Source organism: Mesorhizobium sp. P2_E9, from assembly GCF_056403815.1.
In genome coordinates, this window is the sequence record NZ_JBFUET010000015.1 from 1 (window position 1) to 115,343 (window position 115,343).

Genomic DNA, 115,343 nt, shown 5'->3' on the forward strand with positions numbered 1-115,343 from the left:
TGGCTTCCGCCCCGGCGATCACCGCCATAAGACACAGCAGCAGCACCTCATCCAGCGGATACCTTACCTTCGCACTCTGCCGACCATCAGGCAGATCCTTGAAATGACCCAGAAAAACAACCGTTTCCGCGAACGCACCGGCGTTGCAAGCCACATCGTCCATCCAGATATTCCCCCTCAGAATCAAATGATCTCGACAGATTCAGCTCTCAACCTCCTTGTCACGCGTTAACTCACCCGATTGCCCTGCCCTTGACGGGGCCTGCTCTTGACAGAACAGGGGTAGGCACCTCATTTCGGCGCTGACGAACCGGCCAGGATTTAATGCTTCAGACAACCACCAAACCTCCACTGACGATCCGGCTCTGCCAGCCGCGCGGTTTTTGCGCCGGTGTCGACCGTGCCATCCAGATTGTCGTGCTGGCGCTGAAGAAATATGGCGCGCCGGTCTATGTTCGTCACGAGATCGTCCACAACCGTTATGTCGTCGAAGGACTGCAAAGCCTCGGCGCCGTCTTCATCGAGGAGCTTTCCGAGATCCCGGCCGAACATCGGCAGTCGCCGGTCGTCTTCTCGGCGCATGGCGTGCCGAAATCGGTGCCGGCGGATGCCCAGGCGCGCAATCTGTTCTATCTCGACGCCACCTGTCCGCTGGTCTCCAAGGTCCACAAACAGGCAATGCGCCATCAGCGGCTTGGCCGCCACGTGCTGTTGATCGGCCATGCCGGCCACCCCGAGGTGATCGGCACGATGGGGCAATTGCCGGAGGGCGCGGTAACGCTGATCGAGACCGAGGCCGATGCTGCCAGGCTTGAGCCTGCCGATCCAAAGGCGCTTGGCTTCGTCACCCAGACCACGCTGTCGGTCGAGGACACCGCCGGTATCATCCGTGCGCTGCAGGACCGCTTTCCCGATCTGCAGGCGCCGGCGGCGGAATCGATCTGCTACGCCACCACCAACCGCCAGGAAGCGGTCAAGGACACTGCCCCGGGCGCTGACCTCTATCTGATCGTCGGCGCTCCCAATTCCTCCAATTCGCGCCGCCTTGTCGAAGTGGCGGAGCGTGCCGGCGCCACGATGTCGCTTCTCGTGCAGCGCGCCGCCGAGATTCAGTGGAATGACATCGGCAACATTTCGACGCTCGGCCTGTCGGCAGGAGCATCGGCGCCGGAGATCATCGTCGATGAGATCATCGACGCGTTCCGCCAGCGCTTCGATGTCACCATCGATCTCGCCATCACGGCCACCGAAACAGAGGATTTTCCGGTCATGCGGGTACTGCGCGATGTCGAACTGACGCCGGCCGACATGGCCTTCGTCAATGGGGCCGCGTAAGGCAGATGGCGGTCTACACCGACGTCGCGGAGGGCGAACTCGGCGCTTTCCTGAAGCACTACCCGGTCGGCGATCTCCTGTCCTACAAGGGCATCGCCGAGGGCACAGAGAATTCGAATTTTTTGCTGCACACTTCGACCGGTTCCTACATCCTGACGCTCTACGAGAAGCGGGTCGAGAAGGCGGATCTGCCGTTTTTCCTCGGGCTGATGGGTCATCTCGCCAACAAAGGCGTGTCCTGCCCGCTGCCGGTGTTCGCGCACGATGGCAGTGTTATCGGCGCGCTGGCCGGCCGGCCAGCGGTCATCATCACTTTCCTCGAAGGGCTTTCGCTGCGGCGGCCGACGGCAACGCATTGCGCCGAAGTCGGCAAGGCGCTGGCCGCCCTGCATCTGGCCGGCGCCGATTTTCCGATGACCCGTCCCAATGCGCTCGCCATCGACGGCTGGCGCAAGCTTTGGAACGCGGCTCGCGATCGGGCCGACGAGGTCGAGCCGGGCTTGGCGGCCGAGGTCGATGCCGACTTCGCCGATTTCGAGCGGAACTGGCCGAAGGACCTCCCCGAGGGCATCATCCATGCCGATCTTTTCCCGGACAACGTCTTCTTCCTGGGCGAAAAACTTTCCGGCCTGATCGATTTCTATTTTGCCTGTGACGACCTCTATGCCTATGACGTCGCCACCTGCCTCAACGCCTGGTGTTTCGAGAAGGACTTTTCCTTCAACCTCACCAAGGGCAAGGCGCTGCTCGCCGGCTATCAGAGCGTGCGTCCGCTGAGCGATCAGGAAAAGGCGGCGCTGCCGATGCTGGCGCGTGGTTCGGCGTTGCGTTTCATGCTGACCCGGCTCTACGACTGGCTGACGGTTCCCGATGGCGGCCTGGTCATGAAACGCGACCCGACCGAATATATCAGGCGGATGCGGTTCCATCGGGCGATCAAATCTGCTTCGGAATATGGGGCATCATGAGCAAACAGGTTGAAATCTTCACCGACGGCGCCTGTTCGGGCAATCCAGGCCCTGGCGGCTGGGGTGCTATCCTGCGCTTCAACGGCACCACCAGGGAGCTTTCCGGCGGCGAAGCCGAAACGACCAACAACCGCATGGAGTTGCTGGCGGCCATCTCGGCGCTCAATGCGCTGAAGGAGCCTTGCACGGTCGAGCTTCACACCGACAGCAAATACGTCATGGACGGCATTTCCAAATGGATCCATGGCTGGAAGAAGAACGGCTGGAAGACAGCCGACAAGAAGCCGGTCAAGAACGGCGAGCTTTGGCAGGCGCTGGACGAAGCCAACCGCCGCCACAAGGTCACCTGGAACTGGGTCAAGGGCCACGCCGGCCACGCCGAGAACGAACGTGCCGACGAATTGGCACGGGAAGGCATGGCGCCGTTCAAGAAGGGCTCTTTCAAGCCTGCGGCTTCAGCGCCGAAGCCGGATGTCCAGCCGAAGCAGCCGGCGGCCACGAAGGCGCGCCGTTCGACCCAGAGCTATTGATTTCCGGCAGCCGGTCCGCTCCCAGGCAGGAACCTCGATCGTGCCGATCCTCTACTATGTCACGCATCCCCAGGTTCGGATCGACGCCGACGTTCCCGTTCCGGAATGGGGGCTGTCCGATGTCGGACGGGCGAGAGCCGTCGCCATGCTCGATCAGCCATCGGTCGGTGCAATCCGACGCATCGTGTCGTCGGGCGAGCGCAAGGCATTAGAAACGGCTGAAATCCTGGCAAGGCATCTCCACCTTGCGGTCGAGGTGAGGGACCGCATGCACGAGAACGACCGCTCCGCGACAGGCTTTCTGCCGCCGCCCGAGTTTGAAGCCGTCGCCGATCAGTTCTTCGCCAACCCGCACAGCAGTGTTCGCGGCTGGGAACGAGCCGTCGATGCCCAGAACCGTATCGTGAGTGAGGTCGCCGCCGTACTCGACGGCGATGGGGCCGGCGACATCGCTCTCATCGGTCATGGAGGCGTTGGAACGCTCTTGCTGCTGTCGCTCAGTGGGCGGGAAATCAGCCGCGAAGCGGATCAGCCGGCAGGCGGTGGCAACTATTTTGCTTACGATATCGTCGCGCGCCACGTCATCCATGGATGGCGGCCGATCGACAGGCTGGAGCAGCCCTAAACCCTCAGCGTATCAGCAGCGCCGTACCCCAGAGCCCGAGCGCGAACACGGTGTGTGCCACCAGGTTGAGCGCTCGGATCTGCATGGGATTGGGCCGCTTCGATGCTGCCCATCCGGCGCCCATGCCGGGCGCCAGCAGGAACCAGCCGGCGCCGACAGTGACGATGCCCAGGATGAAGGCCGGCAGGAAGGTCGGCGCGGCAAGCCAGCTCGCGCCAGCCACCACGACCAGGATGATGCCGTAGACGATGCCGACGAAATAGTGAAACGCCCAGCCCAGCGACACTTCATGTGCGTAGGGCTCTGCCTCGCCGATATCGTTGTGAAAGACCTTGTCGCTGAGATGCCAGACCCAGCGACCGACCGGTCCCCAGTTTGGCCGTGGCTGGCCGAACGCCTTGTGCAGGAAGACGGCCCAGAGATCCATCAGGATGGTTGCGCCGATCCCGATCGCGACAGCACGCCAGAAGACGTCGAACATCGTTGGATCCCCCTAAAAGCCGGCAGTTCTGGAGCGCAAGCGTTTGTCGGGCGAGGGCGGCCGTTGTGGCCTCGCCCGACACGGCCGTTGAAGCTTAGAGCTGCCCGAGAATATGGGCCGCGCCGGACTCGTCGACGCCGGGCTTGGTCTCGACATTGAGCGCGATGACCTTGCCGTCGTCGATGATCATCGAAAACCGCTTCGAGCGCAGGCCCATGCCGCCTGCGGAAAGGTCGTTGTCGAGGCCGACCGCCTTGGCGAAATCAGCACTGCCGTCGGCCAGGAACAGGATCTTGCCTTCACCGCCGGTGAAGCGTGCCCAGGCGCCCATGACATGGACGTCGTTGACCGAAACGACGGCGATGGTGTCGACGCCGCGTGCCAGGATGGCGTCATGGTTTTCGAGATAGCCGGGCAGATGGTTGTTGCTGCAGGTCGGCGTGAAGGCGCCGGGAACACCGAACAGAACCACCTTCTTGCCCGGGAAAATCTCGGCCGATGTGATCGCCTTGGCGCCATCGGCGGTCATCGTCTTGAAGGTCGCTTCGGGCAGCTTGTCGCCAACGGAAATGGTCATGAGTTCCTCGCTTGGGGAATGGGAAGGATGCCTGCTTGCGTAGCGAACTCGGCGGCTTCCTGCAATCGTCTGGGCAAGCTGGATCAAGGGAAAGGCAGAAGCCCTTCGACGGCGCCCGCCGAACTGGTCAGCGTGTAGTGAAGCCCGCCATCCGTTGGCGTTGTTGAAGGGCGGTCGAGAATCGGCACGGTGAAGATCAGCTTGCCGTCCTTCTCACTGCGGGCAGGGGTGCCGAACATATAGTCCCGCTCGCCGGCAACGAAGAAATCCGCTGCCTCGGGGTCACCGGGAAAGCTCGCCTCGACAACCAGCGTTTCGTGATCGCCCGGCAGCACGTTGATGCCGAAATCAGGCTTTGCCGGCGCCGGCAACGCCGTGAAACTCGCCTTCACCAGGGCTGCGTCGTCGGCATTGTCAGGATCGGAAGTGGGGTCGACGGTCAGCCGTGTCTGCACGGGGATGCAGATCGTTTCACAAATGCCGAGAAAGATATCGGCATCGATGACAGCCGGCTGGTTCGGTGTCGCCAACGTGAATGTCACAGGCAGCGAGATCGGATAGTTGTAGCCGGCCCATTTGCCATAACCATCATCGTGGCGTTGCGGTGCCGGAAACGAGAGCTTGGCATCGGCGATGTTGGTGCTGGCCGAAATGTCGAGCTGCGGTGGCACGCCGGCATCGCCCGGATCGCGCCAATAGGTCTTCCAGCCGGGCTTGAGCGCGATGTCGAGAACACCCTGGATGCGGCCGGCCTCGTCGGGTTTGCCTGATGTCACCAGCCGCACCTTGCCGCCTTCGCTGTTGTACCAGGCGGACGAGGAGGCGGAGGCGGGCAGGACTGCCGCCGATCCGATGGCGGCGCCGAGCAGCAGGATTCTCAAGCTTTGCATGGCCGTGATTTGATCGTCCCTTCGTGGCTTCGCAATGATTTCATCGCCCTTCCGGTATCATATTTGCGTGACCCCTGCTGGCAAGCCACGGCGGCCTGGCCCCATGGGCTTTGGTCGAATCCGGCGCGGCGCATCTTTTCGGCGCCCGGGAAACACGGTACCTTCCCTCCATGGACTTGTTGCGCCACAAAAAGACGGCTGCTGGACGCGGCTTTCTCGACGATCAGTTCCTGATTGCCATGCCCGGCATGAAGGACGACCGTTTCACGCGCTCGGTCATCTACATCTGCGCGCACTCAGATGAAGGCGCGATGGGCCTGATCATCAACCAGACACAGCAGATGCTGTTTCCGGACCTGCTGGTGCAACTCGGCATCATGAACGAGCAGGAGGCGATCCGCTTGCCGGCGCAGGCGCGCGATTTCGTCGTGCGCAATGGCGGCCCCGTCGATCGCAGCCGGGGCTTCGTCCTGCATTCGGGCGACTACCGCGTGGAATCGTCGCTGACCGTTTCCGACGACATCTGCCTGACCGCGACCGTCGACATTTTGCGCGCCATATCGTCGGGCCGCGGCCCGCGTCACGCGCTGATGGCGCTGGGCTATTCGGGCTGGGGCGCGGGCCAACTGGAAACCGAGATCGCCGAGAATGGCTGGCTGACCTGCCCGGCCAGCCCCGAGCTTCTGTTCGACGCCGACATAGAGCGCAAATACGATCGCATCCTCGCCTCGATCGGCATCGACCTCGCCCATCTCAGCCTGGCCGCCGGGCACGCCTGACCTATCACGCCGACGCAGAGGGCGTTTCGAAACTCGCTCATGCGAGTCATATGATGGTGATTTCGAGAACCGGAGCGGAGCGTACTCAAGGTACGTGAGCACCGGAAGCGCAGAAATCGCCATCAGATGGCCGCAGGAGTAGAGTTTCCAAACGGCCTCTAAGCCTGCGTAAGCGGATACTGTTCTTTCAGCGTCTTCAGCACCTGGTCGCCCGGCATCGGTGCGCCGAACATGAAGCTCTGCACATATTCGCAGCCCATCTGGCGCAATTCCAGCGCGTCGCGCTCATCCGAAATGCCCTCGGCGACCACCGACAGGCCGAGTTCATGCGCCATATTGACCATGGATTTGAGCAGTACGGCGCGTTTGGGCGTGCTGTCGTCGACAAAGCTCTTGTCGATCTTGATCGTATCGAACGGGAACCGCGTCAGATAGGCGAGCGACGAATAGCCGGTGCCGAAATCGTCCAGCGACAGGCCGATGCCGAGCTGCTTCAGCTTGGTCAGCACGTGGGCGGTCTGTTCCGGATTGTCCATCACCAGGGACTCGGTGAGTTCGAGCCGGAAGCAGCGCGGCTTCAGATTGGCCCGCGCGATGACCGAGCGGACGTCGCTGACCAGGTCTCGGCGGATGAGCTGGCGGCTGGACAGGTTGACCGAGACCGACAGCGGCGCGTCGCCGATCTGCTTTTGCCATCCGGCAAGGTCCTCGGCGGCCTGTTGCATGGCAAACAGCCCAAGCTGCACGATCAGCCCGCAGCTTTCGGCGACCGGGATGAAATCAGCCGGCGGGATCATGCCGCGGCGCGGATGGTCCCAACGCAGCAAGGCTTCGAAGCCGGCGACGCTGCCGTCTTCCAGGCGCACGATCGGCTGGTAGGCCAGCGTGAATTCACGCCGCTCGATGGCGCGCCGCAGGTCGGATTCGAACTGCAGCCGATCGGTGCCGACGGTGCGGAAGGCCGGGCGGAACGGCTCGATCCTGTCGCCGCCGAAACGCTTTGCCTGATGCATGGCAAGCTCGGCATCCTTGACCATGTCCTCGGCCGAGGTCTGCGCCGAGGTCCAGGTGATCAGGCCGATCGAGGCGGTCAGCACGATCTCGCGCTTGGCAAAGGTGATCGGGTTGTTGATCGCATGCTTGATGGCATCTGCCACACCGGCGATGCGGGCAGGGTCCTGTTCGGACAAAAGCATCAGCGCGAACTGGTCGCCGGCAAAGCGCGACAGCGAGTCCTTCGGCTTCAACAGCCGGTGCAGGCGGCGCGCTATGGTGAGCAGGATGGTGTCGCCAGCTGAGATGCCGAGCCCGTCATTTACCTGCTTGAAACGGTCGATGTCGATGACGAAGACGGTCGGGCGCACCTTCTCTTCGGTACGGGCGATCGAGATGATCGCCTCCAGCCGGTTCATGTACAATTCGCGGTTCGGCAGGCCGGTCAGATTGTCGTGCACGGCGTCGTGCAGTAGCCTTTCCTCGGACTTCTTCTGCTCGGTGACGTCGACCATGGTGCCGACGCAGCGGATGACCTCGCCGTCCGATCCGATGACCGGCCGCGCCCGCAAGTTGAACCAGTGATAATGCCCGTCGGCGCCGCGCAGGCGGAAATTCTGCGACACCCGGCCACGGCGATGCTCGAGCACCACGTCGAGCGTCGTGCGGAACGTATCACGGTCGTCGGCATGCAGCACCGGCAGCCAGTTGCGCGCAGCACCGCCGAGGCTGTTGGGCGCTAGGCCGAGCTGGATGCTGACATCGGGCTTGGTCACCACGCGGTCGCGCAGCACGTCCCAGTCCCACACCGTGTCGCCCGATCCGGCCACCGCCAGCGCCTGGCGTTCGAGGTCGGAAAACAGCCCCTGATGCAGCGCGCCGCCAGCAAAGGCGTGCTGCATGACGGTGAAGCCGATCAACAGGATGATCAGGATCAGCCCGCCGCCGAGCGCCGGCTGGGCGATGTCGTTGTCGAGCATGCCGGTGATCGCCATCCACGACCCGCACAGCCACAACAGCACCATGACCCAACTGGGCACCAGCATGATGGCGCGGTCATAGCCACGTATCCCGAGGAAGATGATCAGGCCGAGCCCGGTCAGCGCGGTGGCGGCAAAGGATATGCGGGCGATGCCGGCGGCGACCGCCGGATCGACGATGGCGACGCCGGCGATCAGCACCAGCCCGAGGATCCAGACCAGGGCGCCATAGCTGAAATGGCCGTGCCATCGGTTAAGGTTGAGATAGGCGAACAGGAAGACCACGAAGGTCGCTGCCAGCGCCACCTCCGTTCCCGCTCGCCACATCTGCTCATTGCCGGGCGAAATCTCGATGACCTTGTTGAGGAAGCCGAAATCGACGCAGATATAGGCAAGCACCGCCCAGGCAAGGGCAGCAGTCGCCGGGAACATCGACGTGCCCTTGACCACGAAAAGAATGGTCAGGAACAGCGCCAGAAGGCCTGCGATGCCGATGACGATGCCGCGAAACAGCGTGTAGGAATTGACCGAGTCCTTGTAGGCTTCCGGCTCCCACAGATACACCTGCGGCAGCTTGGGCGAGGCGAGTTCGGCGATGAAGGTGATCACCGTTCCCGGGTTCAGCGTCACCCGGAACACATCGGCGTCGGGGCTGGTCTGACGGTCGAGCGCGAAGCCCTCGCTGGGCGTGATCGCGGCAATGCGGGTGGCGCCGAGATCGGGCCAGAAGATGCCGGAATTGACCAGTCGGAAATGCGGCGCGACGATCAGCCTGTCGAGCTGCTGGTCGGTGGTGTTGGCCAGCGCGAACACCGCCCAGTCGCCGGTCGAGCGCGCGTCATTGGCCTCGACCTCGATGCGCCGCACGATGCCGTCCGGCCCGGGCGCGGTCGACACCTGGAAGTTTTCGCCCTGGTTGCGGTAGATCTCGAAGGCGCGCGACAGGTCGAGCGCGACGTCGTCGCGGGCAATCTTGATCGGTTCGACGGCAAAGGCCGACGAAGCCGCGCACAGCGTCAGGATTGCCGCGAGGACAAAGGCGAAGAACGGCCCGTTTCGCAGGAAATTCGTCAAAAATCAGTCCTTCGTTCCTGCGCCGCCCAGCGGATCGTCCGCGATCCGGGCGTAGAGGTAGTGGTCCTGCCAGATGCCGTTGATCCTAAGATAGGATCGTAAGAGTCCTTCGCGCCGGAATCCGGCTTTTTCAAGCACGCGGATCGACCTGATGTTGTCGGGAATACAGGCCGCTTCGATCCGGTGCAACCTCAGCGTATCGAAGGCGAAGCGCGCCACGACCTTGACCGCGTCGGTCATCAGCCCGCGGCCGCCGAAGCGCTCGCCGATCCAATAGCCGACATGGCCGCTTTGCGAGACACCGTGGCGGATGTTGCCGAGCGTGATTCCGCCGGCCAGCTTGCCGCTCGACTTCTCGAAGATGAAGAAGGCGATCGCGGTTCCTTGCGCATAGTCTTCGCGGTAGCGGCTGATGCGCAGGCGCCATGCCGTGCGGTCGAGTTCGTCGGGCGTCCAGCGCGGCTCCCACGGCTCCAGGAAGGCCCGGCTTTCGCCGCGCAATGTCGACCATTCCCGGAAGTCATTGGTGAATGGCACGCGCAACGTGACGCGGTCGCCCTTCAGCGCCGGCAGGTCACGGCGAAAGAAAGGGAGCGCGAACACGACGCTTGGGGAGCTTAGACGGCGAGCTTGCGGGCCGTGGTCTGCGTGCCCGGAAGCGAATCGAGGATCGCCTCATATGGAGCCAGCGTACCCACGGGCCCGACAGCGGTAAGCGTCGGCTTGGTCGAGAACATCCGCGACGACAGGTCGGTCAGCCGCTCGATCGTCAGCGCCGACAGGCGCTCCATCAATTCCTCCTTGGCGATCGGCCTGCCGAACAAAAGCAGTTGCCGTGCGATCTGCGAGGCGCGGCTGGCCGGACTTTCGGCGGACATGATCAGCCCGGCGCGGTACTGGGCGCGCGCGCGGTCCAGTTCTTCCTGCAGGATGTTCTCGCCGGCCTTCTGCAACTCGTCGATGATGACAGGCACAAGTTCGGCAATGTCACTCTGCCCGGTCGCGGCGTGGACGCCGAATATGCCGGTGTCGGAAAAGCCCCAATGGAAGGCATAGACCGAGTAGCACAGGCCGCGTTTCTCGCGGACTTCCTGGAACAGGCGCGACGACATGCCGCCGCCGAGGATCATCGACAGCACCTGCGAGGCGTAGAAATCGCGCACATGATAGGCGCGGCCTTCAAAGCCCAGCACGATCTGCGCGTCCATCAGGTCGCGGTCCTCGCGGAAATCGCCGCCGACATATTGCGCGTATTGCGGGATGGTGCTGTCGGCCTTGCTGCGGAAACCACCGAGCTGCTTCTCGACCTCGCGCACGAAATTGTCGTGCTTGATGTCGCCGGCAGCCACGATCACCATCCGCTCGGCGCCATATTGGCGTTCGATGAAATCGTGCAATTGCTTGGAGGTGAAGGATTTGACGGTTTCCGGCGTGCCCAGGATCGAGCGGCCGATGGTCTGGTGGCGAAAGGCCGTCTCGGTGAAACGGTCGAAGACGATATCGTCTGGTGTGTCGTGCGCGGCGCCGATCTCCTGCAGGATGACGTGCTGCTCGCGCTCGAGTTCCTGCGGGTCGAATTCGGACTCCTGCAGGATGTCGGCAAGGATGTCGACCGCCAGCGGTACGTCGTCGGACAGCACCCTGGCATAATAGGAGGTGGTCTCGACACTTGTGGCGGCGTTGATCTCGCCGCCGACATCCTCGATTTCCGAGGCGATTTCGAAGGCCGTCCGCCGCTTCGTGCCCTTGAACGCCATGTGCTCGAGCAAATGGGCCATGCCATGCTCGTCGTCCCGTTCATTGCGGGCGCCGGACTTGACCCAGGCACCCAAGGCAACCGATTCGATACTTGGAAGGGTTTCGGTGGCGACTGTCAGGCCGTTCGACAGACGGCTTACCTCAACACCCATATGGCTCGTACTCCCTAACGCGCCGCCCGCGCGCGGCGGCTGACGTAATCTTCCACCATTTTCAGGTCGGATGGAAGTACCGTGTATTTTTCCTCAAATGTCATCAATCCCCCTAGCCATGCGGGCAGGGCGGGTGAGACCCCGCTGGCGGCCTCGACGGCGGCCGGGAATTTTGCCGGATGGGCGGTGCCCAGCACCACCATGGGGACAGTGCCCGATGCTTTGCCGGCCGCGACATGCACGGCCGCAGCGGTATGCGGATCCAGAAGATAATTGCTGGCTGCGAGGGTGGAGCGGATGGTGGCGGCGACCTCGTCCATGGTGGCGCGTCCGGCGTCGAATTCGGACCGCATCCCATTGATTTCACGAGGCTCTATGGTGAAGGCGCCGGACTGCTTCAGGCCATCCATGTAGCGCCGAACGGTCGCTGCGTCGCGGTTCGAGGCTTCGAACAGCAGGCGTTCGAAATTCGATGACACCTGGATGTCCATCGACGGCGAAGTGGTCGCAAAGACGCCCTTGGTGCGGTATTCGCCGGTGGCGAAGGTGCGCGCCAATATGTCGTTATCGTTGGTGGCGATGACCAGCCGCTCGATCGGCAGGCCCATCTTCTTGGCGGCGTAGCCGGCGAAGATATCGCCGAAATTGCCGGTCGGCACGGTGAACGACACCGGCCTGTCCGGCGCGCCGAGCGACAGCGCCGAGGAGAAATAGTAGACGATCTGGGCCATGATACGCGCCCAGTTGATCGAATTGACCCCCGACAGCGCCACCCGGTCACGGAAAGCGTGGTCGTTGAACATGTCCTTGAGCAGGCCCTGACAGTCGTCGAAATTGCCTTCGATCGCCAGCGCATGGACGTTCTCGGCCTTCGACGTCGTCATCTGCCGCTGCTGCACCGGCGAAACGCGGCCATGCGGGAACAGGATGAAGATGTCGGTGCGGCTGCGCCCAGCAAAGGCGTCGATGGCCGCGCCGCCGGTATCGCCCGACGTGGCGCCGACGATGGTGGCGTGCTGATCGCGTTCGGCAAGCACATGGTCCATCAGCCGGGCGAGCAACTGCATCGCCACATCCTTGAACGCCAGCGTCGGCCCGTGGAAGAGTTCGAGGACAAAGGTGTTGGAGCCGGTCTGGACCAGAGGGCAGACGGCCTCGTGGCGGAAAGTCGCATAGGCTTCGCGGACCAGGCGTTCGAAGACCGGTGCTGCGATTTCACCGCCAAGGAACGGCGACAGCACGCGGATGGCAAGGTCGGGATACGCAAGGCCGCGCATGGCGCGGATCTCGGCGGCGGAAAACTGCGGCCACTCGCGCGGCACGTAAAGCCCGCCATCGCGCGCCAGCCCCGCCAGCACGGCATCGGAAAATCCAAGCGCGGGTGCTTCCCCACGCGTACTCACATATTGCATGTCTCAGTTCCGTTGCCGCTTGGCTTTCCGTTCACCACAAGGTGGTTAATTTCTGTGTCGGCTCCAGTCGCATTTTTGCCGCGCCGTTGATATACGTCACCAGCTTTGCGAGAGGGAAGTGGGAGTTTCATGGCGTTTCGTACATTCAGTGGTCGCTTTTTGGCGGGTCTTGCGCTCACCGGCTTTATGCTCGCCGCCGCCGGCTGCCAATCGGGCGACAATGGCATCCTGAACCTCGGCATCGGCAAGAAGGACCCGACGGCGCCACCGCCGCCCCAGGATCCCAAGGTCCTGGCCAGCCAGTTGCAGGCCTACTGTCCGCGAGTGACGGTGCGAGATGGCACGGCCTTCTTCAACACCTATGGCAAGGACGTCCAGAAGTCCAAGCCCAAGCTCAAGAAGACCGGCGATGCCGCGCAGGATGCCGCGGCCCAAGCTGCGGCTGACGCCGCCGCTGCTACTCCGCCCGACGATTCGGCGAGGATCATTTATCAGGCCTCGATCAGCGACGTGACCCGCGACTGCAGCCGCGCCAACGGGCAACTGACGATGAAGATAGCGGTCGCCGGCAGGATCGTGCCGGGGCCGAAGTTCTCGCCCGGCACCATCACAATGCCGATCCGCACCGCGGTGATGCACGGCACCGAAGTGCTTTACTCGCAGCTTCACCAGTATCAGGTCCAGGTGACCGACCCCTCGGTCGCCACACAGTTCGTCTTCACCGATTCCAATGTCGTCGTGCCGGAGCCGACGGCGCAGGATTATCAGGCCTATGCCGGCTACGATGAGACCGCACCCAAGGCGACGACCGACAAGCCGAAGAAGACCCACAGGAAGAAAGTGGTGAAAAATTAAGAGGTTACCTGCCCAACGTGCGTCCGGACCGACGCACGTTTTCAAGCATCGGCCGACCACTCCGACAGCGCCGCGATCACGCTTTTCAGCTCCGCCCAGCGCCGGATCACCGTTTCGGCGCCGGCCTCGGTCAGCGCGTCGGCATGGCCGGGATAGCTGTGCCCGGCACCAGTGAAGCCGATCACGCGCATGCCGGCTGTCCTGGCGCCGTGGACGCCGTGCACGGAATCCTCGATGACAAAGGTGTTCGCCGGCTTAGCGTTGAGTTTTTCCGCCGCGAACAGAAACACGTCCGGAGCGGGCTTGGTTTTCTTGCTCGGTATTTCCAGCGCCGAGAAGATGCGGCCGGCGAAGAACGGCAGCAGATGCACCTTCTCCAGCATGAATTCTATCCGCTCCGAGCGTGAATTGGAGCAGATGCAGCGTTGTGCCGTGACCGAGGCGACCGCTTCGCGCACGCCCTCGATGGCACGAACGTCGCTGCGCAGTTTGCGGTCGACGAGCTCTTCGGCGCGATCGATCAGCGACGCCTGAAACGGGATTTTGGATTTTTCCTCGATCCGCAGCAGGATGTCCTTGAACGTCAGGCCCGCATAGGTCTCGGCAACCTCCTCGGCGGAGATTTCATATCCGGCGAGCGTTATCAGCTCGGCCTCGACCCGCGCGGCGATGATTTCGGAATCGACGAGCACGCCGTCGCAATCGAAGATGACAAGGTCTGGCTGGGGCATGGTGATCCGGACAAGGAGAATGGAAGGATGGCCTCTCAGGGCTCAAGCGGCGCGGCATACACCAACAGCCCGGCCTTCGCAAACCTGGCGGGCGATCGCGCAGGCCTTCACCGAATATTTACGCTGATCGGTAACCATAACGGGGAGTAAACAGTAACGCGTGCCTTGGGTGTAAAAATGTCTGCCGTGCGTCTTCTCGCCGACCTTTCCCATGCTCCCCAGCAATCCGAATGGCTGGACACGATCCTGAAAGGCGACTGCGTCGCGGCCCTCGACCGCTTGCCCGAAAAATCGATCGACGTCATTTTCGCCGATCCGCCTTATAATCTGCAGCTCGACGGCGACCTGCACCGCCCCGACCAGTCCAAGGTCGATGCGGTCGACGACGACTGGGATCAGTTCGAGAGTTTTGAAGCCTATGACGCCTTCACCCGCGCTTGGTTGCTGGCGGCGCGCCGCGTGCTGAAGCCCAATGGCACCATCTGGGTCATCGGCTCCTATCACAACATCTTCCGGGTCGGCGCCAAGATGCAGGATCTGGGCTTCTGGATCCTCAACGACGTGGTCTGGCGCAAGACCAACCCGATGCCGAATTTCCGTGGCCGCCGTTTCCAGAACGCCCATGAGACGATGATCTGGGCCTCACGCGACCAGAAGGGCAAGGGCTACACCTTCAACTACGAAGCCATGAAGGCGTCCAACGACGACATCCAGATGCGCTCCGACTGGCTGTTTCCGATCTGCACGGGCGGTGAGCGGCTGAAGAACGACAATGGCGACAAAGTGCACCCGACGCAGAAGCCAGAAGCGCTGCTCGCCCGCATCATGATGGCCTCGACCAAGCCCGGCGACATCGTGCTCGATCCCTTCTTCGGCTCCGGCACCACGGGTGCTGTCGCCAAGCGCCTTGGCCGCCATTTCGTCGGCATCGAGCGCGAGCAGGCCTATATCGACGCCGCCAATGAGCGTATCGATGCGGTGCGGCCGCTGGAGCATGCCGATTTGACGGTACTGACCGGCAAGCGCGCCGAACCGCGTGTCGCCTTTGTCAGCCTGATCGACACCGGGTTGGTGACGCCGGGCGCCACGCTCTATGACGCCAAGAAGCGCTGGGCCGCCAAGGTGCGTGCCGACGGCACGGTGGCGATCGGCGACAGCGCCGGCTCGATCCACAAGATCGGCGCCGAAGTGCAGGGACTGGACGCCTGCAATGGCTGGACCTTCTGGCACTATGAGCGCTCAGGCGGGCTCACCCCGATCGACGAACTTCGCCGCATTGCCCGGTTGGGCATGGAGCGGGCAGGGGCCTGAGCCCCTGCCGTCTACACAATTTGCGTTGATTCAAAATCTCAGCGGATCGCCGCAAGCGATTCAGAGCGCACCTTGATTCCAAAGCGTTCAAGGTCTGCTTGAAGCGTCTTGGCATCGGTGAACAGCACCGCCTGCCAGCCGGCCGCCTTGGCGCCGTCGACATTCTTCTGGCTGTCGTCGATGAACAGCGATGCAGCCGGATCAAGGTCGAAGGAAGCGACATGATGGTCGTAGATCCTGCGATCCGGCTTGATCAGCCCGATCTCGGCGGACACGGTTATACCACGCGGGCGGTCGAGGAATGGAAAGCGGCCGCGCGCCTCGACGAACGTGTCGGCGGCCCAGTTGGTCAGCAGCGTCACGTCGTGGCCGGTGTCGATCAGCTTCTCCAGGATGGCAACACTGTCCGCATAGGCATGTGGCGCCATCTCGTGCCAATGGCGGCGAAAATTGCGGATGTTTTCCGCATGATCCGGATGATCGGCGATGGCAAGCGCCTCGGCCTCTTCCCAGGTCCGGCCGCGGTCCTGCTCGATGTTCCAGTCATGCGTGCAGACATTGTCGAAGAACCATTTCCGCTCGGTCTCGTCGGGAATTAGTCGGCTGAAGGGGATGTTGGGGTCGTAGTGAACCAGCACCTTGCCGATGTCGAAAACGATGTGGCGGATCTCAGTCATGAAGCCTCTTTCAATGCGGACGTTGCTTTTTCGTCGCGCCGGGTATCGCAGCCTCGATTGCCTTTTTCATGACAGTTGGCAGGGCCTCCCCCGAAATGTCCTGACGCAATGACCAGAAATGGCCGGCCGGCGTCTCGCCGTTGCTGCGGGCCAGGAAGATTTCGAGCTCGAGGGCGAAATGGGTGAAGACATGCGAAATTGTCCCGGCGCGCTTCCAGTCAGCCGGGAACGGAGCTGCCGCTTGCGTGGTGGCGCCGTCGATGCGTGCGGTCCAGGCGGTGGTCGGCACCTCCGTCATGCCGCCCAAGAGGCCCTTGTCCGGCCGTTTGCGCAGCAGAATGGCGCCGTCTCCGCGCACGGCGACGAAAGCAGCGCCGCGTCGCAGCGGCTTATCGGCCTTTGGCAGCCGCACCGGGAAGTTTTCGGGGTCGCCTGAGACGACGGCGCTGCAATCCTCACGCAGCGGGCACAGCATGCAGCGCGGCCGGCGCGGCGTGCAGATCGTCGCGCCGAGGTCCATCATCGCCTGGGCGAAATCGCCCGGCCTTGCCGCCGGTACCATGGCCTCGACATGGGCGCGAATTTCAGGCTTGGCGTCGCTCAGCGGTGTCGTGATCGAAAACAGCCGCGATATGACGCGTTCGACATTGCCGTCGACAACGGCGGCGGGGCGGTCGAAGGCGATCGCCGTGATCGCCGCTGACGTATAGGAGCCGATGCCGGGCAGGTCCCTCAAACCGGCCTCAGCGTCGGGAAAACGGCCGCCACGCGCCGCCACCAGATCGGCGCAGGCCTTCAGGTTGCGTGCGCGGGAATAATAACCGAGCCCCGCCCAGGCTTTCATCACGTCCTCGGTTGGCGCCGCGGCCAGCGCCTCGACGTCAGGCCATTTCTCGACAAAAGCGCGGAAATAGGATTTCACCGCCTCGACCGTGGTCTGCTGCAGCATGACTTCGGACAACCAGATACGATAGGGGTCGGGCCGCACGCCGCGTGCATGCTCGCGCGGGCTCACGCGCCACGGCAACTCGCGATGATGAACGTCGTACCAGGCCAGAAGGCGCGACGCGGTATCGTCCGGCATAGCCTTGCCGGTCGGGGTTCCGGGGGTCTGGGCCTTGCGGGTCTGGTCTGCTGGTGCCATTGATCGTGTATTGGCCTGGCCGGTATTGCTGGGGTCGTGGCTGGAGAACGTACATGGCAGGGAGAACGCCCTACGGCAATCCCGTCCCGGTGAGCGATCTTGCGACCAAAATCCTCGACCCGGTGCTGCGCAAGCGGGCCGGCATCTCGATCGGTCTCGTCCAGTCCTGGGAAGAAATTGCCGGACCGCGCCTCGCCAGCCGCTCACGGCCCGAACAGATCCAGTGGCCGCGCCGCATGCATGAGGACGATCCGTTCGAGCCTGCGGTGCTGGTCATCGCCTGCGAAGGCATGGCGGCGCTGCATTTGCAGCACGAGACAGGCGAGATCATCAACCGGGTCAACGCTTTTCTCGGCTTTACGGCAATAGGCCGCATCAGGATCGTGCAAAAACCGGTGACGGCGGACAAAGGACGGCCTAAACCGACCTTCAGGCCCTTGACGGCGGCGGAGAAGACGAAGTTGTCCAGCACGGTCGAACTGATCGAGGATGACGGGCTGCGCGCCTCTCTGGAAAGGCTTGGCGCAACCATTTTGGGTGAAAGGAAGTCAAAAACCCCTTGAAGACAGTCATCGATTTGTCGTCAACATCTCGCATTCGTGATCGACGCTGTCAGGTTTCACGATTGGATTGGGGATGGAGATGCCTTAATTCGCGCCAACTCTCGCCTTTTCGTGCCTTTGCATTGCAAAATTCAACCCTTGTCAGGTGATTCGTATGAACCGTCCTCCGTTCGGCAAAAGTCTGTCTCGCAGAAACGTCCTGTCTTCGCTGGCCGCCATTCCGGCGGTGGCCCTGCTCGCCGCCTGCAGCGACTCCGGCGAACAGGCCAAGGCGGCGGATGTGAAGCCCGCTGATCCGGCAACGCCCGCCAAGCCGGCCACGCCGGCTGCCGTTCAGGTTCCCGAGTCCCAGGGCAACGTCGACATGGCCGAATTGCTGAAGCCGGGCGCGCTGCCTGACAAGCAGCTCGGCAAGGACGACGCCAAGGTCACCATTGTCGAATACGCCTCGATGACCTGTCCGCATTGCGCGCATTTCGCCGCAACCACCTTCCCGGACCTGAAGAAGAAGTATATCGACACCGGCAAGGCGCGCTATATCCTGCGCGAATTCCCGTTCGATCCGAGCGCCGAAGCCGGTTTCATGCTGGCGCGCTGCGCCAAGGATAACTATTTCCCGATGGTGGACGTGCTGTTTGCGCAGCAGGCGAACTGGGTTGGCGTGTCCAACACCAAGGATGCGCTGCTGCAAATCTCGAAGCTCGCCGGTTTTACACAGGAGTCCTTCGAGGCCTGCTTGACGGACCAGAAACTTCTGGACGATGTGAGATCGGTCCAGAAGCGCGGCGCCAATGAGTTCAAGGTCGACTCGACACCGACCTTCTTCATAAACGGTAAGACCTACAAAGGGGCGATGTCGATTGAGGAAATGTCGGCCATCATCGACCCTCTGCTCTGACATCAGGTCAGCGCTGAAGCGGCAGCGTTTCGGCGCTCGCCTTTATGGGGCGCGTGAATGAAGTTTTCGCGCCTCCGCCTCCTCGGTTTCAAGTCCTTCGTCGAGCCCGGCGAGTTCGTCATCGAACGCGGCCTGACGGGTATTGTCGGGCCGAACGGCTGCGGCAAGTCGAACCTTGTCGAGGCGTTGCGCTGGGTGATGGGCGAAAGCTCCTACAAGAACATGCGCGCGTCCGGCATGGACGACGTCATCTTTTCCGGCTCAGGCACGCGGCCCGCCCGCAACACCGCCGAAGTCACGCTTTTCCTCGACAACAGCGACCGCTCGGCTCCATCAGCCTTCAACGATGCCGATGAGTTGCAGGTGTCGCGCCGCATCGAGCGCGAGGCCGGCTCGCTCTACCGCATCAACGGCAAGGAAGCGCGCGCCAAGGATGTGCAGCTTCTGTTTGCCGACCAGTCGACCGGCGCGCGCTCGCCCTCGATGGTCGGGCAGGGCCGTATCGGTGAACTGATCCAGGCCAAGCCGCAGGCGCGCCGCGCCCTGCTCGAAGAGGCGGCCGGCATTTCCGGCCTGCACACCCGCCGCCACGAGGCCGAACTGCGGCTGAAGGCGGCAGAACAGAATCTCGAACGCCTGGACGACGTCGTCGGCGAACTGGAAAGCCAGATCGAAAGCCTGAAGCGCCAGGCGCGCCAGGCTTCGCGCTTCAAGAACCTGTCGGCCGATATCCGCAAGGCCGAAGCGACATTGCTGCATCTGCGCTGGACGCTGGCCAAGACGCAGGAAGGCGAGGCGCGCTCGGCGCTGGCGGTGGCCACCGCGCTCGTCGGCGACCGCGCCGCCGCGCAGATGGCCGCCGCCAGGGAGCAAGGCATCAGCGCCCATCGCCTGCCGGACCTGCGCGACGCGGAGGCCGCCGCCGCCGCCGCCTTCCAGCGCCTGTCGATCGCCAAGTCGCAGATCGAGGAAGAGGCTGGCCGCATCCGTGCCCGCCAGACGGAAATCGAGCGCCGGTTGCAGCAGCTCGACGGCGACATCGCCCGCGAGGAGCGGATGGTGCGCGACAATGCCGACGTTCTCGAACGCCTGCGCACCGAAGAGGCTACGCTGAATTCCGAGAACGCCGGTGCCGCCGAGCGCGAGGCCACCACCCGGGCAGTATTCGAACAGGCGGCATCGACGCTTGCGCAAAGCGAAGCCAGGCTCGCCGCGCTGACCGCCGAACGCGCCGAGGCCGCCGCCTCGCGCCATCAGATCGAACGGACTTTGCGCGAAACCGCCGAGCGCCGCAACCGCTTCGCCCGCCAGCTCGCCGAGGTCGACCGCGAACTTTCGGATATTCTCTCCAAGGTGGCCGGCCTGCCGGATCCGGCCGAAAAGCGCGTCCTGGTCGAACAGGCCATGGAGATTCTCGAGGAATCCGAGGCCGCCGTGGCGCAGGCCGAGCAGTCGGTCATCGATGCCCGCGCCGCCGAAAGCACTGCCCGTCCGCCGCTTCAGGATGCCCGGGCCGAGTTGGCGCGGATCGAGACCGAAGCACGCACGCTTGCCAAGATCCTCAACGCCGCCAGCGGTGATCTCTTCCCTTCGGTGCTCGAGCAGATCAGCGTCGAGCGCGGCTTCGAGACGGCGCTGGGTGCAGCCCTTGGCGAAGACCTCGACGTGCCGCTTGATCGCAGCGCGCCGGCGCATTGGGGTGAAAGCGAAATCCAGCCCGGCGACGCCGCGCTGCCGGAAGGTATCAAGAGCCTTGCCAGCGTGGTACGCGCCCCGGCGCAGCTTGCCCGCCGCTTGGCGCAGATCGGCATCGTCGAGGCCACTGACGGCCGCCGGTTGCAGGGGCTTCTTGCTCCAGGCCAGAGGCTGGTCAGTCGCGAGGGCGCGCTCTGGCGCTGGGACGGCCTCACCGCCAGCGCCGATGCGCCGACGGCCGCGGCACAAAGGCTGGCGCAGAAGAACCGGTTGGCCGAACTCGATGCCGAAGCGGTGCAGGCGACACTTGTACTGCGCCAGGCCGAGGAAGCGCTGGCACAAGCCGAGCAAGCGCTTCGCCAGGCGAGTGAGGCCGAACGTAACACGCGCCAGGCCGGACGCGATGCCCAGCATCGGCTGGACGCTGCTCGCAATGCGCTGGCCGAGGCCGAAAAAGCCGGCGGTGAACTGTCGAGCCGACGCGCGGCACTCGATGAGGCGCGCGCGCGCATCGTCGACAGCCATGAGGAAACCTCGGCGGCTTTCGTCGAGGCCGAAATGCTGCTGCAGGACGCGCCCGATCTCGGCGACCTGCAATTGCAGCTCGAACAGTCCTCGGCCAACGTCTCGCGCGACCGCGCCACGCTTGCCGACGCACGTGCTGTCCACGAGGGTTTGCGGCGCGAAGCCGAGGCGCGCGTACGCCGGCTCGATGCCATAGGCGCCGAACGCAGCAACTGGCTGGTGCGTGCCGAGAATGCCTCGACACAGATCGCCTCGCTCGGCGAGCGCAAGGCCGAGGCCGAAGCCGAGCGTGAACGACTGGCCGATGCGCCCGACGAGATCGACGCCAAGCGGCGCGCACTGCTGTCGCAGCTTACCGAGGCCGAGACCTTGCGCAAGGCCGCCGCCGACCGTTTGCAGGAAGCGGAGAACAGGCAATCCGAACTGGACAAGGGAGCCACATCAGCCATCCAGTCGCTGGCCGAGGCGCGCGAGACCCGCGTGCGCGCCGAGGAAAGGCTGACCGCGGCCGACGAACGCCGGCTGGAGGTCGAGGCGCGCATCCAGGAAACGCTGAACACGCCGCCACACCTGGTCATCCGCCATACCGGCCTGGAAGCCGACGATCCGATGCCCGACATGCCCGAGACCGAACGCCAGCTCGACCGGCTGAAGATCGAGCGCGAGCGGCTCGGCGCCGTCAATCTGCGTGCCGAGGAAGAACAGAAGGAGCTGTCCGACCGGCTGGAGGCGATCGTCTCCGAGCGCGAGGACATCATCGAGGCGATCCGCAAGTTGCGGCAGGCGATCCAGAGCCTCAATCGCGAGGGCCGCGAGCGGCTGCTGGCCGCCTTCGATGTGGTCAACGGCCATTTCCAGCGGCTGTTCTCGCATCTGTTCGGCGGCGGCACGGCGGAATTGCAGCTGATCGAATCCGAGGATCCGCTCGAGGCAGGGCTTGAAATCCTCGCCCGCCCGCCCGGCAAGAAGCCGCAGACCATGACGCTGCTGTCGGGCGGCGAGCAGGCGCTGACGGCGATGTCGCTGATCTTCGCCGTGTTCCTCACCAACCCGGCGCCGATCTGCGTGCTCGACGAAGTCGACGCGCCGCTCGACGATCACAATGTCGAACGCTTCTGCAATCTCATGGACGAGATGGCCAAGACCACCGATACGCGCTTCGTCATCATCACGCACAATCCCATCACCATGGCACGCATGGACCGGCTGTTCGGCGTGACCATGGCCGAGCAGGGCGTCAGCCAGCTGGTGTCGGTCGATCTGCAGGCCGCCGAAGCGATGCGCGAGGCGAGCTGACGCGCCCGGGCTTGGTAGGTCGCTGCATTCATGTTGAGGGTCGAGAGCTAGTCAGTGTGATGGCGCTGTCTTTTGGTCGGGTCGGAAGGCACTCAAGATGCCTTCTGATACAAAAAACAGCAATCAGCCCATTTACAGTGCAAAGAAAGGGCATTGCAACTTGTATGCCCGCCACTGTGGCGTTACCCCTGATAGTATTAGGCGGAAGCGGGGGAATGTATATCCAATGGAGATCAGGCTTGCACCAGCGAAATTATCAGGTGCCGACATAAGCCGTATTCCAGTCTATGAGCCTCAGTTGGGGGGGAATGTATCTCGCTATGTGAACGAATGCCTCTCTACGGGTTGGATTTCATCCCGGGGCGGATTCATATCGAAGTTCGAGACCGCATTTGCAGAATTTGTCGGCGCGGATGACGCAATAAGTGTCGCTAACGGTACCGTAGCTATCCACCTGGCGCTCGTGGCACTTGGGATAGGGCCAGGGGACGAGGTCGTCGTGCCAAGTTTCACCTATATCGCGTCTGTAAACACAATCCTACAAACCGGAGCGAGGCCCGTCTTTGTCGATTCGCTCGAATCGACACTGCAAATGGATCCCGACGCGATCCGAAGAGCTATTACACGGCAAACCAAAGCGGTGATGGCCGTTCATCTCTATGGCCATCCGTGCGAGATGGGCTCAATAATTGCCATTTGCCAAGAATATGGAATTCTTCTGATAGAAGACTGCGCGGAAGCGTTCGGGTCGCGGTGGAACGGGCAGCACGTAGGAACTTTCGGTGACGCTGCGACATTCAGTTTTTTCGGCAACAAGACGATCACTACGGGGGAAGGCGGTATGGTGCTGGCGCGCGACCCTGAAATCCTGGCGCAATGCCGTAGGCTTAAGAACCAGGGGGTTTCGGTCACTCGCGAATATTGGCACGATATCCTAGCTTATAACTATCGCATGACAAATATTGAGGCCGCCATCGGTCTGGCGCAGCTCGAGATCGCTCCAAGTATCCTTGAGATGAAGCGCCGACTGGCGGACGCATACCGTACTGACTTGTCAGGCCTGCCCCTGCGCACGCATGATCCTATCGGGGACGTTGTCCATTCTCATTGGATGTGTTCGGTGATTCTCGATCATCCGAAGGACCGTGACCCGCTACGGGCGCATCTGGCAGAACAAGGAATAGAAACCCGCCCCTTCTTTCCACAGGCTCACCGAATGCCTCATTGTTTGGCGGAGGGAGACTTCCCGGTTGGTGGTAGCCTTAGTGCTCGCGGAATCAACCTTCCAAGTTACCCTGGCTTGACTGGGGAGCAGGTCGGTCGGATTTGCGCCGATGTGCGTTCCTTTTTTGGGTAGTCTGAGGAATTAGATAACGGCGCGGCGCGCCTTGAGGTATTGGGAGTCACTGTGAATTACCCAGCAGGTAAGCTCGAAGTCGTGATCTTGACGAGCCGTGAACCAACAACTCTGCGACGTATGCCTCAGCGCAAGCTGTTGATTGGCAACGGATTTCGATCTTCGGAAGCGCTTGTCGCATATGCGATCCTGAGCTGCGAAGATAACTATCCATGATGCAGGGCCTATTGCAACGTCTGTGCAAGCCAACGCCGATAAACGCCCGCGATCCTAAGGATCCGCTTGCGTTCGTTCATATCCCGAAGACCGCTGGGACGGCATTTGTCGAATACCTGATGACGAATATCGGCGATCCCTCGAAGATAGCCCCACCCTTTATGGGGGATATGGCGACTACGCGCGATTTTAGCAGCCCATTTAGGCTCTATTGGGGGCACTATGACTACTTTCTGCTGAAAGGCACGGGAAGGAAATTCAATTACCTGACCTTCCTCCGGCATCCTTTGGCACGAGCTATTTCGCAATGGAAATCGTGGTCAATAGCAAGCAATCTGACCGACGAGTGGCTGAAAGCGATGCAGCCCTACCAGATAGAAGCTGTGCGGTTTTCGCAAACCGCAACCCTTGAAGAGTTCATTATGTCGGAGAACCCTTACATCGAAGGACACATAAGGGACGTGCAAACTCGGTATTTGGCAGACCAGCCCGACAGACCAGGCATGCTCGAGAGTGCGAAGCGTAATCTCGAGAACACTTTCACCTATTTTGGTGTCGTTGAACGCTTTGAAGAGTCGATCCAATTGTTCAGGTCGCACTTCGCGAACACGCTCCCCTACACGGTTTCTACCGGGAGCGAAAATAGGTCGAATAAGGCCACATCGGAATTGTCGCCGATTGCAATGGCACGTCTGCGCGCCCTGAATTCGAATGATTTTGAACTGTACGAGTTCGGCTGCAGGCTGTTCGACAAGAGAATCCGAGGAGTTTCCCGACGGTGACGATTGCTGGAAGAATACGGTGCGGCGCCGCCCGATGACTGGAAAAATTCCCCGCGTTATGTGGCTATTGAATCACGGCGCCGCACGTCGATTCGAGATACCAATGCTCAAGGCCTGTGGGTTCAATGAGATATTTCTCCCCAAGAATTATCCTGCTGATCCGAGCTTCCGAAGCGCATCAGTTGACTTCTCTGAAGACCAGCATCTGACAATTCCGCGGCAGGATTTGGCTATTCTTAATGGCGCCGATTGGTATGGTGATCCGGGCAAAGAAGTTTGGTCCATCGCCAATCGTCACTTTTCGCTTATTTTCTTTATCGTTCAGTCACGAGAGACTCTTGAAAGCATCTCTCGCCACTTTACGGGAACAGCTGTCTGGCGCGCCTACGGCCTTGATCGCACACTGACGTACTCGAAAATCCGTAAACATTTTACCGGGGGACTACGGAATCTAGAAGATATGGGAGATCGGATTTGGTTTGGGGAGGCATACAAAGGTCTGAGTGAAGTTGAAGACGAATTTATTCGCAAGCGGGTCGTTTACCTTCCTTTGGGACTTCCATCTCTGGAGATCGACGATCAATGGAATGGAGACGACAAGCGCATATTTTTTGTCTGCCCGGACTTGGGAATCAATCCGTACTACCGGAAAATCTATGACGATTTTAAACGTGATTTCGCCGGGTTGCCCTATGTAATTGGCGGGAGCCAGCCGATTGCGGTGAAGGATCCAAACGTGCTCGGGTTTGTCTCGCGCGAAGTGCATGAACGAAACATGCAGAACCTGCGAGCTATGTTCTACCATTCGAGCGAACCGCGTCATGTCCACTTTCACCCCTTTGAAGCTGTGCGCGCGGGCATGCCGCTCGTTTTCATGGCTGACGGAATGCTCGACAGGCTCGGCGGTGAGAATCTTCCTGGTCGAGCTCGCTCTATACCGGAGGCCAGGGCAAAATTGCTGAAGCTGTTGCAAGGCGACCCCCGCTTGGCCGACGAAATCAGGGCAAGTCAAACCAAGCTGCTTGATGCAATGAAAACCGATCGTCTGGAGCAAGTCTGGCGCGACAATCTTACTGCGGCCGTGGGACAACTGCAGATTAGCAACCCGCGCCCGAATAATGATCGCAAAAAACGCATAGCAGTCATCATCCCTGTGGGCTACCGAGGTGGGACTCTTCGTGCCGCAAAGCTGTTGGCCATGGCGATTTCTGTAGGAGGCATGCAGGCCGGAGAGGCGGCGGAGGTGGTGCTGGTTCACCTCGACGATCCATCGGTCTACTCTTCGAACGACTGGGCAGATTTGCGTGGCTCAGTCAACATCAGGTCATTTAGGTGGCGCGCCATTGATGCGGCCGAAGCGCTACGCGCAATGCGATATGCGGGGCACTCTGAGTGGGAGCCGGAGTTTGCGAAATACCTCGTAATGGAGGACGGGATACAGGAGCTTGGCGATTGCGATCTGTGGGTGGTCGTTTCGGATCGGCTTTCCCTGCCTCTTTTGCCCCTGCGCCCCAGGATATTGATGGTATTCGATTATTTACAGCGCCATTATCGGGTTACGGATTTAGAAGAGCAGATCCTCGTCAACAACCGCAGCGCAGACCATATCCTTGTAACCACAGAGTTTGCGCGTCAGGACGCCCTTCAGTACGCTGGAGTCAAAACGAGCCGAGTTACAAAGGTGCCAATGTTGGCGCCGGAACGGGGAAATGCTGTTCGTAACCGGGATGGCGAGAAAAGCCATTTTTTATGGACTACCAACGTGGGAGCGCACAAAAACCATGTGCGTGCTCTCGAAGCCTTGCAGCTCTATTATGAGATTTATGATGGGCGGCTTGAATGCCATGTGACGGGGGTCGGCACTGACGGGATCGTCAAGAGCCAGTTGCCCCATCTCCAGGGGCTTGCTCGCACCATCGCGGGCAGCCGAGTTCTAAGGCAGAAGGTCAAATTTGTGGGTGAACTCTCGGAGGCCTCTTACCGACAAAAGCTTTCTTCCGCAGCGTTTCTTTGGCATCCGGCTGAATTGGACAATGGAACATTCAGTGTCATTGAAGCTGCCCATTTTGGTGTGCCCTCGCTTTCGAGCGATTACCCTGCCATGCGGGAGATAGAAGAGCAGTTCAAGCTCGGCTTGAATTTTATGGATCAGAGAAGCGCTGACAATATGGCTGCTCAACTGCATTCGATGGAGGTCAATTTGGTCGACAAAGATCGAGCAGTTGTCGCCGCCGAAAGCCTCGCTACCCAGTCCATCGACCGCCTCGCTTCCGCCTACTGGAAAGTCGTGCGTGAGTTCATATGAAGAAATACGGAATTTTCATTGCTTACCCCCCAAGTATGGATCTTCGGACCGAAGGCCTCGGCCGATATTTGGCGGCGTTTCTAAAGGCAGCAACGGCGAAAGGCGATTGCCATTTTTCGGTGTTATGCCCGAGCTGGTCGCGACCCGCACTAATTGACTTATGTGTGGAAGCTGGCATCCAGGAACATTCGTATGGGCTTTTGGGGCCGTCTCGGACCCCGGCACTTTTCCGATTGTATAGATTTCTAAGGCGGCCGAAAAAGCTTGAGAAAAAGCAGAGACGGTCGGGGTGGTTTGTTAGTCGTGTATACCCGGCGGCGGTCGCGCACGCTGAATGGCTAAAGGAGCGCATTGCGAGCGCTCGGAGCTTTCCCGCACTTTTCGGTTGGCTTGCCTACAGCGCGCTGTTGGCGTTGCCCGCCGGGATGGCACTTCTCGCAATCCGCCTTGCCCGCAAAACTGCGCGTATTACATTTCGAGGGCTCAAGCAGGCTCCGAGGCGGATTTGGCGGGTTCTGAAAAGGCTCCCAATTGCGCTGCCCTCGAACATTCCTTTCCGGTTGTACGAGGGTATGCTCGCCCGGGAGACAGCTTTGATGATCGAGGCTGGAAATGCTGATGGAGATATATCTGCCTGGTACACGCCGGCAGCCTTTTGGCCAAATGTGAATGAACTGAAAGCACCTGTTCTCACGTGCGTGCCTGACGTTGTCATGACAGAGTTTCCGGCGGGGTTTTCCGAAATCGGGGGCGACCCCATGTTTCATTCCTACCAAACGGTCGCCAGCACCCTTCGCGCAAGCAAGAATTTCGTCACCTACAGTGAGCACATCAAGCGCGACACTCTCGTCCAGAGGTTCGGCATCGATCCGATGGCCGTTCGAATTATCCACCATGCCCCAAATGATTTGAGCGGGCCAATAAAGATCACGGGCTTCCCCGACAATGACGCAACCAGCCGAACGTACGCAAAGTCCTTGTTGCTCGGAGCAATTCGAAAGGCGAGTAACGTTGGTTATGGCAGCACCTTTGGAAATTCGGAGGTGAAGTTCCTTTTTTATGCGAGCCAATTCCGTCCTTCAAAAAATGTAATGACCTTGCTGCGTGCATACGAGTGGCTGTTGCGCAATCGACGTATCGGCCACAAGCTGATCCTCACCGGTCGCGGAGATTACGAAAGCGTCAAGGCATTCCTGGATGAGCGAAAATTGGGCGCGGACGTGCTCTGCCTTCATGCTCTTACCGAATCTGAACTCTCCGCTTGCTACAGCTTGGCGGACCTAGCGGTGAATCCCAGTCTCTCCGAGGGCGGAATGCCCTTTACGTTCACAGAGGCGCTATCGGTCGGAACGCCCGTGATAATGGGTGATATCGAAGTGACTCGCGAGATATTGACGGACTCTGCACTCTGCGAGGCCTCTCTTTTCGATCCATATGACTGGCGAGCCGTAGCCGACAAAATTGAGTGGGCGCTGAACCACCGGGACGGCCTCTATACTCAGCAGCGCAGGTTCTACAACGATGTGCTTTCCAAGCGGACTTGGCACGACGTGGTGGATGAGCACATAGCCATTCTAGATGAAATGGCGACCCGCGTTCGGCAGACAGCGCCGGCATGAAGCAACCTGCTCACAGCAGCATTTGCGTTTTGGGGTTCGGAGGTCATTCGCGCTCCGTGGCTGATGTTGCGCTTAGCATTGGAGTCAAGGAACTGCTTTTTGTCGACAGCAACGCCCGACCGAATGAGAGTTTCGCGGGTTTTCCGGTGGTCAGCGACTTGCCATCCGATCTAGGCAATGGCTGGTTCTTGTTCCCGGCCATGGGCGACAATCTCGGCCGTAAAGCCATCTGGAGTAATCCGATCTCGCCGATCGCCACCCTCATCTCGCTCAAGTCGACGATTGGCACCCTAGCTGAGATAGGCGAAGGGACGCTTGTTGCTCACCACGCGCATGTTGGCCCGGGGGCCTGTGTGGGCCGCGGTGTCATTGTCAACACAGGCGCAATCGTCGAGCACGAATGCGAAGTGAAGGATTTTTCCCACATATCAGTCAACGCGGCGGTCGCCGGACGCGCTCGGATTGGTTCGAACGTATTTGTCGGCGCAGGTGCGACCGTGATCGACGGGGTAACCATCTGTGACGACGTCATCATCGGGGCAGGTGCAACGGTAATTGAGAATATCGATGTGGCGGGCACCTACGTGGGAACACCAGCTCGTGCCATCCGATTACGGCAGGCGGGCGAGCGGGATTCGCATTAAACGCATGATTGGACGTGCTTAGTGATACCACGAACCCATAGGCTCGATAGCTATCCCTCGCCGATGGGCCTTGATCTCGAATTACTGCAGCTTGCACTGACAAGGCTAGGAAATGGCGGAAGCAACTGATCAATATCGGAACAATGGTCTTGATGGTCTGCGGGGCATAGCTGCGACGTCGGTGATTTTCTATCACGCAATTCTCTATCACCAAATTCTGATTAATAAAGTTCTTATGCCGCCAATACAGCAAATGAGTGCGGCTTATGACGTAGCGACGAAGGTTGTTCTTGCGCTTGTTAATGGGAACAGTGCAGTTATATTATTTTTTGTCTTGAGCGGCTTTGTACTTCGACTTTCTCTCGAGCGAAGCGCCGGCAGTCCGGGCATTGTCGTTGCGAATTTTATAGTGCGGCGGCTTTGTAGGCTATATCCGGCCATGTTCTTCTGCATGGCGTGCTTTCTAGTTCTGGCTATTTTCTATCAGCAAATGGGTTGGCCAGGCTTTCCAGCCCCGAACCTAGCCGACCCGCTGTTGAACGCGTTGCTTTTCAAAATCAGCTGGCACGGCCCGTCAGGCACCATACAGGCAGAGATTCTAGCCGTGCCGTTCATCCTTGCTGCGTACTTTTTCAGTCGCATATTCAGTTCATTTGCTGTGCTGATTTGCGTAGCCTATTCGATTTTTGCTTTTGGCAATCCGGAGATGGTCCTTTGGGCCCCGAACATGCACAGCTGGCTGTCCGCTTTCATGGTCGGAATGTTAGTCGCAGATGAGCGCTTGAAACAGTTTTTCTCCGACGTGACTGGTGTGGCGCTCATCCTGCTTTGCGTCGCGTTCTTTGTCTTGAGGGCTGTAACCAACATGGGCGGCATTCAGAGCGCCATGGGGCAGACCGTGGTCAGCGGGGGGCTTGTCGGTGCCGTCTACTACGCTTCGCCGAAGCTGGCAGTAGTTCGCTTTCTGAACTGGCATCCGGTCCTGTTTCTGGGGCGTATCAGCTATAGCCTTTATCTGCTCAACGTCATTTGGCTGTTTGTCGCTTGGTCGATAGTGGCGCCTCTTGACGTATACCCCACTCATCCCCTTTTGACTGGACTGATCGTTGGAAGCGTCGTGCTCCTATTAACGATCCCCTTCGCGGCGCTCTCCGAACGTATCTTCGAGCAGGGAGGCATTTGGCTGGGTCGGAAGCTGACGCTGGGGCTACCCACGCTTACCGATCGCCGGGTCGCGCCGCTAGTTTCAACCTGAAACGCACTTTGGAGCACACCAAGATCTCATGGTGGGTAGTTACGAGCGTGGTGACGATTGGCGGCTTGATGGCTGGGGCGCCAGGATTCGAACCTGGGAATGTCGGTACCAAAAACCGATGCCTTACCACTTGGCGACGCCCCAATTGCCGTCAGAGTCGCTTGTGCGGCGCGTTATTAGCAGAGCAGCCGAAAAGCACAATGCTTTATGAGCGAGGGCAAGAACGCCCAAATCGAGCCATCCACAATGCCACCGGATCCTGCCCAAGCGGGCTATTCACTCCAGACAGCCAGCTCATTGCCTGCCGGATCGACGAAGTGAAATCGTCGGCCGCCGGGGAACGCGAAGATCGGCTTGACGATCGTGCCGCCGGCGCTTTCGACGGCGCTCAGCGTTTCCTCGAGGTTGTCGCTATAGAGCACCGGCAGAGGCTTGGCCGCTGCTTCCGAGGCATCGGCCTGAAAACCGCCATCCAGGCCTTCGGCAAAGGCCGAATAGGTCGGCCCATAGTCGGTGAACGACCAGGCAAAGGCGGAACTGTAGAAAGCCTTCAACCGGTCCAGCGTGCCGCCGGTCGCCGGCATTTCCAGATAGTCGAGTTTTCCAGTCAGTTTCATGGGGGCACCTCTATGTTCCCTTTGTGTTCTAGTCGTCGAACCCTGAGGGGGCAAGTCTTTTTGCCGCATGCCCGGGCGAGGCTTTTTCTTAATCGATTGTAGCGGCAGGACGGCTTTGCCGGCGCTTGCCTTTCGCACTGCAGCATCATATCGCTCCAAAGTCGGAGCAGGGCGGAACTTTCCGTTTCGCCAATCTTTCCAATCTCCTGCAACCGGAGAGCAAAGCATGACCAAATGGGTTTTCACCTTTGGCGATGGTGCGGCGGAAGGCCGTGCCAGCGACAGGAATCTGCTGGGCGGCAAGGGCGCCAACCTGGCCGAGATGTGCAGCCTGGGGCTGCCGGTGCCGCCGGGCTTCACCATCACCACCGAGGTCTGCAACGCCTTTTACGCCAACGGCCGTGCCTATCCGGCGGGGTTGGAAGCCGATGTCGCCGTCGCGCTCGATCAGATCGGCCGGCTGACCGGCCGCCGGTTCGGCGATCCGTCGAAGCTGCTGCTTGTGTCGGTGCGCTCCGGGGCCCGCGCCTCGATGCCGGGCATGATGGACACCGTGCTCAATCTCGGCCTGAACGATGAGACCGTCGAGGCGCTGGCCACCGATTCCGGCGATGCCCGCTTTGCCTACGACAGCTATCGTCGTTTCATCCAGATGTATTCCGATGTCGTCATGGGCCTCGACCACGAGGTGTTCGAGGAAATCCTGGAGGACCAGAAGGGCGGATTGGGCCATGAACTCGACACCGAGTTGACGGCAGCCGAATGGCAGGGCGTCATCGAACTCTACAAGGCCAAGGTGGAGGAGGAACTCGACAAACCCTTCCCGCAGGATCCGAACGAACAGCTCTGGGGCGCCATCGGTGCGGTGTTCTCGAGCTGGATGAACAACCGCGCCATCACCTACCGGCGTTTGCACGACATCCCCGAAAGCTGGGGCACGGCGGTCAACGTCCAGGCCATGGTGTTCGGCAATATGGGCGAGACCTCGGCCACCGGCGTCGCCTTCACCCGCAACCCGTCGACCGGCGAAAAGCAGCTCTATGGCGAGTTCCTGGTCAACGCGCAGGGTGAGGATGTCGTCGCCGGCATCCGCACGCCGCAAAACATCACCGAGGCCGCCCGCATCGCCGCCGGCTCCGACAAGCCTTCGCTGCAGAAGTTGATGCCGGACGCCTTCCAGTCCTTCGTCACTATCTCCGACAGCCTGGAAAAGCACTACCGCGACATGCAGGACCTCGAATTCACCATTGAGCGCGGCAAATTGTGGATGCTGCAGACCCGGTCGGGCAAGCGCACCGCCAAGGCGGCGTTGAAGATTGCGGTCGAAATGGCAAGGGACGGCCTGATCACCAAGGAGGAAGCCGTCGCGCGCATCGACCCCGCCTCGCTCGACCAGTTGCTGCACCCGACCATCGACCCAAAGGCCGCGCGCGACGTCATCGGCGTCGGCCTGCCGGCGTCGCCCGGAGCCGCCACCGGCGAGATCGTCTTTTCCTCGGGCGATGCCGAGGATCTGAAGACGCAAGGCCGCAAGGCGATCCTGGTGCGTATCGAGACCAGCCCTGAGGACATTCACGGCATGCATGCGGCCGAGGGCATCCTGACCACGCGCGGCGGCATGACCAGCCATGCCGCCGTCGTCGCGCGCGGCATGGGCAAGCCTTGCGTGTCTGGCGCCGGCTCGCTGCGCGTCGACTACAAGGCCGGCACGCTCCTCTCGATGGGACAGACTTTCCGCAAGGGCGACATCCTCACCATCGATGGCAGCAATGGCCAGGTGTTGAAGGGGGCCGTATCGATGCTGCAGCCCGAACTATCAGGCGATTTCGCCGCCATCATGGAATGGGCCGACGCGGTGCGCCGCATGAAGGTGCGCACCAACGCCGAAACGCCGCTCGACGCCCGCATGGCCCGTTCTTTCGGCGCCGAAGGCATCGGTCTCTGCCGCACCGAGCACATGTTCTTCGACGGTGAGCGCATCGTCGCCATGCGCGAGATGATCCTGGCCGACACCGAGAAGGAGCGGCGCGCCGCCCTTGCCAAGCTTCTGCCCATGCAGCGCTCGGATTTCCTGGAATTGTTCGAGATCATGGCCGGCCTGCCGGTGACGATCCGCCTGCTCGATCCGCCGCTGCATGAATTCCTGCCCAAGACCGAAGCCGAAATCGCCGAGGTCGCGGCCGTCATGAATGTCTCGCCCGACAAACTCAGGCAGCGCACCGAGGCCCTGCACGAATTCAACCCGATGCTCGGCCATCGCGGCTGCCGGCTGGCCGTCTCCTATCCCGAGATTGCCGAGATGCAGGCGCGCGCCATTTTCGAGGCGGCCGTCGAGGCCGGCAAGAAGGCCGGCGCGCTGGTCGTGCCCGAGATCATGGTGCCGCTGGTCGGTCTCGTGAAGGAACTCGATTATGTGAAGGCGCGCATCGATGCCGTCGCCAAGAGCGTGATGGACGAGACCGGCGTCAAGATCGATTACCTCACCGGCACGATGATCGAACTGCCGCGCGCGGCGATCCGCGCCCATGTCATCGCCGCTACGGCCGAGTTCTTCTCCTTCGGCACCAACGATCTTACCCAGACCACCTTTGGCATCTCACGCGACGACGCGGCCTCGTTCCTGGAAACCTACCGCCAGAAGGGCATCATCGAGCAGGACCCATTCGTCTCGCTCGACATCGACGGCGTTGGCGAACTGGTGCGCATGGCGGCGCAAAAGGGCAGGGCGACCCGGCCCGACATCAAGCTCGGCATCTGCGGCGAACATGGCGGCGACCCGGCATCGATCCGTTTCTGCGAGGAGGTCGGGCTCGACTATGTGTCGTGCTCGCCCTATCGCGTGCCGATCGCCAGGCTGGCGGCCGCGCAGGCCGCGGTGCTGGTCGCGAAGGCAGGCAAAGGTTAGGATCTTAGGCCTCGCTAAAATTTACCGTTTTGTATGAAAACTCACGCGAACGTGCTAACGGCATTGCGTAATCTCGACATTGTTCCTGCCCAATTTGCGGAGGTCCCGCAAATTGTCCCCGGAAGCACATGTTGCAGATCTCACCCGCGCCGTTCCGCTCGATCCTGATCATTCAAACGAAGTTCATCGGCGATATCGTTCTTGCCTCGACGCTCGCCAGGAACCTGCAACTCGAATTCCCGGGCGCCAGGATCGTGTTCCTTTGCGAGGCTCATTTCGAGAGTTTCGTGGTGGCGCATGGCATCGCTTCCGAGGTGGTTGCATTCAGGCGGTCCCGCATGCGGGGCACCCCGCTGGAGCGTGGGCAAGAGCTCTATGCCATGGTGCGGGCTCTGCGCCGCTACCGCTTCGACCTGACGATCGATCTGACCGATTCCAAGACTTCGCGCCTCGTCAGCGGGCTCGTCAACGCAAAGACACGCGTCGGCTACAATCCGCCCGAAAGGCCCCTGAAACTGCTGGAGCGGCAGCCCGCCAATCTGTTTGCAAAACCGCAGGGGTTTGGCGGCCAGCATTTTGTCTATCGCTATCTGTCGCCCCTTGAAGCGCTTGGCATCGATCTGCGTGTGACGGTGCCAAGCATTCAGCCGCTGCCGTCGGAGACCGTGAAAGCCCTGGCGCTTCTGAGCAGGCACCGTCTCAAGCCAAATGGCTTCGTCGCCGTGCATGCGGGTGCGAGCTTCGAGGGCCGGCAATGGCAGCCGGAACGATTTGCCGAGGCGATCGACGAGATTGCAACCGACACGGGATTGGCCGTTGCCCTGGTGGGAGGCCCAGACGAACGCGAGGCCGCCGGGCGGATTATCGCCGGAACGGCGACGCCGGTCGTCGACCTTGTCGGGTCGCTGTCGCTCGAGACCTTGCTGGCTGTCCTCAAACAGGCGCGGCTGTTTCTTGGCAATGAGAGCGGCCCGATGCATATGGCCGCCGCCGCGGGTACACCGGTTGTCGGGCTTTTCGGCCTGACGCATCCGTCGCGCTGGGGGCCTGTCGGCGTGCCCAGCATCGCGCTTCGGCCGTCGATGCCATGCGATTGCGTGGCCAAGGGCTTGTGCCGCCCGAAGGACCCCAGCAAGGCGTGCTGCGTGTGGCGCCTGGAGGTGAAGCCTGTCGCCGAAGCGGCGCGCGAGCTCCTCGCGCGCACCGAGATGAAGCGGGAACGCGCTGTCTGAGCGGCGATCGAACGTTGAAGGCTGTCGAATGGTTCGGTGCACCAGCGCGCGGTCAAATTGCCGCGCCGGGCATTTTTCTGCTATCCATCGTCCCGATTTCCGCCTTCATGCGGGTCTTGGGATACCGGCTTGAAATCGCCAATCAGGAATTCGGTTTGATGCGTCTGCTGCAAAGACATCTCTGCATGATCGCCATGTCGTTGGTGGCTGTATCCAGCGCCCATGCCGCGCCGCTGGTCGAGCCCACGCTGCACATCAAGCCCGCGGCAAGTGGGGCCGGCCGCGTGGCACTCACGCTCGATGCCTGCGGCGGACAGACCGACACACGCATTCTCTCGGCGCTGGTGGACAATAAGATCCCGGCCACCATTTTCGTCACCGGCATCTGGCTGAAGCGCAACGCCGCGGCGGTCGAGATCATGCGGGCGCATCCCGATCTTTTCGAACTGGAAAATCACGGCGGGCGCCATGTTCCGGCGGTCGATACGCCGCAGAAGATTTATGGCATCCGCAGCGCCGGCAGCCCGGAAGCTGTGCTGGCCGAAGTCGAGTCGGGGGCAGCGGCGCTTGCCAGGACCGGCGAGCCGGCGCCGAAATGGTTCCGCGGCGCAACCGCCGAATACAGCCCCTCGGCGATCGCGATGATCCGCAAGGCCGGCTTCAAGATTGCCGGCTTCTCGATCAACGGTGATGGCGGCTCGCTGCTGGGCGCCAGGGAAACAGCCAAGCGCATCGCTGAAGCCAAGGACGGCGACGTCATCATCTCACACATCAACCAGCCGACCCATGCCGCCGGCGAGGGTGTGGTTCAGGGTCTGCTGGCGCTGAAGGAAAAAGGCATGACCTTTGTGCGTCTCGACGACGCCGACGGCTTCGGCAACAACGGCACCACCGATTGAGGGTGATGCCTTCAGCCCGGCGTGGCTTCGATCGTTACCTTGCTGGCGTAGAACGCACCGTGGTCGCGGATTTCGGTCATTTCGTCGAAAGGCCGCTCGTAAGCCCACATCGCATTCTGACCGGTCTCGCCGGCGGGCAGCACGCTCCAATAGCTGGCATCGCCCTTGTAGGGACAATGGGTCGAGTGTTCGGTGCCGCTGAGCTTGTCGAAATCGATGTCGGCGAACGGAATGTAGAAAGCGGCGGGATAGGGGGCTTCGGTCAGCACCTTGGCCTTGGTGGATGATGCGATAACCGTATCGCCGGCGCGCACCGTGACGGTGCCGACATAAGGCTCGATGGTGATGATCTTGTCGGGATTGCGCTGGAAGCCGGGTGCCGGGTTGGCGATCTTGTCCATGCTGTTCTCCTTGCCTGGCACCTTAAAGTGTGGCGGACACAGCTGTTGCGCAAGGGCGTTCGCATCACGAATACGAGCGCCAGTCGCCGAGGCGTGGCGCTAGCGTGCTTTCGCGTGTCAGCCGAGGCTCAGGCGGCGGTTTTGAATGCGTCCATCAGTCCGGCATAGGCGGCCGCGATGCCCGCCACCGGGTTGCTGCTTCTCGAAACGGTTTCGACTTTCAGCGAGCCGCCGCCGGTCGGCAAGGTGAGCAGCAGGAACTGGCGATTGCCGCCGGCGCCGACGGAGGCGGCCGCGACGTGCTGGCCTTCCCCTTCGTTCTTGACGCACATCTTGAACAGCAGCGTGCCGCCGACCGCTTCGAGCGCGCCGCCGACAACTTCAACAAATTCGTCTTCGGAAACGGTCTTTTCGTCCGGCACCAGATCGGCCAGACTTTCGGAAAGTGTGCTCTCAAGAGCCTTGTCGTCGAGCTGCGCGTCCATGCGAACCTCTTTCAGTCGCCAATCGCCCCTTGCCCGTTAACGAAGCTTAACGCCGACGATGGCCGGATTGTGGCGGATTTCCTGGTCATTTCGCAGGGCAGGACATTGCCGCCCTTATGGTGGTTTTGACCCTCCTGCCATCGCGGTGGCACGAGTGCCCAGCAACCCGAAATCCAAAACATGCCAAAATTCAACCGCTTGCCGTTGCGGCAGGGGTTCTGAAGTCCATTCGCCGCGCAGCTGAGTGACTGGACAATCCGCCGGTTCGCTTCACAATGAACCAAAGCTACGACGCAAAATGCGCGAGGGAGGAGGAACCCGATGCTGGGCCTGATGCAGGAATGGCCACTGCTGTGCCACAAGCTTATCGACAACGCTGAACGGCAGCATGGTGTGCGCGAGATCGTGTCGCGCTCGATCGAGGGACCGATCGTGCGCACCACCTACGCCGACATCCATCGTCGTTCTCTCAAGGTCGCCCAGCGGTTGGAGCGCGACGGCTATGGGTTGGGCGACCGCATCGCCACGCTGGCCTGGAACACGGCGCGCCATATCGAGGCCTGGTACGGCATCATGGGCGTCGGCGCGATCTATCATACGCTCAATCCGCGCCTGTTTCCCGAGCAGATCGTCTGGATCATGAACCATGCCGAGGACAAGGCCGTCTTCGTCGACCTCACCTTCATGCCGTTGCTCGAGAAGATCGCCGGTGCCGTTAAATCGCTGAAAAAGGTGATCGTGCTGACCGACAAGGCGAACATGCCGCAAACGACCTTGCCCAATGCCGTCGCCTATGAGGACTGGCTTGACGAGGCCGATGGTGATTTCGCCTGGAAGACCTTCGACGAAGGCACCGCCGCCGGCATGTGCTACACATCGGGCACGACGGGCGACCCCAAGGGCGTCGTCTACAGTCACCGCTCGAACGTGCTGCACGCCATGATCGCCGCCATGCCGGATGCGATGGGCCTGTCGTCGCGCGACACGGTCCTGCCGGTGGTGCCGATGTTCCACGCCAATGCCTGGGGCCTTGGCCAGGCCGGCCCGATGATCGGCGCCAAGCTGGTCATGCCCGGCTGCAAGATGGACGGCGCCTCCATCTATGAATTGCTCGACACCGAGGAGGTGACCTTCAGTGCGGCCGTGCCGACCGTATGGATGATGCTGCTGCAATATCTGGAGGAGACCGGCAAGAAGCTGCCCTATCTGAACAAGGTCGTGATCGGCGGCTCGTCCTGCCCGCGGGCGATCATGACGAAATTCCAGGACAATTACGACGTTCAGGTCATCCATGCCTGGGGCATGACCGAAATGTCGCCGCTCGGCACGCTGTGCACCTTGAAGCCCGAATATGAAGATCTCCAGGGCGAGGCTCGCCTCGATGTCAAGCAGAAGCAGGGCTACCCGCCCTTCGGCGTCGAAATGAAGGTGACCGACGACGAGAACAATGCGCAACCCTGGGACGGCAAGACCTTTGGCCGCCTGAAGGTGCGCGGCCCGGCCGTCGCTCGCGCCTACTATGGTGGCGTCGGCGCGGAGCAATTCGATGAGGACGGCTGGTTCGACACCGGCGATGTCGCTCACATCGATGCCGGCGGCTACATGCAGATCACCGATCGGGCCAAGGACGTCATCAAGTCCGGCGGCGAATGGATTTCGACCATTGATCTCGAGAACCTGGCCGTCGGCCACCCGGACGTGGCGGAAGCGGCGGCCATCGGCGTCCACCACTCGAAATGGGGCGAGCGGCCCTTGCTGGTCGTCGTTGCCAAGCCGGGCAAGGAGCCCACCAAGGCTGACATTCTCGACTTCATGAACGGCAAGGTGGCTAAGTGGTGGATGCCCGACGATGTCGCCTTCGTCGGCGAAATACCGCATACCGCCACCGGCAAGATCCAGAAGATCACCTTGCGCCAGCAGTTCAGGGATTATCGCTTGCCGACGGATTGAGGAGATGTTGCGTGTTTCGGCTTCAAGCCGCCGCGAAAAGGCACTAAACCTCCGTCCGGATTGGGGCAGCGCAGAGAACAATGGTTAGCATTCCCGAACGGCATACGTCGAAGGCCGCCGGCTGGTCGCGGCGCACGGCAGCGTTTTCAGCGGTGCTTTTGCTGACCGACTTCGTCGGTCATCGCTTCGATTTCGTCGAAACGCCGGTGTTCCTGTGGGTGCTGGGCATTGTCGCGCTGCTGGCAGCGCTGGCGCTGCTGTTTGCCGCCTTTGCCTTTTCGAGGCTGTGGAAGTTTGGTGACCGCGGTGGCCGCGACCTCACCGTCGGCGCCTTGCTGGCACTGCTGGTGCTGGTCCCCTATGGCGTTGCCGCCTACTGGGCGACGATCTATCCGCCGCTCAGGGACATCTCGACCGATTTCGAAGATCCGCCGGCGCTCGACGTCGGCGACCGGACAAAGGACATGAATGTGCTTGTCCCATCCACACCAGGCGAACAGAGGTTGCAGACCGACAGCTATCCGCTGGTCACCGCACGCAGCTACGACCTGCCATTCGAGACCATCGTCAACGCCGTCGAAACCGTGCTCGATCGTCGCAACTGGGAGCTTTCCGAACCCTATCCCGACCTTGCCGGGCAAAGCGACGTGACCATCACCGCTGTCGCCAAGGGCTTCGTGCTCGGCCTTCCCTCTGATGTGGCGATCCGCGTGACGGACGACGGCGACACGGTGATCGTCGACATGCGGTCGGCTTCGCGGTACGGCCGCTACGACCTTGGCGACAACGCGGCGCGCATCACCGATTTCCTGGCGGAACTCGATCAGGAAGTCGCCGGCCAGGTCGGGGCGGCGCCTGCCGAGTGAAGTCCAGAACATCTTACAGCCAGGTGGATTTGCGCAGTGCCGCACGCATGTGGCTTCAGTCAGCGAGCGGACTATTCGGCCGGCTCGAACCTGCCCTGCAGCAAGATCGTCGCGACCGGACCAAGCGGATTGGCGATCCGGCTCTCGAGGACCTCGACAAGTTTGTGCCCGACGTCTGCCATGTCCACGGAATGAACGTCGATGTTCGCCGGCAGGAAACGCGCCAGACGCGTATTGTCACGGGTGACGATGTGAACGTCGCGGCCCGGCACCAGACCCCGTCTGCCGAGAGCGTGCAACGCACCCAGAAGGCCCAGTTCGTTGGCGCATGCCAGGCCCGTCGGAGGATCTGACGACGCCAGCAGGCGATCGAACCAGGCCGCGCTCGATTCCATTGTGAAGGTGCCGTCACCGATCAGCGATTGGTCGATCGGGATACCGGCCTCGGCCATCGCCCTTCTATAGCCGGCGAGACGTGTGGCGCTCGCCTGATCCTTCTGCACGAGAAGTTGAAGAGCAATGCGTCGACAGCCCTTGGCCATGAGCCGCCGGGTCGCCTCGTATGCGATCTGTTCATTGTCGATATCGACATAGGGATAGGCGATGTCCAGGTCGGTTCTTCCAAACGCGACGAACGGTATGCCCTGATCCAGCAGCAGCTTGACGCGCGGATCTCCCGAGACCATGCGCGTGATGATCAGGCCGTCCGCGCTGCGCGCTTGAAGCAGGCGCTGTACGCTTTCGACGGGATCGTCGTCGGGCGTGGTGGAATAGATGGACAGACTATAGCCCGCTTGCCGCGCCGCCAGCGTCAGTCCTTCGATCAAAGGAAGCTTCGCCAGGTCCGACAGGTAGTCGCGTGTTTCCATCGGCAGCACCGCCGTTAGCGTTAGTGTCTGTCCGGTTTTCAGCGCCCGGCCGTGATGGTTCGGGACATAGCCGACCCGCTTCGCCACCTCCTTGACGCGCGCCACGGTCGAGGCATGCACCTCCGGCCCATCCTTCAGCGCGCGTGATACCGTGGTCACCGAAAGGGAAAGTTCCGCCGCGATCTGTTTTAGATTGGCCATGTCGCCCGACTTCATTTGCGAAAGCGCCGGCTGATTTGCTTGGCGTCGTAACGTTACCGGATTCGACCCGAGGGTCAAATCCAGGCTCGCCGAAACTGAACGATTCCGCCTGAAAGCAGCTTGACTCTGAGGCGTTTCGCGGTAATCGTAACGTTACGATTTCAAAAAAAGCCCACATAAGGCGATATTTCGGCGAAACCTGGAGGAGAACACATGTCCCGGTTACTACGCATTTCGTTGGCGGCGATCGCAGTCTCGGCCGCCGTTCCCGTCTATGCCCAATCAGTCACCATCACGACCGCGGGCGGCGATTATGGCAACGCCATGAAGGAGGCGATGTGGGCGCCCGCCGCAAAGGAACTTGGCTATGATGTTCGCGAGGAGACGCAGAGCGATGGCCTTGCCGCTTTGAAGATGCAGGTCACCGCGGGTGCGGTCACCACCGACATCATCCACCTCGGCTCGCCGGAAGGCGCGCAGGCGGCCGCCCAGTCGCTGCTGGAGCCGCTTGACTACAAGATCATCGATCCCAACTCCGTGCCGGCCGGCGCAAAGTCCGATTACTGCTATCCGTTCGACTCCTATGGCACCGTCATGTCGTGGAGCACCAAGACCTATGGCGAGAATCCGCCAAAGACCTGGGCGGAGTTCTGGGACGTTGCCAAATTCCCGGGCCGTCGCGCGCTGCGTGCCAATGCGCAGGACTTGATCGAGATCGCGCTTCTCTCCGACGGCGTGGCGCCGGCGGACGTCTATCCCACGCTCAGCACGCCCGAGGGCCTAGCGCGCGCCATCAAGCGGCTTGAAGCGATCAAACCGAATGTCTCCGTGTGGTGGACCTCCGGAGCGCAGTCGGCGCAATTGCTGAAGGACGGCGAGGCGGATCTGGTCGTTACCTGGAATGGGCGAGCCCAGACGGTGAAGGCGGATGGCGGCTCGGTTGACTACACATTCAAAGGTTCCGTCATCGGCACGGACTGCCTTGGGGTGCCGAAGGGAGCGCCGAACAAGGAAGCGGCCATGAAGCTCATCGCGGCGATGACGCAGCCCGCACGCGTGGCGAAGCTGACCGACTTCATCGCCTATGGTCCGGTCAATCCTGCCGGCTATGAGGGTGGTCTTATCCCCGAGGATCGCCTGAAAACCCTGGCGACGGCACCTGAAAACGCCGGCACCTCGGTGTTTTCGAACGCTGACTGGTGGGTCAAGAACGGCGAGGCCGCTCAAAAAGCCTTCGATGAAATGATGAGTCGCTGAGTCTATGGTGCATCAGCTCTAGACGTTCGAGCCCATCATGAAGTCGCTCCCGATCACCATCGACAGCGTGTGCAAGGCCTATGGGTCCTACCTCGCGCTGGATGACGTGTCGCTCGACATTCAGGCTGGCGAATTCCTCACTTTGCTGGGGCCGTCCGGGTCGGGTAAGACCACTTTGCTCATGGCTCTGGCTGGGTTTGTCCGGCCCGATTCCGGCAAGCTTCTGTTGGGGGATCGGGACATCACCCGCCTGGCCCCCAACAAGCGCGACATCGGCATCGTATTCCAGAACTATGCCCTGTTTCCCCACATGAACGTCCTGGCGAATGTCGAGTATCCGTTGGCGCTGCGTAAGACGCCGAAAGCGGAGGCTCGGCAGCGGGCGCTTGACACCTTGGCCCGCGTGAAGCTGGAAGGTCTGTCGGAGCGCAACATTGCCGCGCTGTCCGGCGGCCAGCGCCAGCGGGTGGCGCTGGCGCGGGCCATCGTCTTCGAACCACGCGTGATGTTGATGGACGAGCCGCTGTCGGCGCTCGACAGGAATCTGCGCGAAACCATGCAGTACGAGATTAGGCGTCTGCACGATGATCTGGGGATAACCACGATCTATGTGACGCATGACCAGCGCGAGGCGCTGACCATGTCCGACCGAGTTGCGGTGATGAATTCCGGCCGCATCCAGCAGATCGATACGCCGCAGCGAATTTATGATCGTCCGTCGACCCGCTTCGTCGCGCAGTTCATGGGCGAGGCCAACATTCTGGCCCCGGGCTCGGTGCGCACAATCGACGGCGGCGATGCATCACACGAGACCCTGATGATCCGCGCGGAAAGCTTCCATCTGGATGCCAGGCTCGCCGGGCCAGACGCAGTGGCGCTCGAAGGAATGCTGCGCGCCAAGGCGTTTCGCGGCGAGAACTGGCTTTTGACGCTGGCACCTGACGGTGGGCAGGAGGTTCTTGTCTGCATTCCGTCGGCACTTGCCGGCGGCTGCGCCGAGCTGGCCACCGGTCAACGGGTGACCGTGTATGCATCGGCGGCGAAAGCTCACGCCATACCGGGAGCGACAGCGTGACCATCGCCGCCGATCCTGCGCTCGCCGCCGATGCGCGAAGTGAACGGCGGTTCTTCCTTGCGCTTTCGCTACCGGCGCTTCTCATCGTCGGACTGGCGGCGATACTGCCCATCCTCTGGATTATCCGGCAGTCCTTCCTGACCACAGCGGGCGAGTACACTGTCGGCAATTACGAGAAGGTGCTTTCGAGTGGACTGACATGGTCGGCACTCATGACAACCGTTGAGCTGTCCCTGGGGACGCTGGCGTTCTGCATCCTTATAGGCACCCCCCTGGCGCTCGCCCTGGCCAGCGCCAGGCCAAGGGTGGCCAACGTGCTGATGGCCTTCGTCATGCTGCCGCTGTGGACCTCCATTCTGGTGCGCACCTATGGCTGGTTGGTGCTGTTGCGGCGCGATGGCCTGATCAACGCGGCTTTGACGGGCTCGGGCCTGACAGGGGAGCCATTGCCGCTGGTCTACAACTTCACAGGAACGCTGATCGGCATGGTCCACTACATGCTGCCGCTCTTTCTGCTGCCTGTTTATGCCGCGATGCGTGATATCGACGCAAACCTTGTTCGCGCATCGGCGAGCATGGGAGCGACGGTCGGGCAGGTGATCCGCACCGTCATTCTGCCCCTTTCGGCCGGCGGCATCTTCTCGGGTTCGATGATCGTTTTCATCTACACCATAGGTTTTTTCATCACGCCGGCGGTGCTGGGCGGCGGCAAGGTAAATCCTCTTTCCATCCGGATCGAGCGCACGCTGTCGACCTTTCAGGACTGGGGTTCGGCGAGCGTCCTGGGCATTCTGCTGCTCGTTCTCATGTCGCTGATCGGTGTGATGTTCCTGGTGGCGCGGCGGCTGGTGGTGCGCAACAAAGTCGGTGCGGCCCATGCTTGAAGCCTATCCGGACAACAGGCTGGCCCGCATCTTCCTGTGGGGCTTTTCCGCGCTCGCAATGGCGTTCTTGATGCTGCCGACGCTGGTGGTCGTGCCACTCTCCTTTTCGGCGTCCGATCTTCTTGAATTTCCGCCGCGCGCATACTCGTTGCGCTGGTACGAGAATTTCTTTGGTTCGGCGACATGGATGGCCGGACTGAGGACGAGCCTGATCCTTGGGACGTTGACGGCGATGGTCGCGGTGCCCTTAGGGCTGCTGGCCTGCATCTCGATGAACCGGCTCGGCGGAAAGACCGCCTCAGCCATTCAAGGTGTTCTGCTCGCCCCCTCCATCGTGCCGGGAATCCTGCTCGCGATTGGCCTCTTCTTCGTGCTGGCGGCGCAAGGCCTGGTCGGAACGCTGTTCGGCGTGCTGGTCGGACATGTGGTGCTGGCCATTCCGGTGGCGTGCATTGTGCTGTTGCCTGCCGTGGCCCGCTTTGACTGGAACCAGGTCCAGGCGGCGCGCAGCCTTGGCGCGGACTGGGCGAGGGCCATCGGCGGAATAATCGTTCCGCAACTTCAAATCAGCCTGTTGTCGGCGACACTGATGGCCTTCCTGACGTCGCTCGACGAGTCCGTCATTTCGATCTTCGTCGCCAGTGGTCGCAACAGCACCCTGCCGAAGCTCATGTTCCTGTCGCTACGTGATCAGATCGATCCGACCATCGCGGCGATCTCGACATTGTGGACCGCCATCGTCGTGGTCGTCGTCCTCATCGTGACCCTTCGCCAAAAATCCTGACCGAGACTGGAAACATGCCTGCCCATCATCACGCAACCGCCGAACCGACGGATCAACCCACGGACATACCCCAGGTGGGGTTGGCGATCATCACCGGGTCGGCAAACTGGGGGCTTGCCTTCCCGGAAGATGTCCAGGTCGATGGCGTGCGCACCTTGCAACGCGACATGAGTTTTGAAACGCCTTTCGGCCGCACCGACAACTGGAAGCTGCTCGAGTTCGATGCGTCGATTACAGCCGAAGGCAAGACGAAACACGCCTTGTGCATGTATTCGCACGGCAATCCCCGCGACCATATCGATCATTCCTGCCATCGCCGCGCGTTCTGGGTGTTGATGCGCGCGGGTGTCCGACAGGTCCTGTCCTGCTCGACCATTGGCGCCGTCAACAAGGCCATCAAGCCCGGTGACATGGTGGTGAACGCCGATATCATCGAACTGACGCAGACACCGTTTTCGCTGCTTCCAGGCCGCCAGAGCTTCGACTGCTCGGGCAAGCAGATCGTATGTCCAAGATGCGCGGCGGTTCTGGTCGAAACCGCCCGCCGTCATTGGCCAGCCGAATGCCGTGTTCATGGCATCGAACAGCAGTTGGTCGCCGCCCACTGTTACGGGCCGCGGCTGACGACCCCGGCCGAGGCCCTGGCGTTCCGCAGCATGGGGGCGGATGTGCTCAACCATTCGATCGCCCCCGAAGCCACCTTGTCGCGAGAGATCGGCGCGTGTTTCGTGCCTTTGGCGTTCGTGACGGCAGGCTTCAACGACTATATGGACCGCAATCGCCAGCAATTGCTGCAGCAAGACGTGTTGCCGAACCTGTCCATGACAGCCTCGCGGGTCGCGCTGGAAACCGCTGCACGACTCCCGGCCAATCCGGAATGCTCTTGCCAGGGTTTGAAGTCGCCTCAACCAGAAGAACGGTCCAGCCGGTTCTGAGGCAGGGCAGTGCAAGGTCGTGGCGAGGTCTTGGATTAGCCAGCCGGCATGAAAATGCCGTCGATGGCGGGGGCGGCGTCCGTCGACACCATGCCGCGTGCCACCAGATCCTCGAGATGGGCAAGCACCGACAATCCGGCGGCGCCATGCAGCCGGGGATCGGTGTCGCGATAGATTGCCTTGACCATGTCGGGAATCGTCCGGTCGCCGGCCCTAACCCGCTCCAATATGGCCCGCTCGCGCATCTTGCGATGCGTCTTCAGCCCGCGCATGAAAGCGCGCGGCTTCGTCACCGGCCCGCCGTGTCCGGGCAGCAGCAGGCTGTCGTCGCGCGCGATGAGCCTGTCCAGCGATGCCATGTAATCGGCCATCGCTCCGTCTGGCGGCGCGACAATGGATGTCGCCCACGCCATGACATGATCGGCCGAAAACAGGATGCCGGTTTCTTCCAGGGCGAACACCGCATGATTGGCGGTGTGGCCGGGGGTCAGAACCGTGCGGATCGCCCAGCCGTCGCCGTCGACCAACACACCGTCCGGCAGCGCGATGTCGGGAACGAAAGCGGTGTCGGCGCTGGCGTCGAGCGCATTGGTCTCGCCGATATGCAATGGCCTTGCCGGCCGGTGTGGTCCCTCCGCCAACACGGCCGCGCCGGTGCGCTCTTTCAGTCGGGCCGCCAGAGGGGAATGGTCGCGATGCGTGTGGCTGACGAAGATATGGCTGACCGGCCTGCCGGCGATCACGTCGAGCAAGGTCTCAAGATGTGCCTCGTCTTCCGGCCCCGGATCGATCACCGCCAGCGTGTCGTGCCCGATGACATAGCTGTTGGTGCCATGAAAAGTGAAGGGGCTGGGATTTCGCACCGTGACGCGCTGTACGTCCGGTGCCACGTTCACGCCCTGGCCGTAGTGCGGATCGAAGCTGGTATCGAATCTGAGAGCCATATCGGCACATTGTTCCCGGAACGGCAAAACCGATTGCCGCATAGCACGCAAGCCAATATAGGAAAACGCTGAGACTGCGATTATCGGATCGCGACAGATCGGATTGGGGATGACCATGGCAACTGCAACGACGATGCGCCCGCTTGTTTCTCTGGCTTTGCCGCAAGAAGGCGCGGCGCGACTGGCAACACAGCTTTTGCTGGCGATCGCCGGAACGCTGCTTTTGACCCTATCGGCCAAGACCAAGGTTGTGCTAGGCCCCGTCGACATCTCGATGCAGACGCTCGCCGTCATGCTGATCGCCGCCGCCTTCGGCATGCGCCTCGGCGTCGCCACCCTGCTGCTCTACATGGCGGAAGGCGCCATGGGCTTCCCGGTCTTCCAGGGTACCCCGGAAAAGGGCGTCGGCATTGCCTACATGCTCGGCTCGACCGGCGGCTACCTCGCCGGCTTTGTGGTCATGGCGGCGATTGTCGGCTGGGCTGCCGATCGCGGCTGGGATCGCCACCCGATCAAGCTTTTCAATGCGATGCTAGTTGCCGAAGTGGTGATGATGGCGATGGGCTTTGCCTGGCTGGCGTTGCTGATCGGTCCGGAAAAGTCCTGGCAGTTCGGCGTCGTGCCGTTCATCGTCGGTGACCTGATCAAGGTTGCGCTGGCGGCAAGCCTTGTGCCGGCCGTGTGGTCGCTGCTGAAGCGCTCCTGAGGCCTGTCGAAACCTTGGCGTACCATAGACGTCAGGGGTCCATTCCCGAGGACGGGCGTTTCTGATGAAGGTTCTGGTCACCGGCGCCGCCGGCTTCATAGGCTATCACGTCGCCAGGCGGCTCCTGGAGCGTGGCGACGAGGTTGTCGGCATCGACAGCGTCAATGACTACTACGATCCAGCGATCAAGCAGGCGCGGCTGCGGCTGCTGGCCGATGCAAGCCGAAGCACCAATGCCGGCTATCATTTCATCCACGGCAATCTTGCCGACAGACAGATCGTGGACGGCTGCTTTGCCGACCACGCCTTCGACCGGGTGATCCATCTCGCTGCCCAGGCTGGGGTCCGCTATAGCTTGGAAAATCCACGCGCCTATGTCGAAAGCAACATCGTCGCTTTCACCAACATGCTGGAGGCCTGTCGCAGCGGCGGCATAGCGCACCTGACCTATGCCAGCACCTCGAGCGTCTACGGCGCCAACACCGACATGCCGTTTTCCGAGCACCGCCCGGCCGATCATCCGCTGCAGTTCTACGCCGCGACCAAGCGCGCCAACGAGTTGATGGCGCACAGCTACAGTCATCTGTTCGGGCTGCCGACCACCGGGCTGCGGTTCTTCACCGTGTACGGCCCCTGGGGACGTCCCGACATGGCGCTGTTCCTGTTCACCAGGAGCATCCTGGCCGGCGAGCCGATCAAGCTGTTCAACAATGGCAACCACACGCGCGACTTCACCTATGTCGATGACATCGCCGAAGGCGTGATCCGAACCAGCGACAGCCCTGCCGCCGGCAACCCTGCCTGGGATTCCGGCCATCCGGATCCGGCAACGAGCAGCGCTCCCTGGCGCATCTTCAACATCGGCAACAACAATCCGGTGAAGCTGACCGCCTATGTCGAGGCGCTGGAAAACGCGCTTGGCCGCAAGGCCATCATAGAGTTCTTGCCGCTGCAGGCCGGCGACGTGCCGGACACCTTCGCTGACACCTCGGCCCTGCAAGCCGCCGTCGGCTATCGGCCCGGTACGTCGGTGTCCGACGGGGTCGGGCGGTTCGTGGAGTGGTACCAGGCGTATTTTGGTAACGACTCTAGGATATAAGCGGGCGCTGGCAGCAGCTTTTCAGGGTGTAGTATGGCTACCGCTGCTGCCGAGGGGATTTGGGCATGTCAGGGAGAGCTTCTTGAAAGGAATTATCCTTGCGGGAGGTAGTGGAACGCGCCTTTATCCGCTGACATTGGCAGTCTCTAAACAAATTCTTCCGGTATACGACAAGCCGATGATCTACTATCCGCTGAGCGTACTGATGCTCACGGAAATTCGCGAGATCCTGGTTATTTCGACGCCGCGAGATCTGCCCGTTTTTCGTGATTTACTCGGCGACGGATCGGATTTTGGGCTGGATATATCCTATGCGGAGCAGCCGCAACCCAATGGACTCGCGGAAGCTTTCATCATCGGCCGTGACTTCATCGGCAAGGACAGCGTGTCGATGATCCTGGGCGACAACATCTATTTTGGCGACGGGCTGTCGCAGCTTTGCCGCACCGCCGCTGCGCGCGACTCCGGCGCTTCGGTGTTCGCCTACCGCGTCGATGATCCCGAACGGTATGGTGTTGTGTCCTTCGACAAGGCCACCGGAACCGCGCTCACGATCGAGGAAAAGCCGCAAAAGCCGAAATCCAACTGGGCCGTCACCGGGCTGTATTTCTACGACAACACCGTCGTCGACATCGCTTCGTCCATTAAACCTTCGGCCCGCGGCGAACTGGAGATCACGGCGGTCAACAACGCCTATCTCGATCGCGGCCTGCTGCATGTGCACCGGTTAGGGCGCGGCTATGCCTGGCTCGACACCGGGACCCATGACAGTCTGAACGACGCGTCTTCGTTCGTGCGCACGATCGAGCATCGGCAAGGCATTAAGGTCGCTTGCCCTGAGGAGATCGCCTTCGAGCAGGGCTGGCTGACGGCGGACGAAGTGCTGCAACGTGCAACCCGGTTGGGAAAAAATGAATATGCCGCCTATCTGCGCCGGCGCGTCGCCGATCTGTCGGAGGGCTGAGCGTTGGAGATCAGGTCCCTCGGCCTCGAAGGCGTGCTGGAAATCGTCCCCAAGCGGCATGGCGATGCACGCGGCTTCTTCATGGAGACATACAATGCCGAGCGCTTTGCGCAGGCCGGAATAAAATTGCATTTCATGCAGGACAACCATTCCTATTCCGCGGCGCCTGGCGTCTTGCGCGGGCTGCATTATCAGCTTGCGCCCCGCACCCAGGACAAGTTGCTGCGTGTGATCCGCGGCCGGATTCTGGATGTTTGTGTCGACATCCGCCGCAGCTCGAAGACCTTTGGAAAATGGATCGCTCACGAGATTTCGGCCGAAAAGGGCAACCAGATCCTGGTGCCAAGGGGCTTTGCACATGGCTTTGTGACGCTCGTGCCCGACACCGAGGTCCTCTACAAGGTCACCGACACCTATTCGCCCGACCATGAACGCTCGATCCGTTTCGATGATCCCGCCATCGGCATCAAGTGGCCGTCCATCGCTGGTGGGTTCCAACTTTCGGACAAGGACCTGAAGGCGCCGATGCTTGCCGCCGCGGAGGTGTTTGCCTGATGAACTTTCTGGTGACAGGCGGTGCCGGCTTCATCGGTTCAGCGGTGTGCCGGCATCTGTGCGCCAATCCGGCCTACCGGGTGACCAATCTCGACAAGCTGACCTATGCCGGCAACCTGGCTTCGCTGCGGCCGATCGAAAACGCGCATAATTACAGCTTCGCCCATGCCGATATCTGCGACGAGAGGACGGTGCTCGATCTCCTGCGCCGCGACGATATCGACATCGTCATGAACCTTGCTGCCGAGAGCCATGTCGACCGTTCGATCGACGGGCCCGGCGCCTTCATCGAGACCAACATCGTCGGCACCTACCGCATCCTTAATGCCGCGCTCGAATACTGGCGCGGCCTTGCCGACGACAGGAAAAGCAGCTTCCGCTTCCATCACGTCTCGACCGACGAGGTGTTCGGCGATCTCCCTTTCGAGGGCGGCATGTTCGTCGAGGAGACGCCTTACGCACCGTCCTCGCCCTATTCCGCCTCGAAGGCGGCCTCGGACCATCTGGTGCGGGCCTGGCACGAGACCTATGGCCTGCCGGTCGTGCTCTCCAATTGTTCGAACAATTACGGCCCCTATCATTTTCCCGAAAAACTGATCCCGCTCGTCATCCTCAATGCGCTCGACGAGAAACCGCTGCCGGTCTATGGCGCCGGCGCCAATGTGCGCGACTGGCTGTTCGTCGAGGATCATGCGCGGGCCTTGGAACTCGTCGCCACCAAGGGCACGCCCGGCGAGAGCTACAATGTCGGTGGCAATTCCGAACGCACGAACCTCGCCGTCGTCGAGACGATCTGCGACCTGCTCGATGTCAGGCGTCCCCGAACCGGGGGCAAGCGCTACCGCGACCTGATCTCCTTCGTCACCGATCGCCCCGGCCACGACCGCCGTTACGCCATAGATGCCTCCAAGATCGGCCGCGAACTCGGCTGGGCGCCGAGGGAGAATTTCGACAGCGGCCTGACCAGAACCGTGGACTGGTTCCTCGACAACAAATGGTGGTGGGGGCCGATCCGCGAGCAGCGCTACGCCGGTGAGAGACTGGGCGAAGCGCGCAAGGCTGGCCCGTGAGGCTCGTCGTCACCGGACGCGACGGTCAGGTCGCGGCAAGCCTGCTGCAGGTCGGCCAGGCGCGCACTGGCGTGGAGGTCGTCGCCATCGGCCGTCCGGAACTCGACCTGGCGAGACCCGAGACCGTCATCGACGCCATCGCGGCGGGCAAGCCGGATATCGTCGTCTCGGCCGCCGCTTACACGGCCGTGGATCAGGCCGAGGACGAGCCCGATCTCGCCTTTGCGGTCAACGCGACCGGCGCCGGCAAGGTGGCGCAGGCCGCCGCACGCCTTGGCGTTCCGATCATCCATCTTTCGACCGATTATGTTTTCGACGGCAGCGCTCCCGGCGCCTATGTCGAGACCGACGCGACGGCACCCCTTGGCGTCTACGGTGCCTCCAAGCTCGCCGGCGAACAGGCGGTGGCCGCTGCCGGCCCGCGCCACCTGATCCTGCGAACCGCATGGGTTTACAGCCCGTTCGGCAAGAATTTCGTCAAAACCATGCTGCGGCTGGCTGCCGACCGCGACGAGATTTCGGTAGTGGCCGATCAGTGGGGCAATCCCACCTCGGCGCTCGATATCGCCGACGCCATCCTGCATGCAGCGGCGATGCTGCATGACGACAAGAGCGGTGCGTTCGGTACCTATCACCTGGCCGGCACGGGTGAGACCAACTGGAGCGGCTTTGCCCGTCACATCCTGGACACGAGCCAGATGTCTGGCGGTCCCTGGGCGCAGGTGCGGGATATCGCCACCAAGGACTATCCGACCAAGGCAAGGCGCCCCGCCAATTCGCGCCTGTCGAGCGCGAAATTCGCGGCTGTATTCGGATGGAACGCGCCGGAATGGCGAAAATCCACCGAGCGGGTCGTGCGCCGCATCCTGGATCGTCAGTGAGCTCGAGGTTTCAAGCAGCGTTCGATTTGCCTGAGCTCGGTAGGCTTGCTCCATAGCTTTTCACGGCTGAGATCGCCTGAATCCCCTGCAGCGTGTTGAAATCGAACTCGGTCCCGCGTCCGAGATTGACAAGCCATTGCGTGAAACCTAAGCACGGGCAACTTGGGTGTCAGGTGGGGGCTTGGCAATTCACGGAGAGCTTCTTGAAAGGGATCATCCTTGCTGGAGGCAATGAGAACCGGCTGTACCCAGTAATATTAGCGGTCTCTAAGCAAAAACTGCATATATATGAAGATCAGGTCGCTGGCTTTGACCTATAGCGACGCACTGTCTGACGTTCTCGCTCGCCTGCCTTCATGCTGTTGCAGGCTGCGGCAGGCGAGGGGCCTTGCCGCAATTTGTGCCGGGGCAGCATTCCCGGAAAAAGGTAGCAATCAGTGACTTTGAAGTTCGGCACCAGCGGGCTGCGCGGTCTCGTCAGCGAACTCATGGGACCACCGGCGCGCACCTATACGATTGCCTTCGCACGCATGCTTATGGGGCGTGGTGCGTTGAGCGAGGGCGACAAGATCCTTGTTGGGCGCGACCTTCGCTCTTCCAGTCCCGAGATTGCGGGGATTGTCCATGCAGCGATCGCCGAAGCCGGTTTGGTGCCGGTCGATTGCGGAGCCTTGCCCACGCCAGCACTCGCACTTTATGCAGCAGGCAGAGCCCCGGCGATCATGGTGACCGGCAGTCACATTCCCGACGACAGGAATGGGCTTAAATTCTACCGGGCGGACGGCGAGATCGACAAGCGCGATGAGCTTGAGATTGTGGCAATCCACGCAGGCTTGCAAATAGCCGACCAGTCGCAGCCATCCGTTGAGCTCTTACAGCCTGACTCGGAACCGTCCGCAGGCTACAGGGATCATTTTCTTTCTTTCTTTCAGCCGGGTAGCCTGTCCGGTGTCCGTGTCGGGGTCTACCAGCATTCGTCCGTAGCGAGGGACATCATTGTCGATATCCTTCGTGCGTTGGGAGCTGAGGCGGTGCCGCTCGGAAGGTCCACGCATTTCATTCCGGTGGATACCGAAGCACTCAGGCAAGAGGATCTATCGCTTCTCAAAAACTGGGCGGCGGCGGAGCCGTTTGATGCCATCGTGTCCGCTGATGGCGATAGCGACCGGCCGCTTGTGGCGGATGCGCAGGGCAGTTTCGTGCGCGGCGACCTGATCGGCGCGATCACGGCGCGTTTCCTTGATGCCGACTGCATCGTCACGCCGGTCAGTTCCAATTCTGCCCTGGAGCGTTGCGGGCATTTCGCCACCGTGGTGCGCACACGCATAGGCTCGCCCTATGTCATCGAAGGGATCGGCGCAGCCCTCGCGCAAGGGGCAAAATGCGTCGTTGGGTTCGAAGCAAATGGCGGCGTTCTTCTGGGTTCATCCGTCGAGAAGGATGGCCGCACGCTCGCGGCCTTGCGAACCCGGGATTCGCTGTTGCCAATTCTCTGTGCGCTATCAACGATTGCCGCGACAGGTCGCCCGCTCGCCGAGATCGCGGCCGGGTTCGGATTCCTTGCGGCGGCAAGTGGCCGGCTTGAGGGCGTATCGGCGGAAGATAGCGCGTCCTTCCTCAAAAGACTGGCGACGGATGCCGGCTATGCGGATACTCTTTTCGAGGTTCTGGGCGGCGTCGCGAACATTGACAATCGCGATGGCGTGCGTATCACCGCCCGCAAAGGAGAGGTTGTTCACTTCCGTGCGTCAGGCAACGCGCCCGAATTGCGGTGCTACATCGAGGCAAAGACAGAATCCCGCGCAGACGAATTGCTCGCTTGGGGTCTCGACCTCAGCCGAACTCAAATCCTGGAAGGCTGACGTTTGACCAATATCGTTCCTGTCATCATAAGTGGCGGTGTCGGTTCCCGCCTCTGGCCTATTTCGCGTGCCTTGCACCCCAAGCCGTTTATTCCCTTGCCGGGAGGCGGGACCCTCATTCGCAGGACGTACGCCCGCGCAGTCGGACTTGCAGGCGTTGATCAAATCGTGACGGTCACCAATCGCGATCTGCTGTTCCTGACGGCGGACGAGTATGCGGAGGTGGCGGCGCCAGGTGTAAGGAACACGTTCCTGCTGGAGCCTTTCGGCCGTGACACCGCAGCCGCGGTCGCGCTCGCTGCGTTGCAGGTCACCCGCGACAATCCGGACGCGGTTCTGGTTGTGCTGCCTGCGGATCACCTGATCATGGACGAAGCCGGGTTTGGCGCGGCCGTGGCGAGGGCGGCGGCGATCGCGGCCACGGGACGGATCGTCACGTTTGGCATGAAGGCAGAAAGCCCTGAAACCGGGTTTGGCTATATCGAGGCCGAGGGCGATACGGTCCTTCGGTTCGTGGAAAAGCCGAATGCGGAACGAGCGGCCCAATTTATCGCCAGCGGTCGGTTTTTCTGGAATTCGGGCATGTTCTGTTTTGCTGCCCGCTCCATGATCGCCGCGATGCAGGAACTGTGTCCGGATGTGTTGTCCAATGCGCGCACGGCGCTCGAGGCGGCCAGGACAAGCGATGCCGCGGACCGCACCACTGTTGAGATAGACAAGGATGGTTTCGCGGCCGTTCCTGCTGTTTCCATCGACTATGCGGTCATGGAGAAAGCAAAGAACGTGGGTTTCGTGCCCTGCAGCTTCGATTGGTCCGACATCGGCTCATGGACCGTTCTATCGAAACTTGTTCCAGCCGACGACAATGGCAACCGCACGACCGGGGAGACCATGCTCCATGACACGACGAACTGCTACGTGCACAGCGAAGACCGGCTTGTCGGTCTTGTCGGTGTTTCGGATCTGTTGATCGTCGACACGCCGGATGCGCTTCTTATTGCCCACAAGGACAAGGCGCAGGAGGTCAAGGACCTCTACAACCGCCTCAAGGCGGAGGGGCATGAGGCGGCGACCGTGCATCGCACCGTGCATCGCCCATGGGGTACCTATACCGTCCTGGAGGAAGGTCCGCGCTTCAAGATCAAGCGGATCGAGGTGAAGCCGAACGCGCGCCTGAGCCTTCAGGCGCATCATCACCGCTCCGAGCACTGGGTGGTGGTGAGCGGGACTGCCAAGGTCGTCAATGGCCAGAGTGAAATCCTGCTGGCGACCAACCAGTCCACCTATATCCCCTGCGGCCACAAGCACCGCCTCGAGAATCCCGGCATTCTTCCGCTCGTCATGATCGAAGTGCAAAGCGGCGAATATCTTGGCGAAGACGATATCGTGCGCTTCGATGATGTTTATGGCCGCACGTAACCTGAAGACAACCCATTGGGCACGTCTGCGCATTGAGCACGGTTTCCGTTTTTGGGCAGATGGTTTGCATTCCTGAAATAGCGATCAACAAAGTAGAGACAGGTTCATCATGAATTCCAAAATAGCGTTTATCACCGGCGTGACCGGGCAGGATGGAGCCTATCTCTCGAAGTTCCTGCTTGAGAAGGGATACGAGGTCCACGGCCTTCTGCGGCGCAGTGCCTCGGCCGATGTGGTCGGTTCACGGCTGAAATGGCTTGGAATCGCCGACAAGATCGTGCTTCACGACGGCAATCTGACGGATCTCTCCGGTCTCATCCGGGTCCTCCAGGACGTTCGTCCGGCCGAAGTCTACAATCTTGCCGCGCAATCTTTCGTCAAATCGTCTTGGCAACAACCGCTTTTGACCGGCAACGTGACGGGCATTGGCGCAGCCAACGTGCTGGAAGCGGTGCGGATAACGTGTCCCGAAACCCGTTTCTACCAGGCATCCTCTTCGGAAATGTTCGGGCTGATCCAGGAACCCATCCAGTCGGAAAAGACCCCCTTTTATCCGCGCTCTCCCTACGCCGCAGCCAAGCTCTATGCGCATTGGATGACGGTCAATTATCGCGAGAGCTTTGGGCTCCACGCGTCGAGCGGCATTCTCTTCAACCATGAATCGCCCCTGCGCGGCATCGAATTCGTCACCCGCAAGATTACCGACGCCGTCGCCCGTATTAAGCTTGGGCTGCAGGACAAGGTGGCGCTCGGCAATTTGGACGCCAAGCGCGACTGGGGCCACGCGCGCGACTATGTCGAAGCCATGTGGCTGATGGTGCAGCAAGACACGGCAAGCGACTATGTGGTCGCCACGGGCAAGACCGTCTCCGTTCGGGACTTCTGCAAGCTCGCCTTCGAACATGCCGGTCTCAATATGGAGGATCACGTCTCCATCGACGAACGCTTCCTGCGGCCTGCGGAAGTTGAAGTCCTGCATGGCAATCCGACCAAGGCCAAGGAAAAATTGGGCTGGGAAGCAAAGACGAGCCTCAAGGAACTCGTCATCGAGATGGTCGAAGCCGATCTTGAGCGTGTAAGACGTGACCAACACCTTTGAGGTGCGGTTAGCGAGGTCGGCATGCGAGTTTTGATCACGGGCGCACGGGGCTTTGTCGGTCCCTATGTCTATGAAGCGTTGCACCGCATCTGCGGTCGCGATCTGACGGTTATTGCGACCTCCAAGGACGCAGGACCGCATCCCGTGTTCGGTCAAATCGCAGCGCTCGACGTGACGGACAAGGTCGCTGTTCATGAGGCGATTGCCCGTCACAAGCCGACCCACGTTGTCCACCTGGCGGCGGTGGCCGCGCTTGGCGCTGCCCAGGCTGACCCTGAAAACACCTGGCGCATCCATGTCCAGGGTGCGCTCAACGTGGCCCATGCCATTCTCGACGAGGCGCCGGGATGTTGGTTGCTCTATGTCGGGTCGGGCCTGGTCTATGGCGAGAGCGCGAAAGCTGGCCGGCCGCTTGATGAAAATGCGCTGCTTGCGCCGATGGACGACTATGCCGTGACCAAGGCCGCGGCCGACCTCGCATTGGGTGCGCTTTCCCGTCACGGCCTTAAATGCATTCGTTTGCGCCCCTTCAATCATACGGGACCAGGGCAAACCGAGGCATTTGCCGTACCTGCCTTCGCTATGCAGATCGCACGGATTGAAGCAGGCCTGGCCCCGCCGGTCATTCGCGTCGGCAATCTGGACGCGGAGCGGGATTTCCTCGACGCGCGAGATGTCGCCAGTGCTTATGCGCATGTCGCCTTGAACAGCGACGGTCTCCAGCCAAACACCATCTTCAATGTTGCATCTGGCATCTCATGGCGGATGGGAGATATTTTGGACCAGCTCTTGGCGCAAAGCAGTGTCAAGATCGTCACCGAACAAGATCCGCTGCGGCTGCGACCGAGTGATCTGCCGTCCATTGTGGGGGATGCAACCCGCGCCCGAACGCGTCTCGGCTGGATGCCAGAGCATCCCTTCGAGGAGGCCCTTGCCGCGGTTCTGAAGGATTGCCGCGCACGGGTGGCTCAAGCTTAGAGAATTCCTACAATTTTTTAGTCTAGCGGGATGATTTTATATAGGATTTATTTGGTGTAATCAGAATAAGTATTAACCATTACTGACAAGATATTTGTAAATATTCGTGTAGGCAATCGCCATTTTCTCAGATGTGAACAGGCTCTCATATCGCTCTACTGCATTTTGCCCGAAGCGTTGCACCATGTCCGTGTCGTTCCACATCTGAGCCATGGCGGCGGCCAAGGCCGGCGCATCGGCGGGTGGGACGACCAATCCCGTCACCTTGTCCAGGTTGATAAAACTCGTGCCCGTGCCGATCTCGCAGGAGATCATCGGTTTGCCGAACATCGCTGCCTCGACAAGAGACAACCCGAAAGCTTCCGAGCGCAGATGGGACGGGAAGACGACTCCGCTGCACAGGGTCAGAAGCGCGATCTTGTCCTCTTCTTCCAGCGCGCCGACGAAATGCACATTCGACAGCCGGCTCGCCTCAGCTTGAGCGTGCAAGGCCTGTTCCATCGGACCTGAACCGACAATAACCACCGGATAGCCGCTCAGGCGCGCCGCCTCGATCAGCACATGCAAGCCTTTGTAATAACGCAGCACACCGGTGAACAGGAAAAACCTGCCGGGAAACCGCGCGCGCCATTGTTGCAGCCGTGCTTCGGAGGCGGCCGGATAATCCTTCACATCCAGGCCGTTCGGAATGACGATTGTCTTGGCACGCCGTCCTCGCAGGGCAGCGCTCGTTTCCAGATAATTGGGCGAGGCCACGACAATGCGGTCAACGCTGTTGAGGAAGAGGTGCATCAGCGGACGATAGACCTGCAGCAGCGTGCTCTGCTTGACGATATCAGACTGATAGGTGAGCACGGTTGGCTTTCGCACCCGCATGCCGAAATGAACCAGGTCCATGAAAGGCCAGGGGAAGTGATAGTGAATCACATCGGCCTGCGCCGCCAGTTCGCCGAATCGCTTGAAGGCGCCGAGCGAGAAACCCGTCGAAGCGATCTCCAGATCGAGCCGTGCCTTGTAGGCCCAATGCCCGTCGAAGAAGACGCTGTTCTCCTCCGGCTTGCGGCTGAGTGAAAGCACCGTTGGCTCAACGCCCAGTTTCGACGTTCCACAGGCGATCGCGTGGATTGCTCGTTCCATGCCGCCGAACGTGTCAGGCCAGTACGTCTTGAAAAAGTGGAGGACGCGCATGTCAGCGGATTTTCCGCTTGGCAATGGCCTGGTCGAAAACCTCGATCAAACGCTTTGCGCTGAGATGCCAGTCGAAACGCGCCGCATTGGCCTTGGCGGCCGCGGCACGTCGTGCAAGGTCGCGATCGTCGGTAAGCAGTTGATGCAGTTTCGCGGTAAGATCGCTGATTGACAGCGGATCGACCAGCAGAGAGCCTTCGCCGGCAACTTCGGGCATTGAAGAGACGTTGGAGGTCAGAACCGGCACCCCAAAACCGTTTGCTTCCAGAATGGGCAAGCCGAACCCTTCATAGAGCGACGGCATCGTAAGGGCTCGAGCTCCAGCATAGAGCGACGCCAGATCGGAGTCGTCCAGGTACCCGGTGAGCCGCACTTGGTCGGAAATGCCGAGATCCGCCAGGCGAGATCGCAGATCGCCAAGGTGCCAACCCTGCCCACCAGCGATAACCAGCAGATGTCCGGAACGGACCTCCGGGCCGAGGTTGGCCCAGGCTTCCAAAAGGCGAATGAGGTTCTTGCGTGGCTCAAGGGTCCCCACAAACAGCAGATAGGGCCGGTCAATTCCAAAACGCGTGCGCACGGCCGCAATGTCGCCCGGCACGAGGCGGGTGTAACCGGGGTAGATCGTTGTCACTGGAGCTTCCACCCCAGGGTACCGCTCACGGAGCGCCCCCTTCGTTGAATTGGAGTCCACGACAATTGCATCAGCCCGGCGCACTGCTGAGCCGACAAAGGCGCGCTCCGCGCCCCATGTCTGCCAACGCATGGTTTCAGGCGCATGGACCCAAACCAGGTCGTGAATCGTGACCACGCGCGGCATCGGCGCTGGCAGACGCAAGGGAAGCCGGTGCGCCGGCCCCCAAAAGACATCGACCGCGTCGTTGACCGCGGCACGTGGCATCGCCGTTTGCGACCAGATCATGCGAGCGACGGCGCCTGGAAAAGCCGCGACGCGCATGTCGGCTCCAACCAACTCGCCAAGTGCGTTGGCCGGCGGCTCCGGCAGATAGAGAATTGGCCGGTGTCCGGCCGCGGCGAGCGCCCGCGTCATCTCGACGACGTATCTTCCGATACCCGTGAGGCCAGGCACAAGGTTGCGTGCGTCGATTCCGATTTTCATCTACGATCTGGGTACACTGAACTGTATGCGGCGGCGGCAAGCATTTCGCCGCGATATCAGGTTTGGGCGTTGATCCCGACTTTTCATGAGCCCGGCGCTTCCTTCCGCATAGCAGAGTCGAACTCCATTGCAACATCGCCTGCGACGAGCGCGTGCTCGTGAGCCGGGAATAGTGCCGACATGATGAGACGATGCGGCGGCCGTTCGTAGTCCCAACGGATCTCATTAGAAGGCCTGCGCCGTGAGATTTTGTTGTGGCTCGTGCTTTGCTCGATGAGTTTGGCAAAGACGCCTCATCAACTTGATGTCCTTGAGGCAATAATGTATCGAACCTGTCGCACACCGCCGGGCCTGGGCAGAACACACGATCGGGATATCTCGACATATGCTGCCGACTGAGACAGGCGTCCTCGCAGAGGCTTTCGCCGACATAAGAGCCTCGCTGAAGAAACACCACCTGGCGACAACTTTCAGCTGGCAGGACGTGGCCCAGCGCTACCGGCGCTCGCGGGTCGGAGCGTTTTGGCTGACCATCAACATGGGCGTCCTGATCGGCGCGCTCGGGCTCGTCTTCGGCACGCTCTTCCGTGCGCCGATGCAGGAGTTTCTGCCCTACATCTGCGTCAGCTTGATCTTCTGGGGGTACATTTCGTCGTCGATCAACGAGGGGTGCACCACCTTTATCGGTGCCGAAGGCATCATCCTTCAGGTGCGCATGCCATTGTTCACGCACGTGCTGCGTACGCTCTACCGCAACGCCATCATTCTCGGCCACAACATCCTCATCTATCCTCTCGTTCTCCTGGTCTTCTGGCGCATGCCGACATGGCACGTTTTCCTGGCGCTGCCGGGCTTTGTCATTTTGTCGCTCAATTTGCTCTGGATCATGCTGATCCTGGGTGTCTTATGCGCCCGCTATCGCGACATGACGCAGGTCATGCAGAACCTCCTGCAGGTCATCATGTACCTGACCCCGGTGATGTGGATGGCACGAACGCTGCCCGAGGGCATTTCGCGGCTGTTGCTGGACCTCAATCCCTTCTACCACCTCATCAGCGTCGTGCGCGACCCGCTGCTGGGCGAGCTTCCATCCGCGACGAGCTGGATGGCGTGCATCGTGTTTGTGATCGTCGGCTGGACGGTCGCCCTGTTGCTGTTCGGCCGTTATCGTTATCGCATTCCGTATTGGCTTTGAAACATTCCCATGGTCTCAATCATACTGACCGGTGTCTCGGTCGAATTTCCGGTCTTCAACGCGGCAAGCCGCTCTCTCAAGAACAGGGTGCTGAGCGTCGCCACGGGAGGCGCGATCGACCGTCGGGTTGATGGCCATGTCATCGTGCGCGGACTGGAGGATGTGAGCTTTGCCGTGAACGAGGGGGACCGGATCGGCCTCGTTGGCCACAATGGTTCGGGCAAGACGACGCTGCTGCGGGTGCTGTCGGGCATTTACAGACCGACGAGCGGATCGGCGGTGATCCACGGCGAATGCGTATCCCTTATCAACATCTCCCTGGGTATCGACCCGGAAGCAACGGGCCGCGAAAACATCAGGCTGCGCGCTGCGATGATGGGCATGCGGCCGAACGAATTGCGCGAGCAATTCGATGGGATCGCCGAGTTCACCGGACTGGGTGATTTTCTTGACATGCCGTTCCGGACCTACTCGTCGGGCATGCAGCTTCGCTTGGCGTTCTCGACATCCACGGCGATCCGGCCGGAAATACTGGTCATGGACGAATGGCTTTCGACCGGCGACGAGGACTTCAAGCAAAAGGCCGACAGGCGGCTGCGCGAGATCGTGGAGACAACCAAGATACTTGTGCTTGCCAGCCACTCGCGTGAGCTGCTTCAAAAGAATTGTAACCGCATCCTGTGGATGGAACATGGTCGTGTGCGGATGGACGGTCCCCCCAATGAGGTTCTGCCAGCCTATTTTGGCTAAGATTTTTGAAGACGGATTCGTACCCGCCCGAGAACTGCTGGAAGGGAGGATCTGGGGCAGCGGGCTACGGATTCCAGCCGAACAAGATCTACGCGACAGCCCCTCGGCCGAGAATGCACGTGAGCCGATCGACCGTTAAGATTCGAATTTGCGTTGGCGCACCTGAGGCGGGCGCATATCTACCTCACACCTTCCACCAACAGCGCATTTGCCAACCCCCGAACTTCATCCCAGTCTTCAGACTTCGCCGCATTCGAAACATCACGAAAAAGCAACGATTGCAGCGGGCTCAATTCTCCAGTGGCATACTGTCGGGTCGGTCTATATCCTTCGCATCCAAAAATAACAAATTTTTCGAGCAAACCGAACCAGTATCTGTCAAATTTCTCATGAGATTCAATTGAGGATAGATTAAATGGTATTTTAATTCCGCCGTATAAGTCATTTCCATTGAATTCAATGCACCTCGAAACAGCTTCCTCTATCCGCCCGATGGCAATGGAAATATTAATAAATCGCAGAAAATCATCAACTGCTCTTGCCGGGTCTGCGCAGAGGCGTTCATACTGCAAGAAAAACCGAGAGTTCGAGCTTTTTGAAAACCATTTTCGATGAAAACGGATGCTGTAGACAGCCCTGTCAGCCATAAAGTCTTTAAAATTGTAACCACTGTTACAACCTCCAGTGTGGAACCAAGCATTATAGTCGGAAAGCAACCTGGGAATTGGCTGGCGATATTGAATAAGTTGATGACAGCCCGGGGTGTCTGAGACGTCATCAAATTCCATGTCGTGTGATTTCTGCATAAAAACACTAGCGCCACCGTAAGTGCCGACGCGCTTACAGGGGATTGATTTGCAACACGGCGACTGGAGATAATATTCGCAATACTTAAACTTATCTCCGAGCAGTTCCGTAAAGATGGCGACCAGCATGTGGTGCCCGGAACGAGGCATCGAGACGCTAACGATATGAATTGGAGCGCCTCCGGCCACGTCGATCCCCCCCCTTTATCACTCGCCCGACCGATTCAACGTCGGGCCGCGGCTGCATTCTCAGCATACCAGCGATACGTTTCCATTAGTGCGGCTTCCAGGCCGAAGGCCGTTTGGAAGCCGAGCGCGCGAAGCTTCGATACGTCGTACTCACGCAACCGCTGTCCGTCAGGCTTGCTACGGTCCCAGACTATTTCCATCGAGTGGCCAGCGATATGACGAATTAGTTCCGCTGTCTCCCGTATGGAAATGGTGCGGCCGCCAGCCAGATTTATCGGACCGGTAAATCCTTCACCAATCATGCGAATCGCCCGCGCTGCGTCCTTCGAGTAAAGGAAGTCTCGCTGCGGCGTACCACTTCCCCAGACGGTGGCGGCACGACCTTCCTGCACTGCGCGGTAGAATTTGGAAATTAAAGACGGCAGGACGTGGCCGTGCTGCTCATCGAACCGATCGTTCGGGCCGAACAGATTTGTCGACACGCAATAGGCATAATCGAGCCCGTATTGGTCTTGGTATGACTGAAGTTGCGCTAGCATTCCACGCTTTGCGTGTGCGTACCCAGCCTCTGATGAATGGGGAGCGCCTTGCCAGATGTCCTCCTCGCGCATAGGTAGCGATATCTGGTCAGAGTAGATGGCGGCCGAGCCCATGGCCACTACCTTGCGCGCACCAGCTAGGCGCGCTGCTTCGACCGTATTGGTGTTGATAAGGACGTTATCCAGGTAAGCCTGACCTTGCGCGCGCAGGTTCCCCATAATGCCTGAAACGCGGGCGGCCAAATGATAGACAATTGATGGGCGGTGCCGCCGAAAAAGTGCCAAGGTGGCAGGAAAATCTGTAAGATCGACATCGCGGCTGCATAAAGCAACTACCGGCTGATCGCTGGCTGCCTTGAGTTCAGCGACGAGTGCGGTGCCAATTACTCCGCTAGAACCGGTTATCAATATAGTCCTGTCTTCTGTCATTATAGAGGTTCGCAAAAAATCATTTCCACTTCGGGATTGATATAAGCCACCGCAGTCGACACATTACTGACCACGTGAAGCAGAGCGTGACACCGGGCCATGGTATAGGCATCGCGTACAACCTCCCAGGCCATCCGCGACGACCAATTAGTGCGATCTGCAGCAACGAGGTGCTGCAACTGATGGCCCTCCTGATTCTGCAGGTCTCCAGACAACGCATTGAAGGCCGCGTCTTCAGACTCTTTGGTGCGCCGCACATCATTGTAGAAAGCCAGGCGCGCCCCAAACTCAGCCTGGAAACGCTGTACTACACGCTCTTGGTCGGTAGCTAAGAATACGCCCCAATCTGGCCCGGAGACATCAAGCCCGCGGGCGCGGACGGCATCGTATACGCCCGCAATATAGGCTGTCTCGTGAGCGATCGCTCCACCCGGCTGTTCTACGGTATGGCTAGGATGTCGGATATGAGCAGCGACTACGAATGGGCGACTCACGTGTCGGTTCGAGAATTCATTCACCTCAGTCAGCAAGGGCTCCCGTAGATGTACATGCTGCTTGAACACTCGGTGATACTGCCGCCGCCATGCCCCGAAATCCCTAGTCTTATATAACCTGTAGGCATTTATATGCGTCATCAATGGCTCGCGTTGCTCATTGTGGCGGAACGCGGGCTCGCTTGCATGGCAGTAAAGGAACGCCGGGTCGTCCATCTCAGCGTCAGTAGCGCCGAACAAGGGCTCGAATAGCTTTAGCCATAGGTTCCCGTCGCCGGGCTGACCATAACAGAAGCTCATCACGCGATGATCGCCCAGCCGGGCAACCATACGCTCGACGTCCCAATCGGGATAGACTGCATGACAACGTTCCTCCTGCTGCGCCCAAACCAAGTGGCTCATGAAGGCGTTGAATATCGAGAAGAATCCTCCATCATACGCGGCGCAAACTTGATGGCGTGCAGTGGACAACTCACTTGATCGCCTGCCCAGCCTCTTTTGCACCTTCTTGTTGAACTCACTGGGAAGGTTAACGTTTGGCGGCATCAACCCTGGGCGGAACAACGGGATATCCGGGTTGACCAGAGCGGCAAAAGGGGCAGCGAGGGCCCCGTGGCTGAAATCCCTCGCGCCAACACGGCGAGCGTACACTGTGCTGTCGTAGTCATCTGACTGCGCATATGTAAGCGCCTGCTCCAGCGCCGCTACGACAGCCTCCGTGCGGACCGCGAATTGCTGACCGAAGACGCCGTTGTCTATCTCTGGGTAGCGAGCAGGAACTGAGATGTCGGCTGGAATCATAATCACGCCTGGCCGCCCAGCCAAGTCCTTGTGGCCACCAACGTCCGACAGCACCAGCGACTTGCCATAGGCTAAAGCCTCTCGCGCCCCGATTGAATAACCCTCGCCTCGGGAGCAATTTACAAATACGTCGAACGACCGGATCAGCCGATTCTTCTCTGCCTCTGACAAATTACCGAAAGTGATATGGATGTTAGGCGCAGCTGCGGCCCATCGAAGCACCTCGTTATAAGTGTCACCGAATGCCAGGTTGGAGTGCAACACCAACTCCACATCCGGCCGGGCCGCGTACAATTTCTGAAATGCCTCGACTAAAGTCAGCACACCCTTACGTGGGTGAAATGCAGCCACCGAGCCGAACCGAACCCGGCTGCGGTCTCTCCTTGGCAATGCCTCTGCTAAGAGAGGCTCAAGGTAGAGAGGAATAGGCATACATGCAATTGGTGTTTCCACACCGGATACATGAGCGACGTCGACTAGGTGGGGGCTCGTCGCCACCACCAAGTCGAAGTGCTCATTTAGCAGTTGCGTCCAACGCGGTGGAAGCCGATCGGAATCATAGACAAACCACGTATACTTAAGGCTGTTCGCTGGAGCGAGCGAGTAGTTGTAGTCGCCAACGCCATTCCAGAGCACATCGCAAAAGAATGAGACCTTGATACGAGACGGTTCGCGGCAGACCGGTATTACCCTCCCATTCGGCAGCGCAATCGAGTCCCGTCCTCGGAGATGGGGCTCGGTGGGAATTACGCAGACCGGGAAGCTGCGGGCAAGCATCTCGCACGCGGCAAAAGTCAAAGTGCCAATACTCGACTCGAAGGTGCAGCGGCCGACAACTGCGATTTCTGCATTCTCATTTGAGAACTGGACCATAAGGTTACGACCGACGCCAAAGCTTGCCGACAGCTCGGATCGGCCGTGAGAATTTCCACGAGGTGCTTGCGTACATTGCTGCAATGCGAACATTCAATTGCGCCACCTCATCTAACAAGGTCTGGCGCGCCTGTACCATGTGTGCGGCATATCGGTTCGCCTCAAACAGCTCCTGCATCCAGGCATCGCGCTCTTCGACAAGACGCTCAGCTTTTTTGCTGGTTTGTTGCTCGCGCCGGATAGCGTCGGCGAGGCTGATTCGTGTCTCCGTAAGCTGTGCATATGCTTTCGAGTCGGAGTATCGAACAAAGCCATCGAACACGTTCGGTTGCACCTGGAATGCGGCCTGCAACTCAATCTTTTCGTCCGACACGTAGAACCGGTTCAACCCGTCGAACCAAACGAAGTGGTAACCTGCATCGAGCAGCAAATCTTCCCAGTCCTGGTGAGTGGGTATTCGCGAGTTCGGCGCGGTCGCCTCCACTAGAATGATCCAGGGGCGAAACTGGTGCAAGTCCGCGCCAGACAATACCGCACGCTCGCTTCCCTCCGCGTCGATCTTTAGAAAGTGTATCGTGCCACTGACGTGCGCCTTGAAGATCGACGCGAGCGTGCGGACTGGCACTTGGATTTCGGTGTTGGGCCAGCCCTGCTGGCGCAACTTCTCTGCGTGGGCCGGGATCGCGGTGGAAAGGCCGTTGCCGCCGCCTATCAGGAAAAAGGAAGTCGTCCCGTTCTGGTCCCCTGCAGCTACATTGAGGTTGGTGTCATCGGGGCGGGCCGTTGACAGTCGCTCAAACGCGTCAGGCGCTGGTTCCAGGTTAATGCCACGCCAGCCTCGGCGATAGAAAGCGCAGGTTACCGAATCCAATTCTGGTTCGCATGCACCGACATCAATGTAGTAGCCGCGCTCCACCTCGCGCAGCGCGCGATACAGCATCACATCTTCAAAGTTTTGAGCGTAGGAGACGAACGTTTTTGATTGGAGCAGAGGTTCTGTGGTGTCGGCAGGTTCGAAATCTGGTTCAGTCATGGACTCCCACCTAAACACCCCCGCCAAAGGGCGCATTAACCTCGTAAGCAATGACCCGCTGCCCTTCAAGCTAAATGACACTTTCAAGCTGGAAAGGTGCGCGCAGAGCTCGCTGTTCGGCACTACTAGTGTGCAGGTAGGAGCCGGTCAATAGATGCCACCTTAGCCTTGCCTCGTCCAATAGGCTTCTCATATTAGGCAGTTGTGGAATGGCGCCCCAACTCTCGCAAGGGCTTGATCCCTCACGAGCCTCGACGCCGCTAAAGCAGCCCTCCTCTAGGTTTTCCGTGGGCGCATAGTTCTTGGCTGCTGCGCATCCATGGCTCCTAAATTACAAGAACCACATTTGACAATCGATACAGCGCTGCAATACCTGACAGCCTCCCTAGGCTGGAAAATAAATGATCAAGGAGACATCAACGGGGAACATGGAAGCGCCTGCCACTGAGACCGTCTTGGTCGCCTTCCACGGCTATGGGCCCTCTATCGTTCACCGGAATGGAGAATACCATTGCGCGGAGGGGATCGCCCGCGTCATCCGCCAAATCATCCGTGCCTTGGTCGAGCTGGGCTTCAAGATCATCGTCACGAGCCGCAGAGAAGATGTCGGCCGTATCCTTGGCTTCCTTCGGCCTGCTGCCGGGCTTGATTTGAAGGTCATGGTGATCGACGAAGAAATTGCAGGCGGTAGCGAGTTCATGAAGTCGATAGGTCGCCGTCGTAGCATCGCGTCAACGAGGCCGTTTTATGAAAATATAGACGACCTCAAGCGAGTCTACCGAGTAGGAGATTTGAAGCACATACCGCGTGCATTGGCGTCAACGGCAGCGGCAGCAGCCTTCAAGATCGCCCGCCGGGTGGAGATGTGGGTAAGAAGTATTGTCTTTGTCAATAGTACTATACCGCGTGCCGAGTACGTTAATATTATAAACTCTAACAAAGAAATAGGTCACGTTCTGATCTCGCACTACTATACTTATCCTGAACTATTTCATTTGAAAAACAAAAACATCGTTCTGTATCTTCCAGACTACATGCCTCATTTCTACAAGGGCTCTGCAGCGATGGGCGCCACCCCGCAATCTGCCCTGATCGGCAAAAAGATGGTCGCCAAGGCTAGCCGCATTTTGACGAACTCGGCGTTCACTGCTTCCTATCTACCCAAGACTGAACTGGCCGCGCGCCCGGAAAATATCGTCCACATTCCGTTGCCGTTCCTGAATGACGGTTCAAGCAGCGCAGAAACTCTTGATCGGCTTGGAGCGCTGCCGAAGCACTACGTATTTTATCCTACCAGGAATCGGCCCTCGAAGAGGCTCCCGGATTTCGCCAAGACCGTGGCGATCGTAAACGAGCGGCTGAAGGCGGCGGGAAGCAAGGATCAACTCATTGGGATTTTGACCTCGCCTTTGACAGGCAAGTCGGCGGCCGGTGCAGGCGAGCATCTGATTTCGCTTTCGGAGCTGACGGACGCGGAACTCGGGTATTTGTACAAGAACGCGTTGTGTCTGCTGTTTACATCTGAAATGGAAGGCAATTTCCCAACTCAGATAACCGAGGCGCTGCACTTGGGCGTGCCAGTGGTTGCAACGAATATTCCTCTCATTACTTTGGAGTTGGAGGAGGCATCTGCTTCCCTGGATTTGGTCGATGTCGGCGACTGCGAGGGATTCGCGGACCAGGTTATGTCGATCCTCGCGGATCGCTCCGCCGCCGTGCGCCGGCAGGAAGGCGCCCGAGAGCTTTCGTCCCGGAAGTTCGCGTATGATAACTTCAAGCACGGATTGTTTGAGCTGTTCAGGTCTTGATGCAGCCAATGATGCACCAGCGACACGAACCGGCATGGCTGATCTTCTTCGCCCAACCGGAAATCAAAAAAACTCTGGCGATGGCCGCAACTCCACGCTATGCGATGATTGCAGCGGGGGCTGAGGACAGAGCTACGGAACGAGCGATCGATGAGGGATGTCATTCGATCGCGCGAGGCTGTAATGTTCAAGTCCTCTGCCTGGAGTATAGTACTGGCCAATGACTTCCTATGTAAAAGCCGTATCCGGAAGTCGGCCGAATATGCGGCGCGCCATCATCATGGTCCAGGATATGGCCATGGTCCTGATTGCGGTGGCGCTTAGTCTCGTCCTCTCCAGGTCAAATCTTTCGTTCGATGCCTTCTCCTACGAAGGCTTCGTCACCTGGGCGGGGATCGTTCTCATCAGCCACCTGCTGTTCAGATATTGTGGCCTCTACACCACGATCTGGCGCTTTGCCTCGACACCGGACTTTTTCAACATTCTGAAGAGCTGTGCGATTCTGACGATCGTGCTTTACGGCGTCTCGCTGATGTCTCGTTTCTTCCAGCCCGTGGCTGGTCTCAACGAGCGCCAATTCATCGTCTTCTTCCTCGTTTCCTTCACCATCATATCGGCGCCACGGCTGTTCTATCGATTCCTTCGCGACGGCGCGAGCTGGGGCATACTCACAGACAAGACCAACAAGGCGCAGGCCAAGCGGGCGCTGTTCGTCGGTCGGCTTGGCGAGGCCGATCTGATCATTCGCTTCACACGCACGGCAGAGCCGGCCGACTATTCCATCGCCGGCATCATGGCGACCGAGCGCGGTGCACCGTTGGGTACACGGATTCAAGGTGTTCCCGTGGTGGCGTCCCGGCCGCGGCTGATCGATGTCCTGGAGGACTACGCCGCCGGCACCAAGAGCATCGAACTGCTTATTTTCGGCAGCGGCGTCGAGCATGAGATCGAGGAATATTCCGAGCTTGTGCGTGTCGCCCGCCATGGCGGCATAGCCGTCGTACAGTTTTCGCGGCTTTCGCAACTGGGGCAGGAGGGAAAGATCGTTCTCGACGAAGTCGAGATGGAAACGATCCTGCGCCGTCCGACGGTGCCGTCCGATATCGAACGCATTGGTGCCTTTGTCGGCGGCAGGCGCGTCCTTGTGACGGGAGGCGCCGGGTCTATCGGCCGCACACTGGTCAAGCGGTCGCTGGAACTGGGGGCAGGGGCGGTGCTGGTCGCCGACAATTCCGAGTTCGGCATCTTCCAGTTGAGCCAGTATGTCGACGAGAAGGACCACGATCGCCTCAAGGTCCGCATTGTCGATGTCGCGGACCGGCGTCAGATGACGCGTGTCGTCACCGAATTCAAACCGGATATCATCTTTCATGCCGCGGCGCTCAAGCACGTTCCGCTGCTCGAGGAGAATTGGGAATCGGCCATTCAGACCAATGTTTTCGGCACGCTTGTCTGCGCTGAGGTTGCCGCCAAATGTGGCGTTCCGCAGTTCCTGCTCATCTCGAGCGACAAGGCCGTGGATCCGACCTCGGTGCTTGGCATCACAAAGAGAGCGGCCGAGCAACTCGTCAGTTCCCTGCACGAAAGCCACGCAGTCGCGCCGGACGGGCGCCGTTCCGGCACCAAGTTCATAGCCGTGCGGTTCGGCAACGTGTTTGGCTCCAACGGTTCGGTGGCGACCATCTTCCAGGCACAGATCGAAGCCGGCGGTCCGGTCACGATTACCGATCGACGCATGACGCGTTATTTCATGACGGTGGCGGAAGCTGTCGACCTGGTCATCATGGCGGCCGCCGACGCGCAGTCGCGTGAAGGCAAAGACGATTATGCCATCTACATGCTGGACATGGGCAAACCCGTGCCGATTCTCGAAGTCGCGGAAACCATGATCCGCATGGCCGGCAAGACGCCCTATGCCGATATCCCGATCCGCTTCACCGGCATCAGGCCCGGTGAGAAGCTGCATGAGACGCTGCAGGGCGCCAATGAAGAGATCGTCACGCTCGACATCGCCAAGATCTTCGGCCTCAGGACCGATGTCGTGGCGTGGCCGGCGGTTCAGGCCGCGCTGGCTGCGCTGCAGGCGGCAATGAAGAACCAGGACAAGGCTTCCGCCCTTGCGGTGCTGGCGGAACTCCATCGGCCGGAGACGCCAGGGCCCGACACGCGGCAGGAAACGGGCTCGAGAACAGTCGGGCAGGCAGGTTAGATACGTTGCAGCTGACGGTTGAATGACGAGATCTTGCCTGGATATCGACCCCGCGGTGTTGTCAGAGCAATTCCCAAGGGAAAGCGCTGCGCGCTTTTCCCGGGAAAACCGGTTCACACTTTTCCTGGAATTGCTCTCGTGATCGGGGGGATGGCCGTGAAGGGACTGAAGCGAGCCTTCGATCTCGTCGCGACAACCCTGCTGTTGCTGGTGACGTTGCCTGTTCTATTGCTCTGCGCGCTTGCGGTGCGGGCATCGTCGCCCGGTCCGGTGATCTTTTCGCAAACGCGGGTCGGTCGCGATGGCGTGTTGTTTCGCTGCCACAAGTTGCGGACGATGGTCCAGGGAACGCCGTCCTTGCCCTCGCATGAAGCGCCGGCGAATGCCGTGACCGCGGTCGGAAGGACCTTGCGGAAGTTCAAGCTCGATGAACTGCCACAATTCTGGAACGTCCTGCGGGGCGAGATGAGCCTGGTGGGGCCGCGCCCTTGCCTGCCGACACAGACGGAACTGATCGAGCGTCGCAGGCGGCTGGGCGTCCTGGCGGCACTTCCCGGCATTACCGGCATGGCCCAGATCAGGGGCATCGACATGTCGAACCCGCAGCTTCTGGCCGAAACGGATGCCGCCTATCTCAGGACGGCGTCGTTCTGGCTCGACCTACGCATCCTGTTTGCAACGCTCTATCGCAAAGGAGGCGATTGAGCGTTTCCGAGCCGCGCTATCTCGGCCAGCCGCTCCAGCGTGGCGATTTCCGGAAGCCAGCCTTCGGATACGAGCAGGGAAGGGTGGCATATCTGTGTCGCCGTCATGCTGTCCCAGGACATACGCTTACCCAGCAGGACCGCAGCTGTCCGTAACGGACCGGCCGGCACGGCCATTAGGCGCGTCGGCCGTCCAAAACCGTTGCGAAAGGCGCCGACAATGGCTGCGACCGAAACCGGCGGCACATCGCTGGCAACATAGATCGGGCGCAGCGGTTCCGAATGGGTCAGCAGATGCCACACCGCGCCGGCCGCCGATTGCGATGACAGCAGCGAGCGGGTTCCTGTCAACGCACCTGACGGCAGCGGCAGCCCCGTATCGGCCAGTCGCATCAGCGTCGCCAGGTTTCCCTTCATGCCGGTTCCGTAGACCGGTGGCAGCCGCAATACGGTGGCGTCGGAACGGCCATGCGACGCATAGGCGTCCAGCACCCCGATCTCTGCTTCGCGCTTCGAGCGCCCATAGGCGCATTGCGGATGGGGTATCGTGTCCGCGTCGATCGTTGCGCTGACGCGCGCGCCGATCACGGCCCGGATCGAGGAGAGATGGATGAAGCGTCCGCTTGCCTGTTCGGCGGCGGCTTGCGCCAGCCGTGCACTCAATTCCGTGTTGGCCGCCTGAAAATCGGCTTCGGTGGCATTGCCTGCGTCATTGTTCAGGGCCGCGCAATGGACGACATCCGTAACATCCCTGGTAAGCCCCAGGAAGGCAGCCGCCGGCGCATCGAAACCGGGCATCTGCATGGTGTCATGTCGCGGATCCAGCCTCTCAGGGTAGCGGGACGCGAGACGAAGCTCCGCGCCCGCCTGACGAAGCCGATGCACCACCTGGCGGCCGATGAAGCCTGTCGCGCCTGTGACCAGGACTTTCATGACCTTTGCCCTGAACGGTTATTGGGTGGAAGGAAGCGCCTGATCTTTCATTTCTGGCGGAAGGACTTCTTCCGTCACTGGCGGAACGCCTGATGTTGCGGCAACGGAGCCTGACGTCCGCAGGCAAGATAGGTTCCCGACACCAGGAAGACCATCAGTACCGAATCCAGAATGTCGTGACCAACCAGGATGCCCGTCATCCCTGATGTGAGATAGGTGATCACCACGATGACAATCATCGTAGCGCCAAAACGCTCGATCGGATCGGTGCTGTTTCGCAGGACCATGGTGGCATTTGTGGCGGCAACGACAAAGATCGCCGCCAGCGTCACCGCGCCCAGGAGCCCTGCCTGCACCAGGGCGGTCAGGAAGCCGTTGTGGAAATGGTTGAAGCCGGCATCCATCCCGAACTGATCGCGGAAGCCTTGTCTTATCAAGAACTGGGTGGCACCCACACCATGTCCAAACAATGGGGTCTCACGGAACGCCTTGAGGCCTATCTCCCAAAGGGCAACACGGAATCCCAACGAGGTGTCGTAGTGGCCCTGTGCCCCAAGCGCATTCCAGTCGGCGCGCAGAAATTCGATACGCCCGGATATCGTCTGGAAGCCGACAGCAGCGACCACGACGCCGACCGCCGCCAGCAGCAAGAGCAGCCGAACGGCATTCCTGCCTCTCAGCCTGCGCTGGTTGATCAACAGAACGGCGATGCCGGCAATCAGCAGGGCTAGCCAGACGATGCGCGTCTCGGAGTAGATGATGGCGATCGTTCCGCCAAGCGCTGCGCAAAGGAGGGAAATCCTGTGTCTCTCGATGCCCGACAAGGCGCCGGCCACACAGACCATCACGGCAAGGCACAGGACCTCCGCGAACACGATCGCATTGCCCGCCCCGCCCTTGGCCCTCATCCCCACCCAATATTGCTGCGCAACGGCCAGCAGCAGTGCGACGAAACAGGCCGCCAAGCTGCTGAGCACGATGATGCGAACGAGCGTGGTCTTCCGCGAGATGCTCCAGGTCGAATAGGAGACGGGAAAAAACAGGAAGGTTACGAGCGGAATAAGGCGCGGCGCATCCTGGACGAGCGTGTTGTTGACAATGGAGGCCACGAGATTGGCCGCGCAATAGGCATAGATCGCGATCGTCAGCGCCATCATCGCCCGGTCGGTGTTGAAGCGCCTCTTCTTGAAGGCGATCAGCAGGACGGACCACAGGCCGCCGCCATTGAACACGAAGCTGACCACCGAGCCCAGAACCGGTGGAAAAAAGAAGCAAAGAGTGGAGAAGTAGATATTGATCCGCGAAGGCGTGAGTTGCTGTCTTGCAGACGAAAGCCGGTTCAAGTTTCGGGCTCGCTATTCTCGAGTGGCTTTGTGCGGCACATCCTGTTCAGCCGAACCGAATGTGCTCGCCTCGAATTGCCCATGCCTGATGACGCATCTTGCCCGCTTCCGGAGGCCTGTATAGCGGCTGGGCCGTCTTTTCGATAGTGCGCCGGGGCTTGTTGTCACCGAAAATCGGCGGCCGGCGCCTGTCGATGGAGAAAGGGCTCCGGGAGCATTTGCCGCCATGGTCTCCCGAGCAATATTTTTCCTGCCTTTTCCCGGTTGGAGGCCTTGCGAACAGAAATTTCCGGGATCTGGCGAAAGCATGGAAAATTCATTCCCGAACTGGCCGCTGCCGGGCTTGTCTTGCATTGTTCTGCCGTGCACCGATCTGCTAGAACGCCCGCACGAAACACTTTGTCCAGAAGCGAAACTCGAACCGGGCGCAAAAAGCTCGATGATTTGACGCAAGGTCTTCTGGCGCAAGGCACGAGAGAACGCTCACAGTCTATGACCATAGCGCTTACGCATCTGCAGCGGCTTGAAGCCGAATCCATCCACATATTCCGCGAGGTTGCGGCCGCCTTCTCCAAGCCGGTCATGCTCTATTCGGTCGGCAAGGATTCATCCGTGCTGATGCATCTGGCAATGAAGGCGTTCTATCCCGCCAAGCCGCCATTCCCGTTCCTTCACGTCGACACCACCTGGAAGTTCCGCGAAATGATCGCTTTTCGCGATCAGATGGCGCAAAAGCTTGGGTTCGACCTTTTGGTTCATGTCAACGAAGACGGCGTGCGCGACAACATCAATCCGTTCGACCACGGCTCCAACACCCACACCCATGTGATGAAGACCGTGGCGCTGCGTCAGGCGCTCGACAAATACGGTTTCGATGCCGCCTTTGGCGGCGCCCGTCGTGACGAGGAGAAGTCGCGCGCCAAGGAGCGCATATTCTCGTTCCGCAATGCCCAGCATGTCTGGGATCCGAAGAACCAGCGCCCCGAAATGTGGAAGATCTTCAACACCCGCATCGCATCGGGCGAATCGATCCGCGTCTTCCCGCTGTCGAACTGGACCGAACTCGATATCTGGCAGTACATCCTGCAGGAGAACATCCCGATCGTGCCGCTCTATTTAGCCAAGGAGCGACCGGTGGTGGAACGCGACGGGATGCTGATCCTCAAGGACGACGATCGCATGAAACTGCGCCCCGGCGAGACAGTCGAGAACCGGCTGGTGCGGTTCCGCACTTTGGGCTGCTATCCGCTCACCGGCGCGATCGAATCCGATGCCGACACGCTCGAAGCCATCGTCGGCGAGATGCTGACCGCGCGCACCTCCGAGCGCCAGGGTCGCCTGATCGACCGGGATGAGGCAGGCTCGATGGAAAAGAAGAAGCGCGAGGGGTATTTCTGACCATGCGCCACATCATGGCAAAGAGCCTCACCCCCACCGACGGCGTCCGCGACTATCTCGCGGCGCAGGAGAAGAAGTCGCTGCTGCGCTTCCTGACCTGCGGTTCGGTCGATGACGGCAAGTCGACGCTGATCGGACGCTTGTTGTCCGACACCAAGCAGATTTTCGAAGACCAGCTTGCCGCGCTCGAGCGCGATTCGCGCAAGCACGGCACCACCGGCGACGACATCGACTTCGCGCTGCTGGTCGACGGCCTCGAAGCCGAGCGCGAGCAAGGTATCACCATCGACGTCGCCTATCGCTTCTTCGCCACGCCGAAGCGCAAGTTCATCGTCGCCGACACGCCGGGCCACGAGCAGTATACGCGCAACATGGCAACCGGCGCCTCGACCGCCGATCTGGCGATCGTGCTGATCGATGCGCGGCAAGGGGTGCTGCGCCAGACAAGGCGTCATTCGATCATCGCCTCGCTGCTCGGCATCCGCCACATCGTGCTGGCCGTCAACAAGATCGATCTCGTCGATTTCGATCGGGCGGTTTTTGATCGGATCGTCGAGGACTACCGACAATTCTCGCGCGATCTCGGCTTCCAGAGCATCGTGCCGATCCCGATGTCGGCTCGCTACGGTGACAACGTCAGCGGCCGTTCCGAAAACATGAAATGGTATTCCGGCCCGACGCTGATCGAGCACCTCGAGACCGTTTCGGTCGAAGAGGCCGCCGTCGAGCAGCCGTTCCGTTTTCCGGTGCAATACGTCAACCGTCCCAATCTCGATTTCCGCGGTTTTGCCGGCACGATCGCGTCCGGCGCCATCGCGCAAGGCGACGAGGTCGTCGTCGCCAAATCCGGCAAGTCCTCCCATGTCAAACGCATTGTCGCTTATGGCGGCGATCTCAAACAGGCGGTGGCCGGCCAGGCCATCACGCTCGTTCTCGACGATGAGGTCGAGGTTTCCAGAGGCAACATGCTGGTCTCGCCGGCCGCCAGGCCGCAGGTTGCCGACCAGTTCGCCGCCAACATCGTCTGGTTCGACGAGCATGCGCTGCTGCCCGGCCGTTCCTACATCCTGCGCACCGAAACCGACCAGACCAGCGCCACCGTCACCGACCTGAAATACCGCATCAACGTCAACGACTTCGCCCATGAAGCGGCCAAGTCGCTTGAAATGAATGAAGTCGGCATCTGCAACATCTCGACGCGGACGCCGATCGCCTTCGATCCCTTCGCCGAGAACCGCACCACCGGCGCCTTCATCCTGATCGATCGCATCAGCAATGCCACGGTTGGCGCCGGCATGATCGTGCACTCGCTGCGTCGTGCCGAAAACATCCACTGGCAATCGCTCGATGTCGGCAAGCGCGTGCGCGCCGACATGAAGAACCAGCGGCCCGCCGTGTTCTGGTTCACCGGGCTTTCGGGCTCCGGCAAGTCGACCATCGCCAATTTGTTCGAGAAGAAGCTGTACGCCACCGGACGGCACACCTATATCCTGGACGGCGACAATGTCCGTCACGGGCTCAACCGCGATCTCGGCTTCACCGATGCCGACCGCGTCGAGAACATCCGCCGGGTGGCCGAAGTGGCCAAGCTGATGGCCGATGCCGGGTTGATCGTCATTGTGTCGTTCATTTCGCCGTTCAGCGCCGAGCGGCGCATGGCGCGCGAGTTGATGGCCGATGGTGAGTTCATCGAGGTGTTTGTCGACACGCCCTTCGAGGAGTGCGCCAGGCGGGATCCGAAGGGCCTCTATGCCCGCGCGCTGAATGGCGAGATCAAGAACTTCACCGGTGTCGATTCTCCTTACGAAGCGCCGGAAAAACCGGAAATCCATCTGAAGACGCTCGGCAAATCGGCGGAAGAGATGGTAGATGCCCTGGAACACTGGCTGAACGAGCGTGACATTGCCGAAGACCAATATGACAATGGCGGCGGTATCTGACGACAGGTCGATGCTCGACATCTTCGAGCAACTGGCCCTGGCCGCCGGACGCGAGGTCATGCGCGTGTTCCACGCCGGCTGTGCGGTCGACCGCAAATCGGACTCCTCGCCGGTGACCGAAGCGGACCGCGAGAGCGAGAAGATCATCCTTGCCGGGCTGCGCGCCGCATTTCCCGACATTCCCTGCGTGGCCGAAGAGGAAGCCGCGGCCGGAATCATGCCGACCGATCTGGGCGACGCTTTCTTCCTCATCGACCCGCTCGACGGCACTAAGGAATTCGTCAATCGTCGCACCGACTTCACCGTCAACATCGCGCTTGTCCGCCATGGCGTGCCGGAAGTCGGCGTCGTCTTCGCACCTTGCACCGGGCGCTTCTTTTCCGGTCGGCCGGGCAGGGCGGAGAGCCTCGAAATCGACGGCGACTACCAGATCGTCGCGCGCAGGCCGATTTCAGTGAGAACGGCAGCAGTGCCGCTGGCCGTCGTCGCCAGCCGCTCCCACAACACGCCGGAAACCGAAGCCTATATTCGTGACCTCGGCGCCGCCGAGATCGTCTCGGTCGGATCGTCGTTGAAATTTTGTCTTCTGGCCAGCGCCGAGGCGGATGTCTATCCACGCTTCGGCCGCACCATGGAATGGGACACGGCAGCGGGCGACGCGGTGCTGCGCGCGGCGGGCGGCACGACACGCACGCTGGACGGCAAGCCTTTGGCCTACGGCAAACGCGACCAGGCCGATGACGAGGATTTCGCCAATCCGCATTTCATCGCCAGCGGCAGGGCAGGGGCGAGCCCCGTCTGAGACCGGCTACCGATTACTCGGCTGCGGCCTGCGCCGAGTTCGAGCCGATATAGTTGCGGATCGTCTCGATGATCCGGTCCTGGTCGGCTTCGCTGAGATAGGGGTGCATCGGCAGGCACAGGATGCGCTTCGGCAGCTCCTCCGAGACGGCAAGACCGGTCGGCGTGCGCGGGTAGTCGCGATAGGCGACCTGGGCATGCAGCGGCTTGACGTAGTAGATGACGGACGGAATGCCCTTTTCGCCCAGATGCGCCTTCAGACCGTCGCGCTTGGGCGTCTCGATCGCGTACTGCGCCCAGGCCGAACGGCTGCCGTCGAGGTTGCGGGCAGCCGTGACGATATCGCCAAGCCCCTCCGCATAGCGGTTTGCCACCACCTGGCGTGCAACCATCTCGTCTTCGAGAATGGCGAGCTTTTCGATCAGGATCGCCGCCTGGATCGTATCGAGCCGTGAATTGATGCCGACGCGGACATTGTCATATTGCGTCTCGCCCTTGCCGTGGAAGGCGAAGGAACGCAGCTTGTCGGCCATCGCGTCATCATTGGTGAACATCGCGCCGCCGTCGCCATAGCAGCCGAGCGGCTTGGCCGGATAGAAGCTGGTCGAGCCGACATGGCCGAAGGCGCCGCACATCTTGCCGTCAAGCGACCCGCCCATCGATTGCGCGGCGTCCTCGATCACCAGCAGCCCTTCGCGGTCGGCGATGGCCATGATGGCATCGTAGTCGGCGGCAAGGCCGAACAGGTCGACCGGGATGATCGCCTTCGGCTTCAGCCGGCCTTCCTTCTTGATCATGGCGATGGCCGCCTCGAGGCTGGCGATGTCGATGTTGTATGTCACCGGATCGACATCGACGAAGACAGGTTCGGCCTTGGCCAGCGCCACCACTTCGGCGGTGGCGGCGAAAGTGAAGCTCGGCACGAACACCGCGTCGCCCGGGCCGATGCCGGCGGCAAACAGCGGCAGCAGCAGCGCATCGGTGCCGTTGGCGCAGGCCACGACATGCTTGGTGCCGATATAGGCGGCGAGCTTGTTCTCGAATTCAGTGACCTGCGGGCCGAGGATATAGCGCCCTTCTTCGACGACACGGTCGATCGCGGCCTTCAGCCGGTCGCGGATGCGTTCGCGCTGCGCGCCAAGATCAATGAACTGCATGTCGGCCTCAAAACGGTTCTAACCAGGCGGTTTAGCCCAATAACGGCCCGCTGGTATCAGAGTTGCGCCTGCCGAGAAAGCCGGGCAGCCAGAGCTGCCAATTGCCTAGATATCGCAGTCTGTTACCTCTGATTTCCGGCGTATCTTCGCAAGATGCCGGAAATCCGGGCTTCGTCGGGCGCAATCGTGCCTTTATAGTCCCACCGAGCGGCCCTGCGAAACATAAAGTGATCGGCTGGCTCAACTTAAGTTGAGCGCTATTCAGGTGATTTCATGCCGCCACGGCGGATTGGCGCCCGCGCGTGACACGGTCACCGCCGCTGCCTTTGCACCGAGCGCCAGCGCTTTGCGGATGGCGTCTTGCGTGAGGTCGCCTATGGCCGCCTTCATCAGCAGGCCCTGTTCATGCAGGGAGGCAAGGATGCCGGCATTGAAGGTGTCGCCGGCGCCGACCGTGTCGACCACCTCGACTTTTTCCGGCATCACGGTGACGGCGTGGTCTTTGGTGTAACCGACAGCGCCTTCGCTGCCATGGGTCACGACGATCAGCTTGGGGCCACGGTCAAGCCAATTGCGGATAACATCCTCATGCGAGCCGGCTTCGCCGAACCAATGGAGGTCTTCGTCCGAGAGCTTCACGATGTCGGCCATCGCCATCATTTCGCGGATGCGCCTGAGATGCTTTGCCTTGTCGGGAATGAAGTTCGGCCGGATGTTGGGATCGAGCATCATGACGCGGCTAGCGTGCTCGCGCCGCATGAACTCTTCATAGGCACTGCCGGCGGGCTCCGAGATCAGGCTGATGGCGCCGAACAGCATAGCCTCGATCTCGCTGCCGAGCGCCGGCAGGTCATCGATTGTCAGCAGGCGTCCGGCTGTGTTCTCGTCGTAGAATGTGTATGTCGCCTGGCCGTTGGTGAGCTTCACGAAGGCCAGCGTCGTTGGCCTGGGCGAGGTGTGGGCATAGGTGGAACTGACCTTGCTCGCGCCCAACGCATCCCTGAACTGGCCGCCGAAAAGATCCGACGACAGGCCCGAAAAGAAGCCGGCCGGCGCGCCCAGCCGGCCAAGCGCGATGGCCGTGTTGAACACCGCGCCACCTACATAGGGAGCAAAGGCCGGCTCACCCTGCGTCGTGGTGCGCGGCAGCATGTCGATCAGGGCTTCGCCGCAGCAGAGGATCATGGCTTCCTGGTCTCCGGCGGATAGATCACGCCCTTGCGGATGATGATGTTGGCGTAAAGCCGCGGCTCGCTTGTCGCGACGATGGCATGCGCCGATTTGACCCGTGCATAGAAGTCGGCGCCGGCCAGTGCAACCACCTTGCGGCCCGGCGCGCGCTTGGCGCAGATCGCCTCGATCTCGCGATGGACTGGATCGGCGAGCGACGGGTCGCCTTTCACGGACGCGCGAAACAGCGCCTCCGGAACCGCGTCGTCGACCGGCAGGATGCTCAGGATCGCGTCGAGCACCGGAATGAGCGGATGACCGTCGGCGCGGATCAGGCGCCTTGCCTGCTCCTCGGCCGGATAGTTTCCATCGACAAGGGCGATCTCGTCGCCATGACCCATGGCGCGCAGTGTCGCCAGAAGATCCGGACCGAGCAGCGCCGGGATTCCGATCAGCATTCAGGCGCTCCTGGAAATCGTCGTCGAACCGATCAGGAAACGTTCGGACAGCGGCAGGCTGGCGCCGCCAAGCGCTCGGGCATGGATGCCGACGGTTCCCTCCCGAACGGCGGGAAGTTTCAGGCCTTCGCCGTCGATCGTCGCGATGGCCGCGATGATGGCGTCGACCAGCCGGCGGCGCACCGCCTTAGGCATCCAGCCGTCGATCACCGCCGCCTCGAAATCGATGACCGAGGACGCGGCGACGATGGCATAGGCAAGTGCCTGTGAGGCACTGGCGATCCAGTCGTCGAGTTCGGAACCGATCTCGCCCCAGTCCTCGGGCGAGGTCCACAGATGCGAGGCCTCGACGCCCCGGGCATTGAGCGCTTTTTCCAGTATGGCGATCGACGCCACGTCGATCAACTGGGTCGGCTTTCCATCCGGTCCGGGCACCGGCATCGAGCCGAGCGCGCCGGCATTGCCGGTTGGGCCGCCGAACAGCCGGCCGTTGAGCACGATGCCGCCGCCGGCGAAGGCGCCGATATAGAAATAGACGAAGTCACGTGCGCCGCCCGCCTGGCCGAAGACGAGCTCGGCGCCGCAGGCCGAGGTGGCGTCATTTTGCAGATAGACCGGAAACTCGCATTGCCCCTGGATATCGGTCCTGATGTCACGGTGGCGCCATTCGTCCATGACGTCGCGCGGCGCGCCGGCGGTGTCGGCCCAGTTCCACAGTTCGAACGGCATGGCGATGCCGAGCCCGGCAATGCGCTTGTCCTGCGCCGCTGTCAGTTCGCCACGCATCTTCTTCATGCCTGATGTCACGAATTCAACCGTCTCGCGCGGTGCCGGATAGCGGTAGGAGTGCTGCAGCATCGCGCGCACATGCCCAAGAAAATCGATCAGCACCAATTCCGCGCTGCGGCGGCCGATCTTGAGGCCGATGAAGAAGGCGCCCTCGGGGTTGAGCGCCATCGGTATGGAAGGCTGACCGATCTTGCCGCGCAGCGGCGCCTGGCGAATGAGCAGGCCTTCTTCCTCCAGTTCGCGCATGATGACCGAAACCGTCTGCGCCGAAAGTCCGGTCATGCGGGCGATGTCGGATTTCGCCAGGCTGCCATGCTGGCGCACCAGCGAGAGCACCAACCGCTCGTTGTGGTCGCGCATGCCGCTCTGGTTGGTGCCGCGGTGAATCAGGCTGTCATTCGCTTCGGGCGAACCGTGCCTCGCAGTGGCGGTCTCCACCCTGTTCCTCCCGTCGTTTCTTCTCAATGCTTTTGGGCCAGAATGAGTGAACGAAGCAAGGCTGTCAATAATAAATAAGAGTGATTTAATTATTGACAGAGGCCCCGGTCTGGTGTCTGTTGGAGCCGCGTCCGCGCTGGGAGAAATTCGTTGGATGCGCTGTGGATGTCGGTTGGCCGGCATCCGGAATTGGTTCCACTGGGAGGAAAATCGTGACCAATACAAAACTGTTGAAGTCCACCGTCTTTGCGGCGGCGGCCCTGGGCCTGATGGCGTTTGCCTCGTCCGCATCCGCGGCCGGTGTTGGCGCTTGCCTGATCACCAAGACCGACACCAACCCCTTCTTCGTCAAGATGAAGGAAGGCGCGACCGCAAAGGCCAAGGAACTCGGCGTCGACCTCAAGACCTACGCCGGCAAGATCGACGGCGACAGCGAGAGCCAGGTGGCGGCGATCGAAAGCTGCATTGCCGACGGCGCCAAGGGTATCCTGATCACCGCTTCCGACACCAAGGGCATCGTGCCGACCGTGAAGAAGGCACGTGATGCCGGCCTGCTGGTGATCGCGCTCGACACGCCGCTCGACCCGATCGACGCGGCCGATGCGACCTTCGCCACCGACAATCTCGAGGCCGGCAAGCTGATCGGCGCCTGGGCCGCCGCGACGCTCGGCGACAAGGCCAAGGACGCCAAGATCGGCTTCCTCGACCTTACGCCTTCGCAGCCGACCGTGGACGTGCTGCGCGACCAGGGCTTCATGATGGGCTACGGCATCGACGTGAAGGACCCCAACAAGATCGGCGACGAAACCGATCCGCGCATCGTCGGCCACGACGTCACCAATGGCAACGAGGAAGGCGGCCGCAAGGCAATGGAGAACCTGCTTCAGAAGGACTCCGGTATCACCGTCATCCACACCATCAACGAGCCGGCCGCTGTCGGTGCTTACCAGGCGCTCAAGGCCGTCGGCCTTGAAAAGCAGGTGTTGATCGTCTCCGTCGACGGTGGCTGCCCTGGCGTGAAGTCGGTTACGGAAGGCGTGATCGGCGCGACATCGCAGCAATATCCGCTGCAGATGGCCGCGCTCGGCATCGAGGCGATCGCCGCCTTCGCCAAGGACGGAACCAAGCCGAAGCCGACCGAAGGCAAGAACTTCTTCGACACCGGCGTCAACCTGGTGACGGACAAGCCGGCCACCGGCGTGAAGTCCATCGACACCAAGGAAGGCCTCGCCAAGTGCTGGGGCTGATGCCGGTCTGACTGGCAACAAAACAACCGAAACGGCCGGGGGGACTTGATCCCCGGTCGCTTCCGGTGGACGATGGGTCGCGTGACCGCGAACAATCCCGGCGATAGACCGGAAAGGCGTGGACGGGCGTCAGCGATTGGCTGACCCCTCACGGGGAGGAAACATGGCTCAAGCTCAGGAATTCGAGAAGGTTCTCTCGGGCAGCGACACCAGCGTCGCCGCCTTTGACGAGCACAAATCGGCCGTCAAGCGCATCCAGCATTTCCTGCATTCGACACCGGCCGCTGTGCCGCTAATCGTGCTGGTCCTGTCGATCATCATCTTCGGTATCGCCATCGGCGGACGTTTCTTTTCGTCCTACACGCTGACGCTGATCCTGCAGCAGATCGCCATCGTCGGCATCCTAGGTGCCGCCCAGACGCTGGTCATCCTGACCGCCGGCATCGACCTGTCGATTGGCGTGATCATGGTGATTTCCGCTGTGATCATGGGCAATTGCGCGGTCAGCTACGGTATGCCGGCCATTCTCGCCGTGACGATAGGGCTTGCCGCCGGTGCGGCCTGCGGGCTGCTCAACGGGCTGCTGGTCGCCTACATGAAGCTGCCGCCCTTCATCGTGACGCTTGGCACGTGGAACATCGTCATGGCCACGAATTTCATTTATTCGGCCAATGAGACAATCCGCGACACCGATGTCGACAATCAGGCGCCGCTCCTGCATCTGTTCGCAATGAGCTTCAAGCTGGGCACGGCGGTGCTGACGCTCGGCGTCATTGCCACGGTCGTGCTCGTGATGATCCTCTGGTACGTGCTCAATCACACGGCATGGGGCCGCCATGTCTACGCCGTCGGCGATGACCAGGAGGCGGCGAAGCTCTCGGGTATCCAGACCAAGAAGGTGCTGGTGACGGTCTACACCCTTGCCGGGTTGATCGCCGCTTTCGCTGCCTGGGTCTCTATCGGCCGCAACGGCTCGATCTCGCCGTCCGCCGCCGTCACCGACTACAATCTGCAGGCGATCACCGCGACGGTGATCGGCGGTATTTCCCTGTTCGGCGGGCGCGGCTCGATCCTGGGCACGCTGTTCGGCGCGATGATCGTCGGCGTCGTCTCCATGGGTCTCAACATGCTAGGCGCCGATCCGCAATGGAAAGTGCTGCTCACCGGTGTGCTGATCATCGGCGCCGTGGCGATCGACCAATGGATCAGAAAGGTTTCGGCATAATCATGACCCAGGAACCCATCCTTACCGCGCGCGGGCTGGTCAAACGCTATGGCCGCGTCACCGCCCTCGACAATGCCGACTTCGACCTTTATCCCGGCGAAATCCTCGCCGTCATCGGCGACAATGGCGCCGGTAAGTCATCGCTCATCAAGGCGATTTCCGGCGCGGCCGCGCCGGATGAAGGCGAGATTCGGCTCGAGGGCAAACCCGTCGCCTTCAAGTCGCCGATGGAGGCCCGCGAAGCCGGCATCGAGACGGTCTACCAGAACCTGGCGCTGTCGCCGGCCCTGTCGATCGCCGACAACATGTTCCTCGGCCGTGAGATCCGCAAACCCGGCTTCCTCGGCCAGTGGCTGCGCATGCTCGACCGCCCGGCAATGGAAAAGCGGGCCCGCGACAAGCTTACCGAACTTGGCCTGATGACCATCCAGAACATCAGCCAGGCGGTGGAGACGCTCTCCGGCGGCCAGCGCCAGGGCGTGGCGGTGGCGCGCGCCGCTGCCTTCGGTAGCCGTGTGGTGATCATGGACGAGCCGACGGCTGCCCTCGGCGTCAAGGAGAGCCGCCGCGTGCTCGAACTGATCCTCGACGTCAAGAAGCGCGGCCTGCCGATCGTGCTGATCTCGCACAACATGCCGCATGTTTTCGAGGTGGCCGACCGTATCCACATCCACCGCCTGGGCCGTCGCCTGTGCGTCATCGATCCCAAGCAGTATACGATGTCGGATGCCGTTGCCTTCATGACCGGAGCAAAGACCCCCCCGGAGGCAGCGCTGGCAGCCTGACTGCCAAGTTGCCGCAGGCGCTCCTGGTTGCGCAATCGCCTAAATCGATTGAACATCCTGAAAGATGCGCTAGCATGGGCTGGGAGGATTGACGAAAGCCGGTATGATCGGGGCAACCGCACGAGAGGCAGCATGACGCGCGCGATGACATCCGAAACCCTTCCACCACTGCTCGAAAATCCCGATCCGAAGACGCTCGCAAGAGAAGTTCTGATGGCCCTCAAATACAGGGTCGGCAAGGACACCACCGTCGCAACCCAGTACGATTGGCTGACCGCCTCGATCAAGGTCGTGCGCGACCGCATCGTCGATCACTGGATGCAGGCGACAAAAGAGGCCTACGACCAGCAGGAAAAGCGCGTCTATTACCTGTCGCTGGAGTTCCTCATCGGCCGCCTGATGCGCGACGCCTTTTCCAATCTCGGCCTGATGGACAATATGCGCGAGGCACTGTCTTCGCTCGGCGTCGACCTCGATCTCATCGCGGCGCTCGAACCCGATGCCGCGCTCGGCAATGGCGGCCTTGGCCGGCTCGCCGCCTGCTTCATGGAAAGCATGGCGACGGTCGACATTCCAGCACACGGCTACGGCATCCGCTACGCCAACGGCATGTTCCGCCAGGAGATTCAAGGCGGCTGGCAGGTCGAACTGCCCGAGACCTGGCTCGATCACGGCAACCCCTGGGAATTCGAACGGCGCGAACGCTCCTTCGAGGTCGGCTTCGGCGGCTCGGTGGAATCCATCACGTCAAAGGACGGCCGGCTCGAGCGCCACGTCTGGAAACCGACCGAGCATGTCCTGGCTGTCGCCTACGACACGCCGGTCGTCGGCTGGCGGGCAAACCGCGTCAACACGCTGCGGCTGTGGTCGGGCATGCCGATCGATCCGATCCTGCTCGACAAGTTCAATGCCGGCGACCACATCGGCGCGCTGGCCGAAAGCAACAAGGCGGATGCGTTGTCGCGCGTCCTCTATCCCGCCGATTCCCACAAGGCAGGGCAGGAGCTGCGGCTCAGGCAAGAGTACTTCTTCTCCACCGCCTCGCTGCAGGACATCGTGCAGCGGCATCTCAGTCAATATGGTGACCTGAAGTCGCTGCCCGACAAGGCGGCGATCCATCTGAACGACACCCATCCGGCGATCGCGGTGCCGGAGCTGATGCGGCTCTTGATGGATGTCCACGGCATGGACTTCGACCTCGCCTGGGATGTCACCAAGCGCACCTTCGGCTACACCAACCACACGCTTCTTCCCGAGGCGCTGGAAAGCTGGCCGGTACCGCTGTTCGAGCGGCTTTTGCCGCGCCATATGCAGATCGTCTACGCCATCAACGCGCAGGTGCTTCTGGAAGCGCGCGCCACCAACCTGTTCTCGGATGAGCAGATCAGCCGCATCTCGCTGATCCAGGAGAATGGCGACCGCCGCGTGCGCATGGGCAATCTGGCCTTTGTCGGCTCGCACTCGATCAACGGCGTTTCGGCGCTGCATACCGAGTTGATGAAGGAAACGGTGTTCGCCGACCTGCACAAGCTCTATCCCGATCGCATCAACAACAAGACCAACGGCATCACGCCGCGGCGCTGGCTGATCCAGTGCAATCCCGGGCTGACCTCGCTCGCCCGCGAGGCGATCGGCGACCGCTTTCTCGACGACATCGACGCTATAAAAGGGCTCGACAGCTTTGCCGATGACAGCGCGTTCCGGGAGAAGTTCGCGGGCGTCAAGCGGCAGAACAAGGCGCGGCTGGCCAATCTCGTCGCCGACCGGCTCGGCATCAAGGTCGACCCCTCGGCGCTGTTCGACATCCAGGTCAAGCGCATCCACGAATACAAGCGCCAGCTTCTCAACATCCTCGAGGCGATCGCGCTTTACGACCAGATCCGCTCGCATCCCGAGCGCGACTGGATGCCGCGCGTGAAATTCTTCGGCGGCAAGGCGGCGCCCAGTTACCACAACGCCAAGCTGATCATCAAACTCGCCAATGACGTCGCCAGGGTCATCAACCGCGATCCGGCCGTTCGCGGTTTGCTGAAGGTGGTGTTCGTGCCGAACTACAATGTCAGCCTGGCCGAAATCATGATGCCGGCCGCCGACCTGTCCGAGCAGATTTCGACCGCGGGCATGGAAGCGTCGGGCACCGGCAACATGAAGTTCGCGCTCAACGGCGCGCTGACCATCGGCACGCTCGACGGCGCCAATGTCGAGATCAAGGAATGCGTCGGCGACGACAACATCTTCATCTTCGGCCTGACCACGGCCGAGGTCGCCGAGCGGCGCAACAATGGCTACAACCCGCGCGCCGTGATCGAGGGCTCCCCCGAACTGGCGCAGGCGGTCGCGGCCGTTTCATCGGGTGTCTTCTCGCCCGACGATCCCGATCGCTACCGCGACCTGATGAACGGCCTCTACAACAGCGACTGGTTCATGGTCGCCGCCGATTTCGACACCTACGCCGCCGCCCAGCGTGATGTCGACGCTGTCTGGCGCAACAGCCCGGACTGGTATGCCAGGGCGATCCGCAATGTCGCGCGTGTCGGCTGGTTCTCGTCCGATCGCACGATCCGCCAATACGCGAAAGAAATCTGGAACGTGCCTGTCTGATGTGATTGCATGAGGCCACGAACAATGTGGTCCCGGTGATGCGGTTGAACCTCAACTCACATCACCAGAAACAAACACCTGGTGCCCTGGGAGGGACACTGCCTGATGAGGAAACCGCGCGCGACCGCTGCGACAAGCGGGCCGGACGGACTGGCGCCAGCCAGCGATGTTGCGGCGATTGTCGCCGGCACGCATGGAGATCCGTTTGCAGTCCTTGGTGTCCATGAGGTCGGCAAAGGCCTGTTCGCCCGTTGCTTCGTTCCGCATGCCGAGACCGTCACCGCCTATACACTGACGGGCATCGAGGCTGGTCAATTGTCGAGGCGAGACGATGCCGGCTTCTTCGAAGGGCAGTTGACGATCAAGAAGCGGCAGCCGCTGCGCTACCACGCGCGCAATGCCGGCGGCGACTGGTGGCTGACCGATCCCTATTCTTTCGGCCCCGTGCTCGGGCCTCTGGACGATTACTATATCGCCGAAGGGTCGCACCTCCGACTGTTCGACAAGCTTGGCGCGCATGTCATCGAGCACGAAGGCGCTACCGGCGTGCATTTCGCCGTCTGGGCTCCCAATGCAAAACGCGTCTCGGTGGTCGGCGATTTCAACGACTGGGATGGCCGCCGCCACACGATGCGCGATCGCCGCGACACCGGCATCTGGGAACTGTTCGTGCCCGACATCGGTGCCGGGCGGCCCTACAAATACGAGATCATCGGACCCGATGGCGTCAGGCTGCCGCTGAAGGCGGACCCGTTTGCGTTCAAGTCCGAACTGCGTCCGGCCACGGCCTCGGTTGTCGCCGTGCCGCCGGCGCATGAGTGGGGCGACGAGGCGCACCGCAATTTCTGGCGCAATGCCGATCACCGCCGCGAAGCCATCTCGATCTACGAAGTCCATGCCGGGTCCTGGCAGCTTCGCGACGACGGCACGTTCCTGTCCTGGGACGAACTGGCCGACCGGCTGATCCCCTATGCGGTCGAGACCGGCTTTACCCACATCGAGTTCATGCCGATCTCCGAACACCCCTATGACCCGTCCTGGGGTTATCAGACAACCGGGCTTTATGCGCCGTCTGCCCGTTTCGGCGATCCGGATGGCTTTGCCCGTTTCGTTGATGGCGCGCACCGCGCCGGCGTCGGCGTCATCCTCGACTGGGTGCCGGCGCATTTCCCGGTCGACGCGCATGGCCTGGCCCATTTCGACGGCACCGCGCTCTATGAACATGCCGATCCGCGCAAGGGCTTCCATCCCGACTGGAACACCGCGATCTACAATTTCGGCCGCCGCGAGGTGATATCGTTCCTGGTCAACAACGCATTGTTCTGGGCCGAGAAATATCATGTCGACGGTTTGCGCGTCGATGCGGTCGCCTCGATGCTCTACCTCGACTATTCGCGCAAGGCCGGCGAATGGATCCCCAACGAGAAGGGCGGCCGCGAAAACCTCGAAGCGGTCAGCTTCCTGCAGAAGATGAACAAGGAGGTCTACGGCCACCATCCGGGCGTCATGACCATCGCCGAGGAATCGACCTCATGGCCGAAAGTCTCGGCGCCGGTACATGAAGGCGGCCTTGGCTTCGGCTTCAAGTGGAACATGGGCTTTATGCACGACACGCTAGAGTATTTTGCCAAGGAGCCGATTTTCCGCAAGCATCACCACAACGACCTCACCTTCGGCCTGACCTACGCCTTCTCGGAGAATTTCGTGCTGCCGCTCTCGCATGACGAGGTCGTGCACGGCAAAGGCACGCTGCTGGGTAAGATGGCCGGCGACGACTGGCAGAAATTCGCGACCTTGCGGGCCTATTACGGCTTCATGTGGGGCTATCCCGGCAAGAAGCTGCTGTTCATGGGGCAGGAGTTCGCGCAGCGCCGCGAATGGAGCGAGGCACGCGCGCTCGACTGGAACCTGCTGGATTTCCGCCCGCATCGCGGTGTCTGGCAGACGGTGCGCGATCTCAACTATCTCTACCGTTCGCGCCCGGCGCTGCACGGTCGCGATTGCGAGCCGGAAGGCTTTTCCTGGCTGATCGTCGATGACAGCCAGAATTCGGTTTTTGCCTGGGTGCGCAACGCGCCGGGCGGCAGCCCGGTGGCCGTCATCTCCAACTTCACACCGGTACCGCGCGACAATTATCGTGTGCCGCTGCCGAAGGCCGGCAAGTGGCGCGAGATCATCAACACCGACGCATCCGAATATGGCGGCTCCGGCATGGGCAATGGCGGCATTGTCGAGGCAAGGGCAGAGGGCAAGAGCATCTCGGCAACGATGCTTTTGCCACCGCTGTCGACGATCATGCTCGAACTCATTGTCGACTGAGGCCGGCAAGGCCGAGCACCATGGCGAGACTTGAGTAACTTGGGAGGGTAGAAATGGCAGACTTGAAACGGACCCAGCCGCTGGCACGCGATGCCATGGCCTATGTACTGGCCGGCGGCCGTGGCAGCCGCCTCAAGGAACTGACGGACCGTCGCGCCAAGCCGGCGGTCTATTTCGGCGGCAAGACGCGCATCATCGATTTCGCGCTCTCCAACGCGCTGAACTCGGGTATCCGCCGCCTCGGCGTCGCCACCCAGTACAAGGCGCATTCGCTGATCCGCCACCTGCAGCGCGGCTGGAACTTCTTGCGGCCAGAACGAAACGAGAGTTTCGACATCCTGCCGGCCAGCCAGCGTGTCTCTGAAACGCAGTGGTATGAAGGCACGGCCGACGCCGTCTATCAGAACATCGACATCATCGAGGCCTATGGCCCGGAGTACATGGTCATCCTGGCCGGTGACCACATCTACAAGATGGATTACGAGCTGATGCTGCGCCAGCATGTCGATGCCGGCGCCGATGTCACGGTCGGCTGTCTCGAAGTGCCGCGCATGGAAGCGACCGGCTTCGGCGTCATGCATGTCGATGCCAAGGACAACATCATCGCCTTCGTCGAAAAGCCCGCCGACCCGCCCGGCATTCCCGACAGACCTGAGTTTGCTCTGGCCTCAATGGGCATCTACGTCTTCAAGACCAAGTTCCTGATGGAACAGCTGCGCCGCGATGCCGCCGAGCCCGGCTCTAGCCGCGACTTCGGCAAGGACATCATCCCCTACATCGTCCAGCACGGTAAGGCGATCGCCCACCGCTTCGCCAAGTCCTGTGTCCGCTCGACGATGGAAAACGAGGCCTACTGGCGCGATGTCGGCACGGTGGATGCCTATTGGGAAGCCAATATCGACCTGACCGATATCACGCCGGAACTCGATCTCTACGACCGCGACTGGCCGATCTGGACCTATGCCGAGTTGAAGCCACCGGCAAAGTTCGTCCATGACGAGGATGGTCGGCGCGGTTCGGCCGTTTCTTCACTGGTGTCGGGCGATTGCATCGTCTCTGGCGCTTCGCTGAAACGCAGCCTGATCTTCACCGGCGCGCGCATCAATTCCTATTCGACGCTGGAAGAGGTCGTCATGCTGCCCGACGTTCATGTCGGCCGGAACGCAAAGTTGAAGCGCGTCGTCATCGACCATGGTGTTAGGATACCGGAAGGACTGGTGGTCGGCGAAGACCCCGCTCTCGACGCCAAGCGTTTTCGCGTTTCCGAAAAGGGTATCTGCCTGGTCACGCAGGACATGATCGACAAGCTGAAACTTTAGACAGGATCGGACGCATGCAGGTTCTGTCGGTCACGCCCGAAATCTTCCCGCTGATCAAGACCGGCGGCCTTGCCGACGTGACTGGGGCGCTGCCCATCGCGCTCGCCGCCAAGGGCGTGACCATGCGCACGCTCATTCCGGGCTTTCCGACCGTGATGGCGGCCTTCAAGAAAAAGAAGGCCGTCTACCAATATCCGCTGCTGCAGGGCGGCAAGGCTTCGGTCCACGCCGTCCAGATTGCCGGGCTCGAGCTGTTCGTGCTCGACGCGCCGCATCTGTTCGACCGCCCGGGCGGCCCCTACGGCAATGCTGCGGGCGCGGACTGGCCAGATAATTGGCGGCGCTTCGCGGCACTGAGCCAGGTTGGCGGCGATATCGCCGGCGGCGCCATCTCCGGCTACCAGCCTGATATCGTCCACGCCCATGACTGGCAGTCGGCGATGACGCTGGCCTATATGCGCTACGGCAAGGCGGTCGGCGTCCCGTCGATGATGACGGTCCACAATCTGGCTTTCCAGGGCCAGTTCGGCGCGGGCATCTTCGGCGAACTCGGTCTGCCGGCGGTGGCCATGGCGCTCGACGGCGTCGAATATTATGGCGGCGTCGGCTTCCTCAAGGCCGGCCTGCAGGCGGCGTGGGCGATCACCACGGTGAGCCCGACCTATGCGCAGGAAATCTGCTCGCCGGAATTCGGCATGGGTCTCGACGGCCTCATCAACATGCGCTCCAGCGACCTCTACGGCATCGTCAACGGCATCGACACCGCCATCTGGGATCCGGAGACCGACAAGCATCTGGTGTCGAACTATACAGCCGCCACGCTCAAGGCGCGGGCACCGAACCGGGCAGCCGTGGAGGACCGCTTCGGCCTCGACCGCGACGACAGCCCGATCGTTTGCGTCATCAGCCGGCTGACCTGGCAGAAGGGCATGGACATATTGGCCACCGTCGTCGACGGCGTCGTGGCGACCGGTGCACGCCTGGCCATACTGGGCTCGGGCGATGCAGGGCTGGAAGGCGCGCTGCTTGCTGCTGCCGCACGCCACCGCGGCCGCATCGGCGTGGTCGTCGGTTATGATGAAGGGCTGTCGCACACCATGCAGGGCGGCTGCGACGCCATCATCATCCCGTCGCGCTTCGAACCCTGTGGGCTGACGCAGCTTTACGGTCTGCGCTATGGCTGCGTGCCGATCGTTGCCCGCACCGGCGGCCTGGCGGACACGGTCATCGATGCCAATGAGGCCGCCGTTTCTGCCGGCGTCGCCACAGGTTTTCAGTTCGCGCCCAACAATGGCATTGCCATGCTGCACGCCATCCGCCGTCTCGTCGACGCACATGCCAATCCGGTGATCTGGGAATCGCTGCAGCGCCAGGGCATGAAGGCCGATGTGTCGTGGGACAAGAGCGCGGAGAAATATGTCGAACTCTATCGCCTGCTGCTTTCGAAAAGGGTTGCCTGAAGCATGATACGGACCGTTCCCACCAAGCCCTATTTAGACCAGAAGCCCGGCACGTCGGGACTGCGCAAGAAAGTGCCGGTGTTCCAGCAGGAGCACTATGCCGAGAACTTCATCCAGTCGATCTTCGACGCGCTCGACGGCTTCAAGGGCAAGACGCTGGTGATCGGCGGCGACGGCCGCTTCTACAACCGCGAGGTCATCCAGAAGGCGATCGCCATGGCCGCCGCCAACGGCTTCGGCAAGGTCATGGTCGGGCAGGGCGGCATATTGTCGACGCCGGCCGCCTCCCATGTCATCCGCAAATACAAGACCTTCGGCGGCATCATCCTGTCGGCCAGCCACAATCCCGGCGGTCCGCATGAGGATTTCGGCATCAAGTACAATGCCGGCAATGGCGGCCCGGCGCCGGAAAAGCTGACCGATGCGATCTTCGAAAAAACCAAGGCGATTTCGAGCTTCAAGACATCAGACATCGATCCGATCGACATCGACACGATAGGCACCGTCAAGGCCGCCGGCATGACGGTCGAGATCATCGATCCGGTCGCCGACTATGCCGAGCTGATGGAAAGCCTGTTCGATTTCGACGCGTTGCGTAGACTGTTCAAATCGGGCTTCCGCATGCGCTTCGATGCCATGCACGCCGTGACCGGTCCCTACGCCAAGGAGATTCTCGAAAACCAGCTTGGTGCGCCAAGCGGCACCTGTCGCAACTTCAAGCCGCTGCCGGATTTCGGCGGCCACCACCCGGATCCGAACCTGGTGCACGCCAAGCATCTCTATGATGAGATGATGGGACCGGACGCGCCGGATTTTGGTGCGGCTTCCGACGGTGACGGCGACCGCAATTTGATCATCGGCAAGGGCATTTTCGTCACCCCGTCGGATTCGGTGGCGATGCTTGCCGCCAATGCCCGCCTGGCGCCCGGCTACAAGGACGGGCTGAAGGGCATCGCCCGCTCCATGCCGACCAGCGGTGCTGCCGACCGCGTCGCCGAAAAGCTCGGCATCGGCATCTACGAGACGCCGACCGGCTGGAAGTTCTTCGGCAATCTGCTCGATGCCGGCATGGCGACGATTTGCGGCGAGGAGAGTGCCGGCACCGGCTCCAATCATGTCCGCGAAAAGGACGGCCTGTGGGCCGTGCTGTTGTGGCTCAACATCCTTGCCGCGCGCGGCGAAAGCTGCAAGCAGGTCGTCACCGAGCATTGGGCGGCCTATGGGCGCAACTACTATTCGCGCCACGACTATGAAGAGGTCGAAAGCGACCGCGCCAACGCACTGGTCGATGAACTGCGTGCCAAGCTCGCTTCGCTGCCCGGCACCAGCGTGCGCGGCCTGAAGATCGCCAAGGCCGATGACTTCGCCTATCACGACCCGGTCGACGGCTCGACCAGCGAGCATCAAGGCATAAGGGTGCTGTTCGAAGGCGGCTCGCGCGTCGTCTTCCGGCTCTCCGGCACCGGCACTTCCGGAGCGACGCTGCGCGTCTATATCGAGCGCTACGAGCCCGATAAGGCGAAGCACGATATCGACACGCAGGAAGCGCTCGCCGACCTCATCGCCGCCGCCGACGATATTGCCGGGATCAAGGGCCACACCGGCCGCAACAAGCCGAGCGTGATTACTTGAGGGTGGCGGATAGGGCTCCCCCTTCTCCCCTTGTGGGGCCTGAAGGGCGGACGAGACCCGTGGCTCGCCCCGGGGGTGGCCGAGCGAAGCTCGGTCGGATGAGGGGTGCTCCAGCTTGGCGCAAACCGACGTCCGGATCACGGAGGCCTCATTCCTTCCAACACCCCTCATCCGTCTCGGCGCTGCGCGCCGATCCACCTTCTCCCACAAGGGGAGAAGGGGAGGCGTTCGCATGACCCAACTCGGCGCAACCGTCACTCCCGAGGGCATCCGCTTCGCCGCTTGGTCCTCGTCGGCCCGCCGCCTCTGGGTGTCGATCTTCGACGGGCAGGGCAACCGCGAACTCGACCGACTTGAGATGAAGCCGGAAGGCGAGGGGGTGCTTGCGCTCTCTGTCTCCAGCCTTGCCGCCGGCACGCGCTACGGTTTCCGTGCCGATGGCGACTATGCACCCGAGCGTGGGCTGTGGTTCGACCCCGACAAGCTGCTGACCGATCCCTACGCCGTCGAAATTGATCGCCCCTATGCCTATCACTGGCGGCTCGCCGCGCGGCGCAACGAGGGCGCCGACACCGCGCCGCTGATGCCCAAGACCGTGGCAAAGGCCTTGCCCATTGCGGCGCCTGTGCTGCCGCCGCTGTTTCGCCCGGGCGGCTTGGTCTACGAGGTGCCGGTCCGCGCCTTCACCAAGCTGCATCCGGACATTCCGGAGGCACAGCGCGGTACGATCGCCGCACTTGCTCATCCTGTCATCATCGAGCATCTCAAAAAGCTCGGCGTGTCGGCCGTCGAACTGATGCCGGTGACGGCGTCGATCGACGAGCGGCATCTGCCACCGCTGGGCCTGAGCAATGCCTGGGGCTACAATCCCGTGACCTTCATGGCGCTCGACCCCCGGCTTGCACCGGGCGGGCTGGCGGAATTGCGCGACACGGTAGCCGCGCTACGTCAGGCCGGCATCGGCACCATCCTCGATCTCGTCTTCAACCACACCGGCGAAAGCGACAGGCTGGGGCCGACGCTGTCGTTGCGCGGCCTCGACAATCAGGCCTACTACCGGCATCTGCCGGACGGGAGACTGGTCAATGACACCGGCACCGGCAACACGGTTGCCTGCGATCACCCGGTGGCGCGGGACATGGTGCTCGACACGCTTCGCCACTTTGTCCGCCATGCCGGCGTCGACGGCTTCCGCTTCGATCTGGCGCCGGTGCTGGGGCGGGTCGACGGAACATTCGATACCCAGGCGCCGTTGTTGAAGGCGATGCACGAGGATACGCTGCTTGCCGACCGCGTGTTGATCGCCGAGCCCTGGGACATCGGACCGGATGGCTATCAGCTTGGCAATTTTCAGCCGCCCTTTCTCGAGTGGAACGATCGATACCGTGACGATTCCAGACGTTTCTGGCGTGGCGATGCCGGCGCGGTCGGAGCCCTGGCGACACGGCTTGCCGGTTCGTCCGACGTGTTTGCCAAGGCAGGGCAACAGACCAGCCGCACGGTCAATTTCATCGCCGCCCATGACGGCATGACGCTGGCCGACATCGTCGCCTATGAGCGCAAGCACAACGCGGCCAATGGCGAGCAGAACCGCGATGGCCACAACGACAATTTGTCCTGGAACAATGGCGCCGAGGGCGAGACGGACAACGCGGCGATCACCACGGCGCGCTTCGAGGACCAGTGCGCGCTGCTTGCCACGCTGTTTGCCTCGCGCGGTACCACCATGCTGACCGCGGGCGACGAGTTCGGCCGCACCCAGAAGGGCAACAACAACGCCTACGCGCAGGACAACGCCATCACCTGGCTCGACTGGGCCGGCCGCGACCAGGCGCTGGAGCGTTACGCATCGGCGCTCGGCATGCTTCGCCGCGCGGTCCCCGCTCTGTCGAACACGCAGTTCCTGACAGGAGAGCCGACCGACGCTTCTGGCATCCCCGACGTCGCCTGGCTGGCCGAGACCGGCATGCCACTCGCCGACACGGATTGGAATGACCCCGCGCGACACCGCCTCGTGATGCTGCTCGGCGATGCCGGCGGCGGCCGGCTTGCCGTCATCGTCAACGGCGATCGCCGCCAATGCGTCTTCACCTTACCCGCGCGGGAAGGGTTCCGATGGCAGCCGGCAATCGACGCGCAGCCGATCGACCTTGCACGACCGCTGCCGGGCCGCAGCGTCAATTTCATGGCAGAGCATCGGATCGAAAAATGGCACCCGGTTTTCGGTGAATCCGATGCGAAAGATAATAGCTCGCGTCGGGCCGAAAAGGGTCGCGTCAGGAAGGGTTCGTGATGGCCGATGACAATGCCAGCCCTTGGGCTGACCCCTTGGCCGGGCAAGGAACCGAATGGTGGCGTGGCTGCGTCATCTATCAGGTCTACCCGCGTTCCTATCAGGACACGACCGGTGACGGCAGCGGCGATCTTAAGGGGATTACGGCAAGGCTTGCCCACATCGCCTCGCTCGGCGTCGATGCCGTTTGGCTCTCGCCCTTCTTCAAGTCGCCGATGGCCGACATGGGCTACGACGTGTCGGACTATCGCGACGTCGATCCGATGTTCGGTTCGCTGGAGGATTTCGACGCTCTGGTCGCCGAGGCCCATCGGCTTGGCCTGAAGATCATCATCGACCAGGTGCTGTCGCACTCATCAGACAAGCATGAATGGTTCATCGAAAGCCGCGCCAGCCGCGACAATCCCAAGGCTGACTGGTACGTTTGGGCCGATACGAAGCCCGATGGCAATGCGCCCAACAACTGGCTGTCCGTCTTCGGGGGCCCGTCCTGGGAGTGGGATTCAACCCGCCGCCAATATTACATGCACAATTTCCTCGCCTCGCAGCCCGATCTGAATTTCCACAATCCGGAGGTCCAGGATGCGCTGCTGGACACGGTGCGTTTCTGGCTCGAGCGTGGCGTCGACGGGTTCCGGCTCGACACGGTCAACTATTATGTCCACGACCGCTGGCTGCGCAGCAATCCGCCTTTGGCATCGAGCGTCGCCGGCACCAATGGCGAGACCAACACCTACCTTTTCCAGGAGCATCTGTTCGACAAGACGCAGCCGGAGAACCTGGCTTTTCTCAGACGCTTCCGCGCGCTGCTCGACGAGTATCAGGACCGCGCCGCCGTCGGAGAAATCGGCGATGAGGGCCGCTCGCTGCAGACGCTGGCCGCCTACACCTCCGGCGGCGACAAGCTGCAGATGTGCTACACGTTCGATCTGCTCGGCGCGCAGTTTTCGGCGGCGCATGTGCGCGGCTGTGTCGAGGCCTTCGAACATGCGGTCGCCGACGGCTGGGTCTGCTGGGCGTTCTCCAACCATGACGTGGTGCGTCATGTCAGCCGCTGGACGCGGCCGGACGGCGATGCCGACACGGTGGCCAAATTCTCGATCATGCTGCTCGCCTGCCTGCGCGGCTCGATCTGCCTCTATCAGGGTGAGGAACTCGGCCTGGAGGAGGCGGAGCTTGCCTATGAGGATCTGCGCGATCCCGTCGGCATCCGCTTCTGGCCCGGTGTGAAGGGGAGGGATGGCTGCCGCACGCCGATGGTCTGGGAGGCCAGCGCTGACAATGCGGGTTTCTCAACGGGCAAGCCATGGCTGCCGGTCCCCACCAGCCATCGCACCCGCGCCGCCGATATGCAGAACGGCGACGAGCAATCGGTGCTGTCCGCCTATCGTTCGACGCTCGCCTTGCGCAGGCGCCATCCAGCGCTGGTCAGCGGTTCGATCCGCTTTCTCGATGCCGAGGGAGACGTGCTCGCCTTCATCCGTGAAGGCGGCGGGCAAAGGCTGCTCTGCGTCTTCAATTTCGCTGGGGAGCCGGCGAATTGGCCGTTGCCTATCGGAGCTGTCGCGCCGGTCATGGATGGCGGCGCTGTTGTCGAGGAAGAGGCGCTCTCGCTGCCGGCTCTCGGTTGCTTCCTTGGTCGGCTCGATTGACCGGCGGTTCAGCCGTCTCTCGGCCAAGTGATGCTCTTGGCCGTAGAATGCCCTACTGAACCAGCACGGCGCGTCCGCAGGTCGCCCCGGTGACACGAACGTCGGCCTGGCCGACACCGACACCCAGGGCGGACAGCACATTGTAGAGCAAGTCGTCGACGGGCGCCGTTACGGTGTTGAGCAGGGTCACCACCGCGGGTTTGACCGTTCCGAGCAGGGCGGTGACATCGATGCCGAGACCAAGCAGGTTGGCCGAAAGCGACAGGTTGTTGACCAGCGACGTGGTGAGCGACTGCGAGATGTTGCGCGTCGAAACGGTCTTGATCGTCTTGTTGGCGATGTCGGTCGCGTTGAACGTCAGGGTCTGCGGGCTGTTGTTGGTGATCGCGGTCGCGGCCGAGCCCATCACCTGGATCAACGGGATGTTGATCAGCAGCAGATGGAGACTCACATCCGCGATGTCGGCGTCGGTGAAGGTCTGCGGCTGGCTGAAATCGGCAAAGCCGGAGGGATTGTTGCTGTTGGCCAGGTTCAGTTGGGCAATGCCGGGGTGTGCGGCGATGGAAACGCTGATGCTGGAAGGCCCCGTCGGACAGGTGATGTCGGTCAGCTTGGCTTCGGCATAGGCAACTTCCACATTGAGCGGCAGATTGACGGCCAAAAGGCTGATGCCGCCGCCAAGGCCGGGCGTGCCGACACCGACGGAGGCCGTCAGTTTGATGCGCGTCTGGGCCGTCCGCACGGTGGTGCCGATGCCGTCGATCGCCAGCCAGGGCGAGGATTGCGCTGGCTCGCCAATGGCGATGGCGAGCTGGGTGTTGAGCAGCCCCGGGATGGTGGCGCCGAGATTGATCGCTGCCTGGTTGGTGCCGTTAGCGAGCACGGCGGCGGCGGTCAGCATGCCCATGGCGCTTGCGTCGACGCCGAGGCCGGTCGGCTGTTGCCCGAGGCCCAGGCTGCCGACCGAACCAAGGTCGACAAGACTGCTGAGCGGGATCTTGACCGTGCTGGTCGACTTGGTTGCGATGGTCTGCAGGGCGACCTTGGCCGTGTTGCCGAGGCCGGGAACGTTGGCCATGGCGGTGGCGATCTGGCCGACGGTCGCCTTCGAGGCGAGCACGTCCGAATAGGTGCCGGCCGTGATGTTCAGCTGTGTGCCGAGAGCACTGATGAAGGAAAGCACGCTGACATCAGCCGAGATCAGCCCGTTATAGTCCATGACGCTGAGCGAGATGTTGCCGCCGAGAAGCCCGCTCAGAAGAGCGTTGAGGATGCCGCCATTGACGCTGAGCAGTCTCGATCCGACCGAGAATGTCGCCTGCGGCGTCATACTGGCCGTGGCTTGGGTGCCGATGACCGGACTGGGGATGAGCGAGCTGGCGAAATAGCGGGCGGGGATTTTCGTCAGCGTGACACGCACCGCGTTAAAGGGTGTCACGCCCGCCTGGAAGCGCTGGGTGACATTGGAGGTCGTCGAGGCATATCGGCCTTGCGTGACCGTCACCACCGTCTTTCCGAGAGCCGGGGCAATGGTCTGGCCCGAAGCTTGAACGACGACACCAGGCATGCCGTTATCGGTGAGCGTGGTGACGACCGCCGTGTTGACATTGTTGATGTTCGAGGCGGCGGTGATCGCCGCCAGGTCGACCATCGCCTGGGCTTCCCGGCGCTCGGCGTAGATGGAGGCCTCGTCTATTGCCACCGCGGCCAGCGCGAGCGCGACCGGCGCGCTCAGTGCGGTCATGACGGCGAAGTTCGCCTTCCTGTCTCCCACCATCGACCGTGCAAGCCGGCCGATGCCCTTGCCCGCACGCTGCAGCATTTAGATACCCCCGACCCTGATGGTTGACTGACGCTTTATGGTGGTCCCCGGCATCGCTATTCCCGGGAAAAGATTCCAGATCGGCAGGTTGCGGGCATCGTAAGAGATGGACACCACGAACTGGCTTCCATCGGCCACGCTGTCATTGGCCTGATAGGTCAGTTTGCTGGCGTCCACGAAGGGGTAGCCACCGGCATTGTTGGTCAGGTAGCTGGCCACCAGCGTCTGCCGCTCGGTCTGGTTCAACCCGGCTATGGCTGTCCGGGCGGCATCGGCCGCGATCTGCTGGATCGAGTTGGCGGCGCCAAAGTAGATGCCGTATGCAACCATTCCGAGCAGAATAAGGATGAAGAGCGGTGCTAGCAGGGCGAATTCGACCGCCGAGGTTCCCGAATTGTCTGTTCGGAATGCACGCCTTCGGACCTTGGAAATGAGGTTCTGAACCATGATATCAGCATGCCAAAGTTCGCATGCAGAAAGCGAAAACTCCGGGCGCAACCTGAGGATGCACGCGATTGAAAATGCCGCTCTAATTTAGCCGTTGCTTCTTCGATTACGAGGATTGACTTAGGGTCAATCAGTACTCGGTTGAAAAGAGCTTCCCTCCTGTCTAGTCTCCTGCCACCAGCTGCCGGAGGGAACCGGCGGCGCGCTCAAAGGGGCCAGACATCGGTTCCGGGGCGTCAACACGTAAAGGCGCGCCGACGGCAGCGCCGACAGGGAGAACTTCATGCTGAAAAACATGCTGAAGGCGACGGTGTTCGCCACCACCATGGCGGTAGCCGCCGGCGCATTCTACACGCCGGCCTTCGCCGAGACCGTCTATAACAGGGGCACCGCCGCAGAATCGGAATCGGTCGACCCGCACAAGACCTCGACGGTCTATGAAGCGAATGTCTTGCGTGACCTGTTCCAGGGCCTGGTCATGCAGGACGAGAAGGCTAACCTCATCCCGGGCGCCGCCGAAAGCTGGACGGTATCGGACGACGGCACCGTCTACACCTTCAAGCTGCGCAAGGACGGCCAGTGGTCGGACGGCAGCCCGGTGACCGCGGACGACTTCGTCTACGCCTTCCACCGGCTGGAGGACCCGGCGACCGGCGCCGAATACGCCTCGATGCTGTATCCGGTGAAGGGTGCGGAGGATTTCAACACCAAGAAGGGCAAGCCCGAGGACATGGGTGTCAAGGCGATCGACGCCAACACCCTGGAAGTGACGCTGAAGGCGCCGACCCCTTACTTCCTGGAGATGCTGACCCATCAGGCGACCTATCCGGTCAGCAAGGCCTCGATTGAAAAGCTCGGCGCCGACTGGATCAAGCCCGGCAATCTTGTTTCGAACGGCGCCTATACGCTGGCCGAATGGGTCCCCAACGACCACATGAAACTGGTCAAGAATCCGAAATTCTGGGACGCCGCGACCGTCAAGTTCGACGTGGTCAACTACATCCCGACCGAAGATCGTTCATCGGCGATGAAGCGCTTCGAGGCGGGCGAACTCGACAGCTATGACGACCTGCCGACCGAACAGCTTGCCGACCTCAAGACCAAGTTCGGCGATCAGATCCATGTCGGCCCATATCTCGGCACCTACTATTACGCGATCAAGACCGACAAGGCGCCGTGGAACAACCCCGAGCTGCGCAACGCCATCTCGATGGCGATCGATCGTGACTTCATCGCTGAAAAGGTCTGGCAGAACTCGATGCTGCCCGGCTATTCGATGGTGCCTCCCGGCATCGAGGGCTACACGCCTGCAATGGCCAAATACGCCGACATGCCGCAGATCGACCGCGAGGACGCAGCCAAGAAGATCCTCGAGAAGCTCGGCTACACGCCCGAACATCCGCTGAAGATGGAAATCCGCTACAACACCTCGGAGAACCACAAGAACACCGCGGTCGCCATCCAGGAACAGCTGAAGCCGCTTGGCGTCGACGTCACGCTGCTCAACACCGACACCAAGACCCACTATTCCTTCCTCGAGCAGAAGGGCGACTATGACGTAGCGCGAGCCGCCTGGATCGCCGACTACAAGGATCCGGAAACCTTCCTCGGCATCTCGCGCAAGGCGAGCGGCAACAACTACTCGAACTACAACAGCCCGGCCTATGAAGCGGCCATGGACAAGGCAGCCGCCGCCGGCGGCAAGCCCGAGGAGCGCATGAAGGAGCTCTCCGAGGCCGAGCGCATTCTCGTCGACGATGTCGGCCAGATCCCGCTGCTCTACTACAGCTACCACGACATCGTGTCCTCGAAGCTGCATGGCTTCGTCGACAATGTGATGGACGTCCATCCGTCGCGCTTCGTCAGCAAGGACTGATGCCTGGCCAAGCCGCCGCGCACTCGGTGCGCGGCGGTGCTGGTTTGCCATCGCATCGGCCGGGAAGCGCAATCGATTTTCGGAAAATCCGGTGCGAAGATTTGAAGGCTGGAGCACAATCATCCGACTGGATGGGCGTGTTCCGGATCAAGTGGGGCACCGATGCTGCGATACGTATTCCGGCGGCTTTTGACCGCCATTCCGACGCTGTTCGTCATCGTGACGATGGCGTTCTTCCTGATGCGCGTCGCGCCAGGCGGTCCATTCAACCAGGAGCGGGGGCTGAGCCCCGAGATCAAGGCCAACCTTGAAGCCCAATTCGGCCTCAACGATCCGCTCTGGCTGCAATATGCCCACTATCTCGGCAATCTCCTGCGCGGCAATTTCGGCCCGAGCTACAACATGCCGGATTTCACCGTTACCGAACTGTTTGCCAAGGGCCTGCCCATCTCGGTCCAGCTCGGCGCCTCGGCGCTGATCCTGGCGCTGCTGCTCGGTTCCGTGCTCGGCACCATTGCCGCGCTCAACCAGAACAAGCTTGGCGACTATACGGTGATTGCGCTGGCGACGGCCGGCAGCACCATCCCGACCTTCGTCATCGCGCCGGTCATCCAGCTGCTGTTCGGGTTGACCTGGAAGCTGCTGCCGATCGGTGGCTGGGGTGATGGCGCCTTCATCAACAAGGTCGGCCCGGTGCTCACCCTTGCCTTGCCGCAGATCGCCATCGTTGCCCGCCTGATGCGCGGCTCGATGATCGAATCGCTGCGCTCCCATCACATCCGCACGGCGCGTGCGCTCGGCCTTTCCGACTGGTCGGTGGTGGTCAAGCACGCCCTGCGCGGCGCCATCCTGCCGATCGTCTCGTTCACCGGTCCGGCGGCGGCGGCCCTTTTGACGGGTTCCGTCATCGTCGAGACGATCTTCTCCATTCCGGGCGTCGGCCGCTATTTCGTCGATGCCGCGCTCAACCGCGACTACACGCTGGTGATGGGGACTGTGGTGGTGATCGCCATCTTCACCATCATCTTCAACCTGATCGTCGATGTCATGTACGCGGTCGTCGACCCGAGGGTGCGCTATGACTGACATCGCAGCCACGGCTCCTGCCATCATTGGCCGCTCGCTCTGGGGCGACGCCTGGGCGCGCCTCAAGGCCAACCGCGCCGCCATGTTCAGCCTCTATTACCTGGCTTTGATCGGAATCGTCAGTGTGTTCGGCCCTTGGTTCGTGCCGCATCAGTACACGACCATCTATGCCGACTATGTCCGCATGCCGCCAAGCCTGTCGGCCTACCCGAAGCCGGACATGATTCAGGGGGCACTTACGGACGCCATCAAGCGCATGCGGGTCGATCTCAAGGAATGGCATCAGGAAGGCAGCCGCGTCACCGTCACGGTCACCTCGACCAAACCGGTCGATGATCGCAACATCCGCTACCTCGACCGTTCCGATGCCTTTGACGACACCAAGATCGAGAGCAAGTCGGCCGACGGGCTCGAGGTGACAATGAGCACATCGGTCAAGCAGCAATATTTCCTGTTCGGCACCGACAACACCGGCCGCGATCTTCTCTCGCGCACGCTGATGGCCGGGCGCATCTCGCTGGCCATCGGCCTGCTTGCCGGCGTCGTGGCGGTGGTGATTGGTGTGATCTACGGCGCCGCGGCCGGCTTCTCCGGCGGCAAGATCGACGAGGTGATGATGCGCATCGTCGACGTGCTCTACTCCTTGCCGTTCATCTTCTTCGTCATCATGCTGGTGGTGTTCTTCGGCCGCAACTTCGTGCTGATGTTCCTGGCGGTCGGGGCGGTGCTGTGGCTCGACATGGCCCGTATCGTGCGCGGCCAGGCGCTGTCTATCCGCCGCCAGGAATATGTCCAGGCGGCGGAAGCCATGGGCGTCGGCCAGCGCGGCATCCTGCTGCGCCATGTCATCCCCAATTTGCTCGGCCCGGTGGTGATCTACATGACGCTGCTGGTGCCGCAGGTCATCATCCTGGAAAGCTTCCTGTCGTTCCTCGGCCTCGGCGTGCAGGAGCCGATGACCAGCTGGGGCGTGCTGATCTCGGTCGGCGCCAAGAACATCGGCACCGCCAACTGGCTGCTGTTGTTCCCAGCCTTCTTCCTCGTCTCGACGCTGTTTGCCCTCAATTTCGTCGGCGACGGCCTGCGCGACGCGCTCGACCCGAGGGATCGATAAGATGGGGACCGTTGACATGGCCACTCCCGAAACGATCCTCAGCGTCAAGGACCTGCGCGTCCGCTTCCGCACGCTCGACGGCGCGGTCGAGGCGGTGAAGGGCATCAACATCCACGTCAACGCGGGCGAGACCGTTGCCGTGGTCGGCGAGTCCGGCTCCGGCAAGAGCCAGACCATGATGGCGGCGATGAGCCTGCTGGCCTCGAACGGTGAGGCCACGGGCAGCGTCGACTATCGCGGCCGCAACCTGCTCACCTTGAGCAAATCCGACCTGAACAAGGTCCGCGGCGCCAAGATCAGCATGATCTTCCAGGAGCCGATGACCTCGCTCGATCCGCTCTATTCGATCGGCAACCAGCTGATCGAACCGATCCGCCGGCATCGCGGCCTGAATGCCGCCGCGGCACGCGAAGAAGCGCTAAAGCTTTTGCGGCTGGTGCATATCCCCGACCCCGAGCGGCGGATGAAATCCTATCCGCACGAAATGTCGGGCGGCCAGCGCCAGCGCGTGATGATCGCCATGGCACTCGCCAACGACCCCGACATCCTGATCGCCGACGAGCCGACGACGGCGCTCGACGTCACCATCCAGGCGCAGATCCTGATGTTGCTCGCCGAACTGCAGCGCAAGCTTGGCATGGCCATCGTCTTCATCACCCATGATCTCGGCATCGTCCGGCGCTTTGCCGACCGGGTCTATGTCATGCGCCAGGGCGAGGTCGTCGAAGAAGGCGAGGCCGAAGCGATCTTCGCCAACCCGCAGCACGCCTATACCAAGATGCTGCTGGCGGCCGAGCCGACGGGCACCAAGGCGCCGCCGCCCGCCAATGCGCCCGTAGTGCTCGAAGGCAGGAATGTCGAAGTCACGTTCAAGATTGGCGGCGGATTTCTGGCCGGCGAGCCGCTGATGCTGCGTGCGGTCGATGACATCTCGATCCGGCTGCAGCGCAACCAGACCATCGGCATTGTCGGCGAATCCGGATCGGGTAAATCGACGCTCGGCCGCGCTTTGCTGCGGCTGCTGCCGAGCGATGGCTTGATCCGTTTCGGCGATCGCGACATTTCCCAGGCCGACCGTCAGCAAATGCGGCCGCTGCGGCGCCAGATGCAACTCGTCTTCCAGGATCCGTTCGGCTCGCTGTCGCCGCGCATGACCGTCGGCCAGGTCATCACCGAAGGGTTGCTGGTGCATGAGCCGAATCTGTCGCACAAGCAGCGCGATCAGCGCGCGGTCGAGGCCCTGCTTGAGGTCGGCCTCGATCCCAACGCCCGCAACCGCTATCCGCATGAATTCTCCGGCGGGCAACGACAGCGCATCGCCATTGCCCGCGCCATGATCCTGAAGCCCAAGATGGTCGTGCTGGACGAGCCGACCTCGGCGCTCGACCGTTCGGTGCAGAAACAGATCGTCGAACTGCTGCGCAAACTGCAGGCCGACCATGAACTGTCCTACCTCTTCATCAGCCACGATCTCTCGGTCGTGCGCGCCATGGCCGACTACATCATCGTCATGAAGCAGGGTAAGATCGTCGAAGAGGGGCCGACAGAGGCGATCTTCAGCAATCCGCAGCATATCTACACTCAGACGCTGATGGCCGCGGCGATCGATGTGACGCGCTTCCGGCTGAGCGCGTGAGACGGCGCTTCAGGTAGACGCAATCATCGTGGCGGCGTCCATTCGCTCAGCCCGCTGACCTCGGGCACTTGCGTGCGCGGGTGGCGGCAATGGCGTCCTGCTGCTGTTTCAGCCGGTCGATCCTGGCCGTTTCACGGTTGGCAACTGCAGTCTTTACACGCGAGCCGCCAAGCAGCCAGCGCGGAACACTGGTGTTGGCGACCTTGCCGCGGGTGATCGCGGTTTGTGAGATTTCGCCAGCGTTGGTCCCCAGCGCGCTGTTGAGCTCGGTACAGCTCATCTTGTCGTACTTCGCAGGGTCAGCTGTCCCGCCGAGGGAAGTGCAGCCGGCGACGACAAACAGTATGAGCACCAGCGTGAGCGGGTAGGCAACGGCAGAAGGCAATTTCATCTTCCAACCTTGCTCCCGCACCGCCTAGCCATCCGACTGTTCCATGGAAGTAGAGCGGCTCGTTCGCCTCGTCAAACGACATTCCTTGCCAACGAGATTGGATATGACCGGCTCTGGGTTCCCATGTAGTCCCGCATCTTGCCCTGTGGAGACGATACTGATTTGCTCGGGCAGGGGATAAGAGGTCGATCGAAGGGGCACTCACTTGGGACACAAGCATGCATCGATGGTTCTTCTGATCAATTTAGCCCTACTGGGGTTGGGGGCACAGGAAGCCGCCTGTTTGAGAGTGACGGAGATGACCAAATACCGTGCCCGTCGCTGATCATTTGGATTGCTGGCCGATGTGGGAACGTTCTCGGTCACTCGAAGTTGATCTCGGTCGAGTGTCTTCATTCAATCACTGGTAACGGAGAGAGCCCGTCTCGGTTGACGCCGAGGCGGGTTTTTCGTCGGCCGCTGGCCGGGGTCATGCTGCTTCGGCGATAAGTGCGGTGGGAGCGCAACCGCCAAGCACTGCCTGGGCAATGTCGGTTTCATTTTCATCGACATGCGCCGTCACCAAGACGATCCCCTCGGCAACGCTCCGATCATCCGGCTTTGTGGCAACCGTGATGAATGCGCCGAGCAACCCGCCGGCACCACCGCCACAGACCGCGCAAACCAGTGCCGTTGCCGGCAGTCCGATCGGAAGAGAGTTGACGCCGTAAGCAGCCATGGCGCTGAGGCAGGCCAATGCTGCACCGACGGCACCAAGGATGAAACAAGGAGATCTTAGAATTGTGACCTCGTCCTGGTAGGGGCCGATAACCGCAATCTTCACGCGAGGAACACCGACGGCCACCAGTTCTCCAGCTATTTGCGCGGCTTCGGCATGGGAATCAAAAAGCTTGCTGATTGTTGGCATGGTCACTCAGGGTTGCTCCTGTCCAACAATGTGTCGGCAACGAACGACGCGGCGATCAGATCGTCGCCGTCAATGCCGCCCTGACCGTCCGCCATTATGGCCGCGACCTTTTGGAAGGTCTTCATTTCGCTCTCGCTGATACGAGCCCTCTGCATCCTGGTCCTGAGGTTGGTTACGCGCGTCCCCAGGGCGTGGGATCTTGCGGTCTCACGGTTCGACATAATGATGCTCATCCATTTCCACGTTATTTGACTGTCCGCGCGCCCAGCCAATCGAACAGGGCCGACGCACAAACGTTCCCGAGCTGGACTTCAGTCCAGTCTGGTGCAGGACCTTAGTCTGGCCGAAAAATGCAATGGTCTTACCCATGATACCGCTCGGAACAGCCGCTGTTCGCAGCCGTTGTCCGCTGCACGTTCAGGAGGAAGCCGATGGAAAAGAGTGTTGACCAGGCGCGCTGGTTGCTCGCGCTGATCTTCGCGGTGGCCATCACTTTCATGGCGATCGGAATAACCCTTGGCTGACCATCCGAGAGGTCAAGCAGAAATGATTTGCAGATTGGCGCAGCTACGTCCCTTCCTGCGCTGATAGGGTTCGCTCGCCGCGCCCGTGTGGCGAGCGAACCCTCAAGTTTCAGCAACCCCAGCAGCCTGTGTGTTCAAGCCAGTGAGGCGAAATTCCGCGATCTTTTCGGAGGGGCTGAATGGCGTCGTATTCACACAATGGTTCGTTGATGACGCCTTGCATCGGCACGCCGGATCACCAGCCGCATTTCAGATTTTTGCCGGCAGGCCCGGCTGCAAAGAGCCGGGCCTCGGCGTTGATCAGTAATCGTTGTTTTCGATCACCACATGGCGGTGATGATGCTTGGAAACGGAGCCAGTCACGATGACCGCATCCGGACGGTGGTGCCGGCGGCCATGATCGTAGAACGCAACGGTACCATGGTGACGATGATGCAGGCGCTGGCCGTCATCGTTGATGATCTTGACGTTGCTGTGGTGACGATGGTGGGTTTTGATGACGACATCGGCTTCGGCCGCCGAAGCGACAGCCGGCAATCCGATGGAAAGCGCCAAAGCGCACATGATCATTGTTTTCATTGTAGTTTCTCCATTGCCTTGATTGGCCCTTCGTTGGGATAACTGCCGCTGGTCGCTTTGGTTCCGGGTTCCCAGGGCAGCCGGAAAGGGAGCCGCCCCTCGCTGAGGGTACTTGCGAAGGACGATCAGTCTCGACGCATCGGTCAAGCGCCCATCGGCAACGCCGCGCCCAAAAAACCGCCTCTCTCGATCCTTGCCACATGGTGGAACATTAGGCATACCTAATAGTTCTACTCCTCGCAGCAGGCGCTCTGCCGTCTGCTGAAGATCAGCTGGCAAGGCTGGTCGGCCGCGTTCTCTGCCAGAGGTGCGGGCTTCAAAAGGCAAGAGGAGAGAGATCATGAACAATATCATTTGGCTCGTGGGCGCGGTGGTCATCGTGCTGGCGATATTGAGCTTCTTCGGCCTGCGATAAGCGCGACGTCAGCCATGTCCACTGATCCTTTATCGGAAGATGGCCAGCCGAAGCGGACAGTGCGAAAGCGCCGCAGGCTACCTGCCGAAGATCGAAACGGTGGCGGTGAGTTCGTCGCCCCATTTCCACCTGAAGACAGGAGCTTCCGCGTCTGGTTCCTGTCCAATGAAACAGGCATCAGCGTCGACCAGGCCAGCGAACTTGTCGACAGGATCGAGACGGATGGTGCGGCGTTGTTGAATGCCGCGCGACGGATGAAAATTCACGCGCAATGACCGATAAACTGCAGCCGGCTACGTCGCCTGCGTTTTCAACAAGCCCACTGTGTAGCGCGTTGGCGACAAAGCGAAGAGCTGCGCCGAGGAGGCAGCTCATCTCGCCGTATTTTCAGGTGGGATATCCGTTCGAGCGCCAAAGTCGGGATGCGCTAACACGTTGTTTTTCTGGTCGGAGTGGCAGGATTTGAACCTGCGACCCCCTCGTCCCGAACGAGGTGCGCTACCAGGCTGCGCTACACTCCGTGACCAGTCGGCGGGCTTATAGCCGCCACACTTCATTCCTGCAAGCGGCAATGGCAGCACATCTGTCGCATTTCGTCAGCTTTCGCCACGCAGGCCGCTGGCGCTCCAGTTAAATGCGCGCGCCCAGTCGGCAAAGCCGTGCCAGCGCACCTCGGGGAATTCTCTGTGCAAGGTTGCGATATCGACGTCGTAGCCGACGCGGTCGAACCATTCGAACATCAGTGCCGCGTCCTCGCTCTGCTGGCGCGCAACAGCGATCGGGATTTCCTGATATTGGATCGGGCGGCCGATGGCGTCGGACAGGGTTTGCGCCTGCTCTTCGCCGGACAATTCGTCCCCGGCGAAATCGAAGCGCTTGCCGAACACGCGTTCGCGCCGTTCCACGAGTGCAGCGACGAAGGCGCCGATATCGGCCAGCGCAACCAGTTGGACGACGCGCTTCGGCTGCATGGCGAAAGCGTGAATGCCTTGACGGAGCGCGTCGATCGACCACGGCGCGACGGCATTCTCCATGAACGCTACCGGCGCGCTGATCGTATAGGGAATACCGAGTTGCCTGACATGCTGCTCGACCTGGTATTTGCTTTCGAAATGCGGAATGCCGGTCTGCTTGTCGGCATCGGCGACGGATGAATAGATCAGGTGGCCGATGCCGGCGGCCTTTGCCGCATCGGCGGCGAGGATACCCTGGCGGGTCTCCTCCTCGAGGCCGGCCTCGTAGCTGTTGCCCATGAGGAACATGGTGTCGACGTCTTTTGCCGCGCTCACGACGGAGGCTGCGTCGGCAAGATCGCCGGCCACAACCACGGCACCCGCCGACGCCAGTTGCCGTGCGGCATCGCTGTCCGGCTTGCGCGTCAGCGCCTTGACGCGCTGGCCCCTGGACAACAGGGCACGCGCAACGGCGCCGCCTTGCTGGCCCGTGGCGCCGGTCACAAGAATGCTTCGTTTGCTGGTCATCTCATCTGCTCCTTCTTGTTTGTCTGGAGCAAATTAGGCTCTGTTTCATTGATGCATAATTGCCTATAATTGAAAAACTTTGTCCCAATGTTGAGCACAATGATCGATCTCAACGATGTCATCGTGTTTGCCCGCGTCGTCGAAGCCGGCAGCTTCACCGCCGCCGCCCGCCTGCTCGCCATGCCCAAGACGACGGTCAGCCGCCGTGTCGCCGCGCTCGAACGCGAGGTCGGTGTGCGTCTGCTGCAACGCACCACACGCAGCCTCAATCTGACGGACGCCGGACGTCTCTATTATGAGCAAAGCAGCCAGGGGCTGCGGACGATCGAGGAGGCGAATCTGCGTCTCGCCGAGGCGAGGGCGGAGCCTTCGGGTACGATCCGCATTTCGGCCCCGGTTGGTTTTGGCGGTCACTTCCTCATCCGCGCCGTGGTCGAGTTTCTGACGTTGTACCCGAAGACCAATGTCGAACTACGCCTCACCGACGACAAGCTCAACCTGATCGAGGACGGCATCGACCTCGCCTTCCGCACCGGAAGACTTGAGGATTCGACGCTCATCGCCCGCAAGATCGGTTCCACGCACAGGCTGCTTTGCGCCAGCCCCGACTATCTCGCACGCTACGGAATGCCGGAAAGCCCGGCCGATCTCGCCCGCCATCGATGCGTCATCGCGGGTCCGTCGGCCTCCGGCGCTCGTTGGGTGCTGGATGGACCACAAGGCCAGGAAAGTGTCGACGTCGCCGGGCGCTTCGCCGCCAATGAGATGCAGGCGGTGGTGGCGGCCGCGATCGCAAGCTTCGGCATCGCCCAACTGCCTCAGGTGATGGCCGAGGCACTCATCGCGGAGGGACGGTTGCAACGCGTTCTCGATGGCTACACGACGCCCGAGGGCGGCCTATATGTTCTCTATCCAAGCAGCCGACACCTCTCACCTCTGGTCAAGGCCTTCATCGATCTCGCGGTCGAGCGGATTTCGAATCGGATAAACACGGCTTAGAGACATGTCTGCTGCCCCAGACCAATTTTGAGCGAGACCCGAATGAGCCAGCGCATCGTCAGTTTTGTCATGAGCGGCGGCGTCGGCTCGCGGCTCTGGCCGCTGTCGCGCGAGGACAATCCGAAGCAGTTTCACGATTTTTCGGGCGATGGCTCCATGCTGGCCAAGACCTTGCGCCGGCTGACGGCAAGGCCAGCCGGTGAAACGCCGATCTTCCTGATCGCCTCCGAGCGCCATGCCGATCGTGTCCATGCCGACCTGGCCGGCCTCGATCTTGCCGGCGGCGGCCCATTGTTCGAGCCCACCGGGCGCAACACCGCCGCGGCGATCGCACTCGCAACGCTGCGCACCCTGTCCGAATTTGGCGACAGCCTGGTCCTGGTCGTGCCGTCGGACCACGAGATATCAACCCCAGGACAATTCTGGCAGAGCGTCGAGGCAGGCGCCGAGGCGGCGCACGCCGGCCGGCTCGTGGTGTTCGGCATCAAACCGACGCAGCCCGAAACCGGCTACGGCTATATCGAGGTGGCGGGCGCGCAGGGCGGTATCTTCGACGTCACGCGTTTCGTCGAGAAGCCGGACCTGGCGACGGCGCAGGGCTATCTCAAGGCGGAAAGCTTTTACTGGAATACCGGCATCTTCCTGTTTCGTGCCGCTGCCATGCGTGACGCCTTCGCCGCTTTTGAGCCTGACATCTGGCAGGCCACCGAAGCCGCCTACAAGGCCGCGACATCGGACCTGTCCGGCCTCTACATGCCGCTGGAGCTCTATGAGGCCATCCCGTCGATCTCGATCGACTATGCCATCATGGAACGGGCGCAAGGCATTGCCATGGTGCCGGCCGACTTCCGCTGGAACGATCTCGGCTCCTGGCAATCGCTGCTCGACGTCGGCCCGGCCGACGACCACGGCAACGTCGTCATCGGCGATGTCGTCGCCATCGATTGCGAGAACTCCTACATCCGCAGCGACGGCCGCCTGCTGTCGGCAATCGGCATGAAGGATGTCGCCATCGTTTCGACCGCTGATGCCACTTTCGTCGCGCCGGTCAGCCACAGCCAGCACGTCAAGAAGATCGTAGAGCAGCTCGAGAAATCCGGCCGGCTGGAAACCAGGTTCACGCCGACGCATGACCGCGTCATCGAAAGCGGCGCCTGGCGGCGGCGTGTGCACCACTGGCTGTTTCAGGAGACCTTGCCGCTGTGGTCGACATCGGGTGTCGACGAACGCCATGGCGGTTTCCATGAAGCACTCGGTTTTGATCGCGCGCCGCTGATGAAACCCAAGCGCATGCGCACAATGGCAAGGCAGGTCTATGCCTTCGCGGTCGCCAGCGCGCGCGGCTGGGACGGTCCGGCCGACCGGCTGATCAGTCACGGTATCGAGTTCATGGTCAGAAATGGCCGCACCGACAAAGGCGGCTGGGTGCGCACCCTGCATGTCGACGGCTCGGTGGCCGACCCCACCGAGGATGCCTACGATCATTCCTGCGTGCTCCTCGCGCTTGCGCATGCGCATATGTCGGGTAATCCCGATGCCTTGAGGCTCGGCGAGGAAACCTTCGCCTTCCTCGATGCTCATCTCGAGGATCATCGCATGACCGGCTTCCTCGAAACATCGGACGCCGAGGGCGAGCGGCGCTCCAACCCGCACATGCATCTGCTCGAAGCGTTCCTGGCTTGGCACCAGGCCACCGGCGAGCGCGCTCATCTGCGCCGCGCGGCACGCATCATCGATCTCTTCCGCAGCCATTTTTTCGACCGGGAAAGCTGGACCCTGGGCGAATATTTCGATGACGAGTGGAAGCCGTCAGCCGGTGAGAAGGGCGCCTGGACCGAGCCCGGCCATCACTTTGAATGGGCTTCGCTGCTGGTCGATTTCGCTGGACGCAGCGGCCAGGCCGAACTGAGCGGTTTCGCCAGGAAACTCTATGCCTCGGCCATCGCCAATGGCCTCAACCGCGCCACCGGCCTGGCCTATGGCGCTGTCTCCCGGCAGGGCCTGCCGCTGGACCTGATCTCGCGCAGCTGGCCGCAGGCCGAAGCGGTCAAGGCGGCGATTGCGCTGGACGGTTCGGGCGGACCCGATCTCAAGCCGGAGATCGAGGAACGCGTCGGCCGGCTGTTCCGCTGGCACATCGACCCGGCGCCGCTCGGCCTGTGGATCGACCGTATCGACGAACGCGGCCGCTCGCTGGCGACCGACGTGCCGGCCAGCATCTTCTATCATCTGGTCTGCGCACTGACGCAGTATTTGGATGGGACGGCGGCGAAGACGGCTTAAGCTCGGCTCAATACGGGCTCGCCACGTCCCCGGTCTCGACATAGATCGACTTCAGCTGCGAATAGAGCGCCAGTGCGGCAAGCGAATTCTCGCGGCCGATGCCGGACTGCTTGAAGCCGCCGAAGGGGATTTCCACTGGCGTCAGATTGTAGGCATTGATCCAGCAGGTGCCGGCCTGCAACTCGGCGATGACACGGTGGGCGCGCGACAGGTCGCGGGTGAAGACGCCGGCGGCGAGGCCGAATTCGGTGTCGTTGGCGCGGTCGATAACCTCGTCTTCGCCATCGAATTTCAGCACGCTCATGACCGGTCCGAAAATCTCATCACGCGCAATACGCATGGTGTCGGTGACACCGGTGAAGACCGTGGGCTCGACGAAGAAGCCGCCATCAAAACCTTGCAGCGACGGCACGTTGCCACCACAGGCCAATGTCGCCCCATCCTGCTTGCCGATCCCGATATAGCCGACCACCTTGTCGTGCTGCGCCTTGGAGACCAGTGGCCCCATCTGCGTCTCGGGGTCGAGCGGGTCGCCGATGCGGATCTTTTTCGTCCGCTCGACCAGACGGTCGACGAAGCGATTGTGAATACCGCTCTGCACGAACACGCGTGTGCCGTTGGAGCAGATCTGGCCGGTTGAGTAGAAATTGCCGAGCATGGCGCCGCCGATGGCGTTTTCGATGTCGGCATCGTCGAAGACGATCAGTGGCGACTTGCCGCCGAGTTCCATCGTCGCGTGCTTCATCATCGAGCCGGCGAGCGACAGCACCTTGCGGCCGGTGGGCACCGAGCCGGTCACCGAAACCTTGGCGACGACATCATGGCCGACGAGGCCTGCGCCGACATCGCCATAGCCCTGCACGACGTTGAACAGCCCGTCGGGCAGGCCGGCCTCGCTGTAGATTTCGGCCAATGCGAGTGCCGAAAGCGGCGTGTTTTCCGACGGCTTGAACACCATGGCGTTGCCCATGGCGAGCGCCGGTGCCGACTTCCAGCCGGCGATCTGGATCGGGTAGTTCCAGGCGCCGATGCCGACGCAGACGCCGAGCGCTTCGCGCCGCGTGTAGGCGAAGGGTCCGCCGAGGTCGACCGACTCGCCATTGTAGGCGGCGACCGCGCCGCCGAAATATTCCAGGCAGTCCGCGGCCGAAGGCGCATCCGCCACCAGCGTTTCCTGGATTGCCTTGCCGGTGTCGAGGGTCTCGATGCGGGCGAGATCGGCGTTGCGGGCACGAAGAATGTCGGCGGCGCGGCGCAGGATGCGGCCGCGCTCGACTGGCTTCAGCCGCGCCCAGGCCGGCTGCGCGGCCCGCGCGGCCTC

Annotated in this window: 97 protein-coding genes and 2 tRNA genes (1 of these 99 running past the window's edge); 61 read left to right on the forward strand and 38 right to left on the reverse strand. The window is 61.3% G+C overall.

Annotation, left to right across the window (positions count from 1 at the left end; translation table 11 throughout):
• On the reverse strand, positions 1-163 hold a 163-nt coding region (locus tag AC1D05_RS24980; RefSeq protein WP_477444546.1), incomplete at its 3' end, for a transposase family protein.
• A 161-nt stretch (positions 164-324) separates the two neighbouring features.
• Between AC1D05_RS24980 and ispH the strand changes: the two genes are divergently transcribed.
• The 4 genes from ispH to AC1D05_RS25000 are packed head-to-tail and all read left to right on the forward strand — an operon-like array spanning position 325 to position 3,458.
• Positions 325-1,335: a 4-hydroxy-3-methylbut-2-enyl diphosphate reductase gene (ispH, locus tag AC1D05_RS24985; RefSeq protein WP_477444399.1), complete on the forward strand. Its 1,011-nt coding sequence runs from the start codon at positions 325-327 to the stop codon at positions 1,333-1,335.
• A gap of 5 nt (positions 1,336-1,340) precedes the next feature.
• On the forward strand, positions 1,341-2,303 hold the full coding sequence (locus AC1D05_RS24990) for a homoserine kinase (RefSeq protein WP_477444400.1): 963 nt from the start codon (positions 1,341-1,343) through the stop codon (positions 2,301-2,303).
• Entirely contained in the window at positions 2,300-2,833 is a 534-nt protein-coding gene (gene rnhA / locus AC1D05_RS24995) for a ribonuclease HI (RefSeq protein WP_477444401.1), read from the forward strand. The genes AC1D05_RS24990 and rnhA overlap by 4 nt, the downstream gene beginning before the upstream one ends.
• Before the next feature lie 40 nt (positions 2,834-2,873).
• Positions 2,874-3,458: a histidine phosphatase family protein gene (locus AC1D05_RS25000; protein WP_477444402.1), complete on the forward strand. Its 585-nt coding sequence runs from the start codon at positions 2,874-2,876 to the stop codon at positions 3,456-3,458.
• A gap of 4 nt (positions 3,459-3,462) precedes the next feature.
• Here AC1D05_RS25000 and AC1D05_RS25005 read toward each other — a convergent pair whose 3' ends face one another.
• The 3 genes from AC1D05_RS25005 to AC1D05_RS25015 all read right to left on the reverse strand — a co-directional run bounded on the left by AC1D05_RS25005 (position 3,463) and on the right by AC1D05_RS25015 (position 5,406).
• Entirely contained in the window at positions 3,463-3,939 is a 477-nt protein-coding gene (locus tag AC1D05_RS25005; RefSeq protein ID WP_477444403.1) for a DUF2938 domain-containing protein, read from the reverse strand.
• Between the two features lie 94 nt (positions 3,940-4,033).
• Positions 4,034-4,516, reverse strand: coding sequence for a redoxin family protein (locus AC1D05_RS25010; protein WP_477444404.1), 483 nt, complete (start codon positions 4,514-4,516; stop codon positions 4,034-4,036).
• A gap of 83 nt (positions 4,517-4,599) precedes the next feature.
• Positions 4,600-5,406 carry a protein-disulfide reductase DsbD domain-containing protein gene (locus tag AC1D05_RS25015; RefSeq protein ID WP_477444405.1) on the reverse strand — a complete coding sequence of 269 codons (807 nt, stop codon included), beginning with the start codon at positions 5,404-5,406 and terminating at the stop codon, positions 4,600-4,602.
• Positions 5,407-5,576: 170 nt separating this feature from the next.
• Between AC1D05_RS25015 and AC1D05_RS25020 the strand changes: the two genes are divergently transcribed.
• The gene (locus AC1D05_RS25020) at positions 5,577-6,185 is read left to right on the forward strand and encodes a YqgE/AlgH family protein (protein WP_027046619.1); all 609 of its coding nucleotides are present in this window, start codon (positions 5,577-5,579) and stop codon (positions 6,183-6,185) included.
• Positions 6,186-6,343: 158 nt separating this feature from the next.
• On the opposite strand, the gene AC1D05_RS25025 is transcribed toward AC1D05_RS25020, so the two are convergent.
• The 4 genes from AC1D05_RS25025 to thrC are packed head-to-tail and all read right to left on the reverse strand — an operon-like array spanning position 6,344 to position 12,554.
• The gene (locus AC1D05_RS25025; protein WP_477444406.1) at positions 6,344-9,232 is read right to left on the reverse strand and encodes an EAL domain-containing protein; all 2,889 of its coding nucleotides are present in this window, start codon (positions 9,230-9,232) and stop codon (positions 6,344-6,346) included.
• Between the two features lie 3 nt (positions 9,233-9,235).
• Positions 9,236-9,835 (reverse strand): GNAT family N-acetyltransferase, encoded by a 600-nt coding sequence (locus AC1D05_RS25030; protein WP_027041483.1) that lies wholly within the window; start codon positions 9,833-9,835, stop codon positions 9,236-9,238.
• Positions 9,836-9,849: 14 nt separating this feature from the next.
• Complete coding sequence (locus AC1D05_RS25035; protein ID WP_027041484.1) at positions 9,850-11,142, reverse strand: M16 family metallopeptidase; 1,293 nt, start codon at positions 11,140-11,142, stop codon at positions 9,850-9,852.
• A 14-nt stretch (positions 11,143-11,156) separates the two neighbouring features.
• Complete coding sequence (gene thrC / locus AC1D05_RS25040; protein ID WP_477444407.1) at positions 11,157-12,554, reverse strand: threonine synthase; 1,398 nt, start codon at positions 12,552-12,554, stop codon at positions 11,157-11,159.
• A 129-nt stretch (positions 12,555-12,683) separates the two neighbouring features.
• On the opposite strand from thrC, the gene AC1D05_RS25045 reads away from it, so the two are divergent.
• Positions 12,684-13,409 (forward strand): hypothetical protein, encoded by a 726-nt coding sequence (locus AC1D05_RS25045; RefSeq protein ID WP_477444408.1) that lies wholly within the window; start codon positions 12,684-12,686, stop codon positions 13,407-13,409.
• A 41-nt stretch (positions 13,410-13,450) separates the two neighbouring features.
• On the opposite strand, the gene AC1D05_RS25050 is transcribed toward AC1D05_RS25045, so the two are convergent.
• Positions 13,451-14,140, reverse strand: coding sequence for an HAD family hydrolase (locus AC1D05_RS25050; protein WP_477444409.1), 690 nt, complete (start codon positions 14,138-14,140; stop codon positions 13,451-13,453).
• Between the two features lie 177 nt (positions 14,141-14,317).
• On the opposite strand from AC1D05_RS25050, the gene AC1D05_RS25055 reads away from it, so the two are divergent.
• Positions 14,318-15,451, forward strand: a complete 1,134-nt coding sequence (locus tag AC1D05_RS25055; protein WP_477444410.1) for a DNA methyltransferase — start codon at positions 14,318-14,320, stop codon at positions 15,449-15,451.
• 38 nt (positions 15,452-15,489) lie between these two features.
• Here AC1D05_RS25055 and AC1D05_RS25060 read toward each other — a convergent pair whose 3' ends face one another.
• Positions 15,490-16,128, reverse strand: a complete 639-nt coding sequence (locus AC1D05_RS25060; protein WP_477444411.1) for an HAD family hydrolase — start codon at positions 16,126-16,128, stop codon at positions 15,490-15,492.
• Between the two features lie 10 nt (positions 16,129-16,138).
• Positions 16,139-17,212 (reverse strand): A/G-specific adenine glycosylase, encoded by a 1,074-nt coding sequence (gene mutY / locus AC1D05_RS25065; protein WP_477444547.1) that lies wholly within the window; start codon positions 17,210-17,212, stop codon positions 16,139-16,141.
• Positions 17,213-17,325: 113 nt separating this feature from the next.
• Between mutY and AC1D05_RS25070 the strand changes: the two genes are divergently transcribed.
• From AC1D05_RS25070 to AC1D05_RS25110, 9 genes are all read left to right on the forward strand, one after another.
• Positions 17,326-17,835, forward strand: a complete 510-nt coding sequence (locus AC1D05_RS25070; RefSeq protein ID WP_477444412.1) for a DUF721 domain-containing protein — start codon at positions 17,326-17,328, stop codon at positions 17,833-17,835.
• 154 nt (positions 17,836-17,989) lie between these two features.
• Complete coding sequence (locus AC1D05_RS25075; protein WP_477444413.1) at positions 17,990-18,733, forward strand: DsbA family protein; 744 nt, start codon at positions 17,990-17,992, stop codon at positions 18,731-18,733.
• Positions 18,734-18,790: 57 nt separating this feature from the next.
• Entirely contained in the window at positions 18,791-22,249 is a 3,459-nt protein-coding gene (gene smc / locus AC1D05_RS25080) for a chromosome segregation protein SMC (RefSeq protein ID WP_477444414.1), read from the forward strand.
• A 226-nt stretch (positions 22,250-22,475) separates the two neighbouring features.
• Complete coding sequence (locus AC1D05_RS25085) at positions 22,476-23,606, forward strand: DegT/DnrJ/EryC1/StrS family aminotransferase (RefSeq protein ID WP_477444415.1); 1,131 nt, start codon at positions 22,476-22,478, stop codon at positions 23,604-23,606.
• A 212-nt stretch (positions 23,607-23,818) separates the two neighbouring features.
• Complete coding sequence (locus tag AC1D05_RS25090) at positions 23,819-24,604, forward strand: sulfotransferase family 2 domain-containing protein (protein ID WP_477444416.1); 786 nt, start codon at positions 23,819-23,821, stop codon at positions 24,602-24,604.
• A gap of 34 nt (positions 24,605-24,638) precedes the next feature.
• Entirely contained in the window at positions 24,639-26,909 is a 2,271-nt protein-coding gene (locus AC1D05_RS25095) for a glycosyltransferase (protein ID WP_477444417.1), read from the forward strand.
• A 596-nt stretch (positions 26,910-27,505) separates the two neighbouring features.
• Positions 27,506-28,528 (forward strand): glycosyltransferase, encoded by a 1,023-nt coding sequence (locus AC1D05_RS25100; protein ID WP_477444418.1) that lies wholly within the window; start codon positions 27,506-27,508, stop codon positions 28,526-28,528.
• Positions 28,525-29,172, forward strand: coding sequence for a NeuD/PglB/VioB family sugar acetyltransferase (locus tag AC1D05_RS25105; protein WP_477444419.1), 648 nt, complete (start codon positions 28,525-28,527; stop codon positions 29,170-29,172). Before AC1D05_RS25100 ends, AC1D05_RS25105 begins: the two co-directional genes overlap by 4 nt.
• Positions 29,173-29,284: 112 nt before the next feature.
• The gene (locus AC1D05_RS25110; protein ID WP_477444420.1) at positions 29,285-30,427 is read left to right on the forward strand and encodes an acyltransferase family protein; all 1,143 of its coding nucleotides are present in this window, start codon (positions 29,285-29,287) and stop codon (positions 30,425-30,427) included.
• Positions 30,428-30,496: 69 nt separating this feature from the next.
• Here AC1D05_RS25110 and AC1D05_RS25115 read toward each other — a convergent pair.
• Both AC1D05_RS25115 and AC1D05_RS25120 read right to left on the reverse strand, forming a co-directional pair.
• A tRNA-Gln gene (locus AC1D05_RS25115) sits at positions 30,497-30,571 on the reverse strand.
• 128 nt (positions 30,572-30,699) lie between these two features.
• Entirely contained in the window at positions 30,700-31,044 is a 345-nt protein-coding gene (locus AC1D05_RS25120; protein WP_477444421.1) for a VOC family protein, read from the reverse strand.
• Positions 31,045-31,270: 226 nt separating this feature from the next.
• Here AC1D05_RS25120 and ppdK point away from each other — a divergent pair, with 226 nt between their 5' ends.
• The 3 genes from ppdK to AC1D05_RS25135 all read left to right on the forward strand — a co-directional run bounded on the left by ppdK (position 31,271) and on the right by AC1D05_RS25135 (position 36,080).
• Positions 31,271-33,949: a pyruvate, phosphate dikinase gene (gene ppdK, locus AC1D05_RS25125; protein WP_477444422.1), complete on the forward strand. Its 2,679-nt coding sequence runs from the start codon at positions 31,271-31,273 to the stop codon at positions 33,947-33,949.
• 128 nt (positions 33,950-34,077) lie between these two features.
• Positions 34,078-35,181: a glycosyltransferase family 9 protein gene (locus tag AC1D05_RS25130; RefSeq protein ID WP_477444423.1), complete on the forward strand. Its 1,104-nt coding sequence runs from the start codon at positions 34,078-34,080 to the stop codon at positions 35,179-35,181.
• 158 nt (positions 35,182-35,339) lie between these two features.
• Positions 35,340-36,080, forward strand: a complete 741-nt coding sequence (locus AC1D05_RS25135; RefSeq protein WP_477444424.1) for a polysaccharide deacetylase family protein — start codon at positions 35,340-35,342, stop codon at positions 36,078-36,080.
• An 11-nt stretch (positions 36,081-36,091) separates the two neighbouring features.
• Here the strand turns inward: AC1D05_RS25135 and AC1D05_RS25140 are convergent, their stop codons facing one another.
• Positions 36,092-36,481: a DUF427 domain-containing protein gene (locus tag AC1D05_RS25140; protein WP_477444425.1), complete on the reverse strand. Its 390-nt coding sequence runs from the start codon at positions 36,479-36,481 to the stop codon at positions 36,092-36,094.
• A 128-nt stretch (positions 36,482-36,609) separates the two neighbouring features.
• Entirely contained in the window at positions 36,610-36,966 is a 357-nt protein-coding gene (locus AC1D05_RS25145; RefSeq protein ID WP_477444426.1) for a hypothetical protein, read from the reverse strand.
• A 321-nt stretch (positions 36,967-37,287) separates the two neighbouring features.
• Between AC1D05_RS25145 and AC1D05_RS25150 the strand changes: the two genes are divergently transcribed.
• Positions 37,288-38,916, forward strand: coding sequence for a fatty-acid--CoA ligase (locus AC1D05_RS25150; RefSeq protein WP_477444427.1), 1,629 nt, complete (start codon positions 37,288-37,290; stop codon positions 38,914-38,916).
• A gap of 80 nt (positions 38,917-38,996) precedes the next feature.
• Positions 38,997-39,782 (forward strand): DUF1499 domain-containing protein, encoded by a 786-nt coding sequence (locus tag AC1D05_RS25155; RefSeq protein ID WP_477444428.1) that lies wholly within the window; start codon positions 38,997-38,999, stop codon positions 39,780-39,782.
• Between the two features lie 71 nt (positions 39,783-39,853).
• Here the strand turns inward: AC1D05_RS25155 and AC1D05_RS25160 are convergent, their stop codons facing one another.
• On the reverse strand, positions 39,854-40,867 hold the full coding sequence (locus tag AC1D05_RS25160) for a LacI family DNA-binding transcriptional regulator (protein ID WP_477444429.1): 1,014 nt from the start codon (positions 40,865-40,867) through the stop codon (positions 39,854-39,856).
• Between the two features lie 198 nt (positions 40,868-41,065).
• Here AC1D05_RS25160 and AC1D05_RS25165 point away from each other — a divergent pair, with 198 nt between their 5' ends.
• From AC1D05_RS25165 to AC1D05_RS25185, 5 genes are all read left to right on the forward strand, one after another.
• Positions 41,066-42,109 carry an ABC transporter substrate-binding protein gene (locus AC1D05_RS25165; RefSeq protein ID WP_477444430.1) on the forward strand — a complete coding sequence of 348 codons (1,044 nt, stop codon included), beginning with the start codon at positions 41,066-41,068 and terminating at the stop codon, positions 42,107-42,109.
• A gap of 37 nt (positions 42,110-42,146) precedes the next feature.
• Positions 42,147-43,184, forward strand: coding sequence for an ABC transporter ATP-binding protein (locus AC1D05_RS25170; RefSeq protein ID WP_477444431.1), 1,038 nt, complete (start codon positions 42,147-42,149; stop codon positions 43,182-43,184).
• Entirely contained in the window at positions 43,181-44,068 is an 888-nt protein-coding gene (locus AC1D05_RS25175) for an ABC transporter permease (protein ID WP_477444432.1), read from the forward strand. The genes AC1D05_RS25170 and AC1D05_RS25175 overlap by 4 nt, the downstream gene beginning before the upstream one ends.
• A gap of 70 nt (positions 44,069-44,138) precedes the next feature.
• Positions 44,139-44,852: an ABC transporter permease gene (locus tag AC1D05_RS25180; RefSeq protein ID WP_477444433.1), complete on the forward strand. Its 714-nt coding sequence runs from the start codon at positions 44,139-44,141 to the stop codon at positions 44,850-44,852.
• Between the two features lie 14 nt (positions 44,853-44,866).
• Positions 44,867-45,787, forward strand: a complete 921-nt coding sequence (locus AC1D05_RS25185) for a phosphorylase family protein (RefSeq protein ID WP_477444548.1) — start codon at positions 44,867-44,869, stop codon at positions 45,785-45,787.
• Between the two features lie 35 nt (positions 45,788-45,822).
• On the opposite strand, the gene AC1D05_RS25190 is transcribed toward AC1D05_RS25185, so the two are convergent.
• A complete protein-coding gene (locus AC1D05_RS25190) occupies positions 45,823-46,731 on the reverse strand; it encodes an MBL fold metallo-hydrolase (protein WP_477444434.1) in 909 nt (302 codons plus the stop codon).
• Between the two features lie 115 nt (positions 46,732-46,846).
• On the opposite strand from AC1D05_RS25190, the gene AC1D05_RS25195 reads away from it, so the two are divergent.
• From AC1D05_RS25195 to AC1D05_RS25240, 10 genes are all read left to right on the forward strand, one after another.
• Complete coding sequence (locus AC1D05_RS25195; RefSeq protein ID WP_477444435.1) at positions 46,847-47,437, forward strand: biotin transporter BioY; 591 nt, start codon at positions 46,847-46,849, stop codon at positions 47,435-47,437.
• A 64-nt stretch (positions 47,438-47,501) separates the two neighbouring features.
• The gene (locus AC1D05_RS25200) at positions 47,502-48,536 is read left to right on the forward strand and encodes an NAD-dependent epimerase (protein ID WP_477444436.1); all 1,035 of its coding nucleotides are present in this window, start codon (positions 47,502-47,504) and stop codon (positions 48,534-48,536) included.
• Positions 48,537-48,618: 82 nt separating this feature from the next.
• A complete protein-coding gene (rfbA, locus tag AC1D05_RS25205) occupies positions 48,619-49,500 on the forward strand; it encodes a glucose-1-phosphate thymidylyltransferase RfbA (protein ID WP_477444437.1) in 882 nt (293 codons plus the stop codon).
• 3 nt (positions 49,501-49,503) lie between these two features.
• Positions 49,504-50,055, forward strand: coding sequence for a dTDP-4-dehydrorhamnose 3,5-epimerase (gene rfbC / locus AC1D05_RS25210; protein ID WP_477444438.1), 552 nt, complete (start codon positions 49,504-49,506; stop codon positions 50,053-50,055).
• Positions 50,055-51,125, forward strand: a complete 1,071-nt coding sequence (gene rfbB / locus AC1D05_RS25215) for a dTDP-glucose 4,6-dehydratase (protein ID WP_477444439.1) — start codon at positions 50,055-50,057, stop codon at positions 51,123-51,125. Before rfbC ends, rfbB begins: the two co-directional genes overlap by 1 nt.
• Positions 51,122-52,006, forward strand: coding sequence for a dTDP-4-dehydrorhamnose reductase (gene rfbD / locus AC1D05_RS25220; protein ID WP_477444440.1), 885 nt, complete (start codon positions 51,122-51,124; stop codon positions 52,004-52,006). Before rfbB ends, rfbD begins: the two co-directional genes overlap by 4 nt.
• Before the next feature lie 437 nt (positions 52,007-52,443).
• Positions 52,444-53,868 carry a phosphomannomutase gene (locus AC1D05_RS25225; RefSeq protein WP_477444441.1) on the forward strand — a complete coding sequence of 475 codons (1,425 nt, stop codon included), beginning with the start codon at positions 52,444-52,446 and terminating at the stop codon, positions 53,866-53,868.
• A 3-nt stretch (positions 53,869-53,871) separates the two neighbouring features.
• Positions 53,872-55,287 carry a mannose-1-phosphate guanylyltransferase/mannose-6-phosphate isomerase gene (locus tag AC1D05_RS25230; RefSeq protein WP_477444442.1) on the forward strand — a complete coding sequence of 472 codons (1,416 nt, stop codon included), beginning with the start codon at positions 53,872-53,874 and terminating at the stop codon, positions 55,285-55,287.
• Between the two features lie 109 nt (positions 55,288-55,396).
• Positions 55,397-56,386, forward strand: a complete 990-nt coding sequence (gene gmd / locus AC1D05_RS25235) for a GDP-mannose 4,6-dehydratase (protein ID WP_477444443.1) — start codon at positions 55,397-55,399, stop codon at positions 56,384-56,386.
• Positions 56,387-56,407: 21 nt separating this feature from the next.
• Entirely contained in the window at positions 56,408-57,364 is a 957-nt protein-coding gene (locus tag AC1D05_RS25240) for an NAD-dependent epimerase/dehydratase family protein (protein WP_477444444.1), read from the forward strand.
• A gap of 72 nt (positions 57,365-57,436) precedes the next feature.
• Here AC1D05_RS25240 and AC1D05_RS25245 read toward each other — a convergent pair whose 3' ends face one another.
• Entirely contained in the window at positions 57,437-58,552 is a 1,116-nt protein-coding gene (locus tag AC1D05_RS25245; RefSeq protein ID WP_477444445.1) for a glycosyltransferase, read from the reverse strand.
• Between the two features lies 1 nt (position 58,553).
• Entirely contained in the window at positions 58,554-59,672 is a 1,119-nt protein-coding gene (locus AC1D05_RS25250; RefSeq protein ID WP_477444446.1) for a glycosyltransferase family 4 protein, read from the reverse strand.
• A gap of 385 nt (positions 59,673-60,057) precedes the next feature.
• Between AC1D05_RS25250 and AC1D05_RS25255 the strand changes: the two genes are divergently transcribed.
• A complete protein-coding gene (locus tag AC1D05_RS25255) occupies positions 60,058-60,867 on the forward strand; it encodes an ABC transporter permease (RefSeq protein WP_477444447.1) in 810 nt (269 codons plus the stop codon).
• A 9-nt stretch (positions 60,868-60,876) separates the two neighbouring features.
• Entirely contained in the window at positions 60,877-61,617 is a 741-nt protein-coding gene (locus AC1D05_RS25260) for an ABC transporter ATP-binding protein (RefSeq protein WP_477444448.1), read from the forward strand.
• Positions 61,618-61,796: 179 nt separating this feature from the next.
• Here AC1D05_RS25260 and AC1D05_RS25265 read toward each other — a convergent pair whose 3' ends face one another.
• The 4 genes from AC1D05_RS25265 to AC1D05_RS25280 all read right to left on the reverse strand — a co-directional run bounded on the left by AC1D05_RS25265 (position 61,797) and on the right by AC1D05_RS25280 (position 66,781).
• Positions 61,797-62,552 (reverse strand): hypothetical protein, encoded by a 756-nt coding sequence (locus AC1D05_RS25265; protein WP_477444449.1) that lies wholly within the window; start codon positions 62,550-62,552, stop codon positions 61,797-61,799.
• 95 nt (positions 62,553-62,647) lie between these two features.
• The gene (locus AC1D05_RS25270; RefSeq protein ID WP_477444450.1) at positions 62,648-63,580 is read right to left on the reverse strand and encodes a GDP-L-fucose synthase family protein; all 933 of its coding nucleotides are present in this window, start codon (positions 63,578-63,580) and stop codon (positions 62,648-62,650) included.
• Complete coding sequence (locus AC1D05_RS25275; protein ID WP_477444451.1) at positions 63,580-65,841, reverse strand: glycosyltransferase; 2,262 nt, start codon at positions 65,839-65,841, stop codon at positions 63,580-63,582. Before AC1D05_RS25275 ends, AC1D05_RS25270 begins: the two co-directional genes overlap by 1 nt.
• On the reverse strand, positions 65,753-66,781 hold the full coding sequence (locus AC1D05_RS25280) for an FkbM family methyltransferase (RefSeq protein WP_477444452.1): 1,029 nt from the start codon (positions 66,779-66,781) through the stop codon (positions 65,753-65,755). The genes AC1D05_RS25275 and AC1D05_RS25280 overlap by 89 nt, the downstream gene beginning before the upstream one ends.
• 401 nt (positions 66,782-67,182) lie before the next feature.
• Here AC1D05_RS25280 and AC1D05_RS25285 point away from each other — a divergent pair, with 401 nt between their 5' ends.
• From AC1D05_RS25285 to AC1D05_RS25295, 3 genes are all read left to right on the forward strand, one after another.
• Entirely contained in the window at positions 67,183-68,589 is a 1,407-nt protein-coding gene (locus tag AC1D05_RS25285) for a glycosyltransferase family 4 protein (RefSeq protein WP_477444453.1), read from the forward strand.
• A 220-nt stretch (positions 68,590-68,809) separates the two neighbouring features.
• The gene (locus AC1D05_RS25290) at positions 68,810-70,798 is read left to right on the forward strand and encodes an SDR family NAD(P)-dependent oxidoreductase (protein ID WP_477444454.1); all 1,989 of its coding nucleotides are present in this window, start codon (positions 68,810-68,812) and stop codon (positions 70,796-70,798) included.
• Between the two features lie 150 nt (positions 70,799-70,948).
• Positions 70,949-71,503: a sugar transferase gene (locus AC1D05_RS25295; protein ID WP_477444455.1), complete on the forward strand. Its 555-nt coding sequence runs from the start codon at positions 70,949-70,951 to the stop codon at positions 71,501-71,503.
• Here the strand turns inward: AC1D05_RS25295 and AC1D05_RS25300 are convergent.
• Both AC1D05_RS25300 and AC1D05_RS25305 read right to left on the reverse strand, forming a co-directional pair.
• Positions 71,482-72,435 (reverse strand): NAD-dependent epimerase/dehydratase family protein, encoded by a 954-nt coding sequence (locus AC1D05_RS25300; RefSeq protein WP_477444456.1) that lies wholly within the window; start codon positions 72,433-72,435, stop codon positions 71,482-71,484. The genes AC1D05_RS25295 and AC1D05_RS25300 overlap by 22 nt on opposite strands.
• Before the next feature lie 74 nt (positions 72,436-72,509).
• Positions 72,510-73,679, reverse strand: coding sequence for an O-antigen ligase family protein (locus AC1D05_RS25305; protein ID WP_477444457.1), 1,170 nt, complete (start codon positions 73,677-73,679; stop codon positions 72,510-72,512).
• Positions 73,680-74,270: 591 nt separating this feature from the next.
• Between AC1D05_RS25305 and cysD the strand changes: the two genes are divergently transcribed.
• From cysD to cysQ, 3 genes are read left to right on the forward strand one after another with little or no spacing between them, the layout of a single operon-like run.
• Entirely contained in the window at positions 74,271-75,176 is a 906-nt protein-coding gene (cysD, locus tag AC1D05_RS25310) for a sulfate adenylyltransferase subunit CysD (RefSeq protein ID WP_477444458.1), read from the forward strand.
• Positions 75,177-75,178: 2 nt separating this feature from the next.
• Positions 75,179-77,116, forward strand: coding sequence for a sulfate adenylyltransferase subunit CysN (gene cysN, locus AC1D05_RS25315; RefSeq protein ID WP_477444459.1), 1,938 nt, complete (start codon positions 75,179-75,181; stop codon positions 77,114-77,116).
• A 10-nt stretch (positions 77,117-77,126) separates the two neighbouring features.
• Positions 77,127-77,918 carry a 3'(2'),5'-bisphosphate nucleotidase CysQ gene (cysQ, locus tag AC1D05_RS25320; RefSeq protein ID WP_477444549.1) on the forward strand — a complete coding sequence of 264 codons (792 nt, stop codon included), beginning with the start codon at positions 77,127-77,129 and terminating at the stop codon, positions 77,916-77,918.
• 13 nt (positions 77,919-77,931) lie between these two features.
• On the opposite strand, the gene AC1D05_RS25325 is transcribed toward cysQ, so the two are convergent.
• From AC1D05_RS25325 to AC1D05_RS25340, 4 genes are all read right to left on the reverse strand, one after another.
• On the reverse strand, positions 77,932-79,074 hold the full coding sequence (locus AC1D05_RS25325) for a DegT/DnrJ/EryC1/StrS family aminotransferase (protein ID WP_477444460.1): 1,143 nt from the start codon (positions 79,072-79,074) through the stop codon (positions 77,932-77,934).
• Positions 79,075-79,335: 261 nt separating this feature from the next.
• Positions 79,336-80,259 (reverse strand): carbohydrate kinase family protein, encoded by a 924-nt coding sequence (locus tag AC1D05_RS25330; RefSeq protein WP_477444461.1) that lies wholly within the window; start codon positions 80,257-80,259, stop codon positions 79,336-79,338.
• Entirely contained in the window at positions 80,256-80,702 is a 447-nt protein-coding gene (locus tag AC1D05_RS25335; RefSeq protein WP_477444462.1) for an RbsD/FucU family protein, read from the reverse strand. The genes AC1D05_RS25330 and AC1D05_RS25335 overlap by 4 nt, the downstream gene beginning before the upstream one ends.
• A complete protein-coding gene (locus AC1D05_RS25340) occupies positions 80,703-81,929 on the reverse strand; it encodes an ROK family transcriptional regulator (RefSeq protein ID WP_477444463.1) in 1,227 nt (408 codons plus the stop codon).
• 269 nt (positions 81,930-82,198) lie between these two features.
• Here AC1D05_RS25340 and AC1D05_RS25345 point away from each other — a divergent pair, with 269 nt between their 5' ends.
• The 10 genes from AC1D05_RS25345 (at position 82,199) to bglA (ending at position 98,462) form a co-directional block, all read left to right on the forward strand.
• Entirely contained in the window at positions 82,199-83,176 is a 978-nt protein-coding gene (locus AC1D05_RS25345) for a sugar ABC transporter substrate-binding protein (protein ID WP_430515894.1), read from the forward strand.
• A 163-nt stretch (positions 83,177-83,339) separates the two neighbouring features.
• Complete coding sequence (locus tag AC1D05_RS25350; protein WP_477444464.1) at positions 83,340-84,401, forward strand: ABC transporter permease; 1,062 nt, start codon at positions 83,340-83,342, stop codon at positions 84,399-84,401.
• A gap of 2 nt (positions 84,402-84,403) precedes the next feature.
• Complete coding sequence (locus AC1D05_RS25355; protein ID WP_172231191.1) at positions 84,404-85,186, forward strand: ATP-binding cassette domain-containing protein; 783 nt, start codon at positions 84,404-84,406, stop codon at positions 85,184-85,186.
• 132 nt (positions 85,187-85,318) lie between these two features.
• On the forward strand, positions 85,319-87,787 hold the full coding sequence (locus AC1D05_RS25360) for a glycogen/starch/alpha-glucan phosphorylase (RefSeq protein ID WP_477444465.1): 2,469 nt from the start codon (positions 85,319-85,321) through the stop codon (positions 87,785-87,787).
• A gap of 105 nt (positions 87,788-87,892) precedes the next feature.
• The gene (gene glgB, locus AC1D05_RS25365) at positions 87,893-90,106 is read left to right on the forward strand and encodes a 1,4-alpha-glucan branching protein GlgB (protein WP_477444466.1); all 2,214 of its coding nucleotides are present in this window, start codon (positions 87,893-87,895) and stop codon (positions 90,104-90,106) included.
• 53 nt (positions 90,107-90,159) lie between these two features.
• A complete protein-coding gene (glgC, locus tag AC1D05_RS25370) occupies positions 90,160-91,425 on the forward strand; it encodes a glucose-1-phosphate adenylyltransferase (RefSeq protein ID WP_477444467.1) in 1,266 nt (421 codons plus the stop codon).
• A 14-nt stretch (positions 91,426-91,439) separates the two neighbouring features.
• Positions 91,440-92,885 (forward strand): glycogen synthase GlgA, encoded by a 1,446-nt coding sequence (gene glgA, locus AC1D05_RS25375; RefSeq protein WP_477444468.1) that lies wholly within the window; start codon positions 91,440-91,442, stop codon positions 92,883-92,885.
• A 3-nt stretch (positions 92,886-92,888) separates the two neighbouring features.
• Positions 92,889-94,517 (forward strand): alpha-D-glucose phosphate-specific phosphoglucomutase, encoded by a 1,629-nt coding sequence (locus tag AC1D05_RS25380; protein WP_477444469.1) that lies wholly within the window; start codon positions 92,889-92,891, stop codon positions 94,515-94,517.
• A 232-nt stretch (positions 94,518-94,749) separates the two neighbouring features.
• The gene (glgX, locus tag AC1D05_RS25385; protein ID WP_477444470.1) at positions 94,750-96,810 is read left to right on the forward strand and encodes a glycogen debranching protein GlgX; all 2,061 of its coding nucleotides are present in this window, start codon (positions 94,750-94,752) and stop codon (positions 96,808-96,810) included.
• Positions 96,810-98,462 (forward strand): beta-galactosidase BglA, encoded by a 1,653-nt coding sequence (bglA, locus tag AC1D05_RS25390; RefSeq protein ID WP_477444471.1) that lies wholly within the window; start codon positions 96,810-96,812, stop codon positions 98,460-98,462. Before glgX ends, bglA begins: the two co-directional genes overlap by 1 nt.
• Before the next feature lie 52 nt (positions 98,463-98,514).
• On the opposite strand, the gene AC1D05_RS25395 is transcribed toward bglA, so the two are convergent.
• On the reverse strand, positions 98,515-100,284 hold the full coding sequence (locus AC1D05_RS25395) for a hypothetical protein (RefSeq protein WP_477444472.1): 1,770 nt from the start codon (positions 100,282-100,284) through the stop codon (positions 98,515-98,517).
• Positions 100,285-100,731: a TadE/TadG family type IV pilus assembly protein gene (locus AC1D05_RS25400; protein WP_477444473.1), complete on the reverse strand. Its 447-nt coding sequence runs from the start codon at positions 100,729-100,731 to the stop codon at positions 100,285-100,287.
• Positions 100,732-101,014: 283 nt separating this feature from the next.
• Between AC1D05_RS25400 and AC1D05_RS25405 the strand changes: the two genes are divergently transcribed.
• From AC1D05_RS25405 to AC1D05_RS25420, 4 genes are all read left to right on the forward strand, one after another.
• On the forward strand, positions 101,015-102,607 hold the full coding sequence (locus AC1D05_RS25405; protein ID WP_477444474.1) for a peptide ABC transporter substrate-binding protein: 1,593 nt from the start codon (positions 101,015-101,017) through the stop codon (positions 102,605-102,607).
• Between the two features lie 162 nt (positions 102,608-102,769).
• Positions 102,770-103,693 (forward strand): ABC transporter permease subunit, encoded by a 924-nt coding sequence (locus AC1D05_RS25410; RefSeq protein ID WP_477444475.1) that lies wholly within the window; start codon positions 102,770-102,772, stop codon positions 103,691-103,693.
• Positions 103,686-104,807: an ABC transporter permease gene (locus tag AC1D05_RS25415; RefSeq protein WP_477444476.1), complete on the forward strand. Its 1,122-nt coding sequence runs from the start codon at positions 103,686-103,688 to the stop codon at positions 104,805-104,807. Before AC1D05_RS25410 ends, AC1D05_RS25415 begins: the two co-directional genes overlap by 8 nt.
• Before the next feature lie 16 nt (positions 104,808-104,823).
• Positions 104,824-106,443 carry an ABC transporter ATP-binding protein gene (locus AC1D05_RS25420; RefSeq protein ID WP_477444477.1) on the forward strand — a complete coding sequence of 540 codons (1,620 nt, stop codon included), beginning with the start codon at positions 104,824-104,826 and terminating at the stop codon, positions 106,441-106,443.
• 46 nt (positions 106,444-106,489) lie between these two features.
• On the opposite strand, the gene AC1D05_RS25425 is transcribed toward AC1D05_RS25420, so the two are convergent.
• From AC1D05_RS25425 to AC1D05_RS25440, 4 genes are all read right to left on the reverse strand, one after another.
• A complete protein-coding gene (locus AC1D05_RS25425) occupies positions 106,490-106,834 on the reverse strand; it encodes a hypothetical protein (protein WP_477444478.1) in 345 nt (114 codons plus the stop codon).
• 469 nt (positions 106,835-107,303) lie between these two features.
• On the reverse strand, positions 107,304-107,741 hold the full coding sequence (locus tag AC1D05_RS25430) for a hypothetical protein (protein ID WP_477444550.1): 438 nt from the start codon (positions 107,739-107,741) through the stop codon (positions 107,304-107,306).
• 2 nt (positions 107,742-107,743) lie between these two features.
• A complete protein-coding gene (locus AC1D05_RS25435; protein WP_477444551.1) occupies positions 107,744-107,962 on the reverse strand; it encodes a hypothetical protein in 219 nt (72 codons plus the stop codon).
• Positions 107,963-108,565: 603 nt separating this feature from the next.
• A complete protein-coding gene (locus AC1D05_RS25440; protein ID WP_477444479.1) occupies positions 108,566-109,186 on the reverse strand; it encodes a hypothetical protein in 621 nt (206 codons plus the stop codon).
• Between the two features lie 87 nt (positions 109,187-109,273).
• On the opposite strand from AC1D05_RS25440, the gene AC1D05_RS25445 reads away from it, so the two are divergent.
• The gene (locus AC1D05_RS25445) at positions 109,274-109,534 is read left to right on the forward strand and encodes a hypothetical protein (RefSeq protein WP_477444480.1); all 261 of its coding nucleotides are present in this window, start codon (positions 109,274-109,276) and stop codon (positions 109,532-109,534) included.
• 169 nt (positions 109,535-109,703) lie between these two features.
• Here AC1D05_RS25445 and AC1D05_RS25450 read toward each other — a convergent pair.
• Both AC1D05_RS25450 and AC1D05_RS25455 read right to left on the reverse strand, forming a co-directional pair.
• Positions 109,704-109,780: transfer RNA gene (locus tag AC1D05_RS25450), tRNA-Pro, on the reverse strand.
• 75 nt (positions 109,781-109,855) lie between these two features.
• Positions 109,856-110,740 carry an NmrA/HSCARG family protein gene (locus AC1D05_RS25455; protein WP_477444481.1) on the reverse strand — a complete coding sequence of 295 codons (885 nt, stop codon included), beginning with the start codon at positions 110,738-110,740 and terminating at the stop codon, positions 109,856-109,858.
• 99 nt (positions 110,741-110,839) lie between these two features.
• Between AC1D05_RS25455 and AC1D05_RS25460 the strand changes: the two genes are divergently transcribed.
• On the forward strand, positions 110,840-111,739 hold the full coding sequence (locus AC1D05_RS25460; RefSeq protein WP_477444552.1) for a LysR family transcriptional regulator: 900 nt from the start codon (positions 110,840-110,842) through the stop codon (positions 111,737-111,739).
• Between the two features lie 42 nt (positions 111,740-111,781).
• Positions 111,782-114,022, forward strand: a complete 2,241-nt coding sequence (locus AC1D05_RS25465; RefSeq protein ID WP_477444482.1) for an AGE family epimerase/isomerase — start codon at positions 111,782-111,784, stop codon at positions 114,020-114,022.
• A gap of 7 nt (positions 114,023-114,029) precedes the next feature.
• Here AC1D05_RS25465 and betB read toward each other — a convergent pair whose 3' ends face one another.
• On the reverse strand, positions 114,030-115,343 hold the 3' portion of the coding sequence (betB, locus tag AC1D05_RS25470) for a betaine-aldehyde dehydrogenase (protein WP_477444483.1). The gene runs 150 nt beyond the window's last position; the window shows 1,314 of its 1,464 coding nt (coding positions 151-1,464); its start codon lies beyond the right edge, outside the window; it ends in the stop codon at positions 114,030-114,032.

Bases quoted from the DNA above. Each gene is read 5' to 3' on its own strand.
- AC1D05_RS25085 (WP_477444415.1), top strand. From the start codon at position 22,476: ATGGAGATCAGGCTTGCACCAGCGAAATTATCAGGTGCCGACATAAGC.
- AC1D05_RS25250 (WP_477444446.1), bottom strand. From the start codon at position 59,672: ATGAAAATCGGAATCGACGCACGCAACCTTGTGCCTGGCCTCACGGGT.
- mutY (WP_477444547.1), bottom strand. From the start codon at position 17,212: ATGCCGGACGATACCGCGTCGCGCCTTCTGGCCTGGTACGACGTTCAT.
- rfbB (WP_477444439.1), top strand. From the start codon at position 50,055: ATGAACTTTCTGGTGACAGGCGGTGCCGGCTTCATCGGTTCAGCGGTG.
- gmd (WP_477444443.1), top strand. From the start codon at position 55,397: ATGAATTCCAAAATAGCGTTTATCACCGGCGTGACCGGGCAGGATGGA.
- AC1D05_RS25265 (WP_477444449.1), bottom strand. From the start codon at position 62,552: ATGCTGGTCGCCATCTTTACGGAACTGCTCGGAGATAAGTTTAAGTAT.
- AC1D05_RS25105 (WP_477444419.1), top strand. From the start codon at position 28,525: ATGAAGCAACCTGCTCACAGCAGCATTTGCGTTTTGGGGTTCGGAGGT.
- AC1D05_RS25165 (WP_477444430.1), top strand. From the start codon at position 41,066: ATGTCCCGGTTACTACGCATTTCGTTGGCGGCGATCGCAGTCTCGGCC.
- AC1D05_RS25070 (WP_477444412.1), top strand. From the start codon at position 17,326: ATGGCAGGGAGAACGCCCTACGGCAATCCCGTCCCGGTGAGCGATCTT.
- AC1D05_RS25465 (WP_477444482.1), top strand. From the start codon at position 111,782: ATGAGCCAGCGCATCGTCAGTTTTGTCATGAGCGGCGGCGTCGGCTCG.
- AC1D05_RS25335 (WP_477444462.1), bottom strand. From the start codon at position 80,702: ATGCTGATCGGAATCCCGGCGCTGCTCGGTCCGGATCTTCTGGCGACA.
- AC1D05_RS25055 (WP_477444410.1), top strand. From the start codon at position 14,318: ATGTCTGCCGTGCGTCTTCTCGCCGACCTTTCCCATGCTCCCCAGCAA.
- AC1D05_RS25395 (WP_477444472.1), bottom strand. From the start codon at position 100,284: ATGCTGCAGCGTGCGGGCAAGGGCATCGGCCGGCTTGCACGGTCGATG.
- AC1D05_RS25330 (WP_477444461.1), bottom strand. From the start codon at position 80,259: ATGATCCTCTGCTGCGGCGAAGCCCTGATCGACATGCTGCCGCGCACC.
- AC1D05_RS25260 (WP_477444448.1), top strand. From the start codon at position 60,877: ATGGTCTCAATCATACTGACCGGTGTCTCGGTCGAATTTCCGGTCTTC.
- AC1D05_RS25295 (WP_477444455.1), top strand. From the start codon at position 70,949: ATGGCCGTGAAGGGACTGAAGCGAGCCTTCGATCTCGTCGCGACAACC.
- glgC (WP_477444467.1), top strand. From the start codon at position 90,160: ATGGCAGACTTGAAACGGACCCAGCCGCTGGCACGCGATGCCATGGCC.
- AC1D05_RS25285 (WP_477444453.1), top strand. From the start codon at position 67,183: ATGATCAAGGAGACATCAACGGGGAACATGGAAGCGCCTGCCACTGAG.
- AC1D05_RS25100 (WP_477444418.1), top strand. From the start codon at position 27,506: ATGATCGAGGCTGGAAATGCTGATGGAGATATATCTGCCTGGTACACG.
- AC1D05_RS25135 (WP_477444424.1), top strand. From the start codon at position 35,340: ATGCGTCTGCTGCAAAGACATCTCTGCATGATCGCCATGTCGTTGGTG.
- AC1D05_RS25050 (WP_477444409.1), bottom strand. From the start codon at position 14,140: ATGCCCCAGCCAGACCTTGTCATCTTCGATTGCGACGGCGTGCTCGTC.
- AC1D05_RS25300 (WP_477444456.1), bottom strand. From the start codon at position 72,435: ATGAAAGTCCTGGTCACAGGCGCGACAGGCTTCATCGGCCGCCAGGTG.
- AC1D05_RS25415 (WP_477444476.1), top strand. From the start codon at position 103,686: ATGACTGACATCGCAGCCACGGCTCCTGCCATCATTGGCCGCTCGCTC.
- AC1D05_RS25255 (WP_477444447.1), top strand. From the start codon at position 60,058: ATGCTGCCGACTGAGACAGGCGTCCTCGCAGAGGCTTTCGCCGACATA.
- AC1D05_RS25155 (WP_477444428.1), top strand. From the start codon at position 38,997: ATGGTTAGCATTCCCGAACGGCATACGTCGAAGGCCGCCGGCTGGTCG.
- AC1D05_RS25010 (WP_477444404.1), bottom strand. From the start codon at position 4,516: ATGACCATTTCCGTTGGCGACAAGCTGCCCGAAGCGACCTTCAAGACG.
- AC1D05_RS25425 (WP_477444478.1), bottom strand. From the start codon at position 106,834: ATGAAATTGCCTTCTGCCGTTGCCTACCCGCTCACGCTGGTGCTCATA.
- AC1D05_RS25410 (WP_477444475.1), top strand. From the start codon at position 102,770: ATGCTGCGATACGTATTCCGGCGGCTTTTGACCGCCATTCCGACGCTG.
- AC1D05_RS25460 (WP_477444552.1), top strand. From the start codon at position 110,840: ATGATCGATCTCAACGATGTCATCGTGTTTGCCCGCGTCGTCGAAGCC.
- AC1D05_RS25090 (WP_477444416.1), top strand. From the start codon at position 23,819: ATGATGCAGGGCCTATTGCAACGTCTGTGCAAGCCAACGCCGATAAAC.
- cysN (WP_477444459.1), top strand. From the start codon at position 75,179: ATGCGCCACATCATGGCAAAGAGCCTCACCCCCACCGACGGCGTCCGC.
- rnhA (WP_477444401.1), top strand. From the start codon at position 2,300: ATGAGCAAACAGGTTGAAATCTTCACCGACGGCGCCTGTTCGGGCAAT.
- AC1D05_RS25355 (WP_172231191.1), top strand. From the start codon at position 84,404: ATGACCCAGGAACCCATCCTTACCGCGCGCGGGCTGGTCAAACGCTAT.
- AC1D05_RS25145 (WP_477444426.1), bottom strand. From the start codon at position 36,966: ATGGACGCGCAGCTCGACGACAAGGCTCTTGAGAGCACACTTTCCGAA.
- AC1D05_RS25110 (WP_477444420.1), top strand. From the start codon at position 29,285: ATGGCGGAAGCAACTGATCAATATCGGAACAATGGTCTTGATGGTCTG.
- cysQ (WP_477444549.1), top strand. From the start codon at position 77,127: ATGCTCGACATCTTCGAGCAACTGGCCCTGGCCGCCGGACGCGAGGTC.
- AC1D05_RS25195 (WP_477444435.1), top strand. From the start codon at position 46,847: ATGGCAACTGCAACGACGATGCGCCCGCTTGTTTCTCTGGCTTTGCCG.
- AC1D05_RS25150 (WP_477444427.1), top strand. From the start codon at position 37,288: ATGCTGGGCCTGATGCAGGAATGGCCACTGCTGTGCCACAAGCTTATC.
- glgX (WP_477444470.1), top strand. From the start codon at position 94,750: ATGACCCAACTCGGCGCAACCGTCACTCCCGAGGGCATCCGCTTCGCC.
- AC1D05_RS25190 (WP_477444434.1), bottom strand. From the start codon at position 46,731: ATGGCTCTCAGATTCGATACCAGCTTCGATCCGCACTACGGCCAGGGC.
- AC1D05_RS25455 (WP_477444481.1), bottom strand. From the start codon at position 110,740: ATGACCAGCAAACGAAGCATTCTTGTGACCGGCGCCACGGGCCAGCAA.
- AC1D05_RS25435 (WP_477444551.1), bottom strand. From the start codon at position 107,962: ATGTCGAACCGTGAGACCGCAAGATCCCACGCCCTGGGGACGCGCGTA.
- AC1D05_RS25405 (WP_477444474.1), top strand. From the start codon at position 101,015: ATGCTGAAAAACATGCTGAAGGCGACGGTGTTCGCCACCACCATGGCG.
- smc (WP_477444414.1), top strand. From the start codon at position 18,791: ATGAAGTTTTCGCGCCTCCGCCTCCTCGGTTTCAAGTCCTTCGTCGAG.
- AC1D05_RS25075 (WP_477444413.1), top strand. From the start codon at position 17,990: ATGAACCGTCCTCCGTTCGGCAAAAGTCTGTCTCGCAGAAACGTCCTG.
- AC1D05_RS25045 (WP_477444408.1), top strand. From the start codon at position 12,684: ATGGCGTTTCGTACATTCAGTGGTCGCTTTTTGGCGGGTCTTGCGCTC.
- AC1D05_RS25170 (WP_477444431.1), top strand. From the start codon at position 42,147: ATGAAGTCGCTCCCGATCACCATCGACAGCGTGTGCAAGGCCTATGGG.
- AC1D05_RS25350 (WP_477444464.1), top strand. From the start codon at position 83,340: ATGGCTCAAGCTCAGGAATTCGAGAAGGTTCTCTCGGGCAGCGACACC.
- AC1D05_RS25140 (WP_477444425.1), bottom strand. From the start codon at position 36,481: ATGGACAAGATCGCCAACCCGGCACCCGGCTTCCAGCGCAATCCCGAC.
- AC1D05_RS25120 (WP_477444421.1), bottom strand. From the start codon at position 31,044: ATGAAACTGACTGGAAAACTCGACTATCTGGAAATGCCGGCGACCGGC.
- AC1D05_RS24990 (WP_477444400.1), top strand. From the start codon at position 1,341: ATGGCGGTCTACACCGACGTCGCGGAGGGCGAACTCGGCGCTTTCCTG.
- AC1D05_RS25095 (WP_477444417.1), top strand. From the start codon at position 24,639: ATGACTGGAAAAATTCCCCGCGTTATGTGGCTATTGAATCACGGCGCC.
- AC1D05_RS25035 (WP_027041484.1), bottom strand. From the start codon at position 11,142: ATGGGTGTTGAGGTAAGCCGTCTGTCGAACGGCCTGACAGTCGCCACC.
- AC1D05_RS25185 (WP_477444548.1), top strand. From the start codon at position 44,867: ATGCCTGCCCATCATCACGCAACCGCCGAACCGACGGATCAACCCACG.
- AC1D05_RS25280 (WP_477444452.1), bottom strand. From the start codon at position 66,781: ATGACTGAACCAGATTTCGAACCTGCCGACACCACAGAACCTCTGCTC.
- AC1D05_RS25380 (WP_477444469.1), top strand. From the start codon at position 92,889: ATGATACGGACCGTTCCCACCAAGCCCTATTTAGACCAGAAGCCCGGC.
- bglA (WP_477444471.1), top strand. From the start codon at position 96,810: ATGGCCGATGACAATGCCAGCCCTTGGGCTGACCCCTTGGCCGGGCAA.
- AC1D05_RS25200 (WP_477444436.1), top strand. From the start codon at position 47,502: ATGAAGGTTCTGGTCACCGGCGCCGCCGGCTTCATAGGCTATCACGTC.
- AC1D05_RS25445 (WP_477444480.1), top strand. From the start codon at position 109,274: ATGTCCACTGATCCTTTATCGGAAGATGGCCAGCCGAAGCGGACAGTG.
- AC1D05_RS25270 (WP_477444450.1), bottom strand. From the start codon at position 63,580: ATGACAGAAGACAGGACTATATTGATAACCGGTTCTAGCGGAGTAATT.
- glgB (WP_477444466.1), top strand. From the start codon at position 87,893: ATGAGGAAACCGCGCGCGACCGCTGCGACAAGCGGGCCGGACGGACTG.
- AC1D05_RS25015 (WP_477444405.1), bottom strand. From the start codon at position 5,406: ATGCAAAGCTTGAGAATCCTGCTGCTCGGCGCCGCCATCGGATCGGCG.
- AC1D05_RS25180 (WP_477444433.1), top strand. From the start codon at position 44,139: ATGCTGCCGACGCTGGTGGTCGTGCCACTCTCCTTTTCGGCGTCCGAT.
- AC1D05_RS25245 (WP_477444445.1), bottom strand. From the start codon at position 58,552: ATGCGCGTCCTCCACTTTTTCAAGACGTACTGGCCTGACACGTTCGGC.
- AC1D05_RS25400 (WP_477444473.1), bottom strand. From the start codon at position 100,731: ATGGTTCAGAACCTCATTTCCAAGGTCCGAAGGCGTGCATTCCGAACA.
- AC1D05_RS25130 (WP_477444423.1), top strand. From the start codon at position 34,078: ATGTTGCAGATCTCACCCGCGCCGTTCCGCTCGATCCTGATCATTCAA.
- AC1D05_RS25345 (WP_430515894.1), top strand. From the start codon at position 82,199: ATGGCGTTTGCCTCGTCCGCATCCGCGGCCGGTGTTGGCGCTTGCCTG.
- AC1D05_RS25360 (WP_477444465.1), top strand. From the start codon at position 85,319: ATGACGCGCGCGATGACATCCGAAACCCTTCCACCACTGCTCGAAAAT.
- AC1D05_RS25430 (WP_477444550.1), bottom strand. From the start codon at position 107,741: ATGCCAACAATCAGCAAGCTTTTTGATTCCCATGCCGAAGCCGCGCAA.
- AC1D05_RS25020 (WP_027046619.1), top strand. From the start codon at position 5,577: ATGGACTTGTTGCGCCACAAAAAGACGGCTGCTGGACGCGGCTTTCTC.
- AC1D05_RS25240 (WP_477444444.1), top strand. From the start codon at position 56,408: ATGCGAGTTTTGATCACGGGCGCACGGGGCTTTGTCGGTCCCTATGTC.
- AC1D05_RS25325 (WP_477444460.1), bottom strand. From the start codon at position 79,074: ATGCAGTTCATTGATCTTGGCGCGCAGCGCGAACGCATCCGCGACCGG.
- AC1D05_RS25440 (WP_477444479.1), bottom strand. From the start codon at position 109,186: ATGATCTCTCTCCTCTTGCCTTTTGAAGCCCGCACCTCTGGCAGAGAA.
- AC1D05_RS25275 (WP_477444451.1), bottom strand. From the start codon at position 65,841: ATGTTCGCATTGCAGCAATGTACGCAAGCACCTCGTGGAAATTCTCAC.
- cysD (WP_477444458.1), top strand. From the start codon at position 74,271: ATGACCATAGCGCTTACGCATCTGCAGCGGCTTGAAGCCGAATCCATC.
- thrC (WP_477444407.1), bottom strand. From the start codon at position 12,554: ATGCAATATGTGAGTACGCGTGGGGAAGCACCCGCGCTTGGATTTTCC.
- glgA (WP_477444468.1), top strand. From the start codon at position 91,440: ATGCAGGTTCTGTCGGTCACGCCCGAAATCTTCCCGCTGATCAAGACC.
- AC1D05_RS25420 (WP_477444477.1), top strand. From the start codon at position 104,824: ATGGCCACTCCCGAAACGATCCTCAGCGTCAAGGACCTGCGCGTCCGC.
- AC1D05_RS25005 (WP_477444403.1), bottom strand. From the start codon at position 3,939: ATGTTCGACGTCTTCTGGCGTGCTGTCGCGATCGGGATCGGCGCAACC.
- ppdK (WP_477444422.1), top strand. From the start codon at position 31,271: ATGACCAAATGGGTTTTCACCTTTGGCGATGGTGCGGCGGAAGGCCGT.
- AC1D05_RS25160 (WP_477444429.1), bottom strand. From the start codon at position 40,867: ATGAAGTCGGGCGACATGGCCAATCTAAAACAGATCGCGGCGGAACTT.
- AC1D05_RS25290 (WP_477444454.1), top strand. From the start codon at position 68,810: ATGACTTCCTATGTAAAAGCCGTATCCGGAAGTCGGCCGAATATGCGG.
- ispH (WP_477444399.1), top strand. From the start codon at position 325: ATGCTTCAGACAACCACCAAACCTCCACTGACGATCCGGCTCTGCCAG.
- AC1D05_RS25060 (WP_477444411.1), bottom strand. From the start codon at position 16,128: ATGACTGAGATCCGCCACATCGTTTTCGACATCGGCAAGGTGCTGGTT.